Origin of the sequence: Massilia sp. 9096 (genome assembly GCF_000745265.1) — a bacterium.
In the GTDB taxonomy this organism is placed as follows: domain Bacteria; phylum Pseudomonadota; class Gammaproteobacteria; order Burkholderiales; family Burkholderiaceae_D; genus Telluria.
In genome coordinates, this window is record NZ_JQNN01000001.1 from 3,373,858 (window position 1) to 3,489,200 (window position 115,343).

Sequence of the window (115,343 nt, forward strand, 5' to 3'; positions counted from 1 at the left end):
CGCGACGTCGGCCAGGCGCGCGCGTTGCTGCGCGCCCCAGTCGATGCGGCCCAGGCCTTCGGTCGCGGCCAGGCTGAATTGCCCGGTGCGCGGACCGCCGGCTGGCGCGCCGCGTTGATCGTCCTGCTCGTCTTCCAGCCAGACGCTGGCCGGCGTTTCCCATCGGTATGCCATCTCGCTCCGGTGTCGTCTTGTTGTGCTTTTGGAAGCATAACGCTACGGTCCGGGCCACGGCGCGCCGTTCACGAAAGGACTGCTGGGCAATCCTTTGCGGATCAAATAACAGGCTGTTCAGCGGAACTTTTGAAGACGTCATTTCCCGCGAGTCCCACGGTGCGGATCTTCCAGACGCCATCCTCGAGCACCATGGTCAGCGCCAGCACGCGCATCGTCCGCTCTTCCTGGCCCAGCGTGACCTGCACCTCGGCGCTCGCACCTTGCCGGCGCACCAGCCTGGCCTGCACGCCGCGCAGCCACGCCTGGCGGTAGCCGCCGGACTGGATGAAGTAGTCGCTCTCGGGCGGACGCCCGCTCTTCAGGCGCTCGACCAGCCGGGCCGCCAGCGGCCTGGCCACGTAGCGGGTGAAGATGGCGTAGCGGTCGCTGAGCGGGTCCTGGTCGGCGCTCAGCGCGTCCAGGTACCAGCCGTAGAACTCGGCGGCGACCACGTCCGGCGCGCGCTGCGGGGCCGCCTCGGCGCGGGAGGCGAACTGGCAGACCAGAAACAGGCCCAGCCAGACTATGAGTTTTATAAAATTTCCCTTAAGAATCAACATGATGCGCTCCTGACAACCCAACTGTGCAGCAAAGCCTGCCTGCCGTCGCTGAGCTGCCGCAAGGGGCGGCCGGCCGCCCGGAGCGACGTATAATGCCGGGTTGCCCTCCCATCCGACCTGCCATGACCGCCTCCGACCTGTCCACCGCTGAGCTGTCCACCGCTGAGCTGCCCGCCTGCGCCATCGACGCCGCCACCGCCCATCTGCGCGACGTGCTCGCGATCGCGCTCGAACACGGTCCCGGCCGGCGCGCGCTGGTCGTGTACGACACCCGCACCGGCCTGGCGCGCGCGCTGACCGAGGCCTATCGGCGCAACCTGCCGCAAGACGCCGAGTTCGTCGATTTCGACGCCGTCACGCCGGACCAGGTGCTGGCCCTGTTCAAGACGCTGGCGCCGCACGACCTGGTGGCGCTGGTCCAGTCGAGCAACTTCCGCCTCGACGGCTTTCGCCTGCGCGTCGAGCTGTTCAAGCTGGGGCTGAAGGTGATCGAGCACGTGCACCTGTCGCGCATGCCGGGCGCGCAGGGCGAGCACTACATCGAATCGCTGGCCTACGACCCGGCCTACTTCCGCGGCGTCGGCCATGCCCTCAAGGCGCGTATCGACCGCGCCCGACGGGCCGAGGTGCGCGGCAGCGCGAATGGTATCGAAACCGTACTGCGCTTCGACGCGCCGCTGGAATCGGCCAAGCTGAACGTCGGCGACTACGGCGCGATGAACAACGTCGGCGGCCAGTTCCCGATCGGCGAAGTGTTCACCGAAGCGACCGACCTGGAAGCGGTCGGCGGACGCGCGCTGATCCACGTGTTCGGCGACACGTCCTACCTGGTCAATCGTCCGGAAAAGCCGATCACGATCGTGATCGAACGCGGACGCGTGGTCGAGGCGATCGATTCGACGCCCGAGTTCGACGAGGTGCTGGCCATCATCCGCCGCGACGAGGGCGAGGTCTGGGTGCGCGAACTCGGCTTCGGCATGAACCGCGCCTTCACGCGCGAGCGCCGCGTCGACGACATCGGCACCTACGAGCGCATGTGCGGGATTCACCTGTCGCTGGGCGCCAAGCACGGCGTGTACGCCAAGCCCGGCTTCAAGCGCAAGGATGCGCGCTACCACATCGACGTGTTCGCGGTCACCGATGCGGTGTACCTGGACGACGAACGCGTGTATGCCGGTGGGGCCTGGACCGTGACTGGCTGACAAGGCCGGCATACAATAGCCGGGTCACTTTTTCGGACCCCGCCATGCTCACCCAGGAACAACGCGACCAGTACCAGCGCGACGGCTACATCGTCATCCCCGGCTTCAAACCGTTCGAGGCCATCGCGCGCCTGCGCGCGCGCGCGGGCGAGATCGTCGAGGCCTTCGACCCGAACGAATCGCGCGCGATTTTCACCACGCGCGACCAGGCCCGCGCCAGCGACGCCTGGTTTCTCGGCTCGGACAACACGGTGCGCTGCTTTTTCGAGGAAGAAGCGTTTGATGAGCACGGCCAGCTGAAACAGGCCAAGGCCCTGTCGATCAACAAGATCGGCCACGCGATGCACGACCTCGACCCGGTCTTCGAAGCCTTCACGCGCGATCCGAAGCTGGCGGCGGTGGCGCGCGATCTGGGACTGGAGCAGCCGCAGATCTGGCAGTCGATGTACATCTTCAAGCAGCCCGGCATCGGCGGCGAGGTGCGCTGGCACCAGGATGCGACCTTCTTCGATTCCACCCCGATCAGCGTGACCACCTTCTGGTTCGCGCTGGAAGACGCCACGGTCGACAACGGCTGCCTGTGGGTCGAACCGGGCGGCCATCGCGGCCCGCTGCGAGAACGCTTCCTGCGCGACGGCGATGCGATCGCGATGGAAAAGCTGGATGCGACGCCCTGGCCGGACGACGGCGGCGCCGTGCCGCTCGAAGCCAAGGCAGGCAGCCTGGTGTGCTTCCATGGCCTGCTGCCGCACTACAGCGCGCCGAACCGCTCGCCGGTGTCGCGTCATGCGTTCACGCTGCACGCGACCGATGGGCGCACCACGTACTCGCCGCGCAACTGGATCCAGCGCGATGCCAGCCTGCCGGTGCGTGGGTTTGAATGAGCGGTGAACGTACGCTTGTCACGACAGCTTTTTATTGCCAGCCAAATCGCCCCCATCCATAATGGTTGACTGATCAGCAACCACTATGGGGGGCATCCATGCAGTCAGCATTCCCGTTTCGTCGAACCGGCCTGGCCCTGCTGCTGGCCGCCCTGTTGCCAGCGCCGTTTTCGTTCGCCCAGGACGGCGCCGAGGTCCACCGCATCGAGACAGGCCTGCGCCCGGCCGTGGCCATCCAGGGCCAGCCGGTGGCCACGCGCACGCTGGCAGCCGAGATGCAGCGCCTGCACGTGCCTGGAGTCAGCGTCGCAGTGATCCGCAACGGCAAGGTCGCCTGGGCCAAGGGCTATGGCGTGGCTTACGGAGACGGCCCGGCCGTCACCCCGGCTACGCTGTTCCAGGCAGCTTCGATCAGCAAGCCGGTCAGCGCCCTCGGCGCGTTGCGCATGGCCGATGCGCACCAGCTCGACCTGGACGCCGACATCAACAGCGAACTCACGAGCTGGAAGCTGCCTCCCGGCCCCGCCGGCAGCCATGCGACGCTGCGCCAGCTGCTGTCGCATACCGCCGGCACGACCGTCTCCGGCTTTCCCGGTTATGCGCCCGACGCGCCGCTGCCGACGCTGGTGCAGGTGCTCGACGGGACACCGCCGGCCAACACCAAGCCGATACGCATCGACACGCCGCCGGGCAGCATCTGGCGCTACTCGGGCGGCGGCTACGCCGTCGTCCAGCAGGCGCTGATCGACCGCGGCGGCAAACCCTTCGCCGATCTGATGCACGACGCCGTCCTGGCGCCGCTGGGCATGAACGACAGCAGCTTTGCCCAGCCGCTGCCGCAGGCGCTGGCGGCGCGCGCCGCCCTGCCCCACGACGAGGAGGGCAAGCCGTACAACGGCGGCGCCTACGTCTACCCGGAACTGGCGGCGGCCGGCCTGTGGACCACGCCGAGCGACCTGGCGCGCTTCGCGCTCGGCGTGCAGGCGCTGGCGGCGGGACACAGCAAGCTGCTGTCCCCTAGGCTGGCGCGCGCCATGCTGCAGCCGGTGAAGAATGGCTATGCGCTCGGCTTCGAGGTCGAAGGCAAGGGCGACAGCCTGTCCTTCGGCCATGGCGGCAGCAATGCCGGCTACCAGAATTCGCTGTACGCCTTCACGGGCCACGGCGACGGCGCGGTCGTGATGACCAACGGCGACCAGGGCGGCGAGCTGGCCCACGGCGTCATGCGCGCCATCGCCGCGGAGTACCGATGGCCCGGCCACCAGACCGTACTGCGCAAGACGGTGGCGCTGGCCCCGGCCAGGCGCGCCGCCTTGGCCGGCCGCTACGCGATTGAAGGCCTGGGCGACTTCGAGATCGCCCTGCACGAGGGCCAGCTGATGTTCTCGGCGCGCGGCAGCGCCTTCGAACCCTTGTACGCGGCGTCGCCGAGTGTGTTCTTCGTGACCTCGCGCGAGCTCGAACTGCGCATGGACAAGGGCGGCGACAGCGGCCGTTTGCTGTCCGGCCCCTACGACGTGCAGTTCACGCGCGCGAGCGGCGGCGCCCATCCCTGAACCCCGCCTGCCCGCACGGCACCCGGCGCGGCCCGGGCCGCGCGCGCCCGGGCTTGTCGTCGATCAAGGTCGGCGTATTAAAACTACACACAGATCTCAAATCCGATTGACACAAAAATACGCATGCTCAACAATCCTCCTGTCGAGCACGAGGAAACAACCACAATGACGGCTCGACACGTAGTAAAAGTACCTGGCTGAGCAGTCGGTAATCTTTGCACGACTCCGCTGCTGGCCCGGGACCTTACCCGTACAACATCGGAGACAAAATGAAGAAGATCCTACTTTCCGCCCTGCTCGCGGCAGGCATGATGACGTCCGCGGCCCAGGCCGCCACGCCCACCCAGCAGAACGGCGGCAGTTCCGCCATCATGCTGCAGGGCTTCCACTGGAATTCGTCCAGCTACGCCAATCCGGACTGGTACAACACCCTGATGGCCAACGTCGGCGACCTGGCCGGCATGGGCTTCACCCATGTCTGGTTCCCGCCGCCATCGGATTCCGGCGCGTCGCAGGGCTACCTGCCGCGCCAGCTGAACGTGCTCAACTCGAACTACGGCAGCTCGGCCGAACTGACCAACGTGGTCAGCGCGTTCAGGAGCAAGGGGGTGCAGTCGATCGCCGACATCGTCGTCAACCACCGCGTTGGCACCACAGGCTGGTCCGACTTCACCAACCCGAACTGGACCACGTACACCATCGCCAAGGGCGACGAGTGCAACTGCGGCCTGGGCAACGCCGACACCGGCGACGGCTTCTCGGGCGGGCGCGACCTCGACCACACCAACGTCGGCGAAGTCCAGAACGGCATCAAGACCTGGCTCAATTCCACCATCAAGCAGGTCGGCTTTACCGGCTTGCGCTTCGACTACGTGAAAGGCTTCAGCGCGAGCTACGTCGGCCAGTATGCGAACGCCTTTGCGCCCGACTTCTGCGTCGGCGAGCTGTGGGATTCGCTCGACCTGAACAACATCGACGCCCACCGCCAGGGCCTGATGAACTGGATCAACGCCAACGGCAACGCCTGCGGCACCTTCGACTTCACCACCAAGGGCCTGCTCAACGACGCCCTCGCCAACGGCAACTACTGGCGCCTGAAAGCCACCGACGGCAAGCCGCAGGGCGGCATCGGCTGGTGGCCGGCGATGATGGTGACCTTCGTCGACAACCACGACACCGGCCCGGCCGAGAGCTGCGGCAGCGGCCAGAACCTGTGGCCTGTGCCCTGCGGCTCGGTCATGGAAGGTTATGCCTACGTCCTGACCCACCCGGGCATCCCGACCGTGTTCTACCCGCACATCTATAACTGGAACCTCAAGACGCAGATCGCGGCGCTGATGAAGGCCCGCAAGGCGGCCGGCGTGACCTCGACGTCTGCGGTGGCCATCCAGTCGGCGCAGCAGGGCCTGTACGCGGCCATCGTCACCGGCGGCACGCACCAGCTGGCGATGAAGATCGGCCCGAACAGCTGGAGCCCGGGCAGCGGCTGGACCCTGCAGACCTCGGGCAACAACTACGCGGTCTGGATGAAGTAATCATGAGATGACGTTTCAAAACGTCACGCCCGCGCGCATGCGTCGCGGTAGCTGACGAAGCCGGGGGCGCCCCCAAGCGGAACAAGCGCCCCCGGCGGCTATGATATAAGGTCAGTCCGACAAGACAACCGAGCCTTCATGAATTCTCGCTTCTTCGCCATCGTAGGTGCGCAATTCTTCTCCTCGCTGGCCGACAGCGCGCTGTTCATCCTGTGCGTCTCCCTGATCACCACGCTGGCCTTCCCTGCATGGATGACGCCGCTGCTGAAGATGGGCTTCGTGCTGTCGTACATCCTGCTCGCGCCCTTCGCCGGTGCCTTCGCCGACCGTTTTCCAAAGGGCCGCGTGATGCTGGTCACCAACACGGTCAAGATGCTGGGCTGCTCGCTGATCCTGGCCAAGGCCAATCCGCTGCTTGCCTACGGCATCGTCGGCTTTGGGGCGTCGGCCTATTCGCCGGCCAAGTACGGCATCCTGGCCGAAGTGCTGCCGGCCAAGCGCCTGGTCGCGGCCAACGGCTGGATCGAAGGCACGACCGTGCTGTCGATGATCCTCGGCACCGTGCTGGGCGGGCTGATCTCGGCCAACGAACACGCCATCGCCTGGCTGCAGGCCAGCCTGCCGTTCGGGCGCCTGATCGACACCCCGGTCGGCGCCGCGGTCGCGGTGATCGTTCTCACTTACCTGCTGGCCACGCTGCTCAACCTGGCCGTGGTCGACGCGGGTGCGCGTTACGCGCGCGCGGGACGCTCGACAGGGGCCCTGCTGCGCGACTTCTTCCGCTGTAATTCGCAGCTGTGGCGCGACCGCGAAGGCCGCGTCTCGCTCGGCGTGACCTCGCTGTTCTGGGGCGCCGGCATGGTCCTGCAGATCCTGCTGCTGGCCTGGGCGCAGACGGTGCTCGGCCTCGGCCTGGACCAGGCGGCGATGCTGCAGGGCGTGTTCGCGCTCGGCGTCGCGGTCGGCGCGGCGCTGGCCGGCAAATCGGTGCCGCTGGTGCGCTCGCTGTCCGTCATGCCGCTCGGGATCGTAATGGGCCTGGGCCTGTGCTGCATGGTGTTCGTGCATTCGGTCGCGCTGGCGGCGCCGCTGCTGCTCGCGATCGGCGTGCTGGCCGGCTTTTTCGTGGTCCCGATGAACGCCATCCTGCAGCATCGCGGCCATCACCTGATGAGCGCCGGCCAGTCGATCGCAGTGCAGAACTTCAACGAGAACATCGCCATCCTCGCGATGTCCGCCAGCTACGCGGTGGCGCTGCAAGTGCGGCTGCAGCTCGACACCGTGCTGATCGCGCTGGGGCTCCTGATCGTCGTGGTCACGCTCGGCCTGCGCGCGATCTCGGTGGCGCCGGCGCGCGCCTGAACCGCACACCCGAAAACCCGGCCAGGGCTGTGCGCCGGCGCCGCACCTGCGCCGTGCATCCACGCATCGCGATCGCCCATCCATATGGGCTTGGCGCACCATGCGCGCGCGTCGACATCGGCGAAAGTCGCTTAAACGCCACACTCGCTCGATCTTTGCACATGTAACAAGCTTGTTACAAATCAAAGAAACCCTGTCCTTACGGTAAGTACTAGAATATTTTCTTCTTATCAACCAAAAACGCAGGGTAACCATGATACGTTTGCCGATCGGGCTGGCGGCGCTATGCCTCAGCCTGTCCGCCATCGCGGCTGACCAATTCGACGACAAATTCCGCCAACTCGACGAATTGCTGCCCACCCCGACCACGATCCGCACCGCGTCCGGCGCCCCCGGCCATGCCTACTGGCAGCAGCGCGCCGACTACACGATCCGCGCCTCGCTGGACGAGGCCAAGCGTGCGATCTCCGGCACCGAGACCATCACGTATCACAACAATTCCCCGGACAGCCTGGACTACCTGTGGGTCCAGCTCGACCAGAACATCTACAAGCCGAATTCGGACGCGCGCACCACCGCCACCCTGCCCTCGCGCGAAGCCTGGTCGAAGGCGACGCCCGAGTCCGGCGTCAAGTTCGACACCGTGCGCACGATGCTGGAAGCACGCACCTTCGACGGCGGCTACAACATCAAGAGCGTCAAGGACAGCAGCGGCCGCCCGCTGCACTACGTCATCAACCGCACGATGATGCGCATCGACCTGCCGCAATCGATGAAGCCGGGCAGCAAGCTGGCCTTCTCGATCGAGTGGAGCTACAACATCAACGAATCGAAGATCCTCGGCGGCCGCGCCGGCTTCGAGCACTTCGACGAAGACAAGAACGACCTGTTCGAGATCGCCCAGTGGTACCCGCGCATGGCGGCCTACTACGACGTGGCGGGCTGGCAGCACAAGCAGTTCCTGGGCACCGGCGAATTCACGCTGGAGTTCGGCGACTACGACGTCGACCTGACCGTCCCGGCGGACCACATCGTGGCCGGCACCGGCGAGCTGCAGAACCCGGGCGAGGTGCTCACCGCAGCCCAGCGCCAGCGCCTCGAGCAGGCGCGCACCGCCAAGCAGCCGGTCGTGATCGCGACCCAGGCCGAAGCCGAGGCACGCGAGAAGCAGCATGCGAGCGGCACCAAGACCTGGCACTTCCGCGCCAAGAACGTGCGCGACTTCGCCTGGGCCTCGAGCCGCAAGTTCATCTGGGATGCGCAAGGCTTCAAGAAGGACGCCACCAACGTGCTGGCCCAGTCCTTCTACCCGAAGGAAGGCAACCCGCTGTGGGAAAAGTATTCGACCGCCGCGGTGATCCACACCATCGCCGAGTACAACAAGTATTCCTTCGACTACCCCTATCCGGTCGCGATTTCGGTAAACGGCCCGGTGGGCGGCATGGAATACCCGATGATCTGCTTTAACGGCCCGCGTCCGACCAAGGACAAGAAGACCGGCGAGATCACCTACTCGAAGCGCGCCAAGTACGGCCTGATCAGCGTGGTGATCCACGAAGTCGGCCACAACTACTTCCCGATGATCGTCAACTCGGACGAGCGCCAGTGGACCTGGATGGACGAGGGCATCAACAGCTTCCTGCAGTACCTGGCCGAGCAGGCCTGGGAAGAGCACTACCCGGCCTCGCGCGGCGAACCGCGCACCATCACCGACTACATGAAGAGCGCCAACCAGGTGCCGATCATGACCAACTCGGAATCGATCGCGGCGCTGGGCAACAACTCGTACGCCAAGCCGACCGCCGCGCTCATCGTGCTGCGCGAGACCATCCTCGGCCGCGAGCTGTTCGACTTCTCGTTCCGCGAATACGCCAACCGCTGGAAGTTCAAGCGCCCGACCCCGGCCGACTTCTTCCGCACGATGGAAGACGCTTCCGGCACCGATCTGGACTGGTTCTGGCGCGGCTGGTTCTACACCACCGACCACGTCGACGTGAGCGTGGACGGCATCACCGAGTACACCATCGGCAGCAAGGACCCGGAGACGGAAAAGGCGTGGAAGAAGGCGCTGCGTGACCAGGAGCCGATCTCGATCACCGACCAGCGCAACCAGGGCACGCTGCCGCGCCGCGTCGACTCGCATCCGGAGCTGAAGGACTTCTACAACGAGCACGACGACTACACCGTCACCAACCGCGACCGCAACAAGTACAACGAGACGGTCGAAGGCCTCGAGGACTGGGAAAAGGCGCTGCTCAAGGAAAACAAGCACCTGTACCTGGTCGATTTTTCCAACCTGGGCGGCCTGGTGACGCCGCTGGTGCTCGAGATCCAGCTCGCCAGCGGCAAGAAAACCATCGAGCGCATCCCGGCCGAAGTGTGGCGCTACAACCCGAAGAAGATCACCAAGCTGATCATCACCGACGAGCCCATGGTCAGCCTGACCCAGGACCCGTACTGGGAAACCGCGGACACCGACACCAGCAACAACGCCTGGCCGCGCAAGCTGACGCCGTCGCGCCTGGAGCTGTTCAAGACGCAGCGTCCTCAGGACGACATGATGAAAGACTTCAACGAAAAGCTGAAGGCCGGCAAAGGCAAGGACGCAGCCGCGACCGATGCCCAGAAGGCCGATTAACCGGTAGCGTCATCGCTTGAAGCCGATGGTGTAGGATGGCGGGGCTGCGCAAGCGCCCTGCCGGTCCTGCACCATTTTTTTGGTCCCTCCCATGAAACGCTCTTTCTTCCCTGCCCTGCTCGCCGCCACGCTCGCGTGCGCATGCGTGGACGCCCGTGCGCACAGCTTCCATGCCGGCCTGACCGACATCAGCTTCAACGCCCACACCGGCAGCACCGAGGTCGTGCACACGCTGATGGCGCACGACGTCGAGGCGCTGCTGACCAATCTCTACGGACGTCCCTTCGACCTGTCCGATGCGGACGCCCAGGCCGTGCTGCGCAAGTATGTCGAGAAGCAGTTCTGGCTGACCGGCGCGGACGGCAAGCGCCTGCCCCTGAACTGGGTCGGCATCGAGGTCGACACCGACAGCGTGGTCGTGTTCCAGGAAGCCGCGCAGACGGCCTCCGGCAAGGTCGCGGCGATCCATGACGCCGTGCTGGCCGACTTCCTGTCCGACCAGGTCAACACCGTCAACCTGACCGTCGACGGCAACCTGCGCACCTTCGGCTTCACCGCCGGCCGCCCGGAACAATCCGTCCGCTGATCCAATGATGTCCTGCACCACCGCGCGCCCCACCGCGCTCGCGCTTGCGGCCCTGCTGGCCCATGCCCACGCCCGCGCCGACGACCCGCTGATCCAGCGCGTGCTGGTCGAAGGCTCGCGCATGAGCCAGCTCGGCATCGCCGACTCGGCCAGTGCCGGCAGCATCGGCCAGAAGGAGCTGGAGATGCGCACCGTGTACCGCCCCGGCGAACTGCTCGAGGCCGTGCCCGGCCTGATCGTCAGCCAGCACAGCGGCGAAGGCAAGGCCAACCAGTTCTATCTGCGCGGCTTCAACCTCGACCACGGCACCGACCTGGCTACCTGGCTCGACGACATGCCGGTCAATCAGCGCTCGCATGCGCATGGCCAGGGCTGGACCGACCTGAACTTCCTGATCCCGGAACTGACCTCGCGCCTGGACTACCGCAAGGGACCGTACTCGGCGCGCGACGGCGACTTCGCCTCGGCCGGCAGCGCGTCGATCACCTACGCGAACCGCCTGTTGCGCGACGTCGCCACCGTCAGCGTCGGCCAGAACGGCTACCTGCGCACGGCGCTGGCGGCGTCGACGGACCTGGAGAGCGGCATCGGCGCCGGCGGTACGCTGCTGTATGCGATCGAGGCGCTGCACAACGACGGCCCGTTCACGCACGGCGACGATTACCAGAAACTGAATGGCGTGCTGCGCTACAGCCGCGGCTACGCCAACAATGGCTGGAGCGTCACCGCAATGGCTTACCACGGGCGCTGGAACTCGACCGACCAGATCCCCGAGCGTGCCGTGCAGGACGGCCGGATCGGGCGCTTCGACGCGATCGACCCGAGCGACGGCGGGCAGGCGCGCCGCGTCAGCCTGTCCGGCGTGTGGCGCCGGACCTCGGCCTATGCCGCCACCAAGGTCAGCGCCTATGTGATCCGCAACCAGCTCGATTTGTGGTCCGACTTCACCTACTTCATGATTGACCCGGTCAACGGCGACCAGTTCGCCCAGCCGGACCGGCGCGTCACGGGCGGCGTCAATGCCATCCACACCTTCACCGCGTATCACGGTAACCGCGACGGCAAGGGCGACGCGAATGGCGACGGCGGCATCGTCTCCGACATCACTGTCGGCCTGCAGGCCCAGAACGACAACATCTTCAATGGCCTGCTCAAGACGCGCGCGCGAGAGACGCTGGCCAGCACGCGCCTGGACCACATCGTCGAAACCAGCGGCGCGCTGTTCATCGAAAACCAGACGCGCTGGAGCGAGGTGCTGCGCACCACGGTCGGCCTGCGCGCCGACGACTACCGCTTCCGCGTGCAGAGCAGCCTGGCGCAAAATTCCGGCAGTACCTCCGACACGCTGGTCAGCCCATCGCTCAACGTCGCCTGGGCGCCGCTCAAGAGCGCCGAGCTTTACTTCAACTATGGCCAGGGCTTCCACAGCAACGACGCGCGCGGCACGGTGTCGACCGTCGATCCGAAGACGCTCGAGGCCGTCGGCCAGACGCCCGGCCTGGTGCGCTCGCGCGGCATGGAAGTCGGCCTGCGCCTCGAGGCGGTGCCGAAGATGCAGACCGCGCTCTCGCTGTACCGCCTCGACTTCGATTCCGAACTGACTTACGTCGGCGACGAGGGCACGACCGAGGCCGGCCCGCCCAGCCGCCGCATCGGCATCGAGTTTTCCAATTACTGGAAGCCCTTGAAATGGCTGGCGCTCGACTTCGACGCCGCCTACGCGCATGCGCGCTCGCGCGGCGTTGCGCCGGCGCAGGACCGGATTCCGGAAGCGATCGAAGGCGTGAGCCAGCTGGCGCTGACCGTCAGCCAGCTCGGCGCGTGGGAAGGCGCACTGCGCCTGCGCTGGTTCGGTCCGCGTCCGCTGGTCGAGGACGACAGCGTGCGCTCGCACGCCAGCACGACCCTGAACGGCCGCATCGGCTACCGCGTGAGCCGCGACCTGCGCCTGGAATTCGAAGGCTTCAATCTCACCAACCGGCAGGTGTCGGCGATCGATTACTACTACGCCTCGCAATTGCGCGGCGAAGCGGCGGCGCGGAACGACATCCATTTCCACCCGGTCGAATCGCGTTCGTTCCGGCTGACGCTGGTAAAGAGCTTTTAGTCCTGGCGCCGGCACGGCTCCCCCAAAAAATGCTACGCTAGCGCGATGACTTCATCGAACGCACCCACGCAACCCCAACCGCCCTACACCGATCCGGCCCATGTCGCCGACGCGCTGCGCAGCGAAGGCTATGCCCTGCTGCGTCCAAGCGACGTCGCGCTTCTCGCCGGCTGCCCGCTCGACGCCTTGACGGCGCTGACCCCGAGCTGGGACCGGCTGGAACTCGACAACTACCTGAAGGACGGCGGTCGCTACCGGCGCCGGCGCCACTCCTGCTTCATCGACCGCGGCGACGCGCTCGAGCAAAGCCCGCACCGCGCGCACTGGCAACCGGTCGAGTACAACGCGCTGCACGGCGGCATGCACCGCCTGTTCGTGCCGATCGAACCGGGCACGGTCGAGCAGCCGGCCTGGCGCAAGCTGCTGCGCGCGCTGGGCGACGTCTGCTCGCAGGCCAGGGGAACACAGGCGGGGCCCGCGCAGCCCTGGTATGTCGAAGCGCACCAGTTCCGCATCGATACGCTGGACGGCATCGGCCGCCCGACGCCGGAAGGCGCGCACCGCGACGGCGTCGACTTCGTCGCCGTGATCCTGGTCGGCCGCGAGAACATCAAGGGCGGCGAGACGCGCGTGTTCGAAGCCGACGGCCCGAAAGGCCAGCGCTTCACGATGACCGAGCCGTGGACCCTGCTGCTGCTGGACGACGCCGCCGTGATCCACGAATCGACGCCGATCCAGCCGCTGACCGCCGGCGCAGGCGGCCACCGCGACACGCTGGTGCTGACCTGGCGTGCCGGCGCCTTCCAGGGCGACGACGCCGAAACCACCGGCGCCTGAATCTTCCTCGGCTGGCGCCGGCATCATCGGCTGGCATCGGCCTCAGTACGCCTCGACACTGACCGCAAACAGCTCGACCGCGCCGATTTCCTCCATCCCTGCCATTCCGCCCTTGTCCGGCAGCGGCAGGACGCGCAGCTTCAGCACGCCGTCCTTCGACGCCGCCTGCGCCTTGTTGGCGGCGTCGAGCTTGGCGCCGAGCGGCACCGCATAGGTCAGCGTGCCGCAGGCGCCGTGGTGGCCGAACATCGACAGCGTCGCCAGATAAACGGACTGGCCGGGTCAACCTGGGACGCGTCGTCGGTAGCGTGCGCCCTGGCTGGCCGCGCGGCTGCCGAGTGGCGCCAAAGACAACATGCCGGCGCACAGCGCAAGGCTGGCGGTTTTGAGGGTGGCGCGGAGGGAAGGACTGAAGACATGGCTCGGCTTTTTGGTCATGGCGTGCTCCGGCGACGAGGATCGGGAAAATGCGTATCCGTGAGGGATACCCGTCCAGCCTAGCGCGTGTGGATCAGCCGGCCATGGCGCGGCGCAAGGATCAGCCAGCTTGCATGAGGCAAAAAAAAGCCCGCATCGTTTGCGGGCTGAATCCAGGTTTTCGGAGAAAAACTGGAGGAGACAGGTTCACTATAATCCGTATTTTTGTGCACCGCAATACAGTAAAACTACGGTATCGACATGCGCTCGTATAGAGCGAAGGTCAATGATGACTTCCTGCAAGCATGGGATTCTTTGCGGCAGCGCGACAAAGCCGAGTCCGGCGTTCAGCTGCGCACCAGCTTCAAACCCGGCTGCGCCTGCGGCAGCGCCGGAAACACCTGCGCCAGGCGCTCATCTGCAAGACGCAGGTGGCGCTCGGCGACATGCGCCAGCACCGCGCGGAAATCGGTCGTCACCGGCAAGTCGCGGCCTTCGTTCAAGGCAGCGTCGCCGACGCCTTCCCACGCGCCGGCCACCTTGCCCCCATCGACCTGGCCGCCCAGCAGCCACATGACGTTACCGTGGCCATGGTCGGTGCCGCCGTTGCCGTTTTCATGGGCGGTGCGGCCGAATTCGGACATGACGACCACCACGGTGTCGTCGAACAGCGGCCCTAGGCGCTCGGCCAGCACGGCCAGCCCCTGCCCTAGCGGCGCCAGCCGGTTGGCCAGCTGGCCGGTGGCGGCGCCCTGCGACGCATGCGTGTCCCAGCCGCCCAGCGCGACGAAGGCCAGCTGGATCCTGGGATCGTTGCGCATCAGCGTGGCCAGGCGTGCGGCGTCGTCGGGAAAGCCGTTCGGCAGCGGCGCGCCGCGGTCGGCGGCCAGCATCTGCGCGCTTTCCGCTGCGCCCATCACTTCCTTGTGCGCGCTGCGCCCGTCCGCGTACGCGCGCCCGAAGCGCGGGTGATTCGCATACAGCGCATCGAACGCGGCGCCGGTCGCCGGGCGGTCGAGGAGATCGGCCTTGGTGGCGCCGGCGCCGCCCGGCAGGTTGATCGCGTCCGCCCGGCCGGACAGGATGCGCGGCATGACCGGACCGATGCCGAGCAGCCGGCTCGGGGTGGACGCCCCCGGCAGCGCGCTCACCAGCCGGTTCATCCAGCCGTCCGGGGTCGCCTTCAGGCCGGGGGTGGCCGACTCCATGTAGTCCTGGGCGTCGAAGTGCGAACGCGTGGCGTCGGGCGAGCCGCTGGCGTGCACGAAGGCCAGCTTCTTCTCGCGCCACAGCGGCTGCAAGCTGGCCAGCGCCGGATGCAGGCCGAAGTAGCCGTCCAGGTCGAGCGCGCCGCCCTCCATGCCGGGCGCCCCCAGGCCGATGGTCGGGCGCAGGCGCAGGTAGTTCTCGTCGCCGACCGGAGCGACCACGTTCAGGCCGTCGACGGCGCCGCGCAGCATCACCACGATCAGCTTCTTGCGTGTGGGGCCGGCCGGGTCGCCGGTGGCGGCCCAGGCGTGGCGCCCGAGCGGCAGCACGATGCCGGCGCCGAGTGCCAGCGTGCTCAGGAAGTCCCTGCGTCGCATATCGTTCTCCTGTATCAAATGGCGCGTTCAGCGCTGCATGAAGTCCGGGCTGCCGAGCAGCATCGCGGCCTTCAGGTTGTCTGGACTGCGCCCGACGATGTCGAGCGTGCGGCGCGAGATCGCGCCGGCCAAGGTGGTCTCCAGGCGTGCGGCGTCGAGCGGCGTCGGCGGCGCCGGCTTGGGCGTCTCGGGCGGCGACGCGGCCGGCGGGACGGCGTCGCTGCCGGCCAGGTTCGCCGGCGCGGGTTCGCGCGCGCGCGCGGCTGCGGGCGCGAGCCGCAGGCGGCCGCCCGCGAGCGCGGCGGCGAAGGCGATGCGGCGCGTGAGCGCGTCCGGGTTCAGCCAGGCATCCTGCGTGTTCTTGTAGCCGTCGGGCGTCTGGCAGCCGTACAAGGGCATGCCGAGCTGCGCCATCGTGCTCACCAGCGGCGCGACGTCGACGACCGGGTCGGCGCTGGCGCGCACCGCCGACACCACGAACTGGTACGGCGTCTTGAACTTGGCGCCGGCCGCGTCAAGCGACATGAACTCCGGGCTCGAGAACAGCGTCTCGAGCACCGCACGGATGTCGCCGTCGGTATCGAACCAGGTTTTGGCCATGCGCACGACCAGCGCCGGCGGCGGATCGTCGCTGACGAAGTACTGCGCCAGCTGCCAGCTGACGTGATAGGCCGTGGCCGGGTGCGCCGCCAGCACGTCGAGCGCATACTCGCCTTCGCGTTGGCCGTCGGCCGGGATCGGGTGGCCGAGCCAGGTCTTGGCGCCCTGGTCGTGGCGCCTGGCGTCGAAGCGGAAGGTCTCGCCGGTGCGGATCAGGCGGCGCTGGTCGTAGGTCCAGCCGGTCAGCATGCGCGCCAGCTCGGTGACGTCCTTCTGGCTATAGCCGGCGTCGACGCCGAGCGTGTGCAGCTCCATCAACTCGCGCGCATAGTTCTCGTTCAGGCCGCCGGTCTTGTTCTTGGCATTGCCTTTGCCGCCCGGGGCGCCGGGCGCCGAGGAGACCGCGTTGTCGAGGAAGTACAGCATCGCCGGGTGTTTGGCGGTCGCGCCCAGCAGGTCGCGGAACTTCGCCAGCGCATAGGGCCGGATGGCGTCGCGCTCGTAGCTCGCGACCAGCGCACGGTCGACGCCCTTGCCCGAGAAGACGTTGAAATGGTTGTACCAGAAGTCGACCATGACTTCTTCCAGCTGGCGCGGGCTGTCGATCGCACGCAGCAGGCGCGCCTCGGCGGCCTGGCTGGCGATGCGCGCCTGGACCATGCGGCGGCGCTGCCTGGCGCCCTCGTCCTCGTCTTTCACTTGGCGCTGCAGGTCGATGAATTGCGCGACCGATTCGCCTGCGCCGCGGTTGACCGTGTCGAGCGCGTCCAGACGGGCCTCGAGCGCCGCCGGCAGCGCGATCGATTCCGGGTGCAGCTGCTGTTCGATCCATGCCTGCACGCCAATGCGTTCGACGCGTTCGACGTCGCCCGGACGCGGCCCGAAGGCCAGGCGGTTCAGTACGTGGACTGCCTGCTGGTCCGGGCTCAGAGACGCGGCGCTGGCGGCCGGCTGAACGAGCGAGGCGATCAGTGCGGCAGCGAGCATGGCAAGTGGAAAGCGACGTTGCATGGATGGGCTCCTGGTCATCGGCCCATTTAACCTGAACGGCCGAGCTGGATGATCGATCCGAAGTTTCAACCGTAAGCAGTTGTAACGACGCCGCGTGCACTACGGATCGAAGCCGTGCTCGTCGGCATTACCAGCTTCGGCCTGTTTACCGCGCCGGTCAAGGATTTTGGGAGCGCTTGAAAAAGACAAAGCCGGCGCGAGGCCGGCTTCGTTGGTCGGGATCGGTCGGCTCCGCACATCGGAAGCCGACGATCTTGAACCGCGATCAGTAATCGCGGCGGCTGCCGCCCAGCAGCTTGGCCAGCACGAAGCCGACGGCGGCGGCGATGCCCAGCGCGGTGGCCGGCTTGGCGCGCACGTAGTCGCGGGTCGCGTCCATCCACTCGCCTGCGGCGTCGGTCAGCTGTTGCTGGCGCTCGCCCAGGCTCGAGCCTGCGCCGCTCAGCATGCCCTGCAGGCGGTCGACGCCGGCGTGAGCGGTGGTGGCCAGGCGATCGACGATCGGTTGGACATTGTCAGCGGCCGATTGCACGGTGCTGGCGGCCTTGTCGATGGTCGACTGGGCGCTGTCGACGGCCTTGTCGACCAGCGGCTTGGCGGCGTCGGCAGCCTTGTCGATGGCCTGGTGCGCGTCCTGGGCCTTGTCGTCGGCTTTCGCCTTCAGATCCTGGGCCTTGTCCTGGACTTTAGCGCCCAGGTCCTTGGCGTCGCCGCCCACGCCCGAACCGGTGGCCGCGCCGCCGGTTGCGCTCTGGCTGCTCGCGCCGCCGACGCCCGCGCCGATGGCGCTCGTCATCGCGCCCATCGAACCGGCGGTCGACGAACCCGAGGTGCTCGACGCGGTTGCGCCGCCGGTGCTGCTGCCGGTCGAGGAACCGATCGACTGGTCCTTGCCCTGGCTGCCTTGCGGGCCCTTGTTCAGGTTGCCTGCATTGTTCTGGCTACCGACGTTGCTGCCTTTTGCTTCGCTCGACTTCTGATTATCCATGATGAATTCCTCGTAAAAATGTAGACGACGCGGAGGTGACCGATACTCGACCATTACCACATGCGGGACCCTGTCCCAATCTTGCCTGAATCCCTTCGCAACTGAGCGAAGGCACGAGAACGAGCTGCGTTACATCAACGGCGATTTCCAAGCCTGCACTGAGTCAAAGCCTGTTGGCGTTGACCGTGAAACTGCTCAAAAGTTCACCGCGTAACCCCACTCGCGTTCGCTGGTGACGCTGTGTCAGACACATGCGACTTCACGATAGAAAAAATATAACTTTTCGCCGAGCGGGACTGTGCGGTGCCTAACAGAGCCGTATCAACTCTGTTTCAAGGCCGTTTTGTCATCGAAAAGCCAGCATACGCGCGAATGAAAAAAACCGGCGCGAGGCTGGGCTTGGTGGTGTGGAGGCGGAAATGAAAAAAGGCCACATGCCTGAGCATGTGACCCTTTGACTTTCTTACTTTACGACTGAATTCTGGTGCCGCTGACCGGAATCGAACTGGTGACCTTCGCATTACGAATGCGCTGCTCTACCGACTGAGCTACAGCGGCTCACCCTGCTGCAGGAGCAGGGACCCGTATTCTAGCAAAGATCCGGGGGAACTTGCTAGTCTGACTCGACTATTTTATTCGGCGTGGTAGCCGGTGACGCGCTCGACTTCGCTCCTGGAGCCCAGGAACACCGGCACGCGCTGGTGCAGCTTGGTCGGCTGGATGTCGAGGATGCGCGCGCGGCCGTCGGTGGCGGCGCCGCCGGCCTGCTCGACGATCATCGCCATCGGGTTGGCTTCGTACATCAGGCGCAGCTTGCCGGGCTGGCCCGGGTCGCGCAGGTCGGCCGGGTACATGAAGATGCCGCCGCGGTTCAGGATGCGGTGCACGTCGGCCACCATCGAGGCGATCCAGCGCATGTTGAAATCCTTGCCGCGCGGGCCGGTTTTGCCGGCCAGCATTTCGCTGACGTAGCGCTGCACCGGCGGATGCCAGTGGCGCTGGTTCGACATGTTGATCGCGAATTCCTTGGTATCGGCCGGGATCTGCATGTTCTTCTGGGTCAGCACCCAGGAGCCCATTTCTCGGTCGAGCGTGAAGCAGTTCACGCCATTGCCGGTGGTCAGCACCAGCATCGTCTGCGGGCCGTACACGGCGTAGCCGGCGGCGACCTGCTGGCTGCCGGGCTGCATGAAGTCGGCTTCGCTCGGCTGGGTCATGCCTTCCGGCGCCTTGAGCACCGAGAAGATGGTGCCGATCGAGACGTTGACGTCGATGTTGGACGAGCCGTCGAGCGGATCGAACAGCAGCATGTACTCGCCCATCGGGTAGCGGTTCGGGATCGGGTGGATCGATTCCATTTCCTCGGACGCCATCGCGGCCAGGTGGCCGCCCCACTCGTTGGCTTCAAGCAGGATCTCGTTGGAGATCACGTCGAGCTTCTTCTGCACCTCGCCCTGGATGTTCTCGGTTTCGGCGCTGCCGAGGATGTCGCCGAGCGCGCCCTTGCCGACCGAGTGGCTGATGGTCTTGCAGGCGCGCGCGACGACCTCGATCAGGAGGCGCAGCGAAGCCGGGATGTTGTTGTGGAGACGCTGCTCCTCAACCAGGTATTGCGTCAGGCTGACACGTTTCATGAACTTCCTTGGTTCGTTTTAAATGCTTTAGTTGGCCACTCAGTTGGCCAACGCCTTGCTGACCACTTCGCGCACGTCGTTGGACAGCTTGGCCTGGCCGGCCACCTGTTGCAGCGCCGCTTTCATGTGCGCCTGCAGGGCCGGGGTGTAACGGCGCCAGCGGTCCATCGCGCGCGCCAGGCGGCTGGCGACCTGCGGGTTCAGCGCGTCGAGCGCGATCACCTGCTCGGCCCAGAAGGCGTAGCCGCTGCCGTCCGGGGCGTGGAAACCGACCGGATTGCCGGCGCAGAAGGTAGATACCAGGCTGCGCGCGCGGTTCGGGTTACGCAGCGTGAAGGCCGGGTGCGTCATCAGTTCGCGCACGGCGGCGACGTCGGTGGTCGGGGCCGAGGCCTGCATCGCGAACCACTTGTCGACCACCAGCGCCTCGCCCTGGAACTCCTCGTAGAAGCGCTGCAGCGCGTCTTGCGCGCGCGCGCCTGCCTGCGCATCGGCCGCACGCGCGTGCACGAGGGCGGACAGCGCGGCGACGCGGTCGGTCATGTTGTCGGCTTCGTCGAACTGGCGCTGCGCCAGCGCGATCGATTCCTCGTCGGGCGCGGCGCACAGGTAGGCCAGCGCCAGGTTCTTCAGGGCGCGCTTGCCGATCGACTCGGCGTCCGGGCTGTACTCGCCCGGGGTCTGGTTGGCCTGGTACTGCGCCAGCAGCTCGGGGCGCAGGCGGGCGCCGATGTCGGCGCGCACGAACTGGCGCGCCAGGTGGATCGCCAGCGGATCGACGGTCTCCAACTGGTCGGCGATCATGGTTTCCGACGGCAGCAGCAGCGCCTGCTCGCGGAAGGCGGGGTCGAGCGTGTCGTCGGTGAGGATGGCGCGCAGCGCCTCGACGAACACGTCGTCCAGGTCGAGGCTGGCGGTGGCGGCGCTAGCGTTCATGCCCGCCACCGAGTTCTTGGCGGCCAGGCTGCCGGCCAGCTTGATCAGGCGGCTCATCGCCAGGCGCTGGCCCGCCTCCCAGCGGTTGACCGGGTCGCTGTCGTTGCGGAACAGGCGCAGCAGCTCGGCGTCGTTGTAGCCGTATTTCAGGATCACCGGGGCGGAAAAGTCGCGCAGGATCGAGGGCGTCGGCGCCTCCGGCACGTCGGTGAAGATGAATTCCTGGTCGGCCTGCGTCAGCTCCAGCACGGCGGTGGTACCGGCATCCTTGCCATCGATGGTCAAGGGCAGGTCGGCGCCGTCGGCGCTCAGCAGGCCGACCGCGACCGGGATGTGGAACGGCAGCTTTTCGCTCTGGCCCGGGGTCGGCGGGCAGGACTGGCGCAGGCGCAGCGTGTAGGTGCGCGCGTCTTCATCGTAGCGGCCTTCGGCCTGCACCACCGGCGTGCCGGCCTGGCTGTACCAGCGTTCGAACTGGCTCAGGTCGCGCTGGTTGGCGTCGGCCATGGCGAGGCGGAAGTCGTCGCAGGTGACGGCCTGGCCGTCATGGCGCGCGAAATACAGGTCCATGCCCTCGCGGAAGCCCTGGCGGCCGAGCAGGGTCTGGTACATGCGCACGACCTCGGCGCCCTTTTCGTACACCGTGACCGTGTAAAAATTGTTGATCTCGACAAAGGAGTCGGGACGCACCGGGTGCGCCATCGGGCCGGCGTCCTCCGGGAACTGGGCCTGGCGCAGCGTGCGCACCTGGTCGATGCGGGTGACGGCGCGGCCGGTGTCGGTGCCGATCATGTCGGCCGAGAATTCCTGGTCGCGGAACACCGTCAGGCCTTCCTTGAGCGACAGCTGGAACCAGTCGCGGCAGGTGACGCGGTTGCCGGTCCAGTTGTGGAAGTACTCGTGGCCGACCACGGCTTCGATGCCCTGGAAGTCGACGTCGGTGGCGACGCGCGGATTGGCCAGCACGTACTTGGTGTTGAAGATGTTCAGGCCCTTGTTTTCCATCGCGCCCATGTTGAAGTCGCCGACGGCGACGATCATGAAGCGGTCCAGGTCGAGCTCGAGGTCCCAGCGCTCCTCGTCCCAGCGGATGCTGCGCTTGAGCGACTGCATCGCGTAGTCGGTCTTGTCGAGGTTGCCGTCCTCGACCCACACCTGCAGCAGCGCGGTGCGGCCGTCGGCCAGCTTGAACTGCTCTTCCTGGCACACCAGGCGCGCGGCGACCAGCGCGAACAGGTAGGACGGCTTCTTGAACGGGTCTTCCCACAGCGCGTAGTGGCGGCCGTCGGGCAGGATGCCCTCTTCGACCAGGTTGCCGTTCGAGAGCAGCACCGGGTACTTGTCCTTGTCGGCGCGCAGCATCACGGTGTACTTGGCCATCACGTCCGGGCGGTCCGGAAAATACGTGATGCGGCGGAAGCCCTCGGCCTCGCACTGGGTGTAGAAATTGCCGTTCGAGACATACAGGCCGCTCAGCGTGGTATTGCTTTCTGGCACGCAGACGGTTTCGATTTCCAGCGCGACGTCGTCCGGCGCGCCGGTGATGCGCAGGATCCCGCCATCGAGCACGTAATCGCCTTCGGCCAGGCTCTTGCCGTTCATGCGGATCGCCACCAGATCGATATCCTCGCCGACCAGTTCGATCGGCCCCTTGGGGCTGTCGGGATTGCGGCGCAGCGTCAGCCGGTTGGCGACGACGGTACGGGCGGGGTCGAGGTCGAAGCCGAGTTCCACGGTGTCGACCAGGTAGCTGGGAGCGGTGTAGTCCTGACGGTAGATGGTCTGGGGCGTATCGGTGCGCATGGTTGGGGTCCGCAAAGCCGTTGTTGAAGCGCCTATTTTACCAATAGCCTTTGCGCTGTTTCCGTACGATTTCCATGCGTGCCCGCAAAACCCATCCCGGATTGCAGATATCTGCATGTATCGCCATGTACAGCCCGTAACCGCGCGTAAATGTATCGACGAACACAGAACACCAGGAATATGATGGTTCCCTGTATAAGACCGACAGAGATAAGAGGAAAATGAAATGAAACGCTTGATGATTGCAGCGGCAGCGGTCAGCGCCACCCTGCTGCTCGGCGGCTGCGCGACCACGATCCGCAGCGACGTCACCACTTTCAACCAATGGCCGGCCCAGCTGCCCGACAAGAGCTACGCCTTCGCGCCGGTGGCCCAGCAGTACAACACGCTGGAGCTGCAAAGCTACGAGAACCTGGTGCGCGGTCAGATGACCCGCCTCGGTTTCCACGAGTCCAACCAGTCGCCGGCGCTGCAGGTATCGATGCGCTTCCGTACCGTCGACGTGCCGACCCAGGTGGCCTACCCGGCCTTCGCGCCGATGTATCCGTACAGCCCGCGCTTTGCCTACATGGGCTGGCGCCGGCGCTACTGGGGCGGCTGGTACAGCCCGTTCTACGACCCGCTGTGGGGCCCGATGCCGGCCTACGAGCTCGAGACCGAGCACCGCTACCACCGTGAACTCGAACTCTCGATCCAGCAGGCGGGCGACGGCAAACGCCTGTTCGACGTCACGGTGCGCAACATCAGCCGCAACGTATCGACCCCGGCCGTCATGCCGGCGCTGGTGCAGAGCGCCTTCCACGACTTTCCGGGACCGAACGGCGGCGCCCGCGTAATCGAGATGCAGCAGAACCCGAAGAGCTGATTTCAGCCCTCGGTTCAGCCCAGGTACTTCTCCGACAGGAAAGTAATGGCGATGATGAGCAGGATGGCCAGCGCCAGCACCGCCAGCAGCCGGCCGAAGCGCGGCTGGGTGACCGGTGCCGGCTCGGCCGGGTCGTTGTCGTCGCTGAACTCGCGCATGGTATGAGGGGCAGGATCAGGGGATGAGGATGGTCTTGCCGGTGGTGCGGCGCGCTTCGAGTTCGATGTGGGCACGGCCGGCGTCCGCCAGCGGGAAGCGCTGGTTGATCTCGATTTTCACCTGGCCGCCGGCCACCACGTCGAACAGGTCGGCCGCCATCGCTTCCAGCTGTTCGCGCGTGGCGGCGTAGCTCTGCAGGGTCGGACGCGTGATGTAGAGCGAGCCGCGCGACACCAGTTCGGTCAGGGCGAACGGCGGCACCGCGCCCGACGAGTTGCCGAAGCTGACCATCAGTCCGCGCGGGCGCAGGCAATCGAGCGAACGCGCGAACGTGTCCTTGCCGACCGAGTCGTACACGACCGGCACCCTGGCCCCACCGGTAATTTCCAGCACGCGCTGCACCACGTCCTCGGTGTTGTAGTTGATCACGTGAGCGGCGCCGTGCGCCTTCGCCAGCTCCGCCTTTTCGTTTGACCCCACCGTGCCGATGAGGTTCACGCCGAGCGCGCGCGCCCACTGGCAGGCGATCAGGCCGACGCCGCCGGCGGCCGCGTGGAACAGGATCGTCTCGCCGGCCTTGACCGGATAAGTTTGCTTGAGCAGGTATTGCACGGTCAGGCCCTGCAGCATCATCGCGGCGCCGGTCTCGAACGAGATCGCGTCCGGCAGCTTGACCAGGATATCGGCCGGCATCACGCGCAGCTCGCTATAGGCGCCGTTGGGACGCGCCGCGTAGGCCACGCGGTCGCCGGCCTTGACGTGCTCGACGCCCGGGCCGACCGCCTCGACCACGCCCGCGCCCTCCTGCCCCAGCCCGCTCGGCAGGTCCAGCGGATACAGCCCGGTGCGGAAATAGACGTCGATGAAATTCACGCCGATCGCGTGGTTGCGCACGCGCGCCTCGCCGGGGCCGGGCTCGCCGACCTCGACGTCGGCCAGCTGGAGCACCTCGGGACCGCCGGTGCTGGAAAAACGGATCGCCTTCGCCATGTTCGCTCCTGATTATCTGATTGAATCAGCGCGCCGTCGCCATCAGCTGCGACAGCACCAGGCGCGCGCTGGACACGTTGGTCGCGCACGGGATGTTGTGGACGTCGCAGGCGCGCACCAGGGCGTTGATGTCCGGCTCGTGCGGCTGCGGGGTCATCGGATCGCGCAGGAAAATCACGCAGTCGATCTCGCCCTCGACCAGCTGGGCGCCGATCTGCAAGTCGCCGCCGACCGGACCGGAATGCATGCGCGTCACTTGCAGGCCGAGCTCGTTGATCAGGCGCCCGCCGGTGGTGCCGGTGGCGGACAATGTGCAGCCGCGCAGGTAGTCCAGGTATTCGGCGGCGAGCGCGATCATGTCGTCTTTCTTCTTGTCGTGCGCGATCAGGGCAAGTCTTGGTTTGGTCATTTCGTTGGAGGCTCGCGAACCTGCTGCGCGTTGCCCTGCCGGCCTGCGATGCTCGCTGTACTTCCCGTACAGCTGCGCTTCTCGGTCAGCAGTGCTGCCGCTGGCTACGGTTTTCGAACCCCATCTCCTAAAGTGAGTTGATTATTTTTTCAGCGACAGCATGTAGATCCCGGCCACCACCAGCGCGGTGCCGGCCAGTTGTATGGCCGTGATCGGCTCGCCGAGCAGCGCCCAGCCGAGGAACAGCGTGGACACCGGGCCGATCATGCCGGCCTGGGAGGCGGTGGCGGCGCCGATGCGCTGCACCGCGATCATGGTCATGAAGACAGGGAAGATGGTACAGAATATCCCATTGACGAGCGAGAGGCCGTACACCGGCCACGGCTGGATCAGCAGGCTGGCCGGGCGCAGGATGAAGAACTGGGCGATGCAGGCCACGCTCGAGACGCACATCGCATACGCGACCAGGCGCAGCGATCCGATGCGGCGCACCATCTCGCCGGTGCCGAGCAGGTAGATCGCATACGACAGCGCCGAACCGAGTACGAACAGCGAACCGGTGACGATGCTGCCGGCCCCGCCCGTCAGGTCGTGCACGAACACCAGCAGGATCCCGCAGTAGGACAGGCCGAGCGCGCCCCACTGGGCGCCGCCGATGCGCCGCTTGAACACGGCGGAGGTCAGCAGCAGCACGAAGGTCGGCGTCAGGAACAGGATCAGGCGCTCGAGCCCGACCGAAATGTATTGCAGGCCGAGGAAATCGAGATAGCTCGACAGGTAGTAGCCGATCAGGCCCAGGCCGACCAGGCGCCAGCGGTCGCGCGCCTGGAGCGGCGCTTCGGTGCGCATCTTCCAGATCGCCACGCCCGCAAACACCGGTAGCGAGAACAGCATTCTGAAGGCGATCAAAGTCACCGCATCCATGTGGTAGCGATACAGCAGTTTGGCGACGATCGCCTTCGTCGAGAACAAGATGGCGCCGGCGACGGCGATGGCCAGCCCGGCCAGCAGCGCCGGGCGTGTCACAGGCGCGACAGATGTGTCGATTGCAGTTTTGCTCATTCGACGATTGTAAGACGAATCCCGCCGATGAGCTGAAGACCGGCTGAGGATGCCTGCGAACGCGGCGGCGCCCGGCCGGTCAAACCGCCGCCTGCCATCTCCGTGCAGGGAGTCAAGGAGGAATGCATGAAGTTCAGCCGCACTGCCGATACCGTCCGCGCCGCGGCCCGGCGCGCCCGTTTCCAGCGCCGCCACGGCGCCGGAAACCCACCTTGCATGGACCGCGCACGATGAGCGGCGCCCGCGGCATCAAGGACCTGCGCGCCGACCGCACCCTGGTCCTGGCCCTGCTGGGGCTGCTGGCAGCGCTGTGCTGGGCCTACCTGCTGTTCCGGGTCGGACGCCTGGCTGCGGTCGGCACCGGCACCGCCGTCCATGCGGCGCCCTACCGCGCGCCCGAACTGGCCTTGCTGCTTGCGCTGTGGGTGGCCGTGATCGCCGCCATGATGCTGCCGGCGGCGGCGCCCTCGGTGCTGCTGTACGCGCGCGTCAAGCGCGAGCGGCGCGAACGCTGGGTGGTGCCGTGCGCGCTGGCGCTGCTGTCGGGCGAACTGTCGGTCTGGTGCTGCGGCGCGCTGGCCGGGGCGCTGGCCGGCTGGCTGCTGCACGACGCCGGCGCGCTCGACGAGACGATGGCGATCTCGCACCCGACCGTCGGCGCGCTGATGCTGGTGGCGGCCGGGATCTACCAGTGGACCCCGGCCAAGCACGCCTGCCTGGACAACGGCCGCGACCCGCTGGCCTTCGTGCTGACCGCATGGCGGGGCGGCGTCCGGGGTGCGTTCCGGATGGGCGTCACCGATGCGCGCTACTGCACCGGCTGCTGCTGGCTGCTGCTGGCGCTGGTGTTGCCGGCCGGAGTGCTGAACCTGCCCGTGATCGGCGGCCTGATCGCCCTTATCCTGGCCGAGAAGCAGCTGCCAGGTGGACACTTGCTGGCCTGCGCAACCGGACTCGGCCTGGTTGCCTGGGGCACCGCGCTGTTGTTTCCCTGACAGTTTTTTGGAAAGGGCCCTATGCTAAAATGTCGAGGATTACGACGAACACAGTTCAAGGAACTTCGACATGGCTGGACACAGCAAATGGGCCAACATCAAGCACAAGAAAGCCGCGACTGACGCCAAGCGCGGCAAGATCTGGACCCGACTGATCAAGGAAATCACGGTCGCTGCGCGCATGGGCGGCGGCGACCTCAACTCGAACCCGCGCCTGCGCCTGGCAGTCGACAAGGCGGCCGACGCCAACATGCCGAAGGATAACGTCACGCGCGCGATCCAGCGCGGTTCGGGCGGCCTCGAAGGCGTCAACTACGAAGAAATCCGCTACGAAGGCTACGGCATCGGCGGCGCGGCGATCATCGTCGACTGCATGACCGACAACCGCGTCCGCACCGTGGCCGAAGTGCGCCACGCGTTCAGCAAGTTCGGCGGCAACATGGGCACCGAGGGTTCGGTCTCGTTCATGTTCAAGCACGTCGGCCAGTTCCTGTTCGCCCCGGGCGTCGAAGAAGACAAGCTGATGGAAGCCGCGCTGGAAGCCGGCGCCGACGACGTCATCCCCGACGACGAAGGCGGTTTCGAAGTGCTGTGCGACCCGAACGCCTTCCCGGCGGTCAAGGATGCGCTGGAAAAGGCCGGCTTCAAGGCCGACTCGGCCGAAGTCATCATGAAGCCGGACACCGAGACCGTGTTCACCGGCGAAGACGCGCAAAAGATGCAAAAGCTGCTGGACGCCCTGGAAAACCTGGACGACGTGCAGGAAGTCTATACCAACGCTGTCATTGACGAGTAAGCATGAAAATCCTGGTAGTCGGCTCCGGCGGCCGTGAACACGCCCTGGCCTGGAAACTGGCCCAATCCGATCGCGTCCAGATGGTCTACGTCGCGCCGGGCAATGGCGGCACCGCGCGCGATTCGCGCCTGGTCAACGTCGACATCACGGACCCGGCCGCGCTGGCCGATTTCGTGGTCGCCGAGCACGTCGCCATGACCCTGGTCGGCCCCGAGCAGCCGCTGGCCGCCGGCATCGTCAACCTGTTCCGCGCACGCGGCCTGAAGGTGTTCGGCCCGACGCGCGAGGCCGCGCAGCTGGAAAGCTCGAAGGACTTCGCCAAGGCCTTCATGCACCGCCACGGCATCCCGACCGCGCAGTACCAGACCTTCACCGACGTCGCCCAGGCCCACGCCTACATCGACGCGCAGGGCGCCCCGATCGTGATCAAGGCCGACGGCCTGGCCGCCGGCAAGGGCGTGGTGGTGGCGATGACCCTGGAAGAGGCGCACCAGGCCGCCGACGACATGTTGTCCGGCAACCGCTTCGGCGATGCCGGCGCGCGCATCGTCATCGAGGAATTCCTGAGCGGCGAGGAAGCCAGCTTCATCGTCATGTGCGACGGCAAGAACGTGCTGCCGCTGGCCACTTCGCAAGACCACAAGCGCCTCAGGGACCACGACCAGGGCCCGAACACCGGCGGCATGGGCGCTTACTCGCCGGCGCCGATCGTGACCCCGGCCGTGCACGCGCGCGTGATGCGCGAGATCATCACCCCGACCATCCAGGGCATGGCGCGCGACGGCATCCCGTTCACCGGCTTCCTGTACGCCGGCCTGATGATCGACGCCAACGGTGCGCCCAAGACCATCGAATTCAACTGCCGCATGGGCGACCCGGAAACCCAGCCGATCATGGCGCGCCTGAAAAGCGACTTCGTGAACGTGCTCGAGCACGCCGTCAACGGCACCCTCGACGCCGTCGAGCTGGAATGGGACCGCCGCACCGCGGTCGGGGTGGTGATGGCGGCCAACGGCTATCCGGACAACCCGTCCAAGGGCGACGTCATCGACGCCATCCCGGCCGACACGCCGGAGTCGATCACCTTCCACGCCGGCACCCGCCTGGTGGACGGCGCGCTGCAGACCGCGGGTGGCCGCGTGCTGTGCGTGGTCGGCCTGGGCGACAGCGTCAAGATGGCGCAGAAGCAGGCCTACGACACGGTCGAGAAAATCCATTTCAACGGCGCCCAGTACCGCCGCGACATCGGCTGGCGCGGCATGAAGCACAGCTGATGGTGCACAGCTGATGCGGCGCACCTGACCAGGCACACCAGGTCATCGACGGGACGGCAGCGCGAGCGCCGTCCCGTCGTCGTTTCCGGGGCCGGCGCCCGGCCGAAAGAGCGGTCCGGCGCCGATGACGCGATCGTAACCTTGCCGTCATCGTTCTGTAATCCGCGCCGCCCTAGCATGGCGGCTCGATCACTTTCGCTGAAGACCACGATGACCGTCCCTCCCCGCCCCGGCGGCCCGGCCGCCCTGCTGCGCCGCACGCTCGGCTTGCGCCCCGATGCACCCGTCCTGGCGCCGCTTTGCGCCATCGCCGGCGCCGGCGCCGTGCTGGCGGCCGGCTATGCCTTTGCCGCCGGCTGGCTGACCCCGCAGCGCCTGACGCCGGCGCGCGTCATCGACGGTTTCCAGGCCGACTTCGGCCAGCACCCCGGCTTTCGCCGCAATCACGCCAAAGGGATCTGCGTGGTCGGCCATTTCGACGGCAGCGGCCTGGCCAGCGCCTACTCCAGCGCCTCGGTGTTCCAGCCGCTGCGCGTGCCGGTGATCGGCCGCTTCGCGGTCCCGGGCGGCAATCCGGCGGCGCCCGACACCGGCAGCCCGGTGCGCAGCCTGGCGCTGGAGTTCCAGCTGCCGGGCGGCGAACAGTGGCGCACCGGCATGAACAACACGCCCATCTTCGTGGTCAACACGCCGAAAGCTTTTTATGAAAACCTGCTCGCGTCGCGGCCCGATCCCGCCACCGGCAAGCCCGATCCGGCGCGCCTGAAAGCGTTCTTCGACAGCCATCCCGAGTCGGCGCCGTTCCGCGCCTGGACCAAGGCCCATCCGGGCACCTCGTCGCTGCTCAACACGGCGTTCTACAGCATCAACGCGTTCCGCTTCGTCGATGCGCACGGCCAGACGCACCCCGTGCGCTGGTCGCTGGCGCCGGAGCTGCCGGCCGCACCGCTCGAGCCCAGCCAGAAGGCCGACAAGAATGCGTTGCAGGACGACTTGCTGCGGCGCCTGGCGCAGGGTCCGGCGCGCTGGCATCTGCAGATCCAGCTGGCCGCGCCGGGCGACCCGGAAGACGATGCGACGCGTGCCTGGCCGGCCGACCGCCCGCTGGTCGACGCCGGCGTGCTGACCTTGGAACGCGCGATCGACCAGGGCGACGGCCCCTGCCGCGACGTCAACTTCGACCCGACCATCCTGCCGCGCGGCATCCAGGTTTCCAACGACCCGCTGCTGGCGGCGCGCTCCGGGGCGTACTCGCGCTCGTACAACCTGCGCACCCACGAAGTGGCGGCGCTCCAGAACAATGCACGCCAGGGAGGCGCACAATGACCCCGACCCGCTTTTCCTTGGCTTCGCGCCTGCTGCACTGGACCATGGCGCCGCTGCTGATCGCGATGCTGCTGGTCGGCACCGGAATGGTGGCCACGGTGTCGCACTGGCGCCTGACCTTGCTGGCGCTGCACAAGCCGCTCGGCCTGGCGCTGCTGGTGCTGGCGGTGCTGCGCCTGCTCTTGCGCCTTGCCGGCCGCACGCCGCCGCTGCCGCCATCGCTGCCGGCGCCGTTGCGCCTGGCCGCGCACGCCTCGCACTGGCTGCTGTACGCCTGCATGCTGGCAATGCCGCTGATCGGCTGGGCGATGCTGTCGGCCGGCGGCTTCCCGCTGCCGCTGCACTTGCCCCCGCTGGGCGCGCCGGACGTGGCACCGAATGTGGCACGTTACGCGCTGCTGCGTTCGATGCACACGCTGGTCGGCGAGCTGTTCTACCTGACCGTGATCGCCCATATCCTGGCCGGCCTGCTGCACGCGCTGCTGCTCAGGGACGGCGTGTTCCGGGCGATCTCGCTCGGCCGCAAGCCCTGAGCCTGCTTTAGGACACGGCCCGCCGTGTCCTATCCCAATCCCCCGCCGCAGTGTACAATCCCCCGTTCGATTTTCAACACTGCCCTTTCCCACATGTCCACCCCGAATCCCAACGCCGTCAAGGCCTGGCTGCTCGACCTGCAGGCGCGCATCGTACGCGCGCTCGAAGACGTCGACGGCAAGCCGTTCCTGCGCGACAGCTGGGAACGCCCCGAGGGCGGCGGTGGGATCTCACGCCTGATCGAGGAAGGCAACGTGATCGAGCGCGGCGGCGTCAATTTTTCCCACGTGCGCGGCCATAGCCTGCCGCCGTCGGCGATGGCCGCGCGGCCCGAGCTGGCCGGACGCGCGTGGGAAGCGATGGGCGTGTCGCTGGTATTGCATCCGCGTAACCCGTACGCGCCGACCGTGCACATGAACGTGCGCTTCTTCGAGGCCACGGCCGAGGGCAAGGAGCCGGTCTGGTGGTTCGGCGGCGGCATGGACCTGACGCCCTATTACGGCGACCTGGACGATGCGCGCCATTTCCACCAGACCTGCCACGACGCGCTGGCGCCGTTCGGCGACGAACTGCATCCGCGCTTCAAGCGCTGGTGCGACGAGTACTTCTACCTGAAGCACCGCAAGGAAGCACGCGGCGTCGGCGGCATCTTCTTCGACGACTTCAACGAACTCGGCTTCGACGCCTCGTTCGCGCTGGTGCAACGGGTCGGCGACGGTTTCCTCGACGCCTATCTGCCGATCCTGCAACGCCGCAAGGACCGGCCGTATGGCGAGCGCGAACGCGATTTCCAGGCATATCGCCGTGGCCGCTACGTCGAGTTCAACCTGGTCTGGGACCGCGGCACGCTGTTCGGCCTGCAGTCGGGCGGGCGCACCGAGGCGATCCTGATGTCGATGCCGCCGATCGTGAAGTGGCGCTACGACTGGCACCCGGAGCCGGGCAGCCCGGAAGCCGCGCTTTACACCGACTTCCTTCCGCACCGGGATTGGCTGGCCCGGTGAGTTCGACCACGAGCCGCTGCGTCGCCCTGCTGGGAGGCAGTTTCGACCCGGTGCACCGCGGCCATGTGGCGCTGGCCGGACTGTTCGCGCAGCTGTTGCATCCAGACGAGCTGCGCATCCTGCCGGCCGGCCTGCCCTGGCAAAAGAACAACGGGCTCGAAGCCTCTGACGCGGACCGCGTCGCGATGCTCGAGCTGGCTTTCCAGGATAGCGGTTTCGCGGTCATGATCGATACCCGCGAGATCGTGCGCAAGACCCCGACCTACACCGTCGAGACGCTGCGCGAACTGCGCTTTGAACTCGGCCCGGACGCTTCGATCGTATTCCTGATGGGCGCCGACCAGCTGCAGAAGCTGGACACGTGGCGCGGCTGGCGCGACTTGTTTGCGCTGGCCAATTTCGGCGTCGCCGCCCGCCCCGGCTACCGGCTCGACCATGCCGCGCTGCCGGCCGCGGTGGCGCAGGAACTGGCGGCGCGGCGCGCCACGCCCGATGAAGTGCGGGCCAGCCCGGCGGGCCGGGTCTGCCTGGCGCACACGCTGGCGGTCGACATTTCGGCCACCCAGGTGCGCGCCCTCCTGCATGCAGGCGCAGCAGGGAACCGTGACAACCCCGGCGAAAACCGGGGTACGGACCTTGGCGCGCTCCTGCCGGAGGGAGTGCTAGACTATATTCAACAACACAACTTATACAAGAGCTAATGGATATCAAGAAACTGCAAACGGTCGTCGTCGACGCACTGGAAGACGTCAAGGGCCAGGACATCGCCCTGTTCGACACGACGGGTTTGACCAGCCTGTTCGACCGCATCGCGGTCGTCTCGGGCACGTCGAATCGCCAGACCAAGGCGCTGGCCGCCTCGGTGCGCGACAAGGTCAAGGAAGCAGGCGGCGACGTGATCGGCCTGGAAGGCGAAGACACCGGCGAATGGGTGCTGGTCGACCTGGGCGACATGATCGTCCACATCATGCAGCCGGCGATCCGCCAGTATTACCGCCTGGAAGAAATCTGGGGCGAAAAGCCGGTCAAGCTGGGCGCCGCCAAGCGCAAGTCGAGCGCCGAAGGCCAGGAAGCCGCCACCGCACCCAAAACCAGATCGAAGCACCTGGCCGCCACCCAGGACCAGCCGGAAGCCAAGCCGGTCAACGAGCGCAAGCCTGCCGCCAAGCGCGCCACCACGCTCAAGACCAGCGCCAGCGCCGCCGCCAAGGCCCCGGCCGCCAAGATCCCGACCGGCGCCAAGGTGAAGGTGGCCGTGTCCAAGACCGCCGCCGCATCGGCGGCCGCCGCCAAGGCTGCCAAGGCCGCCACGCCGAAGCGCGCCACCGCGGCCAAGACCGCTGCCGGCGAAGGCGCAGCGCCGGCCAAGAAGGTCATCCGCCGCATCAAGCCGGCCGCCGACGAAGAGTGATCCCTTGCACGTGATCGCTTCGACGACAAGGCGCCTGTTCGCATGCAGCTGATAATCGCCGCGGTCGGCCACAAGATGCCGGCCTGGATCGAGGCCGGCTTTGCGGAGTACGTCAAGCGCATGCCGCCCGAACTGCGCATCGTGCTCAAGGAAATCAAGCCGGTCGAGCGCTCCGGCAGCAAGACCGCGGCCACCGCGATGGCGCTCGAACGCGAGCGCATCGAAGCCGCTTTGCCCAAGGGCGTGCGCATCGTCGCGCTGGACGAGCGCGGCAAGGACCTGACCAGCGTCGGCCTGTCCCAGCAGCTGGAAACCTGGCAGCAGGACGGGCGCGACGTGGCCTTCCTGATCGGCGGGGCCGACGGGCTCGACCCGGAACTGAAGGCGCGCGCCGACGGCCTGATCCGCATCTCCAGCATGACCCTGCCGCATGGGGTCGTGCGCGTGATGCTGGCCGAGCAGCTGTACCGCGCCTGGACCATCACCCAGAACCATCCCTACCACCGAGTCTAGCTCAACAGGCAGATGAAACCTCTCGACAAGAAGATCTACCTCGCTTCGAAAAGCCCGCGCCGGCGCGAACTGCTGCGCCAGGTCGGCATCGAATTCGAACTGTTCAGCCTGCGCTCGGACCCGGCGCGCAGCGTCGACGTCAGCGAAGACGTCGACACCGGCGAGGCGCCGCTGGCCTATGTCGAGCGGGTCGCGCGCGAAAAAGGCGAGTTCGCCTGGCGCGCGCTGCACCTGCGCCGCATGCCGCTGCGCCCGGTGCTGTCGGCCGACACCACCGTCACCATCGACGGCGAGATCCTCGGCAAGCCGGCCGACGCCAGGGAAGCGGTGGCGATGCTCGAACGCCTGTCCGGCCGCACGCACCAGGTGCTGACCTCGGTCGCGCTGCACCACACCGACGTCGTCGAGCAGGTCACGCAAGTGTCCAACGTGCGCTTCGCCAAGCTCAGCCTGGACAACATCCGCGCCTACTGCGCCACGCCCGAGCCCTACGACAAGGCCGGCGCCTACGGCATCCAGGGCCTGGCGGCGCTGTTCATCGAGCACATCGAAGGCAGCCATTCGGGCATCATGGGGCTGCCGGTATTCGAGACCGCGCAGCTGCTGCGCAAAGCCGGCATCCCCTTGCCGTGACCCTGCGGCCCCGTGCCTGCGTGTATCATGGCACCCTGAACAATAAACGCACGGCCCGGCCTCATGACTGAAGATATCCTGATCAATATCACGCCACAGGAAACGCGCGTCGCGCTGGTGGTGCAGGGGGCCGTGCAGGAGTTGCACATCGAGCGTACGCTGACGCGCGGCCTGGCCGGGAATGTCTACCTGGGCAAGGTCGTGCGCGTGCTGCCGGGCATGCAGTCGGCATTCATCGACATCGGCCTGGAACGCGCAGCCTTTCTGCACGTCGCCGACATCTGGGAAGCGCGCCCGCACGACAGCGCCAGCGGCGCCCCCAACGGCGCCCCGACCCCGATCGAAAAGATCCTGTTCGACGGCCAGGTCCTGACGGTGCAGGTGATCAAGGACCCGATCGGCACCAAGGGCGCGCGCCTGTCGACCCAGATCTCGATCGCCGGGCGCATGCTGGTCTACCTGCCGCAGGACAAGCACATCGGCATCTCGCAAAAGATCGAGAAGGAAGCCGAGCGCGAAGCCTTGCGCGCGCGCATGCAAGGCTTGCTGCCGCCCGAGGAAAAAGGCGGCTACATCGTGCGCACCCAGGCCGAGGAAGCTTCGGACGCCGACCTCGCCGCCGACATCGATTACCTGCGCAAGACCTGGGGCGCGATCCTCAAGGGCGCGCGTACCCTGCCCGCCACCAGCCTGCTGTACCAGGACCTGAGCCTGGCCCAGCGCGTGCTGCGCGATTTCGTGCACGACGAGACCGCGTCGATCCTGGTCGATTCGCGCGAGAACTACCTGAAACTGGTGGAATTCGCCCAGGTCTATACGCCGAGCGTGCTGTCGCGCCTGCAGCACTACACCGGCGAGCGCCCGCTGTTCGACCTGTACGGGGTCGAGGAAGAGATCCTGCGCGCGCTGGGCCGGCGCGTCGACCTGAAATCGGGCGGCTACCTGATCGTCGACCAGACCGAGGCGATGACCACGATCGACGTGAATACCGGCGGCTTCGTCGGCGGACGCAATTTCGCCGACACGATCTTCAAGACCAACCTGGAAGCCGCGCACGCCATCGCGCGCCAGCTGCGCCTGCGCAATTTGGGCGGGATCATCATCCTCGACTTCATCGACATGGAAAATACCGAGCACCGCAACGCCGTATTGGCGGAGCTCAAGAAGACGCTGTCACGTGACCGCACCAAGGTGTCGGTCAGCGGCTTTTCGGCGCTCGGGCTGGTCGAGATGACGCGCAAGCGCACACGCGAGTCGCTGGCCCACATCCTGTGCGAGCCTTGCCCTGCCTGCAGCGGAAAAGGACAGGTCAAGACATCGCGCACGATTTGCTATGAAATCCTGCGCGAACTGCTGCGCGAAGCCAAGCAGTTCAATCCGCGCGAATTCCGTATCCTAGCGTCGCAGGAAGTGGTCGATATGTTTCTCGAAGAAGAGTCGCAGCACCTGGCCATGCTGGGCGACTTCATCGGCAAGAAGATTTCGTTGCAGGTCGAGCGCGGCTATCATCAGGAACAGTACGACGTTATCCTGATGTGAAGTTTTTACGCCAGCTTCGACGGCTGAATTGCGGGCGCTTGTCATACTGTTCAGTTATGTTGCTCGCACAGGACAGTACTATTAAAAATATGGTTGAGGGCAACGCAAAACCCTCGTTTGGACTACAATTTGTGACAATTTGCGGATTTTTAAGAGTCGGCGGTAGCGTCCAGCGTGAGCGATGCGCTTGCGCCGGCGGCCAGCTGACCGGAGTGTTGTTCGCAAATCCCGAAACATGCTGGCGGCGTCGGTGTGACAACTGGCAGGCGACCCGTAAGAGACAATGAATCTACCTCTCATTCCACCCGACTTGCTCGCCAGGTCGGACAAGATACTGTTCATCGCCCACCTGGCGCTGGGCGACTATACCTATTTGCAGAACTGTTTCGAAGCGTTCGCGCGTGCCTATCCGCACCTGAAACTGGATCTGTGGGTGGATGAGGTTCGGCGCACCAGCGACGCCTCGCAATGGCCGCACCTGAAAAAGAACGTGCTGTACGATTGGCTGGCCGCCTGCGATTTCATCGACAAGGTCTACGACCAGAATTATTCGCCCGAGCTGTTCCAGGCATCGATCAAGGACGCGCAGCAGGAGCATTACCCGATCGTGGTCTCGCTCGGCACCCTGCGCCCGCATTTCTACGCCGATCTCGCGCGCGAGATCAGCCCGAGCGGCTTCATCGCCGGCCTCAAGAAGCCGCTTGGCCTGCTCGGCATGCATCACTACTTCACCTTCCGCAAGCTGGACGCCAGCCTGAATCCTGACATCGCCGACCGCAGCAGCGCGCCGCACATCAGCGACGTGCACGCGGAATGGTTCCGCCGCCTGTTCGGCGTCCAGATCGCGCCGAGCGAGCGCATCCCCTTCGTGCACATTCCCGACCGCTTCGTCGAGGCGGCGCGCGCGCGCGTGGCCGAATGGGGCTTCGACGAGCGCCAGGGCAAGCTGGTGTTCATCAACCCGTTCGCCAAGACCCGCAAGCGCTGCTGGCCGGTCGAGCGCGTGGCCCGGCTGATCCTTGAAATGCGCAACCAGCCCGGGTGGAGCGACGCCTGCTTCATCGTCAATGCGATTCCGCAGGAAGTCGGCCGCGTCAAGGCGATGCTGGTCGAAAACAAGCTGGACCGCACCGAGCTGTTCAGCGCCAACGAAAATTTCTTCCAGCTGCCGGCCATGCTGGCCCAGTGCGACCTGATCGTCTCGGTGGAAACCGCGGTGATGCACCTGGCCAACGCGGTCGGTGTACCGGTCGTGGCCCTGATGCGCCAGAAGACCCCGGAATGGGCGCCGGTCGACAAGGCCAACAGCACCGTCATCACCGCGCACCAGCGCCGCGACTGGGTCAAGGCGATCGAGGTCGAGGACGTGGTGCACGCGCTGGCCTGATCGGCAAGGAAGGCGCATGGCAAGCAAACGATGGCGGGCGCTGCTCGCGTTGGCGCTGCCGTGGACCGGGACGGCCATGGCGCAGCAAAGCATGACGACATAGGATACCCAGCCGGACACGAAGACGATCACGGTGCTGGCCGCAGGCAGCCTGCGCGACGAGATCGGACACGGCCGCGCCGCCGACGTGTTTGCCTCGGCCTCTGTTGAACATACCGAGGCGCTGGCCAGGGCCGGCCTGCTGGCCGGTTCGGTCGTCTTCGCCTACAACGACCTGTGCGTGGTCGCGCGCCCGCAGCTCGGCTTGAACGCGGACAACCTGCTCGACGTGCTGGCCCGCCCCGGCGTGCGCCTGGCCACCTCGACGCCGAAACTCGACCCGATGGGCGACTACACCTGGCAGTTCTTCGGCAAGGCCGACGCCTACGTCATGTACTGCACCAACGCGGCATCGACCCGGCGCGCCCTGCCCGGGCTGGCCGTGGTGCGCATTCCCGCCGCGCTGAACGTGCGCAGCGCCTACGGCATCGGCGCGCGCCCGGGCTTTCCCGATGGTGCGCGCTTCGTCGATTTCGTGCTGGGCCCGGACGGCAAGCGCATCCTGGCCGGCTACGGTTTCGACTGAACGATCAGGCGAACCCGCTCAGCGCTTGGCCGACGGGAAGAACAGCTGCTCGCCGGCCGGCTTGAACGACGCGATCTTGGCCTGGCCTTCCGGCGAGGTGATCCAGTCGATCAGCTGCTCGGCGCCCTTGTTGTTGATGCCCTTGTGCTTGGCCGGGTTGACGGCGATGATGCCGTACGGGTTGAACATGCGCTTGTCGCCTTCGACCAGTACCGCCAGACCCGTCTTGGCTTTATATGCGCCGTAGGTGGCGCGGTCGGTCAGCGTGTAGGCCTTCAACTCGGCCGCCATGTTCAGCACCTCGCCCATGCCCAGGCCGGCCGAGACGTAGTTGGTGCCGCTCGGCTTGGTGCCGGCCTGTTTCCAGTAATCCTTTTCCATCACGTCCGTGCCGGAGTTGTCGCCGCGCGAGATGAACTTCACGTTGCTCGAGGCGATTTTCTGGAATGCCGAGATGACGTCGTGGTTACCCTTGACGCCGGCCGGGTCCGAAGTCGGGCCGGCCACGATGAAGTCGTTGTACATCACGTCGTGGCGGTCGATACCCCAGCCGTCGAGCACGAACTGATCTTCCAGCTTGCGCGCGTGCACCAGGCAGACGTCGACGTCGCCGTTCTTGCCCAGCTCGAGCGCCTTGCCGGTGCCGACCGCGATCACGTTGACCTTGATGCCCGTCTTGGCCTCGAACGCGGGCAACAGATAGGGCAGCAGGCCCGAGTTGTCGGTGCTGGTCGTGGTCGACAGGCGCAGCACCTTGTCGTTGACCTGCTGGGCCTGGGCCGGGCTCGCGCCGAACGGCGCGGCGAAAGCGAACGTCAGGGCGGCTGCCAGGATGGCGCGGCGTTGAATCATTGTTATTCTCTTAGTTTTGGAAGTGTGGAACTGCTCAGCGATACTCGAGATGGCCGTCGCGCAGCTTGAGGCGCCGCACGCCGGGCATCCCGATCAAATCCCGGTCGTGGCAGGCAACGATCACGCTGCGGCCGGCCTCGACCAGGGTGGGAATCAGTTCGATGACCTGCTCGCGCGCCTGGCCGTCCAGGTTGGCGGTCGGCTCGTCGAGCAGCAGCAGCTTGGGCTGCAGGATCTTGGCGCGCGCCAGCGCCACGCGCTGCTTCTCGCCGCCGGACAAGCGGGTCGGATCGTGGTCCTGCAGGTGTTCGACGCCGGCCCAGGCCATGGCCTGTGCAACCGCTTCACTCACCTCGGCCGGCGCCACGCCGCGCAGCGCCAGCCCGTAGCCGATGTTGTGCGCGACGCTGGTCGAGAACAGCACCGGATGCTGGTGCACGTAGACGATGCCCTCGCGCAGCGCGCGCGGGAACGGGTGCACGCGCAGGATGTCCTGCCCCTCGAAGCGCAGGCTGTCGATCTCGGCCCGCTCCAGCCCGCCAAGCACGCGCAGCAGCGTGCTCTTCCCCGCACCGTTCATCCCGGTCAGCACGTAGGCGTCGTGGGTGGCGATGTCGAGCACGTCGATGTCGAACAGCGGACGTTCGCCGTGGCGCTTGCGCAGGCCGCGCACGCCCAGCAGCGCCTTGCGCCGTTCGTCGCGCGGCTGCACGTCCTTGTTGGCGTACAGGCCGGCGGTGATGTCGGAATGGATGCTGATGCTCATGTCCGCTCCCTCATGTCCGCTTCCTCACGCCCTGCCCCGCGCCGCGTGGGCGTCGCCCTGCAGCAGCATCAGCGCGCCGTTCATCAGCAGCGCGATCGCGACCAGCACGATGCCCAGCGCGATGCCCTGGGAAAAATCGCCCTTGCTGGTCTCGAGGGCGATGGCGGTGGTGATGGTGCGCGTCTGGCCTTCGATGTTCCCGCCCACCATCAGCGCGCAGCCCACTTCCGAGATCACGCGCCCGAAACCCGACAGCACCGCCGCCATCACGCCGAAACGCGCCTCGTACAGCACGCGCGCCATCACCTGGCGCCGCCTGGCGCCGAGCGACAGCGCGGTCTCGGCGTAGCGCGGGTCGAGCGCCTGCACCGCCGCCAGCGTGAAGGCCAGCAGCACCGGCAGCGCCACCACGCACTGCCCGAGCACGATGCCGGGCTGCGAGAACAGCCATTGCAGGCTTCCCATCGGCCCATGGTTCGACAGCAGCAGGTAGATCAGCAGGCCGATCAGCACGGTCGGCAGCGACAGCGCCGCCTGCGCCAGCCAGATCACGATGCGCCGGCCCCGGAAGCGGTGCATGCCGACCAGGTAGCCGAGCAGGATCGCCGGCGGCGTCGCCAGCAGCAAGCCGGCCAGGCTGGTCTTGAGCGAGACCCAGATGATGCGCCACAGGTCGGCGTCGCCCGTGAACAGCAGGGCGAAAGCGCGCAGGGTGGCGTCGATCAGGGACATCAGCGTACGAGGTCGGGTGCGACCGCCGGCGCCGTCGACACCGGCGGCGCCGGCGGTCGCGCCAGACGCGCCGCCTCCAGCGCGTCCAGCAGTTCGGGTTCGAACACCAGGCGTTCGGCGCCGCTGACCAGCAGGAAGTGGCGCCCGCTGCAGCGCGCCAGCAGCGACAGCCCGACCTGCTCGGCGACGCGGTGGCCCATCTGCGTGGTGCCCGAGCGCGACAGCAGGAAGGGAATGCCCATCTGCGCGCCCTTGATCACCATTTCGGAGGTCAGACGGCCGGTCGTGTAGAACACCTTGTCGGCGCCGCTGATGCCTTCCAGCCACATCAGGCCGGCGATCGCGTCGACCGCGTTGTGGCGGCCCACGTCCTCGACGAACCAGAGCAGCTCGCCGTCCTTGTCGAACAGCGCGCAGCCGTGCACCGAGCCGGCCTGCTTGTACACCGATTGCTGGGTGCGGATGGTCTCGACGATGCGGTACACGGTCGACTGTTTCAGGCGGGCATCCGGCGGCAACGTGATCTGGTCGACCTCGTCCATCAGGCCGCCGAACACCGAGCCCTGGCCGCAGCCGGTGGTGACGACTTTCCTGGCGGTGCGTTCCTCGATGTCCTGGATGCCGTGGCGCGTGACCACGGCCACGGCGTCCACCGACCAGTCGACCTGGACCGAGACGACCTCGGCGATGTCGCGCACCAGGCGCTGGTTGCGCAGGTAGCCCAGCGTGAGCGCCTCGGGCGCGCCGCCCAGGGTCATCAAGGTGACCAGCTCGCGCTTGTCGACGTAGACGGTGAGCGGGCGCTCGGCGGGAATGTGCAGGCTGGAGCGGCGCCCGCGCTCGTCCAGCGCCGTCACCTCGTAGGTGAGCGGCGCACCGGCCTGGGACAGCTGCGGACGATAGCTCGGCAAGGATTGTTGCGTGGTCGATCCGTTCATGTTTGCAATTGTGCCACGCTTCCGAGAATTTGGCCGCCACCGTAAGAGCCTTGCGGTGCGACCTGGCCGCCCAGGCGCACCTGGACCGCGCAATACTTGAATTCGGGAATCTTGCCGAACGGATCGAGCGCAGCATTGGTGAGCCGGTTGATCGCCGCCTCGTAATAGCAGAACGGAACGAAGACCGCACCGCGCGGCGAACCCTCGTCGGCGCGCGCATACAACGCCACTTCGCCGCGGCGCGAAGCGATCGTGATCACGTCGCCCGGCTTGCCACCCAGCGCATCCAGGTCGAGCGGATGCACCAGCGCCACCGGATCCGGTTCGATCGCATCGAGCACCCCGGCGCGCCGCGTCATGCTGCCGGTGTGCCAGTGCTCGAGCTGGCGCCCGGTGATCAGGACCAGCGGATACTCGGCGTCGGGCCGCTCGTCGGCCGGGATGATGTCGGCCGGGACGAAACGCGCGCGCCCGCTTTCGTCGCCGCGCATGGCCGTCGCCTTGCGCGGGAAGCTGTCGGTGAACACCACCGGCTCGCCGGGATCGCCCTCGGCGCGGCAGGGATAGGTGACTGCCCCCTCCTGCTGCAGCCGTTCCCAGGTAATGCCGGCGATGCTCGGCATCAGCCTGCGCATTTCGTCGAACACCTCGGCCGGACCGGCGTAATTCCAGTGCAAGCCGAGCCGGCGGGCCAGCTGCTGCAGGATCCACAAGTCCTGGCGCGCATCGCCCGGCGGCGTCAATGCCTGGCGGCCCAGCTGCACCACGCGGTCGGTGTTGGTGAAGCTGCCGGTCTTTTCGGCAAAGCTCGACGCCGGCAGGATCACGTCGGCCAGGTAGGCGGTCTCGGTCAGGAAGATGTCCTGCACCACCAGGTGCTCGAGCGCGGCCAGCGCCGCGCGCGCGTGGTTGGCGTCGGGGTCGGACATGGCCGGGTTCTCGCCCATGATGAGCATGCCCCGGATGCCCTCCTCGCCGCCGGCCAGGATGGCGTCCATGATCTCGACCACGGTCAGGCCGGGTTTCGGATCGAGCGCATGGCCCCAGGCGGCCTCGAAGCGGGCCTGGGCGTCGCCGTTGTCGACCCGCTGGTAGTCGGGATACATCATCGGGATCAGGCCGGCGTCCGACGCGCCCTGCACGTTGTTCTGGCCGCGCAGCGGATGCAGGCCGGTGCCGGGACGGCCGATCTGGCCGGTCAGCAGCGCCAGCGCGATCAGGCAGCGCGCGTTGTCGGTGCCGTGCACGTGCTGCGACACGCCCATGCCCCACAGGATCATCGAGCCCTTCGAGGTCGCATACAAACGCGCCACGTAGCGGATCGTGCCGGCGTCGATGCCGCAGATCGGCGCCATCGCTTCCGGACTGTAGGCGGCCACGTTGGCGGCCAGTTCCGCGTAGCCGATGGTGCGGCTCTCGATGAAGATGCGGTCGACCAGGTTCTCCATCACGATCACGTGCATCATGGCGTTGAGCAGGGCGACGTCGGTGTCCGGCTTGAACTGCAGGTGCCGGTGCGCGTGGCGCGCCAGGTCCGAGCGGCGCGGGTCGCACAGGATCAGCTTGGCGCCGGCGCGCACCGCGTTCTTCATCCAGGTGGCGGCCACCGGGTGGTTGACGGTCGGGTTGGCGCCGATCACGACGATCACCTCGGCGCGGGTCACGTCCATCACCGGGTTCGAGACCGCGCCCGAACCGATCCCTTCCAGCAGCGCCGCCACCGACGAGGCGTGGCACAGGCGCGTGCAATGGTCGACGTTGTTCGAGCCAAAAGCCGTGCGCACCAGCTTCTGGAACAGGTAGGCTTCCTCGTTGCTGCCCTTGGCCGAGCCGAAGCCCGCGAGCGCGCGCGCGCCGTGCGCATCGCGTATGCGCGCGAGCGGGCCCGCGGCCGCGTCCAGCGCCTCGTCCCAGCTGGCTTCGCGGAACACCTCCATCACCCGCGATGGGTCCATGGTGAAATCGCCGCGCTTGGGCACGCCTTCGCGCCGGATCAGCGGTTTGGTCAATCGATGCGGATGATGCGCATAGTCGAAGCCGTAACGGCCCTTGACGCACAGGCGGCCGTGATTGGCCGGGCCGTCGCGTCCCTCGACGTACAGGATCCTGTTGTCCTTGACGTGGTAGGTCAGCTGGCAGCCGACGCCGCAGTAGGGGCAGACCGAATCGACCTGCTGGTCGGGAACGGCCATCGCCGCGCCGCGCGCGGGGCTCAGGGCGCCGGTCGGGCAGGCCTGCACGCACTCGCCGCAGGCCACGCAGGTGGACGCGCCCAGCGGGTCGTCCTGGTCGAACACGATCTTCGCATTCTCGCCGCGCGAAGCCAGGCCGATCACGTCGTTGACCTGCGCGTCGCGGCAGGCGCGCAGGCAGCGCGTGCACTGGATGCAGGCGTCCAGGTTGACCGCGATGGCGGCGTGGCTGGTGTCAAGGGGCGGCTGCACGCGCGTGGCCGGAAAGCGCGGCTTGCCGACGCCGAGCTTGTCCGCCCATGCGTCGACCTCGTTGTGGCGGGTGTAGGCGCGCTCGGGCAGGTCCGACATCAACAGTTCGAGCACCATCTTTTGCGCCTTCACGGCGCGCTCGCTGTTGGTGCTCACCTTCATGCCTTGCGCCGGATGGCGGCAGCAGGACGGCGCCAGCACGCGCTCGCCGGCAATCTCCACCATGCAGGCGCGGCAGTTGCCGGCCGGTTCGAGGCCATCCTTGTGGCACAGGTGCGGGATCTCGATGCCCGCGCGCGCGGCGGCTTCGATCAGGGTCTCGTGCGGCAGCGCCTGGACCGCGCGGCCGTCGATGTCGATGGTGACGGTTTGCAGGCCGGCGTTCATGGCCGCCCTCCTTGTTCGAGCTCATGTTCCAGCTCATGCGGAAAGTACCTGATGACGCAGTCGAACGGGTTGGGCGCGGCCTGGCCGAGACCGCAGATCGAGGCGTCGCGCATCACCTGCGACAGCTCGCCGAGCAGCGCCGTATCCCACACCCGCTGTTCCATCAGCGCGACGGCCTTGGCGGTGCCGGCGCGGCAGGGTGTGCACTGGCCGCAGGATTCAATCTTGAAGAAGCGCAGCGTATTGAGCGCGGCCGCCCTGGCGCTGTCGCGATCGGACAGCACCACCACCGCGGCCGAGCCGATGAAGCAGCCGTAGGGCTGCAGCGTGTCGAAGTCGAGCGGGATGTCGCCCAGCGCGGCCGGCAGGATGCCGCCCGAGGCGCCGCCCGGCAGGTAGGCGTAGAAGGCATGGCCGTCCTGCATGCCGTCGCAATACCCGTCGATCAGTTCGCGCATCGTGATGCCGGCCGGGGCCAGCTTGACGCCGGGCTCGCGCACCCGGCCCGAGACCGAGAACGAGCGCAAGCCGCGCCGTCCGTTGCGGCCGTGGCCGGCAAAGCGCTCCGGGCCCTGCTCGACGATGTCGCGCACCCAGTGCAGGGTTTCGAAATTGTGCTCGAGCGTGGGCCGGCCGAACAGCCCGACCTGGGCCAGGTAGGGCGGGCGCAGCCGGGGCATGCCGCGCTTGCCCTCGATCGACTCGATCATGGCCGACTCCTCGCCGCAGATATAGGCGCCGGCGCCGCGCCGCAGCTCGATGCGCGGCATCGGATCCAGCGGCGCATCGGCGCGCAGCTTGTCGAGTTCGGCCTGCAGCATGGCGCGCAGGCCGTGGTATTCGTCGCGCAGGTAGAGGTAGATCGCCTCGATGCCGACCGCCCAGGCGGCGATCAGCGCGCCCTCCAGGAAGCGGTGCGGGTCGCGCTCGAGGTAGACGCGGTCCTTGAAGGTGCCGGGCTCGCCCTCGTCGATGTTGACCGCCATCAGGCGCGGGCCGGGCTCGGCGCGCACGATGCGCCATTTGCGTCCGGCCGGAAAACCGGCGCCGCCCAGGCCGCGCAGGCCGGAACTCTCCAGCGCCGCGATCACCGACTCGGCATCGCGCCGCCCCTCGGCGCAATCGCGCAGCAAGGCGTAGCCGCCGAGCGCACGGTAGGCGGCGAGGTCGACGTGGCCGGCGTGCACGTGTCCGGTCTCGCCCGCCGCCGCCTTGGCCAGCACGGTTTCCAGCGTGGCCGGCGCCACCGGCCGCTGGCCGACCAGCACGGCCGGCGCCCCCTCGCAGCGGCCGATGCAGGGGGCGGCCAGGACGCGCACCTCGGCGCCCAGGATGGCGGGCAGCCTGTCCAGCAGCGCTCGCGCGCCGGCCATCTCGCAGGACAGGCCGGCGCACACGCGCACGGTCAGCGCCGGCGGGGGCGCCTGACCGTCGCGCAGCACGTCGAAATGGTGGTAGAAGCTGGCCACCTCGTAGACCTCGGCCTGGGCCAGTCCCAGTTCCTGCGCCAGGGCGGCCAGGTGCGCCGGCGCCAGGGCGCCGCAGGCGTCCTGGATCAGGTGCAGGTATTCGATCAGGAGGTCGCGCCGGCGCGGGGCATCGCCCAGCAGGTCCCGGATCGCGCGCAGCGCCTGGGGATCGGGTTGCCGGCCCTTGGGCGCGGCGCGCTTGCGCTGCCGGCTCGCACCCTCGACGGCGATCGGAATGACGGGTAAGGCCATGTCTCCTCCGGATTGATCTAATATGATGCCCTGCTCGAGAGCATACTTTTTCCGAAACCTTTACCGCCCTGTGAGCCTAGCACGCCAGGCGGCAGGTAAAAATAGGCTGTATCCACCATATTCGACCGGCGCCCGCTGCGCCGATTCCCGCATCATGTTCAAAGTTGATATTCGTCCTCACTGGGAAATCCGTTTCAACGGCGATCCTCCGCTCGACACCGCCACCCTGCTCGGCTTGCTGCTCGGGATCCACGACAGCGGCTCGATCGCCGACGCCGCGCGCAGCGTCGGCCTGTCCTACCGCTACGCCTGGGGCGTGCTGCGCGAGGCCGAGGCGCTGTTCGGCGAGCCGCTGCTGGAAACCGGGCGCGGGCGCGGCACACGCCTGACGCCGCTGGCCGAAAAGCTGGCCTGGGCCGACCGCCGCATCGCCGCGCGCCTGTCGCCCACCCTGGCCAGCCTGGCCTCGGAACTCGAGCGCGAACTGGACAAGGTGCGCACCCACGGCCGCGAAGCGGGCCGCGACGACAACCTGCACACGATCCGCATCGACGCCAGCCACGGCTTCGCGGTGGCGGCCCTGACCGATTACCTGGCGCAGCTGGCGCCGCCCGGCAAGATCCCGCTCGCGCTGCGCTACCGCAGCAGCCAGGAAGCGGTGGCGGCACTGGCGCGGCGCGAATGCGACCTGGCGGGCTTTCACGTGCCGCTGGGCGAATTCGAAGCGCGCGCGGCCAACTGGTACCTGCGCTGGCTCGATCCGCGCCAGCATTGCCTGGTCCACCTGGCCGCGCGCGACCTGGGATTGCTGGTGGCGCGCGACAATCCGCTGCGCGTGCAGGGCCTGGACGACCTGGTGCGCCCCGAACTGCGCTTCGTGAACCGCCAGGCCGGCTCCGGCACGCGCATGCTGCTGGAACTGATGCTGGCCGCGCGCGGCATCGGCCAGGACGCCATCAACGGCTGGAACAACGCCGAGCTGACCCATTCGGCGGTGGCGGCCTACATCGCCAGCGGCATGGCCGACGTCGGCGTCGGCATGCGCACCGCGGCCGAGCATTTCAAGCTCGAGTTCATCCCGCTCGCGCGCGAGCGTTACTTTTTCGCGTTGCGCAACGATGCCCTGCAGGACCCGCTGATGGCGCGCGTGCTCGCTATCCTGCGCAGCGCGGATTTCCACGCGCGCGTGGCCGCCCTGCCCGGCTATGACGCGGCCCAGACCGGCCGCATCGACGAGCTCGACCAGGCCTTCAATGCGCCGCCCGACAACCAGGACGACGCCGAGGCCCCATGATGCGCGATCCCGAAACCCTGCACACGATCTACGAGGGCGCGTCTCGGATCCAACCGCCGGTCATCGCGCGCAAGATGATCCGCGAGGCGCAGCCATGATCGACGTCTCCGGGCTGCTGGCCAGCCTGCCCGCGCGCATCGACGCGGTCCCGCGCCTGCATGCCGTGCGCACGCCGGATGCGCCGGCGCTGGCCGAGCTCGGGCGCACGCTGTCGTATCGCCAGCTCACCGACGCCATCGACCGCCTGGCCGGCCTGCTGCGCGAGCACGGCGTGCGTCCCGGCGACCGCGTGCTGCTGGTGAGCGAGAATTGCGCGGCCCAGGTGGCGGCGATCTTCGCGGCTGCCGCGCTGGAGGCCTGGATCGTCAATGTCAACGCGCGCCTGTCCGCGCCCGAACTGCAGGCGATCCGCGCGCACAGCGGGGCGCGCCTGGCGCTCTACACGAGCGCGGTGTCGCCCGACGCGCACGCGCACGCGGCGCTTGCGGGCGCGCAGGCGATGGCAGACGCCGCGCTGGGCGAATTCATGATCGGCTCGTGCGACCCCGGCGCCATGCCCGAACCGGCCGGCCCGGAACCAGTCGCCGCCCTGGTCTACACCACCGGCACCACCGGCCAGCCCAAGGGCGTGATGCTCAGCCACCGCAACCTGCTGTACGTGGCCGCGGTGTCGAGCCGCCTGCGCGGCCTGGCGCCGCAGGACCGCGCCTGGGGCGTGCTGCCGGTCTCGCACGTGTACGGCCTGACGTCGGTGATGCTGGGCACCCTGTACGCCGGCGCCTGCCTGCAGCTGGCGCCGCGCTTCACGCCGGAAGGCATGCTGGCCGCCATCCGCGACGAGGGCTTGACCATCGTGCAGGGCGTGCCGGCGATGTACGCGCGCCTGCTCGAGCACCTGGGCGGCGGCGCGCGGCCGGCGCCGACGCTGCGATCGACCCTGCGTTTCGCCTACGCCGGCGGCTCGCCGCTCGACCCCGCCCTCAAGCGCCAGGTCGAGGCGGCGCTCGGCGTCCCGCTGCACAACGGCTACGGCCTGACCGAAGCCGCGCCCACCGTCAGCCAGACCCGCCTTGCCGCGCCGCGCGCCGACACCTCGGTCGGCTACCCGATCCCGGGGGTCGAGGCGCGCCTCGTCGGGCGCGACGGCAAGGACGCCGGCGCCGAGCCCGGCGCGCTGTGGGTGCGCGGCCCGAACGTCATGCAGGGCTACTACCGCGCGCCGGACCTGACGGCCCAGGCGCTGCGGCCGGACGGCTGGCTCGACACCGGCGACCTGGCGCGGCGCGATCCGGACGGCGCGCTGTTCATCGTCGGCCGCACGCGCGAGCTGATCATCCGCTCCGGCTTCAACGTGTTCCCGCTCGAAGTCGAGACCGTGCTCAACGCGCATCCGGCGGTGACGCAGTCGGCGGTGGTCGGACGCGCGCTTGCCGGGGGCGAGGAGGACGTCGTGGCCTTCGTGCAGCCGGCGCCGCGCGCGCGCGTGACGCCGCAGGAGCTGCGTGCCTGGGCCGCGGCCCGCCTCGCGCCGTACAAGCGGCCGACGCGCATCGTGCTGATGGACAGCCTGCCGGCCGCCGCGACCGGCAAGGTGCTCAAGCACGTGCTCAAGGCGATGGCGGACGAGTCTGAAACCGATCGGGGCCCTTAGTCAGCGTCTCGGGGCCTTGATCCTTACCGACGGCGTTTCTTCCAGTTGTAATCCGGCCCGGTGACGTCCACTCCCGGATGCCCGACCAGGTCCGGATGCTCCGAGCACATGGTGATGAAGCGCACGCCCTCGCCCGCGCGCTGGCGCCGCCGCAGTTCTTCCATGAAGCCCAGCGCCGCCGTCATCTCGCTGGTGTCGAACAGCTGCGCATGCGGCGTGTTGCCGGCTTCGTCGACGATCGTCCAGTAAACCATGTACATCTTGCCTCCCCGTTTTCGAATCGATTCGGATGCACGATGCGGGCGGCGTCCTCGCCTGTCAAGACGGAGATGCCACGCCCGGCCCCGGGACAGTGCCGGGTCGGCCGATTATGTTGAGCTGGAAATAGATAAGACTGACACCGCGTAGGACTTGTCCTAAATCGTACTTATATGTTCGTTGGACCACAAAAGAAGCTGTGTTCGCCGACTAGGCTAAGGCCTTGTATTCAATACGCAGGGAAGGCCCATGAATCTGAACAATCATATCCAGCCAGCAATCTCGCCGCTCCAGCTGTGGGGTGGCCTCGAATGCACCGTCAACCGCGTCCGCGACAATTACTTTTCCCAAATGGATCGCAACGGACACGCCGCACGGCTACAAGACTTGGAGCGTTTTGCTTCACTCGGTATCCGTGCGATCCGCTATCCGGTCCTGTGGGAGCGGACCGCGCCCGACGGCATCGAAAACGCGGACTGGACCTGGTCCGACGAGCGCCTGCCGGTGCTGCAGCAGTTCGGCGTCACGCCGATCGTCGGCCTGGTCCACCACGGCAGCGGCCCGCGCCACACCAGCCTGGTCTCCGACGACTTCCCCGAGAAGCTCGCCGAGTACGCCGGCGCCGTGGCGCGCCGCTATCCCTGGGTCGATCATTACACCCCGGTCAACGAGATCTGCACCACCGCGCGCTTTTCCGGCCTGAACGGCGTCTGGTACCCGCACGGCACCAGCGAAGCGACCTTCGTGCGCGCCCTGATCATCCAGTGCAAGGCGACCGTGCTGGCGATGCGCGAAATCCGCAAGGTGAACCCGAACGCCAAGCTGGTGCAGACCGACGACCTGTCGCGCACCTACGGCACGCCGGAAATGGCCGAGTTCGCCAACTTCTTCAATGAACGCCGTTGGCTCGGCTGGGACATGCTGTGCGGCAAGATCGACCAGGATCATGCGCTGTGGGGCTACCTGCTCGACTCGGAAGCGACTGCCGAGGAACTGCTCTGGTTCAAGGACAACGCCTGCCCACCCGACATCATGGGCGTCAATTACTATGCGACCAGCGAACGCTGGCTCGACCACCGCGTCGAACGCTATCCGGAAAGCCGCCGCACCAGCTACCGCGGCGTCCCGCACGCCGACATCGAGTGCCCGCGCGTACTGGCCACGCCGACCCCGGGCATCGGCCCGCTGCTGCAGGAAACCTGGGAGCGCTACGGCCTGCCGATCGCGATCACCGAGGCCCACATCGACGCCAACCGCGAAGACCAGCTGCGCTGGCTGGTCGAGATCTGGAATGCGGCCAAGCAAGTGCAGCAGGACGGCGCCGACATCCGCGCGGTGACGGTCTGGGCGCTGCTCGGCTCGTACGACTGGAACTGCCTGGTCACCGAATGCCGCGGCTACTACGAGCCGGGCCCGTTCGACGTGCGCGGTCCGCAGCCGCGCCCGACCGCCGTGGCGCACCTGATGCGCGAACTGGCCACCGGACGTCCGCTGTCGCATCCGGTGCTGCAGGGCCAGGGCTGGTGGCGCCGTCCGGGCCGCTTCCTGGCCAAGCCGGTGGCGACCCGCACCGCGGTGGCCAACATCGCCGACCGCGGCGCGTTCCGCTCGACCTTCCCGCAGCCGATCCTGATCAGCGGCGCCAACGGTACGCTGGGCCGCGCTTTCAAACGCCTCTGCGAACGCCGCAACCTGGCCTGCCACGTGCTGACGCGCCAGGAAATGGACATCACCGATCCAGCGTCGGTCGAGGCCGCAATCGTTCGCTTCAAGCCCTGGGCGATCATCAACGCCGGCGGCTACGTGCGCGTCGACGATGCCGAGCAGGACATCGAGCGCTGCATGCGCGAGAACACCGCCGGTCCGACCGTGCTGGCGCTGGCGGCGATCCGCCACGGCGTGCGCTTCATGACCTTCTCCAGCGACCTGGTGTTCGACGGCGACAAGGGCAGCGCCTACGTCGAGTCGGACCCGACGGCGCCGCTGGGCGTGTACGGCCGCAGCAAGGCGGAAGCCGAACGGCGCGTGCTCGACTCCGACCCGCAAGCCCTGGTGATCCGCACCAGCGCCTTCTTCGGCCCGTGGGACGAGCATAATTTCGTCGGCCAGGCGCTGGACGCGCTCGGCAACGGCCGGCCATTCGCTGCGCTGTCCGACCAGACCGTGTCGCCGACCTACGTGCCGGACCTGGTCAACGCCTGCCTCGACCTGCTGATCGACAAGGAGTGCGGCATCTGGCACCTCAGCAACGGCGAAGCCATGAGCTGGGCCGAACTGGCGCGGCGCGCCTGCGCGGCCGCCGGCGTCGACGCCGGCGGCCTGGAGGAACGCACCGCCAGCGAAATGGGCCTGGCGGCGGCGCGGCCGTCCGCGTGCGCGCTGACCAGCGAGCGTGGCCTGCTGCTGCCGTCGTTCGAGGATGCACTGGCGCGCTATCTGCGCGAGCGCGAGACCGCACACGAGGTGGCCAAACCGGAGGAGTCGGCGCACTACGCCAGCTGACGTACCAGCGTCACGCAACCGAACCGGGCCTCATGGCCCGGTTTTTTTTCAAATGTTGCAATCCGTTGCTTCATTACCAAACGGTAATGTTTTGGCGTGAGATTGTGCAATTTTTATATTTACGCCAGGAATTTCGTTCGTTACACTAAGTTACATAAGGTTACTTAACGCAATCTGGGTGTAATGAGATGAAGCTCTATCGGAATGAAATCGGCTGGGCCGAGCGCCTGGTCGCCACTGCCACACCGTCGGTCACGCTGCGCAGCGCAGTGCCGCCTCACCTGTCGCGGGTGCCGTTCGCGCGCGAGCTGGCCAAGATCCGCCTGCGCGCCCTGCTGCACTGGAAGCAGACCCCGGATTGGCTGGCATTGCTCAATTCGCACCCGGCGTTTTCGGAATACCTGCGTAATTACCCCAAATTCCTGTACAAGGTCTACCGGCCCTACGTCAGCCATGCCTTGACGCCAGGCCAGCGCCTGGAGACGATCAGCGCGCACTACGCGTTCATGTTCCGGCGCGGGCTGGGCCAGACGATCGCGCGCGCCAGCCTGGGACCGGTGGTGCTGGCCGAGGTGGCCGGCAAGAGCGGCCTGCCCTACCAGGTCCATCTGCGCACCGTGAACATGTTCGAACGCGAAGGCGACCTGGCGCTGCAGCTGGTCCAGGACGGCAAGGTGCTGTACACGGTGGCGTTCGCGGTGGCGCCGCGCGACGGCGTGCCGGCGATCAGCGTCGGGTGCATCCAGGGCGGCAGGACCGAGGATGCGCGCGAGGCGATCCGTACCGCCACCCGCGACCTGCATGGCATTCGCCCCAAGCAGCTGATGGCCAGCCTGGTGCAGCAGCTCGGCCACGACTATGGCTGTAAACGCATGGTGATGGTCTCGAATCGCAACCGCGTGATCTACAAGGCCTTGCGGCTCGGCTGCGTGCTGGCCGACTACGACCAGTTGTGGAACGAGCTCGGCGCGCGCAAGCGTGTGGACGGCGACTTCGAACTCGATTGCGTACCCGTGGGCGCGCCGGACCTGGAGCAGATCGCCTCCAAGAAGCGTTCGGAAGCGAAGAAGCGCTACGAGCTGGTGCGCGCGATGGCGCTGCAGGTGTCGGTCAGCCTGCGCGCGCGCGAGGCGGCGGCGCCCTGACGCCGCTCGCTGCAGGGACGCCAGTCCCTAGAGAATCCGGTGCAGGTCGCTCGACCTGCGCCCCCCTCCTTACACCGCCACCGGCGCCAGGATCGGCGCCAGCTCCGACCACACCCGCTCCACGCTCATCTTGTTCATGCAATCGTGGTGCCCGAGCGGGCACTCGCGCTTGCGGCAGGGCGAGCATTCCAGGCGCAGCGAGATGGTGCGCGACACCGCCGACAACGGCGGCGCGTAGGTCGGATCGGTCGAGCCGTACAGGCCGATCACCGGACGGTTCAACGCCGAGGCGATGTGCAGCAGGCCGGAGTCGTTCGAGACCATGGCGCTGGCCTGCGCGGTCAGCGCGATCGCCTCGTCGAGCGTGGTCTGGCCGGCCAGGTTGAGCACCGAGCCGGCGGCGGCGGCGGCGTAGGTTTGCACCTGTTCGCAGGTGGCGCGGTCGTTCGGCGAGCCGAGCAGCGCGACCTGCACGCCCGGCACCGCCTCGATCACGCGCGCGGCCAGTTCGCCGTAATGCGCGGGCGGCCAGCGCTTGGCGATGCCGAACTCGGCGCCCGGCGCGAACGCGACCAGCGGCCGGTCGCGCGCGATCTCCAGGCGGCGGCAGATCGCTTCGGTCTCTTCGCTGGCCACGACCAGCGTCGGCCGCGGCAGGCCGCTCGGCGCGGCCGGTGCGGGCGCGTCGGCCAGCGCGGCGTAGAACGGCACCATCGAGCGCTGCGGCTCGTCGTGGTGCATCACGTTGATCATCCCGTAGCGCATCTCTCCCTTGTAGCCGACGCGGTTCGGGATGCCGGCCAGCCACGGGATCAGCGCATACTTGAGCGTATTCGGCAGCACGTAGGCGGCGTCGTAGCCGCGCTGGCGCAGGCTGCGCGCGGTGCGCAGGCGTTCGCCCAGCTGCAGCGCGCGGTGGCGGAACGGGGTCACCATGATGTGGTCGGCCTCGCGGATGCGGCGCCATACCGGCACCACCTGCGGCGGCGCCAGCACCTCGATGGCGAGTTCCGGGTGGGCCTGCTTGAGCAGGCGCAGCAGGGGCTGGGCCATGACGGCGTCGCCGATCCAGTTCGGCGAAATCACGAGGGCGCGCGGCTGGTTGCTCATTGCATTTCCACCGCGTTGGCAAACTGCAGCCGGTACAGGTTGGCGTACATGCCTCCCTTGGCCAGCAGTTCGTCGTGGGTACCCTGCTCGACGATGCGGCCGTGCTCCATCACGACGATCAGGTCGGCGCCTTCGATGGTCGACAGGCGGTGCGCGATCACGAAGGTAGTGCGGCCGGCCATCAGCGTATCGAGGGCGGCCTGGACCGCGCGCTCGGATTCGTTGTCGAGCGCCGAGGTGGCTTCGTCGAGGATCAGGATCGGCGCGTCCTTGTAGATCGCGCGCGCGATCGCCACGCGCTGGCGCTGGCCGCCCGACAGGCGCAGGCCGTTCTCGCCGATCAGGGTGTCGACGCCGTCCGGCAGGCGCGCCACCACGTCGTCCAGGTGAGCGGCGCGGATCGCCGAGCGCAGGCGCGCATCGTCGATGTGTTCGACGCCGTAGGCGATGTTGGCGCGCAGCGTGTCGTCGAACAGCACCACGTTCTGGCTGACCAGGGCCAGCTGGGCGCGCAGCGATGCCATCCTGATGTCCTGGTAAGGCACGCCGTCGAGCAGGATGCGGCCCGATTCCGGCTCGTAAAAGCGCGTGGCCAGGTTCACGAAGGTCGACTTGCCGCCGCCCGACATGCCGACCAGGGCCACGGTCTGGCCCGGCCGCGCTTCGAGCGACACATGGTCGAGTGCCAGCGCGTGGGCGTTCGGGTAGCGGAACGAGACGTTCTCGAACGTCACGCGCCCCTGCGCGCGCGCGAGCGTGCGCGTGCCCGGGTCGGGCTCGGCCGGGGCGTCGATCAGTTCGAACACGGTCTCGGCGGCGGCGATGCCGCGCTGCATCGGGCCGTTGACTTCGGCCAGCGCCTTGAGCGGCGTGAGCAGCAGCAGCATCTGGGTAACGAAGCGGAAGAATTCGCCCGAGGTCATGCCGGCCTTGAGGGCCAGCAGGATCACGACCGACAGCGCCAGCGACGTGGCGATCTGGGTCACCGGCGTGGTTGCGGCAAAGGCCACCGTCATGCGTTGCGAAAAGCCGCGCAGGGCTTCGCTGCGCTGGAAGAAGCGGCGGCTTTCGTGGCGCTCGCCGGAGAACACGCGGATCACCTGGTGGCCGCGGGTGGCTTCCTCGACCACCTGGGTCATCTCGGCGGTGACGCGCTGGTTCTCGCGGTTCAGGTGGCGCAGGCGCTTGCTGGTGGTGCGCGTGATGACGGCCGTCAGCGGCACGACCACCAGGGCCACCGCGGTCAGCAACCAGTTCTGCCACAGCAGCGCGGCGACCAGGCCGATCACGGTCAGGGTGTCGCGCACGGCGGAGACGAACACCGAGTTGACCATGTCGACCACCTGGCGCACGTCGCCCACCACGGTATTGATGATCTTGCCGGTCGATTCTTCATGGAAGCGCCCCACCGGCAGGCGCAGCAGGCGGTCGAACATCTGGGCGCGCATGTCGTTGGTCACCCGGCTGATGATCCAGTTGTTGTAATACGCGGTGCCGAAGGTGCCGATGCCGCGGATCAGGAACAGCGACACCAGGCCGACCGGGATGTACCACAGCGGAAAGCCGGGCGGCTGCTTGAAGCCCTCGTCCGTCAGCACCTGCAGGCCCCAGGCCAGCAGCGGCTGGGTGACCGCGGTCAACGCCATCGCGAGCAGCGACAGGAAAGCGCGCCCGCGATACGGTTTGACCAGGGCCCAGAGGCGCTTGATGATGACACTGTTATCCAATTTTCTCTTTCGCATTCAGGCAGAAGCCCATGAGCATGAACACCATGAGCGCGTAAAACAGACTGCCCGTGACAGACCAGAAGATCACCTCGGTCAAGCCGAAGCCCGCATAACCGAGTACGACCAATGCGCCGGCCAGCGCTACGGTAAATTGCGGTGAGCGTGCACCGGCTTTGAGCTGGCGCACGAAAAACACCAAGGGTGTGAACAGGATAGCGCCCCAGATCAGGAAACCGACAATGCCGCCGGTTGCCAGTTGCTGCAATCCGTCATTATGCAGGTGTGGGAGCGTCAATACCATAGGGTCGAGATGGCCTTGTTGCGCATATTGGTGTAAACGCGCCCAGCAGGCAGCGAAATCCATACCAAACAGGGGATGTTCGCTGATCAGCATCAGCGCCCCTTTCCAAAGCTCCAGCCGGGTACCGACGTTCGTGAAAACCGGGCCGCCCGTATACCAGGTCCGTGCTTCGTCCATCCCCTGAATGAAGCGTGCCTGTACGCCAAGCGCCGGGACGAACCACGTGGCTGCCAGCAGTCCGACACCGGCGAGCAGCAAACCGCGCGCACGACGGCTGTCTAGGGCGCCGGTGTGGCGAATTAGTAACGGCAAGACCAGCAAGAGCGCCGCCCAGCCGCCACGACTGCCGGTCAGCACCGATGCTGCCAGCCCAGCCAGCGCCCCCGCCGCCGCCCACAGCGACTGGAGCGGCTTCTGGCGCAAGTCGATCGCGGCCGCCAGCGACAGCAGACCCAGCAGCAGAGCCAGGTCGCCGAAGGTAATGGCGTTGATCAGGCCGCCCGGGCGTTCGAGGTGCAAGCCGAAACGCTGCCAGGCAATGAATGGCAGCCCGACCAGCGCCCCGCCGCTCACGCCCCACCACAGCGCTCGACGCGGCGCATTCGCTCCCAGCACCACGAGCAAGGCGCTGCATGCGAAAAACATGCGCGCCGGCTTTTCCACCGAACTCATGGGAGCTCCCCGCACCAGCTTGCACGCCAGCACGTACAGGAAATGCAAGAGAAAGGCTAGCACGACCCACCGTACCTGCGGCCAGTAGCGCACGAGCGCATTGCGACACGGTTTGAACAGAATCAAGCTGCTTATCAGGATCAGGAAACTAACGATGCTGACGCCGGATCGAGTAACAAGGCTTACAAAAGGTAACAGAAAAGCCAGGGCGCCTATCCATAGCGATGCCGGCCCCCTCTTCTGCGTCGAATTACTGTTCATCTATATTCTTGTGGGATACTCTTGCCCTTGATACAGCAGTGTACATCGGACCTTATGCGGCAGGCACAAACAATCTCGGTCGTGATCACCACCTACAACCGGCCGGAGGCGCTGGAAGCGGTGGTGCGGGCATGCTTCATGCAGAACGACAAGAATTTTGAAATCATTATCGCTGATGATGGCTCGACTGCCAACACGCAAGCCTGCGTGGAACGGCTGGGCGCCACAGCACCGATGCCGCTACGCCACGTCTGGCAACCCGACCAGGGTTTCCGGGCTGCGATGGCGCGCAATCGCGGCACATTGGCGGCGCGCGGCGAGTACATCGTGTTCCTGGACGGCGATTGCATCCCCCAGCGCGACTTCATCGCCCGTCACCGCGCCTTAGCGCAGCCCGGGTGCCTGGTCTCGGGCAGCCGCATCCTGATGAGCGAAGGCCTGACGCGGCGTGTGTTGGAAGAAAACATCGATATCGCCGGCGCCGCGCCGGCGGCAAAGCTGCGCTGGCGCCTGGCTGGCGACTTGAACAAGACCCTGCAGCCGCTCGGCCTGCGCTGGCCCGACCTGGGCCGCACCAGGCGCACCTTCAGCTGGCGGCGCATCAAGAGCTGCAACCTGGGCGTGTGGCGCAGCGACCTGGAGCGCGTGAACGGTTTCGACGAGAGCTTCGTCGGCTGGGGCTACGAAGATTCGGACCTGGTGCTGCGCCTGTTCCACGCCGGCGTGGCGCGCAAGGACGGCGCATTCGCCACCGAAGTCTTTCATCTGTGGCATCGCGAAGCCCAGCGCGACCAGGAGACCAGTAACCGCGCGGTGGTGCTGGAGCGGGCCGAGAGCAAGATCACGCAGGCCGCGGTCGGCCTGCGCGAGCACGCCGCTTAATACTCGACCGCCACCTCTTTCGCCCCCAGCTGCAGCTCGAGCGCGTGCTTGAGCTCGTCGGATGGGGCCACGCGCCAGCCATCGCCCAGCTGCATGATGCAGGGGATGCCTTGCGGCGCGATGCGCAGGCTGACCGGCAGGCCGTCGTGCTGGCGATACGGCTGCAGGATCTCGGCCAGCTTGGCCGTGTTGGCGGTGCAAGCCAGGTCCATCTCCAGCTTGTGGCCGTACTGCACGCGCGCGGCGGCGATGTCGAACACCTTTTCGGCCGTGATGCGCAGGCCGCCGTTGAAGCGGTCTTCCGACACCTTGCCGACCACGAGTAAAAATTCGTCTTCGCGGAAGAAGTTCTTGTTCTGCTCGAGCAGCTCGTTGTAGATCGTGACCTCGACCACGCCGGTCTTGTCGTCCAGCGAGACGATCAGGATCTTGCCGCGCTGGGTCATCTGGGTGCGCACGCCGGTGATCACGCCGCACAGCATGCGCGGGTCGCGCGACGGTTCCAGGTCCTTCAGCTTGGTCTTGGCGAAGCGCCGCACCTCGCCCGCATACGAGTCGAACATGTGGCCCGACAGGTAGAAGCCGAGCGCCAGCTTTTCTTCTTTCAGCTTCTCGCGGTCGGTCCAGGGCGTGGCCTTGAGGTATTCCGGCGGCGCCACCAGGTCGGCGTCATCGCCGCCGAACAGGCTGACCTGGTTGGCCGCGGCCGCGGCCTGGCCGGCCGCTTCCATCGCGAAGCCCACCGAAGCCAGCAGCACCGCGCGGTCGACGCCGAAGCAATCCATGGCGCCGGCGCGGATCAAGGATTCGATCGTGCGGCGGTTGATCTGCTTGCGGTCGACCCGCAGGCAGAAGTCGAACAGGTCCTTGAACTTGCCGCCCTTGTCGCCTTTTGATTCGCGCGCGGCGATGATCGCCTCGATCGCGCCCTGGCCGGCGCCCTTGACGCCGCCCAGGCCGTAGCGGATGTTGCTGACCTGCTTGCCGGTGACGGAGCGTGGCGGGCCTTCCGGCGTGAAGCGGAACTGCGATTCGTTGACGTCCGGCGGCAGGATGGTCAGCTTGCAGACGTCGATCGAATCCTCGACCAGGATCTTGATCTTGTCCGTGTCTTCCATCGCCAGCGACATGTTGGCGGCCATGAACGCGGCGGTGTGGTGCACCTTCAGATACGCGGTATGGTACGACAGCAGCGCGTAGGCGGCGGCGTGCGACTTGTTGAAGCCGTAGCCCGCGAACTTCTCCATCAAGTCGAAGATCTCGTCGGCTTTTTCGGTCGACAGGCCGTCCTTGGCGGCGCCGGCGCGGAAGATCGCGCGGTGCTCGGCCATTTCCTCGGCCTTCTTCTTGCCCATCGCACGGCGCAGCATGTCGGCGCCGCCCAGCGAATAGCCGCCGACGATCTGCGCCATCTGCATCACCTGCTCCTGGTAGACCATGATGCCGTAGGTCTCGGACAGGATGCTTTCGGTGCGCGGGTCCGGGTAGTCGAACTTCTCGCCGTGCTTGCGCTTGCAGAAGTCGGGGATCAGGTCCATCGGGCCCGGACGGTACAGCGCCACCAGCGCGATGATGTCCTCGAAACGGTCGGGACGCGCATCCTTGAGCATGCCCTGCATGCCGCGCGACTCCAGCTGGAACACGGCGACGGTTTTCGCTTCCGTCAGCAGCTTGTACGAAGGCCGGTCGGTCAGCGGCAGCGATTCGAGGTTGAAGCCGGCGTCTTGCGGATCCAGCGCCCGGATGTAGTTGACCGCGCGGTCGAGGATGGTCAGCGTGGTCAGGCCCAGGAAGTCGAACTTGACCAGGCCGGCCGCTTCCACGTCGTCCTTGTCGTACTGCGAGACCACGCCGGCGTCGCCGCCCTGGGTGTACAGCGGGCAGAAGTCGGTCAGCTTGCCCGGCGCGATCAGCACGCCGCCGGCGTGCATGCCGATGTTACGGGTGATGCCCTCGACCTGCTGGGCCAGGTCGAGCAGCTGCCGGACCTCTTCCTCGTTTTCCAGCCGTTCCTTGAGCAGCGGTTCTTCCTCGATCGCCTCGGCGATCGAGACCGGTTTGCCCGGCTTGAACGGGATCAGCTTGGAGATGCCGTCGCAGAAGGTGTAGCCGAAGTCCATTACGCGGCCGACGTCGCGGATCGCGCCCTTCGCGGCCATGGTGCCGAAGGTGGCGATCTGCGAGACCGCGTCGCGGCCGTACAGGTCCTTCACGTGCTGGATGACCAGCTCGCGCTTTTCCTGGCAGAAGTCGATGTCGAAGTCGGGCATCGAGACGCGTTCCGGGTTCAGGAAGCGCTCGAACAGCAGGTTGTATTTCAGCGGATCGAGGTCGGTGATCTTCAGCGCGTAGGCGACCAGCGAGCCCGCGCCCGAACCACGGCCCGGGCCGATCGGCACGCCGTTGTTCTTGCCCCACTGGATGAACTCCGCCACGATCAGGAAGTAGCCCGGGAACTTCATCTTGATGATGGTGTTGTTCTCGAACTCCAGGCGCGCCTCGTAGCGCGGGCGCTCCTTCTCGCGCACCTCCAGATCCGGGTACAGCTGGAGCAGGCGCTCTTCCAGGCCTCTTTTCGTCTCGGCGACCAGGTATTCGTCGATGGTCATGCCCGGGGTCGGGAAGTTCGGCAGCTGCGGCTTGCCCAGCGTGAGCGTGACGTTGCAGCGCTTGGCGATTTCGACCGAGTTGGCGAGCGCGCCCGGCAAGTCCTTGAACAGCTCCGCCATCTCGGCCTGGGACTTGAAGCACATGTCCTCGTTGAAGCGGCGCACGCGCTTGGCGTTGGCCAGCATCTCGCCCTCGGCGATACAGACGCGCGCCTCGTGGGCGATGAATTCTTCCTTCTTGATGAACTGGACCGGGTGGGTGGCGACCACCGGCAGCCCCAGGGTCGATGCCAGCGCCACCGAATGGCGCACCTGCTGCTCCTGGTTGGACTGGCCGGCGCGCTGGATCTCGACGTAGAAGTGGCCCGGGAAGATCTGCGCCCAGCGTTGTGCGCAGGCCTCGGCCTTGGCCAGGTCGCCGTTGTCGATGGCCTGGCCGACGTCGCCGAACTGGGCGCCCGACAGCACGATCAGCGCGTTCGACTGCGGCACGTCCGGCTCCAGCGTCGACACGGACGTGGCCAGCGCTTCCAGCCACTCGACGCGGATCTCGGCCCGGCCTTTGTACTGGTTGGTGAGCCAGGCCTTGGACAGCAGCTCGCAGATCTGCAGGTAGCCGGTCTTGTTCTTGGCCAGGATCAGGAGGCGGAACGGCTTGTCGCGGTTCTCGTCGTTGGTGATCCAGGCGTCGACCCCGACGATCGGCTTGACCCCTTTCCCGCGCGCGGCCTTGTAGAAGCGGACCAGGGCGAAGGCGTTGGCCAGGTCGGTCACCGCCAGCGCCGGCTGGCCGTCCTTGACGGCGGCCGCGACCAGGTCGTCGATGCGGACCAGGCCGTCGACGATCGAGTATTCCGAATGGACGCGCAGGTGGGTAAAAGTCGGAGAAGTCATCTCTGCATTTTACCGCGAGCGCGCCCGGCACGGGGATTGCCGGACTGCATCCCGGACGGCGGCGTGGCGCATTTACCAATCAAAACAACGGCGCTTGACGACTCGCTTCGACTTGTTTTATGAGACAAGCCCGGCGGCGGCGGCTTTGCGGCCTCCGCCGTGTCTTATAATAGCGCCCATCCGTTTCAAGCGCCCTGCCCTGCTTCTCCGATGACGATCCGTTCACCGCGCGCGCCACGTCACGCCGCGCGCCCAATCCGATGACTTCGCCGTACCTGCGCGACACCGCACACGGCACCCTGCTCGATTTGCTGATGGCTGCACCCGACGGCGACAAGCCCGCCCACAGTGCCGGTTGCAGCAGCGCCGGGCGCGCCATCGCCCTGCTGCCGCCGGCCGGTCCCGGCATCGTGCCCGCGGGCGCCGGTCCGGCGCCCAGCCGCGCCCTGCTGCGAAGCCTGGGTGCGCCGCTGATGCTGGCGGCCCGCCTGGTGATGCGCCGTCCGCCGGTGCGCCGGATGGCGCTGCGCCTCCTGAAGCACTCGCCGCGCCTGTATGCACGCGCCTACCGGATGATGATGGCCTCCGGCGGCGCCGCGCCGGCGCCGGGCGCGCGTGCCGACACCGACCGGAACGATGGGTTGTCGCCGCGCGCGCGCGCCATACTGCGCATCTTGCAGGCGCCGGCGCCCCGGGCGCCCGGGGCGCGCGCGCGCCTGGCCTTCGTCTCGCCCTTGCCGCCGGCCCGCACCGGTATCGCCGTCTACGCGGTCGAGCTGCTGGCCGAACTGATCGACGATTTCGACATCGAGCTGGTGGTGGCCCAGCCCGAGGTGACGCTGCCGCCCGCCCTTTCCCACTTGACGGTGCGCCAGGCCGACTGGTTTGCCGAGCACGGCGGCGAGTACGACCAGGTGCTCTACCAGATTGGCAACAGCCCCTTCCACAGCCATATGTTCGCGCTGCTGGAACGCCATCCCGGGGTGGCGGTGCTGCACGACTTCTTTCTCGGCGGCGCGCTCGTGCATGCCCAGATGAGCGGCGCCGATCCGCGCGCATGGAGCGATGCGCTGCGCCATTCGCACGGGTACGCAGCCGTGCTGGCCAGCCAGATGGGCGGGAGCCAGGGCCTCGCGCACAAGGATTGGCCCAGCAGCCTGCCGGTACTCGAACACGCCACCCGGACCATCGTCCATTCGCGCTACGCGCGCCAGCTGGCGGCCGACTGGTTCGGCCAGGACGCCGCGCGCGGCATCGACGTCATCCCGCATCCGCGCACGCCGCCCGCCCGCATCGACCGCGCCGCCGCGCGCGCGGCGCTCGGCATCGACGACGATTGCTTCCTGGTCTGCAGCTTCGGCTTCGTCGCACCCAACAAGCTCAATCACGAACTGCTGCGCGCATGGATCGGCGCGAACCTGCATACCGACCGCCGCTGCGCCCTGGTGCTGGCCGGCGCCAATCACGACAGCCCGTACGGCATGGAAGTCGAGGCGCTGATCCGCAGCGCCGGCCCGGACGCCAACATCCGCATCGCCGGCTGGCTCGACGACGCGGCGTACCGCCAGTATCTGCAGGCAGCCGACGTGGGCGTCCAGCTGCGCACGAATGCACACGGCGAAAGCTCGGGGGCGGTCCTCGACTGCATGAATTACGGCTTGCCGACGATCGTCAACGCCAACGGCTCGATGGCCGAATTCCCGCCGGACGCGGTGTGGCGCCTGCCGGACGAGTTCCAGGTCGGTGAACTGGGATCGGCCCTGCAAGCCTTGCGCCGCGACCCCGCATTGCGCCGCGCCTTCGGCGAGCGCGCGGTCGCCTACCTCGACGCCGGCATGCGCCCCGCGCAGTGCGCGCGCCTGTATCGCGATACGCTCGCGCGCGCGCGCGCCGCCGCGGATGCCCAACGCCAGGCCTGGTTGTCGGCCCAGGCCGCGGCCGGGCCGGCGGACGAGGATGCGCTACGCCGCCTCGCGCAACGCCTCGCGCAAGCGTCCGCACGGCCGGGCCGGCGCCAGCTGCTGGTCGACGTCAGCGATTGGAACGATGGCGGCACGCCGGATGCGCTGGCGCGGGCGCAGTTGCTCGAGCTGCTTGGGCAGGCGAGCCAGGCGGGCGTGCGGGTCGAGCAGGTGTACCTGGACGGGATCGGCGAAAGCGCGCGCTACCGCTACGCGCGCAACGCGACCGCGCGTCTGCTGGGGCTGCGCTGGCCGCCGCAGGACGAGCCGCCGGTCGATGCCGTCGCCGGCGACGTGTTGTATGCCGCCGACGCCTTGTCGCCGGCGCTGCGGGCGGCGGCGCAGGCCGGGGTGCTGGCGGCGCTGCGTGCGCGCGGGATTGCGATCCACGTGCTGCTGCGTGCCGACGCCCTGGCCGGCGAAGACGTGGCGGCGCGGCTGCGCAGCGTCGCGGACTGCGCCGACCAACTCATCTGCGCTTCGGCTTCGCAGGCACAGGAAGTCGTTCGCTTGCTGTCGCAATCCGATGCGGCTGCGGCGATTCCTCGGCAGCTTGCCGGCATATAATAGCGGTTGACTGGAATTACGCTTCTTAGCAATCATGCAAACCACACCTGATCAAACGGCGCTGGCCGGCGCCACGAGTGCCGATCATCGCTACGTCAACATCGCCGCCTACAAATTCATTTCCTTCGACGATACCGAAGAGATGCGCCCGCAGTTCCAGGCGCTGTGCACGCAGCTGCATTTGAAGGGCACGATCCTGCTGACGCCGGAAGGCATCAACATGTTCCTGTCCGGGCTGCCCGCCGACATCGAGCACTACCTGTCCTGGCTGCGCAGCGATCCGCGCTTCGCCGACATCGAAGTCAAGTACAGCTATTCGAACGAACAGTCGCACCGGCGCATGCTGGTGCGCATCAAAAAAGAAATCATCACGATGCGCATGCCGCTGATCAAGCCCGAGCTAGGCCGCGCACCTTCCGTCGAGCCGGCTACGCTCAAGCGCTGGCTCGACCAGGGCCACGACGATGCCGGCAAGCCGGTCGTGATGGTCGACACGCGCAACGATTTCGAGGTCGACGTCGGCACCTTCGACAATACCGTCGACTACCGGATCGGCAAGTTCACGGAGTTCCCGGCCGTGATCGAGCAGCACAAGGCCGATTTCGCAGGCAAGACCGTGGTGACTTTCTGCACCGGCGGCATCCGCTGCGAAAAGGCGGCGATCCACATGCAGAACATCGGCTACGACAATGTCTACCAGCTCGAGGGCGGCATCCTGAAATACTTCGAGGACGTCGGCGGCGACCATTACACGGGCGACTGCTTCGTGTTCGACTACCGCACCGCGCTCAATCCCAAGCTCGAGCCGACCGAAACCGTCCAGTGTTTCGCTTGCCGCGCCGTGGTGACGCCGCGCCAGCAGCTGGATCCGGCCTATGTGGCCGGCACATCCTGTCCGCACTGCGCGGACAAGAAGACGGCGGCGCAATGACGGCAAAGCGGCTGGCGCGCCAGCTCGTCAAGACGATCGCCTTGCGCGGGGTCGCATTCGTGGTCGCCCGGCCGCGGCTGGACGAGTTCCTGCGCCGCCAGCTCTACCGCTTCCCCGGACTGGCCGGGCGCGCACGCGCGGCCGTGGCCCGTTCGCGCCGGGCCGACTGGCAGACTTTGCCGGTCCTGCTCGCGGATGAAGCCGAACTCAGCGAAAGCGCGCGCCAGGTCTTGCAGGATCTGCGGCGCGCGCTCGAGCGCACCCGCACGCCGTAACCCTTACCGATACCCAGATGCGCATCATCCTCGACCTGCAAGCCTGCCAGGCTTCCAGCATGCACCGCGGCATTGGCCGCTATTCGATGGCGCTCGCGCTGGCCATGGCGCGCAACAGCGCGGGGCATGAGCTGCGCATCGTGCTGAACGAACACTACCCCGACAGCGCCGCTACGATCCGGGCAGCCTTCGACGGCCTGCTCCCGCAGTCGCACATCACGACCTTCGTCGCGCCGCTGCCGGTGGGCGAAGTCGATCCGCGCAACGCCTGGCGCGTGCGCACCGCCGAACGGATCCGCGAACACCACCTGGCCAGCCTGCGCCCGGACATCGTCCACGTCGCCAGCCTGTTCGAGGGGCTCGGCGACAACGTGGTGTCCTCCGCGCTGCATGGCAACGATCGCTTCGATACGGCGATCACGCTGTACGACCTGATCCCGCTGATGCGCAAGGAACGCTATCTGAGCGACCCCAACGCGGCCGCCTGGTATTACCGCAAGCTCGAGAGCCTGAAGAACGCCGCTCTGCTGCTTGCCATCTCGGGCTCGGCGCGCGAAGAAGGCATCGACCTGCTGGGATTGCCCTCGGAGCGCGTCGTGAACATCTCGTCGGCGGTCGACGCCATCTTCCAGCCACGCACGCTGGCGCCGGGCGCGCGCACCGAGCTGCTGGAGCGCCATGGCCTGAAGCGCGAATTCATCATGTACACCGGCGGCATCGACTACCGGAAGAACATCGAAGGCCTGATCGAGGCCTACGCGCTGTTGCCTGCACAGCTGCGCCGGCAGTACCAGCTGGCGGTTGTCTGCAGCGTCCATGAGCCGGATCGCCTGCGCCTGCAGCGCCTGGCGGCGAAATTCGGCCTGTCGAACGACGACCTGGTGCTGACCGGCTTCGTGTCCGACGACGACCTGGTCTCGCTCTACAACTGCACGACGCTGTTCGTATTCCCGTCGCTGCACGAGGGATTCGGCTTGCCCGCGCTGGAGGCGATGGCGTGCGGCGCGCCGGTCATCGGTTCGAACACCAGCAGCATTCCGGAAGTGATCGGGCGCAGCGATGCCATGTTCGATCCGGCCAGCGCCGGCGCGATCAGCACTGCGATGGCGGACGTGCTTGGCGACCCCAAGCGACAGGCCGAACTGCGTGCCCACGGCCTCGTTCAGGCAAGCCGCTTTTCGTGGGATGCCAGTGCCAGGCGCGCAATCGACGCGTTCGAAGAAGTCCACCGGCGCCGTCTGGCGTCGCACGGCACGAGCGTGGCCATGCCGGCTGACACGGCGCCGCGCCGGCCACGGCTGGCCTTTGTATCGCCGCTGCCGCCGGCGCGCTCCGGCATTGCCGCCTACAGTGCCGACCTGTTGCCGGAACTGGCCCGACACTACGATATCGACCTCGTGCTGGCGCAGGACAGTGTCGACGACCCTGCCCTGGACACGCGCTTCGCGCAACGCACGGTCGAGTGGTTCGACGCCAATGCGCACGTGTTCGACCACATCGTCTACCAGTTCGGCAATTCGACCTTCCATACGCATATGTTCGGCCTGCTGGAGCGTCGTCCAGGCGTAGTCGTGCTGCACGATTTCTTCCTGAGCGGCGTCATCAGCCATACCGAAGCCGACCATCATCTGCCGAATCAGTATGCCCGGTCGCTGTACCAGGCGCACGGCTACCAGGCACTGGTCGAGGAAAAACGGGAAGGCCGCACTGTCTCTTGCCAGACCTATCCGTGCAATAAATCCGTGCTCGACCGGGCAACCGGCGTGATCGTGCATTCGGCCCATGCGGTCGCGCTGGCGCGCCGCTGGTACGGCCCGGACTTCCCCGCCGACTGGCGCGTGCTGCCGCTGGTCTGCCTGCGTCCCGACCAGGGCAGCGACGTCGACCGGACCGCTGCGCGCGCCATGGACCGGGCCGAACTCGGCTTCAGCCCCGACGACTTCGTGGTGTGCTCATTCGGTATCCTGTCGGCGCCGAAATGCAACGACAGGCTGGTCGAGGCCTGGATCGACAGTGTCCTCGCACGCGATCCGCGCTGCCACCTGGTGTTCGTGGGCGAAGTCGCGCCCGGCCGCTTCGGCATCGCGCTGCGCGACCGGATCGCGGCCCATCCGCGCATCCGCATCACCGGCTATGCCAGCACCGAACTCTATCGGCGCTACCTGAATGCGGCCGATCTGGCGGTGCAATTGCGCGGCACTTCGCGTGGCGAGACCTCGGGCGCGGTATTCGACTGCCTGTCTTATGGCCTGCCCACGATCCTGAACGCCCATGGGTCGGCGGCCGAAGTGCCTGCCGGCCTCTGCCTGCGTCTCGACGACACATTTACCCAGGACGCGCTGCGCCAGGCCATGGAAGACATGCACGGCGACGCGGCGCTGCGCGACCGCCTCGGTAGCGCCGCTGCCGACTACATGAGAACGACGCACGCGCCGGTGCGTATTGCCGAGCTGTACCGCGACGCGATCGAGCAATTTGCGCGCGACAGCGAAAATGCAGCCGAGCAGAGGCTGATTGCCTCCCTGCCCGGGCTCGGAGCAGACGTACCCACGCAGGACCTGCTGCAAACCGCTGCGTCGATTGCTGCCAACCGCGCGCGCCCCCGCGTGCGTCAGTTGCTGGTCGATGTCGCCACTTTGGCGGCTGAAGATTTGGCCGGGCAAGAATGGCTGCGGGTATTGATTGCCCGACCTCCAGCCGGCTGGCGCATCGAGCCGGTGCGCCACGACGGCGCCTTCTACCGTTATGCGCGCCGTTTTACGCTCGAGCTGATCGGATGCGGTGACCTGCTGATGGAGGACGATGTCGTTGAACCCGGGAACGGCGATATGCTGCTGTTGGACGACGAGGCAAGCGCCACTGCCGTGCCGGCGAAGTGGCGCACGCGCGGCGTCGCGGTTGGCAAGATTGACTTCGCTTCGACACTGGCGCCCACGAGCACTGTACCAGCAATATCGATAGCTTAATAAGTCATTAAGTTTTACGCACTGAATAGTGTACCTCGCTGCTCGCCTAGGATATCAAACCAAGAAATGTCCATTGAATGAGCAATCGCATTTGCGCATGCTGGCGCGCGTCAAGCCAGCTCGGCCGCCCGAAGTCGAAGGGAAAGCGCTGGAGCGCAGGCTTGATCGAGACCGCAATGCGATTGGCAAGCTGCGAGCAATGGTAGAAAGTGGGTTTGTCTGCGCGTGCAACTGGACGCAACACTATTTAGCACTAAGGAAACTTTAGCCCCCCTGTTACTCAGCATAGATTACAATGTTATTCATGCATTGAGTGACCAGGAGTACTTTCTTCATACCAACGGGTTTGGGCTCACCGCCCCCGTTTTCTCTCCGGCGAAGAACCGGATAAGCCCGCTATATTGCCTGGTCATCGCCTCACGATTAAACACATATTGCGATGAGTTTCCCTTCTTACGCTCCAGCCCTGGAAGACATGGCCCTATGGCGCCTTCTCCGGCACATCACCAACGGCTTTTACATCGATATTGGTCCGCCGGAAGTCGGCGCTGAATCACACGGTCTCGCTCTGTACGAACTGGGATGGAAAGGCGTGCACGTGGTGCCTGACCTCAACGCGCTTGCGCTACCCGGCTCCGTGCAAGCCGAGCCGGCAAGGACACTCGACACCTTGTTCATTCAACTCGGCGTCGAAGCGATCCACTGCCTGCGGCTCGATCTGCGCCAAGCAGTCGCCCTGCCCTTTCCCGGCTGGACCGATGCCGCGCCGCGTCCCTGGGTGGTATTGATCTATCTGTTTGACCAGAAAGACAGCGCGCCCGCATGGGAAGCACAACTGTTTGACAAGGGCTATCTCCTGGTCGGCGCCTCGGATGACAGCCGCGCTTACGTGCATGCCGACTGCCCCTTGGCGCAAACCCTGCAGCGTGACGCAGCATCCCTATCCTCGTCCCACGAGCCGGTGGCGTCAGAACCAGCCGAGACGCCCCTGCAATACCTGCATGCCCGCATGCAGAAGGCCGAACAGGCGGCGCGCGACACTGCGCAACGCCTCGCCGAGGCCGAAGCGAAACTGGTGCAGGCCGAAGCGCGCGCCGCACAAGCGCAACTGGACACCCTTGCGGCGCTGGCCGGAGCGCGCCAGATCGCGATCCTGCAGCATCAGTTACATGATGTGTATGCCAGCACCTCCTGGCAAGTCACCAAGCCGATGCGCTGGCTATCGCGCCTGCGCCGCTCTCCTCGTACCGCGCTGCCCGAGCTGGGCAGGGTATCGCGCGCGACCACGCGCCGGCTTGGCGGTGCCGTCACGCGCCGGCTGATCGATGTCGTGCGCGCCAGCCCGAGCCTGAAACGGGTCGCCCTGCGTTTTCCGACGGTCGTACAACGCTTCCAGGGACACATCAGGGAAGAGCTGGCCACGATATCGCCGGCTGCCCAGGTCATGCCGGCGCCGGCGCCGGCCAATCGCACCACCGTGCTCGGCCCGCGCTTCCGGGCGCTCATCCTCGACGAAATCCAACGCTACGAGGACCCTCAATATCAAGGAAAGCTGTAATGCGTTTGATTTTCGATTTGTTTCCATGTCAGACGGATTCGCGCTTTCGAGGAATCGGCCGTTATACCCTGTCCCTGGCCAAGGCAATGGCGGCGCAGGCGGGCAAGCATGATCTGCGTCTGCTCGCCAACGGCCTGTATCCGCAGACGGCGGCGCGTCTGCGCGAAGCATTTGCGGGGACCGTGCCAGCCGGCGCGTACGCGACCTATACCCACCCGCCCATGGATCCCCACAATACGGATGCCTTGGAACGCGAGCAGATCGCCTCGGCCCTCATCCACGCGGGCTACCAGAGCATCGGCGCCGATGCGATACTTTGCGCCAGTCCCTTCGAAGGCTGGTGCGAGCGCGGCGTCGTGCCGCAAGGGCAAGGTAACTTTCCTGCGGGTCTGAAAGTTGCCATCCTCTACGATTTCATCCCGTGGTTGTTTCCACAACAGCACCTTGACCCCGTGCCGAATTATGCGCGGTGGTACGAGCGGCGTCTGGACGCGCTGCGGCGATACGACCTGCTGCTCGCCATTTCCGAAGCGACGCGCGCTGACGCTATCCGCCTGCTTGGATGCGCGCCCGAATCGGTGGTGAACATATCGGGCGCCGCCGATTCGATGTTCAGGAAGCTCGCGCCATCCGAGCTCGATGCGATCGACTTGCGCCGCTTTGGCATCTACCGCCCCTTCGTGCTGTACACCGGAAACGGCGACTACCGGAAAAACCTGCTCGGCATGCTGGAAGCATTCGCAAAACTGCCGCGTCAGATCCGTGCGATGCACCAACTGGTAGTCAACCAAGTAGGCGATATCGACCAGTTCAATGCGCACGTCGCGGCTTGCGGGCTGAGCAGGCATGACGTGATCGTGACCGGGCATATCACCGACAAGGAACTGGTGGCACTGTACAACCGCTGCACCGTGTTCGTCTTCCCGTCGCTGTACGAAGGATTTGGCCTGCCGGTGCTCGAGGCAATGGCATGCGGCGCCGCCGTGATTGCGGCCGACAACTCATCTATTCCGGAAGTGGCGGGCCGTCAGGACCTGCTGTTCGACGCGTCGTCGACCGAGTCGATCAAGACCAAGCTACTGCACGCCTTGGCCGACGAACCCTGGCGTACCGAGCTACAAGCATTCAGCTTGGCTCGTGCAAAACAGTTCAGCTGGGACAAGACGGCGCACCTCGCATGGCAAGCCATCGATGCCGCCGTACAGCGGCGCCAGGGCCGGTCTGCCAGGACGACTCCACACGCGCGCGTGGCCGCCCTTATTGCGCTGCCGCCCGGACTGGCGCAGGACCATGCCACGCGCACCCTGTCGAACCTGTCGGCATCGTTCAAGATCGAGATCGTTCACGAGCATGCCGAGGCCAGCCGTGCGCCTGCTGGCGATAACGTTCTGTCGCGCCGATCCCTGCCCAAGCAGTGGAACCGCTTCGATACGGTGTTCTATATTGCCACCAGGGAGACCTTGACGCCGGACCTGATTCAGTTGATCCGTTCGGCGCCGGGCGTGCTTCTGTTACAAGACTCTCCCAGCGCCGATGGTGACGCGCCGGCAGCGCTGCCCGGCACCGAGGACGAAGTCAACCTAGTACTGCGCGATGATGGTCTTCAAGGACTGGTTGCGCGACACCAGCGCCGCAGCAATCGGACCGGCTCCGCGCTGCCGCTCAGCCGCAGCCTGCTCGAGGCCGTGCATAGCCTGGTGGTGGAAGACAGCCGACTTGCTGCCGAATTGCGCCGCGACTACGGCACGCTGTTCCTGCCGGCCCTGTTCGAGCTGGCCCCGGGTGGCGCCGGCCAGGCCGCGGCGGCGAAGACGCTGGCCGACGCCATTTTGACTGCCGTCGAGCGCAATTGGCGCCGTTCGGCGAGCCAGATCGCCGCCGCATGGCGCGGCAGCGTCCCCGACAATGTCTTGCTCGACGACGTATCGCAACATGCCGAACGCAACCTGCGCCTGAACCGCACACCGCGTCTGCTCATCGACGTCACTCAACTGGCGCGCACCGATGCGCTCAGCGGCATCCAGCGCGTGGTGCGCAACATCGCGCGCGATATGTGCCAGATCGAGAACTCGACCCTGCCCGTGGAACTCGTACAGTTGCGCGACGGCGGACTGTACCGCGCCAGCGGCGTGGTCGGCTCGATCTTCGAGATCGGCGCCCATGCCTGCCCCGACGAACAGATCGACATCCAACCGGGCGACATCCTGTTCATGATCGACTCGTCGTGGGAACAGTATCCGCAGTTCTTGCCGGTCTTTGACGCCGTGCGCCAGTTCGGTGGACGCATCGTAACGGTCGTGTACGACCTGATCCCCCTACGCATGTCGCAGTTCTGCAGCGCCGGGCTGGTAGCGGTGTTCCAGCACTGGTTCCGCCTGGCGGTAAAGCACAGCGATATGCTGTTGTGCATTTCGCGTGCGGTACGCGACGACGTTAATGCCTACATCGCGGAACATGCGCTCGAGCGCGACCATGCGTTGCGCGTCGAGTACTGGCACCTCGGCGCCGATATCCTGCCGCTGGTGGCCGACGGCAGCGTGCGCCCTGCGGTAACTCGGTTGGTCGAAGAGACGTCGAGCCCCCTGTTCCTCATGGTCGGAACAATCGAGCCGCGCAAGGGTCACGCCGTCGTGCTCGATGCTTTCGAAGCGCTGTGGACGAGCGGCAGCCAGGCGCGCCTGTGCTGGGCTGGCAAGGAAGGCTGGGAAGTCGATGCATTGATGGCGCGGGTACGGAATCACCCGGAACTTGGCAAGCGCTTTCATTTCATTGAACGCTTCTCGGACGCCGAAATCAACCTGTGCTATGCGCATGCGCATGCGCTCATCGCCGCCTCGGTCGCCGAAGGCTATGGTCTGCCGATCGTCGAAGCCGCCCAGCATCAGGTCCCGGTACTGGCGAGCGATATCGCGGTGTTCCGAGAAGTGGCCGGCGATGGCGCACGTTACTTTCCGGTCGGGGACCGACAGGCGCTGGCTGCACTGGTGGGCGAATTCATGGGTTACGATGCCGACATGCGCGGTTCGATGGCGGGGCGCGTACCCATCCTCACTTGGCAGGAAAGCGCTGCATGGGCATTACGTCTGATTTATTCAACGTTCGATTAAGCTACAGTGGTCTTGCTCGATGAGCGCTTCCTGACGAAGTGCGCTCATCGGGCACGACCGTTTACAATGTTGACTTGTTTCAACCCAACAAATCCAATGCGTAACATTTTTTCGATTGCAGCACCACCACCCTTACTGCCCTCACAGCCTTCCGACCGTATGCGAGAAACGGTACGATGATCACGTTCGCCACCATCGACAGTATCTGGCGTTACCGCGGCTTTATCAGCGGCAGCGTCAAACGGGAATTCCAGAACAAATACCGCAATTCGCTGCTGGGTGCGGCCTGGACCGTGCTCAACCCGCTGGCGATGATCATCGTATATACGGTGATTTTTTCGGAAGTCATGGGCAACCGACTACGAGGGGTCAACTCGACGTTTGCATACAGTATCTATCTTTGCGCGGGTACACTGACCTGGGCACTGTTTGCGGAAATCACCGGTCGCAGCCAGACCGTGTTCCTCGAACACGCGAACCTGATCAAGAAGCTTCAATTTCCGCGCCTTTGCCTGCCGATCATCGTGGTCCTGAATGCCTGTGTCAACTTCGGCATCATTTTTGGACTGTTCACGCTGTTCCTTGTAGTGTCCGGCACTTTCCCCGGATGGATTTACTTGGCGATATTCCCGGTCTTGCTCATCCAGATCCTGTTCGCGATCGGACTGGGCATGATTCTCGGGGTAATGAACGTGTTTTTCCGCGACGTCGGCCAGTTTTTCTCGATTTTGCTGCAATTCTGGTTCTGGTTTACGCCGATCGTGTATCCGGTGACGACCTTGCCTCCGGCCGCCCGGGATCTGCTCGGCTGGAATCCCATGGTGCCGATCATTACTTCTTATCAGAACATACTGTTGTACGGCCATGCGCCGCAGTGGGGTTCGCTGCTGCCGGTGACGTTACTGGCTGCCGTTCTGTGCATTCTAGGTATGAAAATATTCCGCAAACGCGCGGGTGAAATGGTGGATGAGCTGTAATGGGAAGTATTCGCGTCAACAAGTTAGGCAAGGCCTACAAGCAATACGATAACCGGTGGGGGCGGCTCTTGGAGTGGGTATTCCCTTTCCTAGGGCCGCGGCACCGACAGAAATGGGTGTTGCAGGACATCAGCTTCCAATTGGCTCCGGGTGAAGCCGTCGGTATCATCGGCATCAACGGTGCGGGCAAAAGTACCCTGCTCAAGCTGATCACCGGGACGGCCCAGCCGACGACCGGCAGCGTCGTCATGGACGGGCGAGTCGCCGCCCTGCTCGAGCTTGGCATGGGTTTCCATGCTGATTTTACGGGGCGCCAGAATGCGTACATGGCCGGCCAGCTGATCGGACTGACGGTCGATGAGATTACGACCCTGATGCCGCAGATTGAGGAATTCGCCGATATCGGCGAATACATCGACCAGCCGGTGCGAGTGTACTCGTCCGGCATGCAGATGCGCCTCGCCTTCAGTGTCGCGACAGTGAAACGGCCGGACATTCTGATCGTCGACGAAGCACTGTCGGTAGGTGACGCCTACTTCCAGCACAAGAGCTTCGACCGCATCCGCCAGTTCCGGCAGCTGGGCACCACCCTGCTCATCGTCAGCCACGACCGCACCGCAATGCAATCCATCTGCGACCGTGCGATCCTGCTCGACGGCGGTTTTCTGGCCAAGCAAGGAAGTCCGGAAGAAGTCATGGATTACTATAATGCGCTGATCGCGGAGCGCGAAGGTTCCAGCATCAAGCAAGTTGTGACGACCGAGGGACGCGTGCAGACCAGTTCGGGCAGTGGGGAAGCGCAGGTCACCGATATCACTCTGGAGAACGAACAGGGCTCGCCATCGGAAATCGTGAATGTCGGTGCGCCGGTCACGCTGCGCATCAAGGTACGCATCAATGCGCCTGTACCGCGCCTCGTGATCGGCTACATGATCAAAGATCGCCTGGGACAGCAAATTTTCGGCACCAATACCCATCACCTGGAGAAGCCTCTCACCGACCTGCAGGCCGGCGACACCGTGGATTACGTATTCCGGTTTCCGCTCAACCTCGGCCCGGGCAGCTATTCTGTCACAACCGCCCTGACCAGCAATGAAACCCACCTGGCCAACAATTACGAATGGCGCGACCTGGCCTTCCTGTTCATCGTCATGAACATGAATCGGCGTCATTTCGTGGGCACGAACTGGATTGAACCTGAGGTAGAAATCGTACGATGAGCGAACAATTTTATCGAGCTTTTGAAGATCGCTATCGTGGATCGCGCGAACTGATCAAGGATCGGCTGCGCGTCTATCTCGACTTCGTGTCGCCGCTGGCGGCCCTGTCGCAACCGCCGAGTGCGGTGGACCTGGGCTGCGGCCGCGGCGAATGGCTCGAGCTTCTTTCGGAGCAGGGCTTCGCAGCCCGCGGGGTCGATCTCGACACCGGCATGCTGGCTGCCTGCCGAGAACGCGGCTTGTCGGTCGACACGATGGATGCGATCAGCGCCCTGAAATCGCTTCCGGAGAACAGCGTAGCTGTCGTTTCGGCCTTCCACCTGGTCGAACACCTGCCATTCGCAGCCCTGCAAGAGCTGGTCACCGAAGCCATGCGCGTGCTGCAGCCGGGCGGCTTGTTGATCATGGAAACCCCGAATCCGGAGAATCCGATGGTCGGCGCATGCAGGTTCTATCTCGACCCGTCTCACGTCAAGCCAATACCGCCGCTACTGCTGGCATTCCTGGCGGAATATGCCGGCTTCGCGCTTACCAAAATCGTGCGTCTGCAGGAGGATCCAGCTCTGCATACGGACCAGCCGCTTCGGCTGATCAATGTTTTCGACGGCGCCAGTCCGGACTACAGCGTCGTGGCACAGAAGGCGGCTCCGGAAGCGGTGCTCCAACTGTTCGAACAACAATTTGCGCGGAACTTCGGCCTGTCGTTGGGCGATCTCGCGGAGCGCTTCGACCAGGCGCGCACGCAACAATACCGTCAGCTGTCGGACGCTACTGGGCAAAACTATCTGCATTTGTCAGACAAGGTCGAGCAGCAATACCAGACATTGCTGGCTCAGCAGCACACGCAGGAAGCAAAAAGCAACACGCTGAGCGAACAGATTGCAGCTTCGGTAGCGAAGTACGATAGCGATCAGATGGCGACGACGATGCAATTGGCGAACTCTAGCAGCCTGCTCTTGCAGGTGCAGGCGCGCGAGATGGAGTTGAACAAAAAGGTAGTCGAGATCGGGCAACAACTGGCTGTTATCGAAACCCGCTTCGCTGAAAAGGAGTCGAGCATGGGCCAGTTGCAGGCAGAGCTGGCTTCGACCAGGCTCCTGCTCGAAGCGACCTTCGCCAGCACGTCATGGCGTCTCACGAAGCCGCTACGTTGGCTGGGCGGCCTGGTTCGACGCCCCCGCCGCTGACGCGATGCGCCAGTGCGGAGCCCGGCCACGCGTGTGGGCTCCGCAAAAGGATAGATCTTTATTTTGACGTGAAGATCAACACGGTATCGCAATTCCCGTAAAGCCTTTTTCCCTTCAGACCATCTTCGCTGGGATAGCGGTCCCGGATTAGATGGCGGGCGCCAATGAGCTGGACGTCAGCCGTATAAGCCGCAGGCTCAGCCCAGTTATAAACCCGGCCCGCACTCTTCAGTTCGAAACCGAATTCGGTAAGATTAAATACCGTCGTAGGCGCAAGTTCGTCGATTTTTTGTTGAAGACAAGACGTAATCTCAGTGCGCTTACCCATGATACGGATTTGTTCCGCTTTTTGAGCAGCCTGGTCCATGATCAACGGCAGATGCTCAGCGGTGTTGATCAAGACTACACCAAAAATGCCGAGGATTAACCACTTCGGTACACCCTTATCGCCTGTACGCGCCACGGCATAGAGCAGAATCGGGAAGAATGTGATCCAGTACCAGCCGTAGAAAGTCTGGGTCCGTACATTGATCCAAACAAAGGCAGCAACTGTCAAAGCGAGCGCCGCGAAAATACGCGGTTGTCTGGCCAGGATTCCCAGCGCCACAAGCAAGAACGGGATCGGCATCAGGCTGAACTGCATTGCACCGCCAGAAAATACGGAATCCCATTCCCAGCGGGTGGTAAGCAAGGCGTCGTTCACCCGCGCCACGGTCATGACGGTGCCAGGGTTAGATTGATTACGCAATTCATGCACGATGGCAATGATGGGCGGACTGGCAAACAACAACGCGAGTGAAAATCCAGCTGCAAGAACTGGAACGGCGCGCAGCTTTGCGAGCATTGGCTTGCCAGGCTGGATCGTAAACTGCGCGACGAAAAAGATCAGCGCAGGCAGAGTGCTGATCTTGGTCCCCACTGCCAAGCCAAGGGCGATGGCGCACAACAGCAGACGCTCGCGCGCGAACGCGTGGAGCGCCACTGCCACCAGAAACATACATGGGATTTCCGGGGCGATCAATTTGCCGGTCCACCAAGAGATCGGAAAACTCAACCACAGCAACACCACGGCCAGCTTCAAGCGTGGCGCCTCCATCGTGCGTACGATGAGATAAGGCGTAAGCACAAACATTACCAGCACCGCCAAGCGTGCGAGATAGGCCGAGCCAAGGAGTTTCAGGCCGCCCCAAAAGATCGACCCATACGCAAACGGCGGTGTAGCAACAAAGAAATCGCGCCAGTTCGTAGTCTTTGCGATGCGCAGGAAGTTCAGTTCGTCGGGAACCGCCGCATCCGCATGCAAAAACACATAGGCGCTGTACAACGCCCAGCCCAGAAATGGTAGAAATGCATCGGATGAAAGCGTCGAACGCAGTTCATGCACCAAGCGGCTTAGCAGCGACCCCGGGCGCGCCAAGGCGGGAGAAAATGAAGATGGGCTCATACTTGATAAAGTCCTGTCTCGCAGACTGCCACCGATGTCATCTGTCCAGCACTAATCCGATACCAGCGCCAACCTGGGGATTCGCCTGGTAGAACCATGCGCAGCCTTCCTGCACGGGACTGAGACGCAGCGTCAAGCCGGCTTTGTCCGGCACTGGCACGAACACGTCGACATTAGCGGTCTGCCCTGGCATTACGGCCCCAGGCAGAGCCGAACGGATGCCATCCACGATCGTTTGGCCATTACCATCGTTCCAGTGGTAGCTCATAAATACACCACCGATCGCATGATCCGAGACAAACGGAAAATCGCCGGTATTCGTCAGGGCGACGTTGATGACCATCCGGTCTTGATTGCCCAGTGCCGCCGCCCATCCGGGCGCCTTGAGCAAGGTGATCTTGTTAACCCGTATGTCAGCCCGGTAGTTGCCGAAACACGCAATCGGCTGGCCGGCCGGCACCAGGGACATCCTGGTGTACTGGTCTTCGTAGGTTGGTTGAGCGAGCACGCGCTGCAAGATGTTGATCGTATTGCTGTAGACCAGCGCTAACGCGAGCAACGCATACGATACACCCTTCAACATATGGCCAGCACCGGAGACCGACAGCATCATCGGCACCAAGAAGAAGAAGACCGCGGCCGCTTTCATGTAACCGCTGTAGTGGCTGGTCACGGTCGGACCAAAACAAAGGTAAAGCAAGGTGAAGAACAGTGTGGGCAACGCGATGCTTCGCGCCAGTTCGCGCTGTACGCCCGAACGTTGCCGCATGGTCTGGACAGCACTCCATAACGCCACCGCCAGCACGATCAGGAACAGCAGCAGGTTCACGGCCTCACTCGCGCCAAAGTCGAGCCTTGCATTCGATGCATTGCCATGAAGCGCGGTCACATAGCTATGGCCCCAGGCGACCAGAGGCAGGCCGAGAATGCCGGAAGCTTGCGCTGAAGGCGGAATCCCGAAGTGCCGGGTAACGTAGACATGCCAAGCCACCGCGACGATGCCCGGCACCAGCAGCAGGTAAGCATGATCCTGGCGCAAGCGACCGAGGATACGCTGCGGCATATTGGCGATGCCACCACTGCGCAGCACCGACAACAACAGGAACAATAATGCTGCCGACGGGAACACCGCGTAGACTTCACGTGAGAGCGCCGAGAACGTGAACGGAATAAATGCCCAACCGGATAGGCGTGAAAACAGCAAGGCCAGGCTCAGGATAAGGAAGGCGTCGGCCGCAGCGTCCGGTAAGGCGTTGAACAAGGTAAGTTGGGTGCCAACGCTGAATGACCACAACAGAATCAGCCAGGGCTGGGCATCATAGCGGGCGAGTAGACGCGCTCCTGCCACGGTGGCGGCAACGATCAGGAGCAGATACGAAACGAAGAAGGTGACGGGCGATACCCAATGCTGCCCCGTCAGCCTCGCGACGATGGCTGCGTACAGCGACAAGCCAATGCGCTGATAGCGATAAGACGGCGAATCGATATGCTGGCTCGCATCCCTGCGCGCCAGCAGATCGTTCGACATGTAATAGTAGAATTGGCCATCCCAGCCGCTTTCCTTCGGCCCGTAGAGGGGGCGGATGCCGTGCGCGCTCACCTCAGCCGGTACGCCAAACATCTGGCTCGACAGGATGTGGTTGTCAATATTTCCTTTCAGGGTACGCGCAGCATACACCCCGAACAAGCTCAGGGTAACGACTAGAAAGACAAGCGCGGCGGCGAGGCTAGCGCGGTAGGTTGCCCAAAACGTTTTCATGAGATTTCCGAGCTGGTTATTTCGACAGGCTCATCCGATACCGCTCGGCATCCCAGTTCAGCAGTGCGCCGATTTCGGAGGCGCCAAGGGGATGCAGGACATGCTGCGGCGCTTGGCGCACGATGACGTCAGCATAGCAGCGCAGCTGCACCTGCTTGGCCTTACTGAATCCGGGCGCCGCGTAGACTCCGACATCGCGCACGAAAGCCAGCTCAGGCGCATGGGCGCCAGCGGCTTGCGCGAGCGCGTCGGTATCGGCGACGACGTACGCCTCGGGTCCGAGGAACACCACGTGGTCGGGATATAGCACCCACTCGCGCTCCAGGCGCGCGCGCAGTGCCGGTTCGGTCGCCAGACGCTGCACCACTGCATCTTCCAGCAGTGCGTACGTGGTCGTGCCGGCGGCCAGTTCGGCCGGCGCAGCCGCGGCCGGGGCAGCCGCGGCGAGCGGGTTGGCCAGCGCCGTCGTCAGCACAGCCAGCGCCGCCTCGACTTGCGCGATATCGGCGCCGCCGATCACGACGCCGTGATTCTGCAGGAACACGACACTGGCCTCGGCTCCGGCCAGCGCCTGGGCGACCGCCTCGGCCAGCTCGGCACCAGGCTTACGATACGGGACACCAGCCCACGCGATGCCGCTGCTATCCAGCGCTTGTTGCAGTCCATCCAGCCAATCGGCGCGCACCAGGTGCGCCAGCACTTCGACCGCATGCACATGCACCACAACCGGGTGCGGCATCAGCGAGTGCAGCATCGTCTCGATCGACGGCCGCAGGCCAGAGTCACCGAGCGCCTTCGGGCTGGCGGAAAACTCGCCGGCCGCGACTGCGTCGCGCAGGTGGGCCAGGTCGACGGGCACAAAGATGTCCTCCTGCGCCGCCTCGGACAGCCAAGTGCCAGAGGCTTTGATCCAGAGGACGTCTCTCTCTTTCCACGAAACGTTGCCGCCAGCCCCCTGCACCAGCAGCGGGTCGGCGCCTGCGCGCGCGCAGAAGTCGACGATGGCGGCGCGGATGGCCGTGTCGGACGTCTTCATTGCTCGCCTCCCAATCGCGCGATCAGACGCCGAAGTTCACCGAAATCATTGAAGCTCGCGTCCGGCGCGCCAGGGCCTGTCCCGACCGGCGTGCCCTCGTGTACCTTCTGCAGCGTGACGGCATTGATTTTTTCGCGCGCACCCTGGATATCGTTGACCGGATTATCGCCGATCATCCAGATGCGGTTGCCTTTCGGGCGCATCTTTTGCAGCGCGATCTCGAACGGCGCCGCGTGCGGCTTGTCGAAACCGGCTTCCTCGCTGGTGACGATGAAGTCGAAGTAGTGGTCGAGGCCGAAGTACACCACCTTACGGAACTGGATCTGGGCCGTCAGGTCGGTCACGATCGCGGTCGGTACGCCGAGCAGGCGTAAGTCGTCCAGCAGTTCCTTAACTTCGTCGAACAGAATGGCGTTGCTCAGGAAGGTGCGCCAGTAGGTCTGCTCGAAGTCCAGCGCCAGCAGCACCTGCGAGCCGAGACCCATGATCTCCAGCATGCGCTGCAAGTACAGCAGGCGGCTGTGCGAGGACGCGGTATGCGCTAGGCGCGTCTTGACTTCGGTGCGCGCCTGTTTGAAGGCGGCATCGAACTGTTCCGGTGCGATCGAGAAGCGCGCCACGACCTTGTCGCGCACGGCCGCGTAGGCGGCGGCGTGGGCCGGGTCGTACGGGTACAGCGTGTTGTCCGTGTCGAACAGGATCGCGTCGGGCAAGCGGTCGAAGCGCTCGGCGGAATAGACTTTTACCATATGAATCGTTTCGTAAGTGCTTGATTAATGTGAGACAGCGTAATCAGCTGCATCAGTCCCATGACGCCATCCTTCCAGTCGGGCTTGATGTCGAGGAAGTCGAACACGCGAGGCGAGATCATGCGCGCGGCCATCTCGATGTCCTGGGCGCTGGTTTCGCCTTCGATGGTGAGCTGGACGTCATAGCCGTCCTTGCTGACCTCCATATCGACGTGTAGGCCGCAGACGCCGACCAGTACCCGCGTCAGGGACAGCTCGTTGAGGCCGTGGCGCGAACGCACCGCGAGCTTGAAGCGCAACTCGGTCCGGGACTTGAGTTCGTCCAGCATGCGTGGATGGATCGGCTGCAGCGAAAACACCAAGTCCGCGTAGTTGGCCTGCGGACGGATGAAACGCGCCGAATCCGGCTCGCGGCGCTGGAACGAGGTTAGCACCTTTTCTAGCGTGTGCCCGCGCTTGTGGACGTCACGCTCGATCTTGAAATGGCGGCGTAGGCCTTCGTCGATGTCCAGGTAGACGCTCAGGTTGTAAACCTCGCGCAGGATCGGCAGGTACAGCGCATGCAGGCCGCTGGCGATGATGAAGTCGTTGCTGCGCGTGACGAACGGACGGCTCATGCGGCCGGTAGCGTGGTTGTAGTGGCGCGCATTGATTGACTTGCCGTCAGTCAGCGTCACCAGGTCGTTGGCGAAGCCTTCCAGGTCATTGGCCATCGGATTCAGGTGGGTCATCACCTGCCACATCGGCTTCTGGCGGTCCCACAAGTGGTAATCGTCGCCCGACAGCGTGGTCACCGAGTGGCCACCGAACAGACCCTTGATGGAGTCCGAGAAGGTGTCCTTGCCGGCGCCGGAATCGCCGGCGATGCCGATCACGAAGGGCTTGCGGCTGAGGCGGAAGTAATCGTTGCGGCTGACGCTCTCGCGCCAGATGCGTACCGCCAGCACGATGCCGGCCGCGACCATGGCAGTGTGGACCAGCGAGGTCAGCACACGCGTTCCGGGCATCACCAGCCAGGCATCGTCGAGGATGATCAGCGTGCCCACCGTGCCATGGCTCAGCAGGAAGCTGCCGAACACATACAGCACAGAGAACAGCGACGTCAACACGATGCCGACGCGATCAGTGCTGGCCTGGAAGGCGACGAGCAGCGGCAAGGCCCAGATGAACCAGCCCGGCGAAGCTGGCGTCATCAACACGACGAGCAAGAAAGCGATCCCCATCAACGCATTGAACAGCTCGAAATTGATGCGGCGGATGCGCCATGTAGCATACAGCATCAGCAGGTACACGAAAGGCACCAAGTAGATCAGCGAGCCGTCCAAGCTGAACGCCAGGCGGTAGATCTTACCCATCTCCGGGTTCGTGAACAGCATGGCGACGCCGGCGCCCGAGAACAGGAACGGCAGGATCGTCACGACCGCGCCCGCGACGAGGCCGCGCACGAAGAATTGCAGGTGATGGCGGATCGGACGATTATGCAGAAGGTAGATGATAAAGAACGGCAGTGCGATCACCATGCTCAGCTTGGCCGAGATCGCAGCCATGCACACCGCGCCAGCCCAAGCCAGGCGCGCCTGCCGTACCAAGTACAGCGACAAGGTCAAGAACAGCACGGGCAGCAGGTCGTTGAAGCCGAACACATAGCTGGCAACGATGACGATCGGCGACATCCAATATGCCGCCAGCAGCAACCGGTTGGTCGCGCTCAGCATGGCGCGCAGCAGTGCCAGCAGACCGATATCGGCGCCGATCAGCGTCACCCCGTACCCCACCGCGAGCGGAATGCCGGTCAATTTGCACAGCAGGCTGGCCGGCAGGAACGCCAGCCACATCACATAGCCATACGGGAAGGCAGCCGGCGCGCCTCCTTGTTCGAGCCAGAGCCGCCACGGGTCGAGGCTAATGTGCGAGGTGCTGACGTCGAGGAAAGGAACATACCATTGGCTTACCGGCGTCGGCAGAACGAGCAGAACGAGCAATACGCGGATCGCGAGGCCGAGCAGGAACAGCGGATTCAGAACAGTGGTTTTCATGCCGCGGTCGACGCTTCCCACAGATCGGGACGTTTGGTGCAAACGGCATCGGCGACGATGCCGCGCTGTCGCAGAAGTGCCATCAGCTGGGGAATTTCGGTATCGGCCGGACGGCCCTGCAATTCTGGCGACACCAGGCACAGCTTGAATCCGGCATCCTTCAGGCGCTGAGCGTCGGCGCGCTCTAGCGGAAAGCGGGTGAAGCAATCGACCCACACCCACTCGACCTTGCCAGCCAGCGTCAGCGCGGTCTCGACGGCCTCGAATTCCGATACGCGGACGGCGCAGCGGCGCTCACCCAGCTTCGACCACTTCACCAGGAATGGAAAGGACTGGTCGAGAAAAAAGTAATCGTCGATGCCGTGCTGGCGCATCAGTTCGATCAGGCGAGCTTCCAACCCCTCTTCCTTGACGTTCAGAATCAAGGTGCCGTGACGGTACTCGGCGATCCAGGCGTCGAAGGATTCGCCGTCGACGAAGGCGTCGTGATGGATGATAAGCTCGGGACCGCAGCTGCGAATGTCGACCTCGACGCCGTATTGGGTCGGGGTGGCGGCTAGTTCGGCGCGCGTGTTGCGGCGATGGGAGATGAGTTTCATGACTTGATCTTTTGTTTCAATTGCAGGCTGAAATCGACGGTACGGCGGATGAACTTGCGCTTGGCGGCCCAATTGACGTTCCAGTTCGACACACCATGCGCACGCTCGCCGAAATGGACTGGGAAGCGGACTACCTTCGAGCGCTGGCGACGTGCTTCGAAATAAGCGTAGAGGTCGAGCGAGAAGTCGTGTGGCGGCTCGGCCCAGGTATCGAAGAAACGGCGCGAAAACATTGTCGGCTGGGCGTTGATGTCCCAGAAGCGGCTGCCGAGCAGTACGGTCTCGAACAAGCTCATGCCCATGGTGAAAGCGACATCGGCCATTGGCCGGCCATAGCGGCGGCCCTTGACGAAGGCATCCATTCCGTGGCGTTCGAACAGCGCCAGGCCGCGCAGGGCATCCTGCGGATCGGTCTGCATGTCGGCGTGGGTCCAACCGAGGATTTCGCCTTTGGCCGCGCGCAGACCGCTGAGAATGCCGAAACCGTACCCCTGGTTCTTTTCCACGCGCACACTGCGACAGCCCGGATACGCCGGCAGCAGACGGCGCAGCACATCGGGGCTGGTGTCGGTCGAGCCGTTGTCGACCAAGATGACTTCGACGTCGGGACTAGCCAATCCCTTGCAGCGTTCCAGCAGCAAGGGCAAGTTCGCCGCTTCGTTATAGCAGGGAATTACAAGCGAAAATTTCACGTGGACTCCGGATGAATTGTGACCCTGAAGACGAACAGTTTCATGCCAAGAAAATTCAGGCAGGTCGACACGCCGGTGGCCGCCAGGAACGCGAGCTGCACCGCAAAACCAGTGCCGGCCAGGAAACGCAACGCTGTGGCGTTGACCGACACGTTGGTACCGAGCGTCACCGCATACAGCAAAGCAAAGCGCCAGGCGGTGCCGGGCCGATGGCTGCGATGGCCGAAGGTCCAGGCGCGGTTGGCGAAATAGGCAAATACGGTGCCGGCCAGGAAGCCGACGGCCTTGGCGCCTCCGGTCCAGACCATGCCGCTCCAGAGTAGGCCACGGTAGGTCAGGAAATCGACCAGGACCGTCAGCGAGCCGACCACCAGGAAAACCAGCAGCTCCCGACGAATCATGCAGGCGTGCCCGGCGCCTCGGGCAGGATCGCCCGGTATCGTTCTTCCAGCGACGCCACGGCGGCTTGCGGAATATGGCCGTCGAGTTCGAGGCGGTACGGATGGCTGGCCCATTTGTGGAAGCACGACTGCCAGTACTCGAAGCTGCGCAAGTCGTTCGGGGTGCCCCATGACAGCAGGTTGTCGACTTCGAACAGGCGGCACTGCATGCCCAGTTCGATCGCGTCGTTGAGGCACGAATCGAGGTAGAACTCGCCGTTGACGCGGCCATCGCGCGCGATCAGGCGATCGACTACGCGACGCACGTCCGCGGCGCGGCGGAAGGTGAAAGTGCCCACCACGATCGGATCGGCAGCCGGGTTGGACAAGGGCTGCTTGACAGAGATCGACTTGATGACGCCGTCGGGCGCATCGATCCAGCCGAACATCTGCGGGTGGCGAACCGCATTGGCCAAGCCGCGTGCGCCCCAGACGATCACGTCGACGTCCGGATTGGCCGCCAGCGCAGCAAATGCGGCTTGGTCGTACAACTGGCCGTTGTCGCAGGCGCCGAAGGTAATGGGCTCGAGACCGGCGCCGGCGGCGCGCTCGAGCGCGTCCAGGCCGATCATCGCGGTGCATGCCTGGCCTTCAGTGACCGCCGGGATCGTTTCGATGATCGCGTTCGGGTACAACTGTGTCAGCTCTTCGGTGACCTGCTCGAATCCCGGCATGTCGCTGCGCAGGACGAACACGTGATGCGCAGCAGCCGGCAAGTCGTGGGTCGCTTGGGCCACCATCGACCGTCCCGACACGGGTATCAACGGCTTGGTGACGGTGTAGCCTTCCTTGGCGAAGCGCTGGCCGAGGCCGGCCATCGGGACGATCACCGAACCGGTGGCAGCCGGACGCGTCTGATCCGGGCCGATCAGACGGCGGAAAGCCGACGACCAGCCGTTGTATTCGGCGACATCGTCGGGCGTGCCCCATTGCATGAAGTGCTGCAGCGGATAGACCGCAACTTTGGCGCCCGACGCGAGCAGCGGCTTGTAGGCCAGACTGACGTAATATTCGCCGCCGACGTTGATGTTCTGCTCCATCGTCTGGCGGAACATCTCGCTCATCAGGGCGCCCGAAGCGAAGTAATACGTGCCGCTGGACGCATATTCTTCCATGCGGTTCGAAGTGTACGGCTGCTTTTCCTGGATATCCTCGACCCAGCCGGCAGTTTCGCGCATGTAGGCGTAGTTGGTGCTGCCGAGGGTATGTGGATGAAAACCTTTATAGGCCGGCAGGCAGCCGTCGCAGCTAGTGCTGGCGACGAATGCCTTGAAATGCGCCCAATCCCAGTAGCAGGTGAAGTCGCAATAGTTGACCACCACCGGGCGCTGCGGATCGATCAAATGCTCGACTTGGCGTACCGCGTGGATTGGGCCAAGCTTGTGCGCAGGAATACCGACGATGCGGCCGGTTGGGCACAATTCGCGAAGAATGGATTCCATCCGGAATGTCGGTTCGGACAAATGGTCCTGATTGCAGATGAAGATGAAATCATGCTCACCCGGGAACATATCGACTACGTGCGCGATGATCGGCTTGCCGTCGATTTCAATCAGAGGCTTCGGCACTGCATATCCGGCACGGCGAAAACGTTCACCGAAACCCGACATTGGAATAACGATTTGCAAGGAAACACCTATCTCGTTTAGGTTGTTTTTCGGTCGATTATCAACCGATCTAAACCTACAAAAGATGATATTTTAGTTTAGATACCTTCTAACGTCATCCTTTTTTGCAACTATTGCAAACCAAAAACGACATGGCTTGCTTGACTTCCAGCCTTAATTTCGTTTAATAATTTCAATTCTCGAAAGCTGCGTATTATTGCAAAAGAGCACAGTTGCACCCATCTACTTACTCTAGGATGTAGTTGCTCCTCCTTTTTTGTCAATGGGCAAATGCCGCCCCTACGTGCGCGCCCTAACGGTGCACCCCGCCATGGCTGCGTAAAATCTACCATCGACAGATAAAGAATCGACCGAGGAGCTGAAGCAATGGCAACTGGCAGCGAAAAAGAAGAAGGCCTCCAAAAGGATCTCGAGACGCAGGGCGGCGGCCAGTCCGTGGGCGTGCCGGCCTCGGGCGAGGTCGAAGGCAATGCCTATTCGCCGCTCGGCAACCCCGGCGTCAAGCACTGGCAGGCCAGCTACATCGAGCGCGACGGGCTGGAAGACCGCGGCAACATCTTCTTTGCCGCGGTCGAGATGACGCGCATGCCGATGGTCGTCACCGATCCGCGCCAGGACGACGACCCGATCGTGTTCGCCAACGGCGCTTTCTTCGACCTGACCGGCTATACCAAGGAAGAAGTCATCGGGCGCAACTGCCGCTTCCTGCAGGGTCCGCAAACCGACCGCGCCACCGTCGCCGAGATCCGCCATGCGCTGCAGGAAGAGCGCGCGGTCGCGGTCGACATCCTGAACTACAAGAAGGACGGCACCCAGTTCTGGAACGCGCTGTTCACCGGACCGATCTTCGACCAGGACGGCCAGTTGCTGTACCACTTCGCCTCGCAGATGGACGTCACCGAGCGCCGCGTGTCGCAGGAAGCCTACCTGCAGGCGCAGAAGATGGAGGCGATCGGCCAGCTCACCGCCGGCATGGCGCACGACTTCAACAACCTGCTGCAGGTCATCAACGGCAACCTGGAAGTGGCCACCGTCAGCCTCGACAACCCGGCCGTCGCGCGCACGGCGATCGAGCGCGCGCAGCGCGCGGCCATGCGCGCGGGCAAGCTCACCCAGCAGCTGCTGACCTTCGCGCGCAAGCAGCGCCTCGAACCGAAGCGCATCAATGTCAACAACCTGGTGGTCGAGTTTTCCGAGATGCTGGTGCGTACGCTCGGCGACAAGATCGACCTGCGCCTGGACCTGCGCCCTGGCCTGCCGCTGTGCAATCTTGACCCGACCCACCTCGAGATGGCGCTGCTGAACGTCCTGATCAACGCGCGCGACGCCATGCCCGACGGCGGCGAGGTCACGGTCGGCACCGCGATCGTGCGCGGCGAGGACCGCACGCGCGCCCACAACCTGGCGCCCGGCACCTACATCACCCTGTGCGTGATCGACAAGGGCATCGGCATGCCACCCGACGTGCTGCGCCGCGCGACCGAGCCGTTCTTCACCACCAAGGGCCCGGGTACCGGCCTGGGCCTGGCGATGGTGCATGGCTTCGTGCAGCAGTCGCAGGGCCGCCTCGAGATCGAGAGCAAGCCGGGCGAAGGCACGATCGTGCGCATGATCTTCCCGATCGCCGGCAACAGCGTCGAACTCGATCCGGCGTCGGCGCAAACGCCGGGCATCATCGACAATACCTCCGCCAAGCTGGCCAGCGCCAAGCCGTGCGTGCTGGTGGTCGAGGACAACGACGACGTGCGCGAACTGGCCGAGAGCGTGCTGGAAATGTCCGGCTATGCGGTGCAATCGGCCGCCAGCGGCGAGCAGGCGCTGGCGCTGCTGGAACGGGGCGAGAAAGTCGACCTGCTGTTCACCGACGTGATCATGCCGGGCGGGATGAACGGCCTGGAACTGGTGGACAAGGTACGCCAGCAGCATCCGGCGATGCCGGTGCTGGTCACCACCGGCTACATGGACGAGCTGCCCGAGCGCGAGCGCAGCAAGGGCCTGGACATCCTGGCCAAGCCGTACAAGCACGAGGACTTGCTGGAACGGGTCAAGGCGGCGCTGGGCAAGACGGCGTAGAAACGGCTTCGGTAAACGACGACGCCCCGGCACGGGCCGGGGCGTCGGGTCGATGCACTATCCGCCTTGTTACGGCTTGGGCAAGCCGCCCAGCAGCGCCGCCAGCTTGGGCTTCGGCTTGGACGAGCCGGCCGGCGACGCGGCCTGCTGCTCCTTGCGCGGCGCGTTGGCCGGCTCGTAGGGCTTGAGGAACCACGGATCGATCTTCTCGCGGCGCGGGCCGGCAAAGCGCGGACCGCGCTCGCCGCCGCGCTCTTCGCTGCGGCCGGGGCGGCGATCGCCATAGCGTTCGTTGTCGCGCTCCGGACGCTCGCCGCGCGGCGGACGTTCGCCGCGTTCGCCGCCGCGTTCCGCACCGCGTTCAGCGCGATGGCCGCCACCCGCGCGCGCCGGCGCGAAGCCGGTCAGTTCGCCACGCGTGATGGTCTGCTTGATCAGCTTCTCGATGTCGGCCAGCAGGCGCTCGTCCTTGTCCGAGTAGACCGAGAGCGCGTCGCCGGTGGCGCCGGCGCGGCCGGTGCGGCCGATGCGGTGCACGTAGTCCTCGGCGTTGTACGGCAGGTCGTAGTTGATCACGCACGGCAGGTCGGTGATGTCGAGGCCGCGCGCGGCGACGTCGGTCGCGACCAGCACGTCGATGTCGCCGTTCTTGAAGGCGTCGAGCGCGGCGATGCGCTCCTGCTGGGTCTTGTCGCCGTGGATCGCCGAGGCCTTGACGCCGGCCTGCTCCAGAAAGCGCGCCAGGCGCGAAGCGCCGATCTTGGTGTTCGAGAACACCAGCACCTGCTTCAGGTCGCGCGCGCGGATCAGGTGCAGCACGACCTCGCGCTTCTGCTCTTCGTCGACCTTGTACAGCACCTGGGTGATCGAGGTGTTGGTGGCGTTGCTGCGCGCGACTTCGATGGTCAGGGGGTCGTTCAGGAAGCTGGCGGCCAGCTTCTTGATCTCGGGCGAGAAGGTGGCCGAGAACATCAGGTTCTGGCGCTTCTTGGGCAGCAGGTTGATGATGCGCTGCAGGTCGGGCAGGAAGCCCATGTCGAGCATGCGGTCGGCTTCGTCCATCACCAGCATCTGGACCTGGCCCAGGCTGATGTTCTTCTGCTCCACGTGGTCGAGCAGGCGGCCCGGCGTCGCGATCACGATCTCGACGCCTTTGCGCAGGAGTTCGGTCTGCGGCTTCATGTCCATGCCGCCGAAGACGACGGTCGAACGCAGCGGGGTATGCTGGGCGTAGGCCTTGACGTTGTCGGCGACCTGGATCGCCAGCTCGCGCGTCGGCGTCAGCACCAGCGCGCGCACCGCGTGACGGGCCGGCGACATGCTGGTGTTCGCGTGCGGCAGCAGGTTCTGGATGATCGGCAGCGAGAAGCTCGCGGTCTTGCCGGTACCGGTCTGGGCGGCGCCCATGACATCGCGGCCCTGCAGCACAACGGGAATGGCATTGGCCTGGATCGGGGTCGGGTGGACGTAACCCTGGTCCGACAGCGCGCGCTGGATCTCAGGCGCCAGGCCGAAATCGGCGAAACGCACGGTCGGTGCGTCGCCAGCATCAATGGTGGTCGATGTTTCAGACATGTTTTCTTTCGGCGTTAATTCGTTGCGCTCTACGGCCGGGCTCGTGCCTGGCAGGGCCCAACGCGGAAAGTGACGGGACGCGCCGGCGGTGCACTTGGCAAGGCGGGCGGCTTGGCTGCGTGGTCAGCACCGTGAAGCGCTGCACGGACGTAGAGATTGACATCGCGCTCAAGGTTACCTCAAATCCTACCCCCTGTATATGAAATCCTCGTTTTTCGGCCCTGGATTGCCATATTTTCATCGGTAGTCTCCGCCTTTCCCTTTACATTCCTTTACCCGGCTTTACATCCGGGCGCCCTCTTCCGGCCCCGCAGCGGGCCGATAATTGATGCAGTAAATCAACGCGAGGGCAGATCATGGTAACAAGCGTCACAGGCGGCAGCGCATCGAACTGGACCGACTCGGTCTTTTCCAAGCTCGACACCAAGAACCAGGGCTATATCGACCAGAGCGAATTCGCCAGCGCCCTTTCGAGCACCGGCAGCGCCACCGGCGGCAAGAGCGCGGGCGACGCCACGAGCGCGGACGACGCTTTCAGTGCGCTCGACGGCGATGGCGACGGCAAGATCACCAAGAGCGAGCTGACCGATGCGATGAACAAGCTGTCCGACCAGCTCAACGCGCAGTTCGACGCCGCGCGCGTGAGCGGCGGCATGGCGCCCGGCGGGGCGCCCAACGGTCCGCCGCCGGGCGAGGACGGCAGCAGCGACAGTGCCGACGCCAGCGGCAGTACCGGCGGCACCCAGCACGCGCACCATTATCATCATGCACAAAGCACGGACAGCAGCGACAGCGCCGACGCCACGGGCAGCGCCAGCGACATGGCCAGCGCCCTCGCCGCAGCCGGCGTGACCGGCGCCACGGCCGGCGCCGCCGACGGCAGCAGCACCGACGCATCCGACACCAGCGGCGACGGCAGCGACATGCTGGCAGCCGCCGGAGCAGCCAGCGGTGCGCGCGGCGCCGGCCATGCGCACGGTCCCCACGGCGGCGGCGGCGCCGACGGTCCTCCGCCCAGCGGCGCTGCAGGCGGCGCCGGCGCGGCCGGCAGCAGCGCCGGCACCGGCAGCACCGGCAGCACCAGCAGCACCGGCAGCACCAGCAGCACCAGCAGCACCAGCAGCACCAGTAGCGACCTGGCTGCCGACACCAATGGCGACGGCGTGGTCAGCGCGGAAGAACTGGCCGCTTACGAAGGCTCGCTGACCAGCAGCCTGGACGCCAGCAGCAGCAGCGGCGCCAATGGCAGCACGAGCGCAAGCAGCGGCGTCTCCGGTACCACCGGCGGCACGTCCGCCACCAGCGCCACCGACGCCGCCAACGGCACCGATCCTGCCCAGCAGCAGCGCGAGATCGCCCACGCGCTGCACCTGCTGCGCGCCTACGCCGACAACAGCGGCAACGGCGGCGCAAACGGCATGAACGCAAACGGCATGGACGCGAGCGCCGCCGACAGCAGCAGCGCCGGCATCAGCATCACGGTGTAAGAATCAGGAGGTGATCAGCCCGTGCTCGTCGAGCACGTCATGCAGCAGCTCGAGACGGATCACCGGATTGTCCAGCATGAGCATGTGCTGCTTTTGCTGGTTGGGCAGGGGCAGCAGTTCGCACCAGCGGTTGGCGACCCAGCCGCAATCGTCGAGGCGGAACGGCGGCTGCACCGGCCAGCGGCTCTGCGGCACGTCGTGCAGCGAGGCCAGCACGCGGTCGAGGGCGTCGGCCGCGCCCTTCAGGTCGGACGGGATGCGCACCTCGTGGTCGTCTTCCTGCAGCTCGACCTCGGCCATCCACAAGCCGTTCGAGCGGCACTCGCTGCCCAGCACCTGGAAGCGCGAGCCGCCACGGCACACCACCTGCAGCAGGCCCGGCGTCGATGCCGTCGTGTCCTGCACCGAAGCCAGCGTGCCCGAGCCGACGAAGCGCTCGGCGCCGGTGGGCGTGCGCACTTCCTGGCCATGCGTCAGCAGCACGACGCCGAACGGCGTGTCTTCCGTCAGGCAGTGGCTGATCATGTCGAGGTAGCGCACCTCGAAGATCTGCAGCGGCAGTACGCCGTCCGGAAACAGCACCGTGCTGAGAGGGAACAGCGGTAAGGTGAGCGTAGCCATGGCGGCATCATGACAGTTCGAGGCGCCGCATGGAGCACGATTGCGGCGCACCGCGACGAACTTGGAAACGTCTTCCGCGTCCCCGGCGAGCAGGTCAACACCGGCGTGGAAGCGCAGGCCACCGGCGAGATCGCCCCACCGGCATGCCCGAGGTACGCTCGTACATCCTGCTCGGCTACCGCCTGCCGATGCTGGACGGCCTGTCCGTCTCGGGCGGCTGGCAGCACATCGGCCGGCGCCCGTGCAACGAAGCCGGTGGATGGGCAAGGGCGTGATCCTGCGCGCGATGGTCGACAACGTCGCCGGCAAGCGCTACTGGTCGACGGTCGGTCCGGCCAACATCAGCGGCAGCAACAAGGACAACCCGACCGCCCACCTGGGCGCGCCGCGCACGGCATCGGTGTCGCTCGGCGTCGACCTGTAAGTCGCGTCAGAGCGTCTTCGCGGCCTAGTCCTCGGGGCCCTGCAGCGGCAGATCGCGCAGGTCCTCGAACAGCGCCTGCAGGCGCCAGCGCAGGCGCGGCCAGCCCGGATCAGGTTCGGGCAGCACGTGCACGACGATGCGGGCGCCGGGGGCGGCGTCGCAGGCGAAGGGGTAGCTGCCGGCCTGCTCGAACGGCAGGCGGAATACGTGGCCGGGCGCGACCAGCACCTGGCCGAACACGTGCGGCGCGCGGTCGCGGTTACGCAGCAGCAGGACGTCGCTCACGCCCAGCGTCAGGCGCAGCTCGGCGGGCACCGACGGCGCTCTCGTCGCCGCAGCGCGCGTGAACTCCAGCGGCCGCTCGCGCGTCGCCCCGCCGAGCGGCGCCAGCGCCGCCAACAGCAGCACGAGCAGCAGGCTGCCGGCCAGCCCCCATTGGAAGCGCAGCAGAAGGCTCACGCGCGCCCCCCGCGCGCAGGCATGCAAGTGTGCGTACGCGCGCACGTCCACGCATGCGCGCGCAGGCATGGCAGGCAAGGCATCGCGGTCGGAATCGGGGCCGTCGGGCTCGGGAAGGACACAGTGTTCACATTGTAGCGTTTTGTGCGCCTGCCCGGCAGATAGATGCGTATGCTACCCCTTCGACGGCGCGTTTCCCTTGCCGGCAACGGACCCACTTGTCACGCCCTTTGTCGCGTATTGCCTATGCCCCGTTCAGATTCATTGCAGTCCAGCCATCGTCATGCCCAGCACCGTCCGGCCGTCATTCCGCTGGTCCTGGCCGCGCTGGTCTTCCTTGCGGTCCTGATCGTCACCTATGCGGTGGCCGAGAGCGCGCGCCGCGCCACGCGTACCGACCTGGAAGACGACTTCGACTACCGCGCGCGCGACTTTTCCAGCGCCATCGTGCGCCGCATGAACGTCTACGAGGAGGTGCTGGAGGCCACGCGCGGCTTCCTGCGCGGCTCGCCCGAGGTCAGCAACGCCGACTTCGCCGACTATTTCACGCTGCTGCGGCTGAAGGAGCGCTTTCCCGGCATCGAGGCGCTCGGCATCGCCGCGATCGCGCCTTCCGGACCGCACGACGTGAAGACCACGGTCACGCATATCCTGCCGCTCGACGAGCGCAACCGGCGCGCGCTCGGCTACGACATGTTCAGCGAACCGGTGCGGCGCGCGGCGATGGAGGCGGCGCGCGACAGCGGCCGCGCCGCCGCCACCGGCAAGGTGACGCTGGTGCAGGAAGGCGCGCGCACGGGTGCCGCCGCCCCTTCGGGCTTTTTGCTGTACGTGCCGGTCTACCGCAGCGGCGCGCCGCGCGAATCGGTCGAGGGGCGCCGCACCGCCATCCTCGGCTGGGTCTACTCGCCGTTCCGCATGGACAACCTGATGCGCGGCCTGGGCGGCGAACAGGCCGGCGACCTCGAGATCGAACTCTACGACGGCGCCGCCGCCGCGGAAGGCGCCCTGCTCTACCGCTCGTCCAACGTGCGCGCACCGGGCAGCCGCCACCATTTCAAGTATGACGCCACCATCGACACCGCCGGACGCCACTGGCTGCTGCGGGTGCGCTCGTCGGCGCGTTTCGAGTCGACGCTCGGCAAGCGTCACACGCTCGCGATCGCGCTGACCGGCCTCGGCCTGGGTCTGCTGCTGTCGCTGGTGGTGTGGCTGCTGGCCACCGAACGGCGGCGCGCGCTGCAGCTGGCCGATGCCATGACGCTCGAGCTGCGCGTCTCGCGCGACCGCATCGACGCCGAACGCGAGCGCATCCGCCTGATCCTGCAGAACGCGTACCACGCCTTCGTCGGCGTCGACCCGGCCGGACGCATCACCGATTGGAACCGCCAGGCCTGCAAGCTGTTCGGCTGGCGCGACGAGGAGGCGCTTGGCCGCGACGCGCTCGAGCTGCTGCTGCCGCAAGCACAGCGCGACGACCTGCGCGCCTGCCTGCTGCGCCTGGCCGACGGCGGCCGCTGCGAGATGCTGGCCGGGCCGACCGAGATGACGCTGCTCGAGCGCCACGGCGAGGAAATCCCGGTCGAGATCGCGATCACCGCGCAGAATACGCCGCAGGGTTTCGCCATCACCGCGTTCGTGCGCGACATCCGCCCGCGCAAGCAGGCCGAGGAGCGCGAGCGCCAGCGCCAGCAGCGCCTGGACGAAGCGCGCGCGGCCCTGGTGCGCTCGCAAAAGCTGGAAGCGGTCGGCCACATGACCGGCGGCGTGGCGCACGACTTCAACAACATCCTGCACATCATCAGCGCCAACGTGCAGCTCATGCTGCGCAACGAAGAAGGCGTCCGCAAGCGCCTGCTCAGCATCATGGATGCGGTCGAGCGCGGCAAGAAGCTGACCGGCCAGCTGCTGGCCTTCGCCCGGCGCCAGCCGCTGCATCCGAGCGTGGTGCGGCTGACCGACATGATCGAGCGCATGGACAGCCTGCTGCACCGCGCCGCCGGCGATGCGGTCGAGATCCGCTTCGCCATCCCGTCCGAGCCGTGGAACGCGCTGGTCGACCCGAACCAGCTGGAAAACGTGCTGCTCAACCTGGTGATCAACGCGCGCGACGCGATGGAGCACGGCGGCGCGATCACGATCGCGCTGGCCAACCTGACGGTGGCGCCGGGCGACGCCATGGCCGACACCGGCGTCAGGCCGGGCGAATTCGTCACCGTGGCGGTGAGCGACACCGGCAGCGGCATGCCGCCTGAAGTGATGGAGCGCGCCTTCGAGCCCTTCTTCACCACCAAGCCCGAGGGCAAGGGCACCGGCCTGGGCCTGTCCATGGCGCACGGCTTCGTCAAGCAGAGCGGCGGCCATATCCGCCTGTCCAGCACGCCGGACAAGGGCACGACCGTCACGCTGTTCCTGCCGCGCGCGCGGCAGGACACGCCGGACCCGGTGTTCGCGCCAGTGCCGCACTGACGCCAGCAGGCGTCGAGGCGGCGGCCGAGCAAACTGAACGTGCGCCGCTCAGGTACTGCGGGCCGCTACACTGGGCTTTGATTTTTGCAGGAGCGATTCAATGGCACAGACTCAACACTGCGACGCGCGCAAGGTACTGCCGCGCGTCGGCGGCTTCGACAGCACGCTGTCCCTGCTGCGCGAGGGCTACCGCTTCGTGCCGCGCCGCTGCGAGGAGCTCGGCGCCGACGCCTTCAGCACCCGCATCATGCTGCAGCAGGCCCTGTGCGTGCGCGGCGAGGACGCGGCGCGCATGTTCTACCAGCCCGGCCGCTTCACGCGCCGCCATGCCCTGCCCGCCACCAGCATGGCGCTGCTGCAGGACTTCGGCAGCGTGATGGCGCTGGACGGCGAGCAGCACCGCAAGCGAAAGGCGATGTTCATGTCGTTGTACGGGCCGCTCGAGCGCCAGCGCCTGGTCGGCCTGATCGTGGCCCAGTTCCGCGCCCACTTCGCGCGCTGGCCCGAGCTGTCTTCGGTCAACGTGCACAAGGCGGCGCAGGAAGTGCTGTGCCATGCGACCTGCCAATGGGCCGGCGTGCCGGTCGCGCTCGACGAAGTGCGCCAGCGCACCGCGGAATTTGCCGCGATGATCGACGCCGCCGGCTCGGCCGGACCGCGCAACTGGCGCGCCCTGCTGATCCGAAACCGCACTGAACACTGGGCGCGCGCGCTGATCGACGCCGTGCGCGCCGGCCGGATCCAGCCGGCCTTCGACAGCCCCCTGAACGTGATCGCGCGCCACCGCGACGCCGACGGCCAGCTCATCAGCCGCAAGGACGCGGCGGTGGAACTGATCAACATCCTGCGCCCGACCGTGGCGGTGGCGCGCTACATCGCCTTTGCCGTGCTGGCGCTGCACCAGCATCCGGAATACCGGCTGCGCGCCGCGAGCGCCGGCGACGAGTGGCTGACCATGTTCGCGCAGGAGGTGCGGCGCTTCTATCCGTTCATCCCGGTGATGGGCGGACGCGCCCAGCACGACTTCGAATGGCGCGGCATGCAGGTGGAAAAAGGGACGTGGGTGCTGCTCGACCTGTACGGGACCGACCACCACCCGGACATCTGGGGCGACCCCGAGGTGTTCCGCCCGGAGCGTTTCGAGCGCTGGCAGAGCAGCGGCTTCGACTTGATCGCGCAAGGCGGCGGCGACCACTATTCGGGCCACCGCTGTCCCGGCGAATTCATCACGATGGACATCGTCAAGGCGGCAGTCAAGCTGTTCGCCGCCGAGATCGAATACGAAGTGCCGCCCCAGGACCTGTCGATCGATCTGGGGCGGGTGCCGACCCTGCCCACCAGCGGCATGCTGGTCGAGCGGGTGCGGCTGCTGGGTGCAGCCGAATCGTAACTCTTAGTCGCGGATCAGGCGGCCTTCGGCGACACGCACGCGCTCGCCGCCACGGAAGCGCGGGGCGCCCTGCTCGGTGAAGGTACGGTAGCCGCCGCGCGCCATCTTGACGCGCACGTCGGTGTAGGTCTGCGATTTCATGTTGCGCTCGACGTGGTTGCCGGCATACGCGCCGCCCGCGGCGCCGGCCACGGTCGCCAGGGTCTGGCCGCGGCCGCTGCCGACCTGGTGGCCCAGGATACCGCCGAGCAAGGCACCGCCGACCGCGCCCACGCCGCTGCCGCGTTCGGCTGCGCGCTCGTAGTTATGGGTCGACACGACCGTGCCGCAGTTCATGCAGGCGGCTTCGGAATGGTGTTGCGGCGCGGCCTGGCTCAGCGACGGCACGGCGCCGGCCGCCAGCAGGGCGGCGGAAAAAGCGGTACTGGCGGTGAAACGGGTGACGAACGATTTCATGATTTTCTCCCTCACATTGTTTTAACAAGCATGATTACAGCATAGTGAGCACGATTAGATGGAGAAATAGTAAAACGGTATCAATTGCAAGCATCTGTAACGAACTTGGCAATTATCCTTGCCCTGCCGCCCCACTTCCCTCAACGCCTGGCTTTGCGACGCGTCCGCCACTGCTTCATCGGCGTAGAGTGATACCACTGGAATCCAATCCAGAAAATCGATGCCAGAGCGGCCAGCGGCGGCAATGCGCTCGCAAACCAGCCGAATACCGTGGCGCCCGCCGACAACAGCGAAATGCCCTCAAGGATGACTTTGAGGTTGCCCATGATCTTCCCTCCAGATGAATGTCGTGCTCTAAACACGGCGTTGATGCACGTCCGCACGCCCGCGCAGACGCTCCCATACTGTTGTTTTCGCTCAATATACAAACAGTCGGGCTATGCATTATTAAACATCATGTTTATAATCGAAGTCAACAAGATGTGTAACACTGTGTGTTTAGTTAAATGGACAATCCGCTCATGCACGAACAGATGAAACGCCTCTACGAGGCAGCCGAAGCGCTGGCGGGTTTGAAGACCCAGGCGGAGATCGCCCGGGCCCTGAACCAGTCGCAGCAAACGGTCAACAATTGGGAAGCGCGGGGCATCTCGAAAGCGGGTTTGCTGAAGGCGCAAAGCGCGATCGGCTGCTCCGCTACCTGGCTCGAGACCGGCGCCCCGCCGATGGCGCTGGCGCCGCACCTGGCCGATAAGGGTGCGCCGGCGTTCGCCGCGGCCAGCCCCGACCATCCCTTCCTGACCGATGCCCGGGGCGTGCGCATCGGCGACGAACCCGACACCATCCCGATCCGGCGCGTGAGCCTGAAGCTGCACGCCGGCGTGACCGGCTTCGAGACCGAACCGGAGCTGGAAGACGGCGGCGTGCTGCACATGCCGCGCGCCGTCATCGAGGCGCACCGGCTGGCGCCGCACCAGCTGCTGGCGATCCGCGTGCGCGGCCAGAGCATGGAACCGATGATGTTCGAGGATGACGTGGTGGTCGTGAACACCGCGGACAAGGAGCCGGTCAGCCGCGAGATCTACGCCGTCAACTTCAATGGCGAAGCCCTCGTCAAGCAGCTCCTGCGGCGCAACAACGAATGGTTCCTGCAATCGATGAACCCGGACTTCGGCCCGGTCAACGTACGCAGCGGCCAGTGCAGCATCGTCGGGCGCGTGGTCTACCAGCCGGGCCGGGTGCTGACCGGGCGGCTGTAACGCCATGAAGATCGAGGTGGCGGTCGCCGAGCTGTGCAGCGTGCGCCTGGCGCTGGCTTTCGTGGATGCGGCGTGGGTGCGGCCGGGACCGGGGGACGCCTTGATCGCCCGCCTCGGCCCCTACCTGCCGCCGCTGCCGCTGATGCTGGTGGACGCCGGCGGCGGCGTGCACGCGCACTTCCAGACCGGCGTGTTCGCGGCCCTCGCGGCCCTGGCGCGCGGCGGCTTGACGCCGTTCACGGTCGACCTGGACTTGCCGCCGCCATCGCACGAGCCGCCGCCGTTCTAGCCTCGCACGCGCGGGCGCATGACGCGCGCGTGCGAGGGTCGCTGCTTTACTGCGGCAGCGCCTGCGCCGTGCCGGTCACCGTCAGGCGCGCCGTCACGTTCTGCGCATGACGCGGCTGGCCGCCGCCGAGATACAGCTTGTAGCCGCCCGGGACCAGCTTGCGCACGCCCTGCGCATCGACCAGCGACAACGCACGCGCGTCCAGGCTCAGGCTGACCTGGCGATGCTCGCCGGCTTTCAGATGCACGCGGCGCATCCCGGCCAGCACCGGGTTGGCGCGGTCGTTCGGCTTTTCGACGTACAGCTGCACCACCTCGTCGCCATCGCGCTTGCCGGTGTTGGCGACGTCGACCGTGACATCGACCCTGAGCTGCGCAGCATCGCCGGCGCGCACCGAGGCCGTCGACAGCGTCGGCGTCGCGTAGCGGAAGGTGGTGTAGCTCAGGCCGTGGCCGAACGGGTACAGCACCTCGCCCTTGAAGTAGCGGTAGGTGCGCCCGTCCATGCGGTAGTCGCCAAAGGCCGGCAGCTGGTCGGCCGATTTATAGAAGGTCACCGGCAAGCGTCCGGCCGGGCTGTAGTCACCGGCGATCAGGCCGGCCACGGCCTGGCCGCCCTCTCCGCCCGGATACCAGGCTTCGACGATGGCCGGCACATGCTTGTCGGCCCAGTTGACCGACAAGGCGCTGCCGTTCATCAGCACCAGCACGACCGGCTTGCCGGCCGCGTTCACGCGCTCGAGCAGCTGCTCCTGCGGCGCCGGCAGGTCCAGGCTGGTGCGGTCGCCGCCATTAAAGCCCGGCACCTTGATCTTGAGTTCCTCGCCTTCCAAGCTTGCGTTCAGGCCGCCCACGAACACGACCAGGTCGGCCCGGCGCGCCAGCTCGACCGCTTCCTGGCCCATGTCGACGGGCGGGCTCCAGACCAGCTTCTGGTCGCCGCGCGCGCCGCGCTGCACGGCCTCGATCCGGATCGGCACCACCTGCCCGGCCTGCAGGGTCGCGCTGCCGGCTTCCAGCGACGGCGAATCCATCACGTCCCAGGCATCGACGATCTGCTTGCCGCCCAGCCAGATGCGGTAAGGACCGGTGCTCATGTAGCGCAGGCGATAGGTGCCCGCTCCCTGCGCCTTGAAGAAGCCGGTCCAGCGGATCGACGAATTGCGCTTGTCGTCCTGCCAGTCGACGCGGGCGTTGCGCTCGACCGTGCTCGATGCCGGCGCGCCGGCCAGCTCGGCGCCATTGAAATGCTCGGCCTTCAAGCCCGGCGTCGTGCAGGCGGCGTCCGCGCACAGCACGCCGTCCGGCACCGGCGGCTCGGCCGGACCGGCCAGGCCGGTGCCCGGCGCATAGTCGACCTGCGCGTCCGGGAAGCGCGCACGGATCCCGTCCAGCACCGTCACCGGATGGCCCGGCTGGCCGTTGTAATTGCCGACCAGGGCGTCGACGCTGTCCGCGTTCGGGCCGATCACGGCGATGCGCCTGGGCGCGCGCGCCAGCGGCAGCACGCCGTCGTTCTTGAGCAGCACCATCGATTCCTGCGCCATCTTCAAGGCGACCGCGCGGTGCGCCGGCGTGTCGACGTCGGCCGGTGCGATGGCGGCGAAGGCTTGCGGCGGCGCCGGGTCGAACAGGCCGAGCTGGAACCGCGCGACGAACAGGCGCTGCAGCGCGCGGTCGACCGTGGCCTGGGGCAGCAAGCCCTGGCGCACCGCGTTGGCGATCGGGCCGGCTTCGGTCGTCATGCCGTTGCGGTAGTCGCCGCAGATCAGGTCCATGCCGGCCTTGAACGCGGCGGCGACGGCCTGCTCCGGCGTCTGCGTGTAATGCAGACTGTCCTGGCGGTAGATGTTGGCGGCGGCGCCGCAGTCGGACACCACGAAGCCCTTGAAGCCCCAGGCCTGGCGCAGGTGCGCTTCCAGCAGGTCGGTGTTGGCGCAGGCCGGCACGCCGTCGACGGCGTTGTAGGCGCACATGACCGAATCGACCTTGGCCTCGGTGACGGTGGCGCGGAAGGCCGGCAAATAGGTGTCTTCGAGGTCATGCTTCGATGGATGAATGTCCTCGCGATGGCGGTTCGATTCCGGCCCGCTGTGCACCGCGAAGTGCTTGGAGGTGGCGATGGTCTTGAAGAAGGCCGGGTCGTTGCCCTGCAAGCCCTTGATGAAGCCGACGCCCATGCGCGAGGTCAGATAGGGGTCTTCGCCATAGGTTTCCTGTCCGCGACCCCAGCGCGGATCGCGGAAGATATTGATGTTGGGCGACCACACCGTCAGGCCGCGGTACCAGTCGGTGCCGCCGTCCGGGTCGCGCGTTTGCAGGTACTTGGCGCGAAATTCGGTGGCGATGACGTCGCCGGTCTGCTGCATCAGCGCCTCGTCCCAGGTCGCGGCCATGCCGACCGCCTGCGGGAACACGGTCGCCACGCCCGCGCGCGCGACACCGTGCAGGCCCTCGTTCCACCAGTTGTACTTGGGGACGCGCAAGCGCGGGATCGCCGGCGCGGCGTTACCCAGCTGGGCGGCCTTTTCCTCGAGCGTCATGCGCGAGACCAGGTCGGCGGCGCGCTGTTCGGGGCTGAGGTGGGGGTCGAGGTAGGCGGGGTTGCCGGCTCGGGTTGCCTGGGCTTGGACTGTAGTCTGCGCCTGTGCCTGGGCCATGGAACAGCCGAGCAGGCCGATGGCGAGCGCCAGGGTGGTCAAGGGTACGGCGTGTGCTGGTGCGAAGCGCGTCATCGTGGTCTCCATGTGCTTGTTGTTGTCGATAAATGTTAGCACGGAGATCATTTTGTTATCGCAAACAATTTACGGCTTGTTGTCGCGCTGTGCGGCATGGCACGGAAGTTTGCGGCGGGTCTTCCTAAGCTGTATCCATTCCCCTGTTAAGGACACGGCACATGGATAAGCACCCCTTCGATATCGACGTCGCGCTGGCGCGCATCGAGGACGCCGTGCGGCCCTGGCCGAAAGCCGCCCTGTTCCTGCTGGCCGAGGAAGGTTTCACGTCGACCTTCGAGCAGCTGCTGGCCTGCATGATCTCGATCCGCACCTACGACGAGGTGACGCTGCCGGTTTCGCGCCGCCTGTTTGCGCGCGCACGGTCGCCGGCGCAGGTCGCGGCGCTGTCGTGGGAAGAACTGGATGAGTTGATCAGTCCCTCGACCTTCCACGAGCGCAAGGCGAAGCAGATGCTGGCGATTGCGCGCGAGGTATCGTCCTGGTTCGGGGAGGTACTGCCGGGGGAACGGGACGTGCTGCTGTCATTTCCCGGCGTCGGACCGAAATGCGCGAACCTGGTGCTGGGCGTGGCATGCGGGACGCCGGTGATCAGCGTCGATATCCATGTGCACCGGGTGACCAATCGCTGGGGATATATCGCGGCGCCGACGCCGGAAAAATCCATGGTGGCGCTGGAGCGGACGCTGCCGCAAGAACACTGGATCGATATCAATCGCTTGCTGGTGCCGTTCGGGAAGCACATATGCACCGGGACGCGGCCACACTGCTCGACTTGTCCGGTGCTGGACATGTGCGCGCAAGTCGGCGTGACGGAGCATCGGTAAGTCTGCTTGGCCGATTGCGCTGACTGTGGCGCTTGGGGCTACGCATTGTCTCCGATGGGAAAGCCGCTTGCGATTGAGCAAATTGCAGTATCGCATGCTCTTGAATAATGACAATCGCTCTTCTTGAACAGCGTCGATGCGCTGGCTTCGGAGGACATTGCGATTCCGGGCGCATACCCGCACTGGCGTAGACCCCGGCCCATCGGTTCATCTTCGGCATTCAGGACGGTGTATGGCCAATTACCGCCGCTCGATTCACGACCTCATCTACGGAAGACAAACCAACCGCATCCTGCGCCTGTCGTTTCCGAATAACGACGCGCCCGCTTCTCAATTCCTGGTCAACAAGCTCGACGCGGTAGAAAGCCTGTCGAAAGATTTCGAATTCACGGTCGAGCTGTTATCCGACGATGCCGGCATTGCCTTGAAAGAGATGCAAGGCAAGCTGCTCGGCATCGAACTGGTGCGCCAGGATGGCAGCCTGCGCTACTTCTCCGGCTACGTATTCAGCTTCCGGCGCCGTAATGACGATGGCGGCATCACCTTTTATGAGGCGAGGCTGGGCCCCTGGCTGAAATTCCTCAGCCTGCGCCACGATAACTACCTGTTCCACGGCCGGACCATGCGCGAACAGATGGAAAGCATCTGCCGCGACTACGGCATTTATCCGGTATGGGACTGGCGCGTCACGGCCGACGATCCCGTGATGACCGATGCCTGCCAATTCAACGAAAGCGACTTCAATTACCTGAGCCGGCGCTGGGAAGCCGCCGGCTGGTATTACTGGTACGAGCACGACGCCGGCGGCCACAAGCTCGTGGTGGCCAGCGACTCGACTCAAGCGCCGGCCATCGACGGCGGCGCCAACGTCCGCTTTCACGGCGCCGGCGGCGCTACCGAAGAAGACGCCATCGACCAGTGGTCGCCGGCGCGCCAGGTGATGCCGTCGAGCTTTGCGCTGGCCGGATTCAACTTCAAGGAAGCCATGCCGTCGAACGTCGACGTGCCGACCTTGAACCAGCAAGGCAATGTGCCCGACATCGAATCCTACGAATACACGGGCGCCTACGGCATTCGCGATCGCAGCGATGGCAATGCCCAAAGCCGGCTGCGCATGGAAGAAATCGAAGCGATCGCAAAGTCAGTCGATGCAGAGGGAAACAACCGCTTCCTGATGCCCGGGCGGTGGTTTCAACTGGTCGACCATTTCAATCACGGCGCGTATCGCTACAGCAGCGCAGGCAAGGACGACTTCCTGATCCTGTCGGTCCGCCACGTTGCGACTAACAACTATCTGCAGGATGAGGATCAAAAGATCCAGTACCGCAACAGGCTCACCTGCAGCCGCCGGGATATTCCGTGGCGTCCAGGGCGTGGCTTCAACAGCCGCGATACCAGGATTCTTGCGCCGCAAACCGCGACCGTGGTCGGCCCGAACGGCCAGGACAGCATCTACACCGACGAATACGGCCGGGTACGGGTGCAATTTCATTGGGACCGGATCGGCGAGCAGGACGAACGCAGCTCCGCGTGGGTACGCGTGTCGAGCGCCTGGGCCGGCGCGGAACTCGGGGCCGCGGCGATTCCGCGCATCGGCACCGAAGTCATCGTTCAGTGGCTGGATGGGTGCCCGGACCGGCCGATCATCACCGGCGCCGTATTCAATGCGCGGAATATGCCGCCTTGGGCCTTGCCGTCGCAGCATGCGCTGACCGGATTGCGCAGCCGCGAGCTGGCGCCGAATGCGGGGAATGCGGCGGGCGGGCGGAGTAATCATCTGATTCTGGACGATACGTATCAGAGGATTCAGGCGCAGCTGAGGAGCGATCATCAGCATAGTCAGTTGTCGCTGGGGTATATCACGCGGATTGAAAATGGCAGTGGGCGCAGGGAAGCGCGTGGAGAAGGTTTCGAGCTACGAACGGATGGGCATGGGGTGGCGCGTGCGGCTGGCGGAATGCTGATCAGCACAGAGAGTCGACAACGCGCTCAGTCGTCCGTGAAGGAGATGGGCGAAACCTATCAGAGGCTCACTGCCGCAACAGAACAACAGCAACTTCTGGGTGATCTCGCACAAAAGAGTGGCGCTCAGGACACAGGCGACAATCAATCTGGTGTTGCACATGTTTTACAGGCGCAGAGCAAGGAAATCGCCGGAGCCGCCTCCGGCGCCGGCAATTTCCCAGAGCTTGCTCAGCCGCATATGGTTCTTGCCAGCCCAGCCGGCATTGCGAGCACCACTGCCCAATCGACACATATCGCGAGCGATCTCAACACCGCTATCACGACCGGCAAGAGCATCGCCATTGCAGCCGGGGATGCATTCTTTGCAAGTGTTCGCCAAACCTTCAGGTTATTCGTGCAAAGGGCCGGGATGAAGCTTATAGCGGCTTCTGGCGATATTGACGTTAAAGCTCTGAGCGAAAGCATCAATCTGCTTGCCGAACTGAACATGACCCAGACTGCCAATCGCATCATCATCAGCGCCAAGGAAGACATCGTGATCAACGGCGGTGGCAGCTATGTGAAGTTCACTGCAAGTGGGATCGAACATGGGACAAGCGGGACTTTCGTCGCCCATGCGGCCACACACGATTTTGTCGCAGCAAAGAACATGGCTGCGCCCGACTTAAAGAGCGATGTGGTTGATGTCGCAGTGAAGCGAGACCTTCACCTGGAATATGTGGATGCGGACGACAACCCTCTGCAGCATGATCCTATTCAAGCCCATGCGTGGGATGGGCAAACACACGACAGAGCGTTAGATAGCGAAGGAAAGACTACCCTAACTAACGTTTCCCGTGGCTCGTTCCGCGCAGAACAGACCAAAAGGAAATAGTCGAGGTGATCGATGCCAGATAGCAAAACTAAAGACAGCAGTGACCTGACCATTCAAGAACATTGCATTGACCTGCCAGGAGAAAGTGTCCAGTGTTGGATAGGTGGGGGCACTGACAAACTTAAAGTGATTCTGCGGAAGCATCGTGACGTGATCTTTGATATCCATCTTGGGAATGGGAAGACCTATTCCTTGGAGACGACCGAATCTGACTTCTATAACACTCGTGAGAAAAAGCTCGTCTGCGCCGCACGACAAGGCAGAGTGACGTTCAACGATGGCGAGCGGATGCACGTCTGGGTCAGCAGAGGCTTTCGTGGCTCGCTTATTCTTAAATGCGATGGCCACGTCCTTTCGGAGGTCAAGCCAAACGAGTGGGACACGCATCGGTACAGCGATGACCCCAAAGAGAAACCCGCTCCGATTATTGTCGCAATCGGTCACCAATCCAATCCACAGAAGCCTATTACGCCTCTAACAGCCACGAACAAAGAAACATCCAACAACGATGAACAATCGCTTCATGTGCATGAGCTATCGAAAGAAGGAGCTCCTTCCTATATATTGAAGTTTTTTGAAGAGGGCGGAGACTCGTTACATTGGGACAAGAAAGACATCATCACTCGGAACTGGATTTTCGCGCAATTAGGAGGAGCAGAAGCGTATATGTTCGACAATCGAGCATGGATAAAGGAGCTTTTGAATTGCGAATTTAAACTACTGAAGGTGATTCACAAATCAGGCACAAAGATTTACGTTGTTTTCAACGGAAATAACAAGCTCCGAGAGCTCATGTCCGCGACAAAATATGGTTTGCAACATCCCAAGATCCTAAAGATCACAGGGGGTGCAGGTGGAGCAAAACAAACATGGGAGGCGACAGGTGGAGCAGTTAAGGACTCGATCAAATTATTTGCTAAGGAAGAAGGAAAAATGGTATTGAAAGGCGCTGGCTTAGCTGTCGTTCTAACGATCGGTATGGACATGGCCGAGTGGTATAAGGACTATTCTGAAATTGGTCCAGACGGAAAGCGAAAAAAAGATCTTTATGACTTAGCAGGGAAAGTCGGAATCGATCTGGTAAAAGGAGGATTAGTGGCAGCCCTTACTACAGCGACAATAGCTACCTGTTTTAGCGCCGTAGCAGGCGTCGTGGTTACTGCGGCAGCTGCCCCAGTAATTTTGGTAGTTTTAGGCACAATTGCTGTAAGCGTAGTCTTGGCCTACGCTGTTGACAGGATCGACAAAGCAATTGCGGAGAAAGCCGGAGAGCAAGACAGTGCAACATGGGTTACGAAAAAGTTGCGTCATATACCTCAGTATCTTCTCGAAACAACTAAAGATACGAGATATAAACATTACTCCATAACCCGCGAAAGCCCAATTTAAGAGAGCGAGATCTTGAAGCAAAAACCCAGCCTCACTCCGTCACCTGGCGATCACTTAAGAAGCCTCGTAAGATTAGCGTCGTTTGGCGGATTGTTTATTTCACTAATCGGTAGCTTTGTTATATGGGCTGGAACAGATGCTTTTAACTGCTCGCCCTCCATTTGGAAGTCATCGCTCGAAACCAACGTAGCGACATTTTTGATCACATGGGCCACCTATATTCCTTTTAAGAACACCAATCGCCTACTTGGGCACGGACTTATTTCCACTCTAATACTTTTTAGTTTGTTTTGGCTGTTCGGCTTTGCCATGTTTTATTTTTATTTCTTATTTGCTCCGATGAATTTCTGGACTCGCGCCATAATATTGACCGGCTTCACGACCATGCTACTTTATCGTGCATTCCTGATTATAAATGATATAAAACAAGCATTTCAAGACAACCAAAATTTATTTAGTCGAATCTACTTCGACAACGGAACCGCTATTTTTTACGACCAGAACTCCTTCGCCCTTTTACAAGAGGCTCGCAGAAAACGCAACCCTTTTAAATCTTTTCATGCATATGCCGCGATAGTCATCGCACCATTTTTCTTGGCAGTAAATAGAATTACAGAACCTTTCGTTGGGGAAGGCCATGGGGTTTTTATGGTTTCAGCCTTTTTTTCTGCGCCAATCCTACTTTGGGCCATCGAGATATTCGTGCAGACAATTGTGACGACGATTTACTATCCAATTAAGCTATACCTTGAAACAGGCAAGCCTGTGCTGATGAAAAATTGAGAGGATTCAAATGTCTCACAAATTCATTGTCGTAGGTGACTCTACGGACCATGGTGGAAAAGTCACCAGCGGCTCTTCGGTGCGAACTATTGACGGCGTACCTATTGCCCGGCTAGGCGACAAAGTCGATTGCCCTCAGCATTACCCTGGCGGCAAACCACATGGCCTTAATCAAATTGTCTCTGCACATCCAACCATTAAGGTCGACGGGGTCCCCGTTGCAGTCGAAGGCTGCGTGACCGAATGCGGTTGTAAGCTCATTGGCAGCAAAAGAGCAAGTGCAGGATGAGGACGATAATAAAAAACCGGAACCGTTGCTCGGCATTTAGTCTCACTTCATAGCTCTTGTAACAGCGATCGAGCAATTAGGCAACTTAGAGGCTAAGGCTACCTAAATGCTCAAGCTATTCAAAGATATAAATGTCAGGGATGAATCTGACTCTACTTGAAGCGCGTGCACAGTCCGATGATTCATCGCAGTAGGTTTGAGAAACGTATAGCTACGTTTCCTTACCTTCGTTTCAAGAAGTAAATGAAGAGATAAAATATGCCTGCACCTATGTAAGGCAGCTCGACATTTTTAAGATCAAGAGCCCACAGCGGTGTAAGCTCTTGATTTGATTGGTAGGCCTCCCCGGAGTCGAACCGGGCACCAACGGATTATGAGTCCGCTGCTCTAACCAGGCATGAGCTAGAGGCCCGAAACTGGTGATGCGGGGGCGTTAAAAACTCGCCACTTGCGGAGCACGGCGTTGGACACCGCAAACCGGAAGTGGCGAGAGCATATTGCCTTTAGTACAGTTACGTCAAGCGTTGAAGATCACTGGCCTTCCAGGAAGCTCTTCAGCTTGTCCGAACGCGACGGGTGCCGCAGCTTGCGCAGCGCCTTGGCTTCGATCTGACGGATCCGCTCGCGCGTCACGTCGAACTGCTTACCGACCTCTTCCAGCGTGTGGTCGGTCGACATTTCGATGCCGAAGCGCATGCGCAGCACCTTCGCTTCGCGCGGGGTCAGCGAGTCCAGCACGTCCTTCACCACACCACGCATCGAGGCATGCAGCGCGGCGTCCGAAGGCGCCAGCGTGTTGTTGTCCTCGATGAAGTCGCCCAGATGGGAATCGTCGTCGTCGCCGATCGGCGTTTCCATCGAGATCGGCTCTTTCGCGATCTTCATGATCTTGCGAATCTTGTCTTCCGGCATTTCCATCTTCGTCGCCAGCGTTGCCGGATCGGGCTCAGCGCCGGTCTCCTGCAGGATCTGGCGCGAGATCCGGTTCATCTTGTTGATCGTTTCGATCATGTGGACCGGAATACGGATCGTGCGTGCCTGGTCCGCGATCGAGCGAGTGATGGCCTGACGGATCCACCACGTCGCGTAGGTCGAGAACTTGTAGCCGCGGCGGTATTCGAACTTGTCCACCGCCTTCATCAGGCCGATATTGCCTTCCTGGATCAGGTCGAGGAACTGCAGGCCGCGGTTGGTGTACTTCTTGGCGATCGAGATGACCAGACGCAAGTTAGCTTCGGTCATTTCGCGCTTGGCCTTGCGCGCCTTCATTTCACCGGCCGCCATCTGGCGGTTGATGTTGCGCAGGTCCGGTAGCGGTAGCACGACGCGCGCTTGCAGGTCTATCAAACGCTGCTGCAGCTCCTTGATCGTCGGGATGTTGCGGCCGAGGATGGCGCTGTAGGCGTGGCCGGCATTGACTTCGCCGTCGACCCATTCCAGGTTCGTCTCGTTGCCCGGGAAGACCTTGATGAAGTGGGCGCGCGGCATGCCGCAGCGGTTCACGGCCACGTCCAGGATCTGCTTTTCGATGTGGCGCACTTCGTCGACCTGGCCGCGCAACGTGTCGCACAGCTTTTCGACGACCTTCGCGGTGAATCGAATATCCAGCAGTTCGCTCGAGATCGTTTCCTGCGCCTTGATGTAGTCCTTCGAGTTGTAGCCCTGCTTCTCGTAGGCCTTGCGCATCTTGTCGAACTGCTGCTCGATGACGTTGAATTTTTCCAGCGCCGCATTCTTCAGCTGCTCGAGCTGCTCGGCGGAATAGCCGGCCGCGCCCGAATTGGCGTTGCCTTCTTCTTCCTCTTCCTCTTCCTCGTCCTCGTCGTTTTCGTCGTCCTCGTCGTCGGTCGCGGTCGGCGCGACGGCGGTTGGCGAGATATCGTCGGACTCTTCCGGGTCGACCATGCCGTCGACGATTTCGTCGATCTTGATCTCGTCCTTGTCGATGCGGTGCGCAGCGTCAATGATCTCGGCGATGGTCACCGGGCAGGCGGAAATCGCCTGGATCATGTCGCGCAGGCCGTCTTCGATGCGCTTGGCGATTTCAATCTCGCCTTCGCGCGTCAGCAGCTCGACCGAACCCATTTCGCGCATGTACATGCGGACCGGGTCGGTGGTGCGGCCAAAGTCGGAGTCGACGGTCGACAGCGCAGCTTCGGCGGCAGCCTCGGCTTCGTCATCGCTGGTGACGGTCGCGACGTTGTCGGACAGCAGCAGGGTTTCGGCGTCAGGAGCATGCTCGTAGACGGCAATGCCCATGTCGTTGAAGGTGCCGATGATCCCTTCGATGGCTTCCGGATCGACGATATTGTCCGGCAGATGGTCGTTGATCTCGGAATACGTAAGGAAGCCGCGCTCCTTGCCCGACTTGATCAGGGCCTTGAGCTTGTTGCGGCGGAGCTCGATCTCTTCCTCGCTCGCTTCCGTGTCCGAGGAAAACGCGTCTTTCAGCAGCGCTTTTTCCTTGGCTTTACGGTCTTTGGCCTTGGCCTTGTCGACCGCCTTCAGCTCGGCGCGCTCGACCGCGTTCAACGCGGCGACTTCGTCATTCTCGGGCGTGAATTCCTTGGGCTTGCGGCCGCGCCGTCCTGGTACCTTGACGGACGGCAGCACATAGCCCGACGTGTCGATCGCGGCAAGGGCTTCCGCATCGGTCGTTTGGCTGACAGGCGCAACACCCGCGACGCGGGCTTCCGCCTTGTCTTGCGAATTGTCCGCCTTGGCGGACATCCTGGTGGTTTTGGTAGCCACTTTGGGTTCGGGTTTCTTAGTTGGCACAGGCGCTTTCGAAGTCACAACGACCACTTTACTATGGTTAAAGATAAAGTTTTTGTTACCTTACATCACGCTACAGGCACAAATCTGGTTGCCCCGCTAACTGAAACTCCAGGCGCGAATCGATACGAATAATCGTTTCAATGCTTGCAATAGTTAGCGTTTTATTATAGCACGCGCCCCAAGGCTTTCCAGTCGAGAACGACGCCGTAGCGCCGCCCTCCCCTCAACCGAATTTCGCAGGAGGCTGGGCGGCTTCTTCCCGCTCCAAGAGCTGCTGCTGGGCCTGGATTTCACGATAGCGGGCACTCACCTGATCTGAGGGCAAGCCAGAAGAAAACAACTGTTTCAACTCCAAATCCAACACATTCCTCTTGATCTGTCTCACTGCGCTCGCTAGCCAAACGCGGTTTGATTCGCTATCCGATTCGGGTTCCGAAGCGATTTCCGAAATCAAGCGATCATACTCGTTACTGCCTTCCTTCAACTGCTCGGCCAACGCCGCAAAGGTACCGTTCGCGCCTAATCCTTGAGCCAGCTCAACCAGCTGGCACAAGCGCTCGGCCGGCTCGGTGCCGAAGTGCTCGAAGGCGCGCAGCGCGCCCTCGTCCAGCGTCAGGGACAGGGCCGGATGCGCGACCAGCAGGCGCATGATCTGCAGCTCCAGCCCGACCGGCTCCGGCCGTCCCTGGCGCGGCGGCACCTTGCGCGCGACCGATACTGGCTTTGACAGCTCGAACAAGCCTTCGATCTCGGACGGCGTCGATTCCGTGAGGCTGGCCAGGCCGCGCACGATCTGCAGCCGCAGCGCGGTGGGCGTCATCGCCTGCAGCATCGGCTTGGCGTCGAACTGCGCGCGCGCGCGGCCTTCCGGCGTGGTCAAGTCGTGCTCCGTGGTGACTTCGCGCAACAAGAACTGCGACAGCGGCATAGCCTCGTCCACCTCGCGCGCGAACGCTTCACGGCCGAATTCGCGTACATAGCTGTCGGGATCGTGCTCCTGCGGCAAGAACAGGAACTTGATGATCTTGTCGTCCGATACCTGCGGCAAGCAGGCTTCCAGCGCGCGGCGGGCGGCGCGGCGGCCGGCCTTGTCGCCGTCGAAGCTGAAGATCACGCTGTCGGTCTGGCGCAGCAGTTTTTGCACGTGGGTGCTGGTGCAGGCCGTGCCGAGCGTTGCAACCGCTTGCGGAAAGCCAAGCTGGGCCAGCGCAACCACGTCCATATAGCCTTCCGTCACCAGCACGTAACCGGCATCGCGGATCGCCTGGCGCGCCTCGAACAGGCCGTACAGCTCATGCCCCTTCTGGAACAGCGGCGTTTCCGGCGAGTTCAGGTATTTCGGTTCACCGCCATCCATCACGCGCCCGCCGAAGCCGATCACCTGGCCTTTGGTGTTGCGGATCGGGAACATCACGCGCTCGCGGAAGCGGTCGTAGCGTTTCTTGTTGCCGCCATCCTCGTCGACGCGGTCGATCACCAGGCCTGACTCGACCAGCGCAAGCGCATCGTAGTCCTTGAACACCGAGCGCAGGCCGTCCCAGCCGGCCGGCGCATAGCCGAGACCGAAACGCGCCGCCACCTCGCCGGTCAAGCCGCGCCCTTTCAAATAGGCGATCGCGGCCGGGGCCTGGCGCAATTGCGCGCGGTAGTAATCGCAAGCCTGGTTCAGGGCATCGGTCATGGCCAGCGATTGCGCCTGCTGGGCGGCGCGCTGGGCCGGCGGAATGCGGTCGTCGGCTTCGGGCACGATCATACCGACGCTTTGTGACAAATCCTTGACGGCGTCGACGAAACCCATGCCCGAATATTCGATCAGGAAGCCGATCGCGGTGCCATGCGCGCCACAGCCGAAGCAGTGGTAGAACTGCTTGGTCGGGCTGACCGTGAAACTCGGGGATTTTTCGTTATGGAATGGGCACAGGCCCATGTAATTGGCGCCGCCCTTTTTCAGCTGGACGTAGCGGCCAACCACGTCGACGATGTCGACACGGTTGAGCAAATCGGTAATGAATGATTGCGGGATCACGTTTGTTAACAGTATTTGTCTCAGGTCAGACTATACCGCAGGGCTCGCCACAACTTGATATGTGGCAAGGCAGCGGGTAGTTGTATCCCGCCGGCCACAATGCGTTGCCAGTCCGGCTCAGGCGCCGGCCAGCGCCTTTTTCACTTGCGCCGACACGGCGGTCATGTCGGCGCGACCCGCCAGCTTCGGCTTCAGGATGCCCATGACCTTGCCCATGTCCTGCGGACCGGCGGCGCCCGATGCGGCAACCGCGGCGTTCACCTCAGCAGCGATTTCCTCGTCCGACAAGCCAGCCGGCATATACGCCGACAACACGGCCAGCTCGGCCTTTTCGATGTCGGCCAGATCCTGGCGGCCGCCGTTTTCGAACTGGGTGATCGAATCCTTGCGCTGCTTGATCATTTTTTCGACGACGGCGGTGACTTGGGCATCGTCGAGTTCGATACGCTCGTCCACTTCCCGGCGCTTGATCTCGGCAAGGATCAGGCGGATGGTGGCCAGACGCCCGCTTTCCTTGGCGCGCATGGCGGCTTTCATGTCGTCGGTAATTTGATCTTTGAGGCTCATGGATATTCCATTCGAAAAGGGAAAAAGGCAAAACCCGCTGCGGCTACAACCGGAGCGGGCTTCGTCATTCAGGCTCGGAGACCGGGACTGGCATTGGCCGTCACCGGGTCGGATGACCTGATGGTAATTAGTACAGCTTCTTCGGCAGCTGCTGGCTGCGGATGCGCTTGTAGTGACGCTTCACGGCAGCGGCCAGCTTGCGCTTGCGCTCTGCAGTCGGCTTCTCGTAGAACTCGCGTGCGCGCAGTTCGGTCAGCAGGCCGGTTTTTTCGATAGTGCGCTTGAAGCGACGCATAGCGACTTCGAACGGCTCGTTTTCTTTAAGGCGGATAGTGGTCATGTAAAAATGAAACCGTTGGATTTGGGGAAGAACGAAATTCTAACAGCTTTTCAAGAGCTGTGCGAACTTTTATAACCTTGTGCTTGAATAGCTACAAAACGCCCCCATCAGGCGATGCTCGAGCCGGCGACAAAACCGGACGCCCACGCCCACTGGAAGTTATAGCCGCCCAGCCAGCCGGTCACGTCGACGGTCTCGCCGATGAAATACAGGCCGGGCACCTTGTTGACCATCATGGTCTGCTGCGACAGTTCTTTGGTATCGACGCCGCCGATCGTCACCTCGGCCTTTTTATAGCCTTCGGAACCGGTCGGGACAATGGCCCAGCGGTTGATCGCGTCGCCGAGCTTGCGCAATTTCGCGTCAGCCATGTCGGCCAGGCGCCCATCCGGCGTGAAGCCGTTGGCCAGCAACAGGCCTTCCGCCAGGCGCGCCGGCAGCCATTGCGCCAGCACATTGCCGAGCTGCTTCTTGACCGTGGTTTTGGCGCCGATCAATTCCTCGGCCACGTCGACTTCCGGCAGCAGGTTCAGCCGGATCGGCGTGCCGGGCGTCCAGTAGCTGGAAATCTGCAGGATTGCGGGACCGGACAGGCCGCGGTGGGTAAACAGCAGGTCTTCGCGGAAGTAGCCCTTTTTTGCAGACTTGCCTTTGCCAGAGCTGGTTTCGACGTCGACTTCGAGCGCGATGCCGGCCAGTGGCGTGAACGGCTGCCAGCTCGGGCCATCGAAGGTCAGCGGCACCAGGCCGGGACGCGTGTCGATCACGTTCAGGTCGAACTGTCTGGCGATGCGGTAGCCGAGGTCGGTCGCGCCGATCTTCGGGATCGACAAGCCGCCGGTTGCCACCACGACATTGCTTGCGTAGATGGGATCGCCATCGGTGGCGATACGGAAGCCTTCTGGCGCTTGCTCGACGCCACTGACCTTGCACGGCATGCGCCAGCTGACGCTGCCGGCGTCGCATTCATCCTTGAGCATCCGGATGATCTGTTCGGCCGAGTCATCGCAGAACAACTGGCCGCGGTGCTTTTCGTGATAGGCGATGTGATGCTTCTTGACCAGCGCGAGGAAATCCTGCGAGGTGTAGCGCGACAGCGCGCTGCGGCAGAAATGCGGATTCTCCGACACGAAATTCTGCCAGCCCGCATTGACGTTCGTGAAGTTGCAGCGCCCGCCGCCCGAGATGCGGATCTTTTCGGCCAATCGCGTCGCGTGATCGACCAGCACCACGCGCTTGCCGCGCTGGGCTGCGACCGCCGCGCACATCATGCCGGCCGCGCCCGCGCCGATCACCGCCACATCGTAGTGTTTTGCCATTCCGCCTGCCCTTTACCGCGCACAAAAGACGTGATTGTAAACAGGCGGAGGACGCGAGGAAAGCGGCGGCGGCGGGTTCGCCTTCGTGTAGCGCTAAGCGCGCAACGCGCGCGCGACCCGCACGCACTGCGCCACTTGCGCCGCGATCGGCGGCGGCACCGGCTGCTCGCCGCGCAGCGCGCGCATGATCCAGTCGGCGGTGGCGGCGGCATCACGGCCTTCCGGCGCCGGCGCCAGCTCGTCGGTCGGCGCGTCGCGTTCGACCAGCAGGGTCTGCTGGCCGGCGTGGAACCAGTCGATCTGCTGGGCGCGGTTGGCGTTGGCGACGGTTTCGCCCTCGGTGCCGCGCATCAGGAAGGCATCGCCGCGTGCGTGCGGGGCCTGGGCGGCAAAATATTCGCTCAGCATCGCCAGGTATTCGGGGTGGGTGTACGACACCAGGCGCAGCGCCGGCCCCGTGAACGGCTGCAGGATCTTGACCAGCGTGTGGGTCGAGTTGCGCACGCCCAGGATGCGGCGCAGCGACAGCTGGTGGGCAAGGCGCGGCGCAAGTTGCTCGACCGGCATGAAGCAGGGCTGGCGCTTGGCGAAGGCATCCAGCATGTCGGCGCTCGATCCGGTGGGGCCGATGCCGAGCTCCGCGAAGATCTCGAAGGTGGTGACGCGCCCAGGATCCTGCTGCACGCCATGCA

94 protein-coding genes and 2 tRNA genes (2 of these 96 only partly in view) are annotated in these 115,343 nt (G+C 65.1%); 50 read left to right on the forward strand and 46 right to left on the reverse strand.

Translation table 11 applies throughout. The features are described from left to right. Positions 1 to 174, reverse strand: partial view of a hypothetical protein gene (locus FA90_RS14445; protein ID WP_036169801.1) — the 5' end (the start) only. It extends 1,347 nt beyond the left edge of the window; only the first 174 of its 1,521 coding nucleotides appear in the window; it begins with the start codon at positions 172 to 174; its stop codon lies off the left edge, out of view. A gap of 101 nt (positions 175 to 275) precedes the next feature. Continuing rightward, positions 276 to 776: a DUF3828 domain-containing protein gene (locus FA90_RS14450; RefSeq protein WP_036169803.1), complete on the reverse strand. Its 501-nt coding sequence runs from the start codon at positions 774 to 776 to the stop codon at positions 276 to 278. A 122-nt stretch (positions 777 to 898) separates the two neighbouring features. Between FA90_RS14450 and FA90_RS14455 the strand changes: the two genes are divergently transcribed. From FA90_RS14455 to FA90_RS14495, 9 genes are all read left to right on the forward strand, one after another. After that, a complete protein-coding gene (locus FA90_RS14455) occupies positions 899 to 1,978 on the forward strand; it encodes a hypothetical protein (RefSeq protein WP_036169805.1) in 1,080 nt (359 codons plus the stop codon). Between the two features lie 44 nt (positions 1,979 to 2,022). Beyond that, positions 2,023 to 2,862 carry a phytanoyl-CoA dioxygenase family protein gene (locus FA90_RS14460; RefSeq protein ID WP_036169808.1) on the forward strand — a complete coding sequence of 280 codons (840 nt, stop codon included), beginning with the start codon at positions 2,023 to 2,025 and terminating at the stop codon, positions 2,860 to 2,862. Positions 2,863 to 2,960: 98 nt separating this feature from the next. Beyond that, the gene (locus tag FA90_RS14465; RefSeq protein ID WP_051971804.1) at positions 2,961 to 4,418 is read left to right on the forward strand and encodes a serine hydrolase; all 1,458 of its coding nucleotides are present in this window, start codon (positions 2,961 to 2,963) and stop codon (positions 4,416 to 4,418) included. 269 nt (positions 4,419 to 4,687) lie between these two features. Next, the gene (locus tag FA90_RS14470) at positions 4,688 to 5,953 is read left to right on the forward strand and encodes a glucan 1,4-alpha-maltotetraohydrolase domain-containing protein (protein WP_036169810.1); all 1,266 of its coding nucleotides are present in this window, start codon (positions 4,688 to 4,690) and stop codon (positions 5,951 to 5,953) included. A 138-nt stretch (positions 5,954 to 6,091) separates the two neighbouring features. Next, a complete protein-coding gene (lplT, locus tag FA90_RS14475; RefSeq protein ID WP_051971805.1) occupies positions 6,092 to 7,315 on the forward strand; it encodes a lysophospholipid transporter LplT in 1,224 nt (407 codons plus the stop codon). A 253-nt stretch (positions 7,316 to 7,568) separates the two neighbouring features. Continuing rightward, positions 7,569 to 9,953, forward strand: a complete 2,385-nt coding sequence (locus FA90_RS14480) for a M1 family metallopeptidase (RefSeq protein WP_036169812.1) — start codon at positions 7,569 to 7,571, stop codon at positions 9,951 to 9,953. Between the two features lie 91 nt (positions 9,954 to 10,044). Further along, complete coding sequence (locus FA90_RS14485; protein ID WP_036169814.1) at positions 10,045 to 10,539, forward strand: DUF6702 family protein; 495 nt, start codon at positions 10,045 to 10,047, stop codon at positions 10,537 to 10,539. A 7-nt stretch (positions 10,540 to 10,546) separates the two neighbouring features. Continuing rightward, the gene (locus FA90_RS14490; protein WP_156116711.1) at positions 10,547 to 12,646 is read left to right on the forward strand and encodes a TonB-dependent receptor domain-containing protein; all 2,100 of its coding nucleotides are present in this window, start codon (positions 10,547 to 10,549) and stop codon (positions 12,644 to 12,646) included. Positions 12,647 to 12,691: 45 nt separating this feature from the next. Beyond that, positions 12,692 to 13,483 (forward strand): 2OG-Fe dioxygenase family protein, encoded by a 792-nt coding sequence (locus tag FA90_RS14495; RefSeq protein ID WP_036169818.1) that lies wholly within the window; start codon positions 12,692 to 12,694, stop codon positions 13,481 to 13,483. Between the two features lie 42 nt (positions 13,484 to 13,525). Here FA90_RS14495 and FA90_RS14500 read toward each other — a convergent pair whose 3' ends face one another. From FA90_RS14500 to pepN, 7 genes are all read right to left on the reverse strand, one after another. After that, positions 13,526 to 13,732: a hypothetical protein gene (locus FA90_RS14500; protein ID WP_036169820.1), complete on the reverse strand. Its 207-nt coding sequence runs from the start codon at positions 13,730 to 13,732 to the stop codon at positions 13,526 to 13,528. 515 nt (positions 13,733 to 14,247) lie between these two features. Continuing rightward, positions 14,248 to 15,486: a DUF1501 domain-containing protein gene (locus tag FA90_RS14505; protein WP_036169823.1), complete on the reverse strand. Its 1,239-nt coding sequence runs from the start codon at positions 15,484 to 15,486 to the stop codon at positions 14,248 to 14,250. Between the two features lie 27 nt (positions 15,487 to 15,513). After that, positions 15,514 to 17,097 (reverse strand): DUF1800 domain-containing protein, encoded by a 1,584-nt coding sequence (locus tag FA90_RS14510; RefSeq protein WP_036169824.1) that lies wholly within the window; start codon positions 17,095 to 17,097, stop codon positions 15,514 to 15,516. A 265-nt stretch (positions 17,098 to 17,362) separates the two neighbouring features. Beyond that, positions 17,363 to 18,085, reverse strand: a complete 723-nt coding sequence (locus tag FA90_RS14515) for a DUF883 domain-containing protein (protein WP_036169826.1) — start codon at positions 18,083 to 18,085, stop codon at positions 17,363 to 17,365. Positions 18,086 to 18,567: 482 nt separating this feature from the next. Continuing rightward, a tRNA-Thr gene (locus FA90_RS14520) sits at positions 18,568 to 18,643 on the reverse strand. A 74-nt stretch (positions 18,644 to 18,717) separates the two neighbouring features. Continuing rightward, positions 18,718 to 19,719, reverse strand: a complete 1,002-nt coding sequence (locus tag FA90_RS14525) for a class 1 fructose-bisphosphatase (RefSeq protein WP_036169829.1) — start codon at positions 19,717 to 19,719, stop codon at positions 18,718 to 18,720. 39 nt (positions 19,720 to 19,758) lie between these two features. Further along, positions 19,759 to 22,458: an aminopeptidase N gene (pepN, locus tag FA90_RS14530; protein ID WP_036169831.1), complete on the reverse strand. Its 2,700-nt coding sequence runs from the start codon at positions 22,456 to 22,458 to the stop codon at positions 19,759 to 19,761. 226 nt (positions 22,459 to 22,684) lie between these two features. Here pepN and FA90_RS14535 point away from each other — a divergent pair, with 226 nt between their 5' ends. Beyond that, positions 22,685 to 23,323 (forward strand): DUF4136 domain-containing protein, encoded by a 639-nt coding sequence (locus tag FA90_RS14535; protein ID WP_036169833.1) that lies wholly within the window; start codon positions 22,685 to 22,687, stop codon positions 23,321 to 23,323. A 14-nt stretch (positions 23,324 to 23,337) separates the two neighbouring features. On the opposite strand, the gene FA90_RS26505 is transcribed toward FA90_RS14535, so the two are convergent. The 4 genes from FA90_RS26505 to FA90_RS14550 all read right to left on the reverse strand — a co-directional run bounded on the left by FA90_RS26505 (position 23,338) and on the right by FA90_RS14550 (position 25,943). Next, complete coding sequence (locus FA90_RS26505) at positions 23,338 to 23,481, reverse strand: hypothetical protein (protein ID WP_156116713.1); 144 nt, start codon at positions 23,479 to 23,481, stop codon at positions 23,338 to 23,340. 16 nt (positions 23,482 to 23,497) lie between these two features. Beyond that, positions 23,498 to 24,472: a quinone oxidoreductase gene (locus FA90_RS14540; protein ID WP_036169835.1), complete on the reverse strand. Its 975-nt coding sequence runs from the start codon at positions 24,470 to 24,472 to the stop codon at positions 23,498 to 23,500. 25 nt (positions 24,473 to 24,497) lie between these two features. Continuing rightward, a complete protein-coding gene (locus FA90_RS14545) occupies positions 24,498 to 24,881 on the reverse strand; it encodes a methylglyoxal synthase (protein ID WP_036169837.1) in 384 nt (127 codons plus the stop codon). Between the two features lie 141 nt (positions 24,882 to 25,022). Continuing rightward, entirely contained in the window at positions 25,023 to 25,943 is a 921-nt protein-coding gene (locus FA90_RS14550; protein ID WP_036169839.1) for a DMT family transporter, read from the reverse strand. 230 nt (positions 25,944 to 26,173) lie between these two features. On the opposite strand from FA90_RS14550, the gene FA90_RS14555 reads away from it, so the two are divergent. The 13 genes from FA90_RS14555 to FA90_RS14615 all read left to right on the forward strand — a co-directional run bounded on the left by FA90_RS14555 (position 26,174) and on the right by FA90_RS14615 (position 37,980). After that, on the forward strand, positions 26,174 to 26,938 hold the full coding sequence (locus FA90_RS14555) for a DUF2182 domain-containing protein (protein ID WP_036169841.1): 765 nt from the start codon (positions 26,174 to 26,176) through the stop codon (positions 26,936 to 26,938). 70 nt (positions 26,939 to 27,008) lie between these two features. Next, positions 27,009 to 27,734, forward strand: coding sequence for a YebC/PmpR family DNA-binding transcriptional regulator (locus FA90_RS14560; RefSeq protein ID WP_036169843.1), 726 nt, complete (start codon positions 27,009 to 27,011; stop codon positions 27,732 to 27,734). A gap of 2 nt (positions 27,735 to 27,736) precedes the next feature. Continuing rightward, a complete protein-coding gene (purD, locus tag FA90_RS14565) occupies positions 27,737 to 29,008 on the forward strand; it encodes a phosphoribosylamine--glycine ligase (RefSeq protein ID WP_036169845.1) in 1,272 nt (423 codons plus the stop codon). A gap of 210 nt (positions 29,009 to 29,218) precedes the next feature. Beyond that, positions 29,219 to 30,334, forward strand: a complete 1,116-nt coding sequence (locus FA90_RS14570) for a catalase family peroxidase (protein ID WP_081933863.1) — start codon at positions 29,219 to 29,221, stop codon at positions 30,332 to 30,334. Continuing rightward, positions 30,331 to 30,867, forward strand: a complete 537-nt coding sequence (locus FA90_RS14575; RefSeq protein WP_036169849.1) for a cytochrome b — start codon at positions 30,331 to 30,333, stop codon at positions 30,865 to 30,867. The genes FA90_RS14570 and FA90_RS14575 overlap by 4 nt, the downstream gene beginning before the upstream one ends. A gap of 93 nt (positions 30,868 to 30,960) precedes the next feature. Then, the gene (gene hemF / locus FA90_RS14580) at positions 30,961 to 31,872 is read left to right on the forward strand and encodes an oxygen-dependent coproporphyrinogen oxidase (RefSeq protein ID WP_036169851.1); all 912 of its coding nucleotides are present in this window, start codon (positions 30,961 to 30,963) and stop codon (positions 31,870 to 31,872) included. Continuing rightward, complete coding sequence (locus FA90_RS14585) at positions 31,869 to 32,573, forward strand: nicotinate-nucleotide adenylyltransferase (RefSeq protein ID WP_051972191.1); 705 nt, start codon at positions 31,869 to 31,871, stop codon at positions 32,571 to 32,573. The genes hemF and FA90_RS14585 overlap by 4 nt, the downstream gene beginning before the upstream one ends. After that, complete coding sequence (gene rsfS, locus FA90_RS14590) at positions 32,573 to 33,283, forward strand: ribosome silencing factor (RefSeq protein WP_036169855.1); 711 nt, start codon at positions 32,573 to 32,575, stop codon at positions 33,281 to 33,283. The genes FA90_RS14585 and rsfS overlap by 1 nt, the downstream gene beginning before the upstream one ends. Before the next feature lie 42 nt (positions 33,284 to 33,325). Further along, positions 33,326 to 33,796, forward strand: coding sequence for a 23S rRNA (pseudouridine(1915)-N(3))-methyltransferase RlmH (gene rlmH / locus FA90_RS14595; RefSeq protein ID WP_036169856.1), 471 nt, complete (start codon positions 33,326 to 33,328; stop codon positions 33,794 to 33,796). A 12-nt stretch (positions 33,797 to 33,808) separates the two neighbouring features. Beyond that, positions 33,809 to 34,429: a nucleoside triphosphate pyrophosphatase gene (locus tag FA90_RS14600; protein ID WP_036169859.1), complete on the forward strand. Its 621-nt coding sequence runs from the start codon at positions 33,809 to 33,811 to the stop codon at positions 34,427 to 34,429. Between the two features lie 63 nt (positions 34,430 to 34,492). Further along, positions 34,493 to 35,968 carry a ribonuclease G gene (rng, locus tag FA90_RS14605; RefSeq protein ID WP_036169861.1) on the forward strand — a complete coding sequence of 492 codons (1,476 nt, stop codon included), beginning with the start codon at positions 34,493 to 34,495 and terminating at the stop codon, positions 35,966 to 35,968. Between the two features lie 283 nt (positions 35,969 to 36,251). Next, positions 36,252 to 37,355 carry a glycosyltransferase family 9 protein gene (locus FA90_RS14610; RefSeq protein ID WP_036169864.1) on the forward strand — a complete coding sequence of 368 codons (1,104 nt, stop codon included), beginning with the start codon at positions 36,252 to 36,254 and terminating at the stop codon, positions 37,353 to 37,355. A gap of 133 nt (positions 37,356 to 37,488) precedes the next feature. Then, the gene (locus FA90_RS14615; RefSeq protein ID WP_051971806.1) at positions 37,489 to 37,980 is read left to right on the forward strand and encodes a substrate-binding domain-containing protein; all 492 of its coding nucleotides are present in this window, start codon (positions 37,489 to 37,491) and stop codon (positions 37,978 to 37,980) included. Positions 37,981 to 37,998: 18 nt separating this feature from the next. Here the strand turns inward: FA90_RS14615 and FA90_RS14620 are convergent, their stop codons facing one another. The 6 genes from FA90_RS14620 to FA90_RS14645 are packed head-to-tail and all read right to left on the reverse strand — an operon-like array spanning position 37,999 to position 45,820. Beyond that, positions 37,999 to 38,832 carry an extracellular solute-binding protein gene (locus FA90_RS14620; RefSeq protein ID WP_156116714.1) on the reverse strand — a complete coding sequence of 278 codons (834 nt, stop codon included), beginning with the start codon at positions 38,830 to 38,832 and terminating at the stop codon, positions 37,999 to 38,001. A gap of 34 nt (positions 38,833 to 38,866) precedes the next feature. Then, entirely contained in the window at positions 38,867 to 39,598 is a 732-nt protein-coding gene (locus FA90_RS14625; protein ID WP_081933865.1) for an energy-coupling factor ABC transporter ATP-binding protein, read from the reverse strand. A gap of 24 nt (positions 39,599 to 39,622) precedes the next feature. Then, the gene (locus FA90_RS14630) at positions 39,623 to 40,330 is read right to left on the reverse strand and encodes an ABC transporter permease (RefSeq protein ID WP_036169866.1); all 708 of its coding nucleotides are present in this window, start codon (positions 40,328 to 40,330) and stop codon (positions 39,623 to 39,625) included. Further along, entirely contained in the window at positions 40,330 to 41,268 is a 939-nt protein-coding gene (locus FA90_RS14635) for a formate dehydrogenase accessory sulfurtransferase FdhD (protein WP_051971807.1), read from the reverse strand. The genes FA90_RS14630 and FA90_RS14635 overlap by 1 nt, the downstream gene beginning before the upstream one ends. Then, positions 41,265 to 44,099: a formate dehydrogenase subunit alpha gene (gene fdhF, locus FA90_RS14640; RefSeq protein ID WP_036169868.1), complete on the reverse strand. Its 2,835-nt coding sequence runs from the start codon at positions 44,097 to 44,099 to the stop codon at positions 41,265 to 41,267. Before fdhF ends, FA90_RS14635 begins: the two co-directional genes overlap by 4 nt. Continuing rightward, a complete protein-coding gene (locus FA90_RS14645) occupies positions 44,096 to 45,820 on the reverse strand; it encodes an NADH-ubiquinone oxidoreductase-F iron-sulfur binding region domain-containing protein (RefSeq protein WP_036169870.1) in 1,725 nt (574 codons plus the stop codon). Before FA90_RS14645 ends, fdhF begins: the two co-directional genes overlap by 4 nt. Before the next feature lie 154 nt (positions 45,821 to 45,974). Between FA90_RS14645 and FA90_RS14650 the strand changes: the two genes are divergently transcribed. Together FA90_RS14650 and FA90_RS14655 are read left to right on the forward strand one after the other, a co-directional pair. Then, the gene (locus FA90_RS14650; protein WP_051971808.1) at positions 45,975 to 47,114 is read left to right on the forward strand and encodes a helix-turn-helix transcriptional regulator; all 1,140 of its coding nucleotides are present in this window, start codon (positions 45,975 to 45,977) and stop codon (positions 47,112 to 47,114) included. Between the two features lie 94 nt (positions 47,115 to 47,208). Next, complete coding sequence (locus FA90_RS14655; RefSeq protein WP_036169873.1) at positions 47,209 to 48,765, forward strand: class I adenylate-forming enzyme family protein; 1,557 nt, start codon at positions 47,209 to 47,211, stop codon at positions 48,763 to 48,765. A 23-nt stretch (positions 48,766 to 48,788) separates the two neighbouring features. Here FA90_RS14655 and FA90_RS14660 read toward each other — a convergent pair whose 3' ends face one another. Further along, complete coding sequence (locus FA90_RS14660; protein WP_373994611.1) at positions 48,789 to 49,019, reverse strand: hypothetical protein; 231 nt, start codon at positions 49,017 to 49,019, stop codon at positions 48,789 to 48,791. Between the two features lie 253 nt (positions 49,020 to 49,272). Between FA90_RS14660 and FA90_RS14665 the strand changes: the two genes are divergently transcribed. Together FA90_RS14665 and FA90_RS14670 are read left to right on the forward strand one after the other, a co-directional pair. Next, positions 49,273 to 51,525 carry a family 1 glycosylhydrolase gene (locus FA90_RS14665; RefSeq protein WP_051971809.1) on the forward strand — a complete coding sequence of 751 codons (2,253 nt, stop codon included), beginning with the start codon at positions 49,273 to 49,275 and terminating at the stop codon, positions 51,523 to 51,525. A 188-nt stretch (positions 51,526 to 51,713) separates the two neighbouring features. After that, positions 51,714 to 52,670: a DUF535 family protein gene (locus FA90_RS14670; protein WP_051971810.1), complete on the forward strand. Its 957-nt coding sequence runs from the start codon at positions 51,714 to 51,716 to the stop codon at positions 52,668 to 52,670. Positions 52,671 to 52,739: 69 nt separating this feature from the next. On the opposite strand, the gene waaF is transcribed toward FA90_RS14670, so the two are convergent. From waaF to FA90_RS14685, 3 genes are read right to left on the reverse strand one after another with little or no spacing between them, the layout of a single operon-like run. After that, a complete protein-coding gene (gene waaF / locus FA90_RS14675) occupies positions 52,740 to 53,780 on the reverse strand; it encodes a lipopolysaccharide heptosyltransferase II (protein ID WP_036169877.1) in 1,041 nt (346 codons plus the stop codon). Continuing rightward, positions 53,777 to 55,507 carry a lipid A export permease/ATP-binding protein MsbA gene (msbA, locus tag FA90_RS14680; RefSeq protein ID WP_239700747.1) on the reverse strand — a complete coding sequence of 577 codons (1,731 nt, stop codon included), beginning with the start codon at positions 55,505 to 55,507 and terminating at the stop codon, positions 53,777 to 53,779. Before msbA ends, waaF begins: the two co-directional genes overlap by 4 nt. Then, on the reverse strand, positions 55,500 to 56,741 hold the full coding sequence (locus FA90_RS14685; RefSeq protein WP_036169882.1) for an O-antigen ligase: 1,242 nt from the start codon (positions 56,739 to 56,741) through the stop codon (positions 55,500 to 55,502). Before FA90_RS14685 ends, msbA begins: the two co-directional genes overlap by 8 nt. A gap of 81 nt (positions 56,742 to 56,822) precedes the next feature. Here FA90_RS14685 and FA90_RS14690 point away from each other — a divergent pair, with 81 nt between their 5' ends. Next, on the forward strand, positions 56,823 to 57,623 hold the full coding sequence (locus tag FA90_RS14690) for a glycosyltransferase family 2 protein (RefSeq protein WP_307171595.1): 801 nt from the start codon (positions 56,823 to 56,825) through the stop codon (positions 57,621 to 57,623). Here FA90_RS14690 and dnaE read toward each other — a convergent pair. Further along, the gene (gene dnaE / locus FA90_RS14695; RefSeq protein ID WP_036169887.1) at positions 57,620 to 61,126 is read right to left on the reverse strand and encodes a DNA polymerase III subunit alpha; all 3,507 of its coding nucleotides are present in this window, start codon (positions 61,124 to 61,126) and stop codon (positions 57,620 to 57,622) included. The genes FA90_RS14690 and dnaE overlap by 4 nt on opposite strands. Positions 61,127 to 61,386: 260 nt before the next feature. Between dnaE and FA90_RS14700 the strand changes: the two genes are divergently transcribed. The 9 genes from FA90_RS14700 to FA90_RS25770 all read left to right on the forward strand — a co-directional run bounded on the left by FA90_RS14700 (position 61,387) and on the right by FA90_RS25770 (position 75,875). Next, positions 61,387 to 63,654 (forward strand): glycosyltransferase family 4 protein, encoded by a 2,268-nt coding sequence (locus tag FA90_RS14700; protein WP_051971811.1) that lies wholly within the window; start codon positions 61,387 to 61,389, stop codon positions 63,652 to 63,654. Positions 63,655 to 63,688: 34 nt separating this feature from the next. Then, positions 63,689 to 64,585, forward strand: a complete 897-nt coding sequence (locus tag FA90_RS14705; protein WP_036169889.1) for a sulfurtransferase — start codon at positions 63,689 to 63,691, stop codon at positions 64,583 to 64,585. Next, positions 64,582 to 64,860, forward strand: coding sequence for a hypothetical protein (locus FA90_RS14710; protein WP_036169891.1), 279 nt, complete (start codon positions 64,582 to 64,584; stop codon positions 64,858 to 64,860). Before FA90_RS14705 ends, FA90_RS14710 begins: the two co-directional genes overlap by 4 nt. 17 nt (positions 64,861 to 64,877) lie before the next feature. After that, on the forward strand, positions 64,878 to 67,826 hold the full coding sequence (locus tag FA90_RS14715) for a glycosyltransferase (protein WP_051971812.1): 2,949 nt from the start codon (positions 64,878 to 64,880) through the stop codon (positions 67,824 to 67,826). A 439-nt stretch (positions 67,827 to 68,265) separates the two neighbouring features. After that, positions 68,266 to 69,384, forward strand: a complete 1,119-nt coding sequence (locus tag FA90_RS14720) for a hypothetical protein (RefSeq protein ID WP_036169893.1) — start codon at positions 68,266 to 68,268, stop codon at positions 69,382 to 69,384. Further along, positions 69,384 to 72,491 carry a glycosyltransferase gene (locus FA90_RS25070; protein ID WP_081933866.1) on the forward strand — a complete coding sequence of 1,036 codons (3,108 nt, stop codon included), beginning with the start codon at positions 69,384 to 69,386 and terminating at the stop codon, positions 72,489 to 72,491. Before FA90_RS14720 ends, FA90_RS25070 begins: the two co-directional genes overlap by 1 nt. A 176-nt stretch (positions 72,492 to 72,667) precedes the next feature. Beyond that, on the forward strand, positions 72,668 to 73,468 hold the full coding sequence (locus FA90_RS14735) for an ABC transporter permease (protein ID WP_036169894.1): 801 nt from the start codon (positions 72,668 to 72,670) through the stop codon (positions 73,466 to 73,468). Then, positions 73,468 to 74,688, forward strand: a complete 1,221-nt coding sequence (locus FA90_RS14740; protein ID WP_036169896.1) for an ABC transporter ATP-binding protein — start codon at positions 73,468 to 73,470, stop codon at positions 74,686 to 74,688. The genes FA90_RS14735 and FA90_RS14740 overlap by 1 nt, the downstream gene beginning before the upstream one ends. Beyond that, positions 74,685 to 75,875: a bifunctional 2-polyprenyl-6-hydroxyphenol methylase/3-demethylubiquinol 3-O-methyltransferase UbiG gene (locus FA90_RS25770; RefSeq protein ID WP_081933867.1), complete on the forward strand. Its 1,191-nt coding sequence runs from the start codon at positions 74,685 to 74,687 to the stop codon at positions 75,873 to 75,875. Before FA90_RS14740 ends, FA90_RS25770 begins: the two co-directional genes overlap by 4 nt. Positions 75,876 to 75,933: 58 nt before the next feature. Here FA90_RS25770 and FA90_RS14750 read toward each other — a convergent pair whose 3' ends face one another. Genes FA90_RS14750 through FA90_RS14790 form a run of 9 tightly spaced genes read right to left on the reverse strand, consistent with a single transcriptional unit; the run spans position 75,934 to position 86,240 of the window. Next, positions 75,934 to 77,319, reverse strand: a complete 1,386-nt coding sequence (locus FA90_RS14750; RefSeq protein WP_156116716.1) for a hypothetical protein — start codon at positions 77,317 to 77,319, stop codon at positions 75,934 to 75,936. 37 nt (positions 77,320 to 77,356) lie between these two features. Then, positions 77,357 to 79,078: a hypothetical protein gene (locus tag FA90_RS14755; protein ID WP_036169900.1), complete on the reverse strand. Its 1,722-nt coding sequence runs from the start codon at positions 79,076 to 79,078 to the stop codon at positions 77,357 to 77,359. Between the two features lie 16 nt (positions 79,079 to 79,094). Further along, entirely contained in the window at positions 79,095 to 80,114 is a 1,020-nt protein-coding gene (locus FA90_RS14760) for a class II aldolase/adducin family protein (protein ID WP_051971814.1), read from the reverse strand. Next, positions 80,111 to 80,863, reverse strand: coding sequence for an HAD family hydrolase (locus FA90_RS14765; protein WP_036169902.1), 753 nt, complete (start codon positions 80,861 to 80,863; stop codon positions 80,111 to 80,113). Before FA90_RS14765 ends, FA90_RS14760 begins: the two co-directional genes overlap by 4 nt. Then, positions 80,857 to 82,941, reverse strand: coding sequence for a uridine kinase (locus FA90_RS14770; protein ID WP_239700749.1), 2,085 nt, complete (start codon positions 82,939 to 82,941; stop codon positions 80,857 to 80,859). The genes FA90_RS14765 and FA90_RS14770 overlap by 7 nt, the downstream gene beginning before the upstream one ends. Next, positions 82,896 to 83,498 carry a phosphatidylinositol-specific phospholipase C/glycerophosphodiester phosphodiesterase family protein gene (locus tag FA90_RS14775; protein WP_036169904.1) on the reverse strand — a complete coding sequence of 201 codons (603 nt, stop codon included), beginning with the start codon at positions 83,496 to 83,498 and terminating at the stop codon, positions 82,896 to 82,898. Before FA90_RS14775 ends, FA90_RS14770 begins: the two co-directional genes overlap by 46 nt. Then, complete coding sequence (locus tag FA90_RS14780) at positions 83,495 to 84,190, reverse strand: glycosyltransferase family 2 protein (RefSeq protein WP_036169906.1); 696 nt, start codon at positions 84,188 to 84,190, stop codon at positions 83,495 to 83,497. The genes FA90_RS14775 and FA90_RS14780 overlap by 4 nt, the downstream gene beginning before the upstream one ends. Then, on the reverse strand, positions 84,187 to 84,591 hold the full coding sequence (locus FA90_RS14785) for a GtrA family protein (protein ID WP_036169908.1): 405 nt from the start codon (positions 84,589 to 84,591) through the stop codon (positions 84,187 to 84,189). The genes FA90_RS14780 and FA90_RS14785 overlap by 4 nt, the downstream gene beginning before the upstream one ends. Beyond that, positions 84,588 to 86,240 (reverse strand): sugar phosphate nucleotidyltransferase, encoded by a 1,653-nt coding sequence (locus FA90_RS14790; protein WP_239700750.1) that lies wholly within the window; start codon positions 86,238 to 86,240, stop codon positions 84,588 to 84,590. Before FA90_RS14790 ends, FA90_RS14785 begins: the two co-directional genes overlap by 4 nt. A gap of 384 nt (positions 86,241 to 86,624) precedes the next feature. Here FA90_RS14790 and FA90_RS14795 point away from each other — a divergent pair, with 384 nt between their 5' ends. Further along, on the forward strand, positions 86,625 to 88,331 hold the full coding sequence (locus FA90_RS14795; RefSeq protein WP_036169913.1) for a histidine kinase famiy protein: 1,707 nt from the start codon (positions 86,625 to 86,627) through the stop codon (positions 88,329 to 88,331). Positions 88,332 to 88,400: 69 nt separating this feature from the next. On the opposite strand, the gene FA90_RS14800 is transcribed toward FA90_RS14795, so the two are convergent. Continuing rightward, positions 88,401 to 89,906, reverse strand: a complete 1,506-nt coding sequence (locus FA90_RS14800) for a DEAD/DEAH box helicase (protein WP_051971815.1) — start codon at positions 89,904 to 89,906, stop codon at positions 88,401 to 88,403. Positions 89,907 to 90,262: 356 nt separating this feature from the next. Between FA90_RS14800 and FA90_RS14805 the strand changes: the two genes are divergently transcribed. Then, positions 90,263 to 91,393 (forward strand): EF-hand domain-containing protein, encoded by a 1,131-nt coding sequence (locus FA90_RS14805; protein WP_036169923.1) that lies wholly within the window; start codon positions 90,263 to 90,265, stop codon positions 91,391 to 91,393. A 3-nt stretch (positions 91,394 to 91,396) separates the two neighbouring features. On the opposite strand, the gene FA90_RS14810 is transcribed toward FA90_RS14805, so the two are convergent. After that, on the reverse strand, positions 91,397 to 92,014 hold the full coding sequence (locus FA90_RS14810; RefSeq protein ID WP_036169924.1) for an LON peptidase substrate-binding domain-containing protein: 618 nt from the start codon (positions 92,012 to 92,014) through the stop codon (positions 91,397 to 91,399). Between the two features lie 143 nt (positions 92,015 to 92,157). Between FA90_RS14810 and FA90_RS27535 the strand changes: the two genes are divergently transcribed. After that, positions 92,158 to 92,289 carry a hypothetical protein gene (locus tag FA90_RS27535; RefSeq protein ID WP_275041319.1) on the forward strand — a complete coding sequence of 44 codons (132 nt, stop codon included), beginning with the start codon at positions 92,158 to 92,160 and terminating at the stop codon, positions 92,287 to 92,289. Beyond that, positions 92,256 to 92,438, forward strand: coding sequence for a hypothetical protein (locus tag FA90_RS26510; protein WP_239700752.1), 183 nt, complete (start codon positions 92,256 to 92,258; stop codon positions 92,436 to 92,438). The genes FA90_RS27535 and FA90_RS26510 overlap by 34 nt, the downstream gene beginning before the upstream one ends. 24 nt (positions 92,439 to 92,462) lie before the next feature. Here FA90_RS26510 and FA90_RS14815 read toward each other — a convergent pair whose 3' ends face one another. Next, a complete protein-coding gene (locus tag FA90_RS14815; protein ID WP_036169926.1) occupies positions 92,463 to 92,897 on the reverse strand; it encodes a hypothetical protein in 435 nt (144 codons plus the stop codon). Positions 92,898 to 93,161: 264 nt separating this feature from the next. On the opposite strand from FA90_RS14815, the gene FA90_RS25075 reads away from it, so the two are divergent. Beyond that, on the forward strand, positions 93,162 to 95,366 hold the full coding sequence (locus FA90_RS25075; RefSeq protein WP_051971816.1) for a CHASE domain-containing protein: 2,205 nt from the start codon (positions 93,162 to 93,164) through the stop codon (positions 95,364 to 95,366). Positions 95,367 to 95,466: 100 nt separating this feature from the next. Then, positions 95,467 to 96,756, forward strand: coding sequence for a cytochrome P450 (locus FA90_RS14825; RefSeq protein WP_051971817.1), 1,290 nt, complete (start codon positions 95,467 to 95,469; stop codon positions 96,754 to 96,756). A 3-nt stretch (positions 96,757 to 96,759) separates the two neighbouring features. Here the strand turns inward: FA90_RS14825 and FA90_RS14830 are convergent, their stop codons facing one another. Further along, entirely contained in the window at positions 96,760 to 97,212 is a 453-nt protein-coding gene (locus FA90_RS14830) for a glycine zipper 2TM domain-containing protein (protein ID WP_051971818.1), read from the reverse strand. A gap of 140 nt (positions 97,213 to 97,352) precedes the next feature. After that, positions 97,353 to 97,538, reverse strand: coding sequence for a hypothetical protein (locus FA90_RS14835; protein ID WP_036169927.1), 186 nt, complete (start codon positions 97,536 to 97,538; stop codon positions 97,353 to 97,355). Positions 97,539 to 97,745: 207 nt separating this feature from the next. On the opposite strand from FA90_RS14835, the gene FA90_RS25080 reads away from it, so the two are divergent. Together FA90_RS25080 and FA90_RS14850 are read left to right on the forward strand one after the other, a co-directional pair. Continuing rightward, complete coding sequence (locus FA90_RS25080; protein ID WP_156116718.1) at positions 97,746 to 98,471, forward strand: LexA family transcriptional regulator; 726 nt, start codon at positions 97,746 to 97,748, stop codon at positions 98,469 to 98,471. Between the two features lie 4 nt (positions 98,472 to 98,475). Then, positions 98,476 to 98,760 carry a hypothetical protein gene (locus tag FA90_RS14850; RefSeq protein WP_036169929.1) on the forward strand — a complete coding sequence of 95 codons (285 nt, stop codon included), beginning with the start codon at positions 98,476 to 98,478 and terminating at the stop codon, positions 98,758 to 98,760. Positions 98,761 to 98,806: 46 nt separating this feature from the next. On the opposite strand, the gene FA90_RS14855 is transcribed toward FA90_RS14850, so the two are convergent. Continuing rightward, on the reverse strand, positions 98,807 to 101,536 hold the full coding sequence (locus tag FA90_RS14855) for a glycoside hydrolase family 3 C-terminal domain-containing protein (protein ID WP_239700753.1): 2,730 nt from the start codon (positions 101,534 to 101,536) through the stop codon (positions 98,807 to 98,809). A 119-nt stretch (positions 101,537 to 101,655) separates the two neighbouring features. Here FA90_RS14855 and nth point away from each other — a divergent pair, with 119 nt between their 5' ends. From nth to FA90_RS25775, 5 genes are all read left to right on the forward strand, one after another. Further along, positions 101,656 to 102,321: an endonuclease III gene (gene nth / locus FA90_RS14860; RefSeq protein WP_051971820.1), complete on the forward strand. Its 666-nt coding sequence runs from the start codon at positions 101,656 to 101,658 to the stop codon at positions 102,319 to 102,321. 232 nt (positions 102,322 to 102,553) lie between these two features. After that, entirely contained in the window at positions 102,554 to 105,160 is a 2,607-nt protein-coding gene (locus tag FA90_RS14865; protein WP_051971821.1) for a type VI secretion system Vgr family protein, read from the forward strand. A 12-nt stretch (positions 105,161 to 105,172) separates the two neighbouring features. Beyond that, positions 105,173 to 106,549, forward strand: coding sequence for a hypothetical protein (locus FA90_RS26515; protein ID WP_156116719.1), 1,377 nt, complete (start codon positions 105,173 to 105,175; stop codon positions 106,547 to 106,549). Between the two features lie 12 nt (positions 106,550 to 106,561). After that, positions 106,562 to 107,332, forward strand: a complete 771-nt coding sequence (locus FA90_RS26520) for a hypothetical protein (protein WP_156116720.1) — start codon at positions 106,562 to 106,564, stop codon at positions 107,330 to 107,332. 10 nt (positions 107,333 to 107,342) lie between these two features. Continuing rightward, positions 107,343 to 107,621: a PAAR domain-containing protein gene (locus tag FA90_RS25775; protein WP_081933869.1), complete on the forward strand. Its 279-nt coding sequence runs from the start codon at positions 107,343 to 107,345 to the stop codon at positions 107,619 to 107,621. A gap of 333 nt (positions 107,622 to 107,954) precedes the next feature. On the opposite strand, the gene FA90_RS14875 is transcribed toward FA90_RS25775, so the two are convergent. From FA90_RS14875 to ybiB, 7 genes are all read right to left on the reverse strand, one after another. Next, a tRNA-Ile gene (locus FA90_RS14875) sits at positions 107,955 to 108,033 on the reverse strand. A 119-nt stretch (positions 108,034 to 108,152) separates the two neighbouring features. Beyond that, positions 108,153 to 110,351 (reverse strand): RNA polymerase sigma factor RpoD, encoded by a 2,199-nt coding sequence (gene rpoD / locus FA90_RS14880; protein ID WP_051971822.1) that lies wholly within the window; start codon positions 110,349 to 110,351, stop codon positions 108,153 to 108,155. Positions 110,352 to 110,622: 271 nt separating this feature from the next. Then, positions 110,623 to 112,425, reverse strand: a complete 1,803-nt coding sequence (gene dnaG, locus FA90_RS14885) for a DNA primase (RefSeq protein WP_036169938.1) — start codon at positions 112,423 to 112,425, stop codon at positions 110,623 to 110,625. Positions 112,426 to 112,542: 117 nt separating this feature from the next. Beyond that, complete coding sequence (locus tag FA90_RS14890; protein WP_036169940.1) at positions 112,543 to 112,992, reverse strand: GatB/YqeY domain-containing protein; 450 nt, start codon at positions 112,990 to 112,992, stop codon at positions 112,543 to 112,545. Between the two features lie 127 nt (positions 112,993 to 113,119). Further along, complete coding sequence (rpsU, locus tag FA90_RS14895; protein ID WP_005665410.1) at positions 113,120 to 113,332, reverse strand: 30S ribosomal protein S21; 213 nt, start codon at positions 113,330 to 113,332, stop codon at positions 113,120 to 113,122. Positions 113,333 to 113,439: 107 nt separating this feature from the next. After that, entirely contained in the window at positions 113,440 to 114,651 is a 1,212-nt protein-coding gene (locus tag FA90_RS14900) for an NAD(P)/FAD-dependent oxidoreductase (RefSeq protein WP_036169946.1), read from the reverse strand. Positions 114,652 to 114,744: 93 nt separating this feature from the next. Then, positions 114,745 to 115,343, reverse strand: partial view of a DNA-binding protein YbiB gene (gene ybiB, locus FA90_RS14905; protein ID WP_036169948.1) — the 3' portion only. 382 nt of this gene lie beyond the right edge of the window; only the last 599 of its 981 coding nucleotides appear in the window; its start codon lies off the right edge, out of view; it ends in the stop codon at positions 114,745 to 114,747.

Coding starts and splice junctions, on each gene's coding strand:
- FA90_RS14450 (WP_036169803.1), bottom strand. CDS start 776: ATGTTGATTCTTAAGGGAAATTTTATAAAACTCATAGTCTGGCTGGGC.
- FA90_RS14455 (WP_036169805.1), top strand. CDS start 899: ATGACCGCCTCCGACCTGTCCACCGCTGAGCTGTCCACCGCTGAGCTG.
- FA90_RS14460 (WP_036169808.1), top strand. CDS start 2,023: ATGCTCACCCAGGAACAACGCGACCAGTACCAGCGCGACGGCTACATC.
- FA90_RS14465 (WP_051971804.1), top strand. CDS start 2,961: ATGCAGTCAGCATTCCCGTTTCGTCGAACCGGCCTGGCCCTGCTGCTG.
- FA90_RS14470 (WP_036169810.1), top strand. CDS start 4,688: ATGAAGAAGATCCTACTTTCCGCCCTGCTCGCGGCAGGCATGATGACG.
- lplT (WP_051971805.1), top strand. CDS start 6,092: ATGAATTCTCGCTTCTTCGCCATCGTAGGTGCGCAATTCTTCTCCTCG.
- FA90_RS14480 (WP_036169812.1), top strand. CDS start 7,569: ATGATACGTTTGCCGATCGGGCTGGCGGCGCTATGCCTCAGCCTGTCC.
- FA90_RS14485 (WP_036169814.1), top strand. CDS start 10,045: ATGAAACGCTCTTTCTTCCCTGCCCTGCTCGCCGCCACGCTCGCGTGC.
- FA90_RS14490 (WP_156116711.1), top strand. CDS start 10,547: ATGTCCTGCACCACCGCGCGCCCCACCGCGCTCGCGCTTGCGGCCCTG.
- FA90_RS14495 (WP_036169818.1), top strand. CDS start 12,692: ATGACTTCATCGAACGCACCCACGCAACCCCAACCGCCCTACACCGAT.
- FA90_RS14500 (WP_036169820.1), bottom strand. CDS start 13,732: ATGTTCGGCCACCACGGCGCCTGCGGCACGCTGACCTATGCGGTGCCG.
- FA90_RS14505 (WP_036169823.1), bottom strand. CDS start 15,486: ATGCGACGCAGGGACTTCCTGAGCACGCTGGCACTCGGCGCCGGCATC.
- FA90_RS14510 (WP_036169824.1), bottom strand. CDS start 17,097: ATGCAACGTCGCTTTCCACTTGCCATGCTCGCTGCCGCACTGATCGCC.
- FA90_RS14515 (WP_036169826.1), bottom strand. CDS start 18,085: ATGGATAATCAGAAGTCGAGCGAAGCAAAAGGCAGCAACGTCGGTAGC.
- FA90_RS14525 (WP_036169829.1), bottom strand. CDS start 19,719: ATGAAACGTGTCAGCCTGACGCAATACCTGGTTGAGGAGCAGCGTCTC.
- pepN (WP_036169831.1), bottom strand. CDS start 22,458: ATGCGCACCGATACGCCCCAGACCATCTACCGTCAGGACTACACCGCT.
- FA90_RS14535 (WP_036169833.1), top strand. CDS start 22,685: ATGAAACGCTTGATGATTGCAGCGGCAGCGGTCAGCGCCACCCTGCTG.
- FA90_RS26505 (WP_156116713.1), bottom strand. CDS start 23,481: ATGCGCGAGTTCAGCGACGACAACGACCCGGCCGAGCCGGCACCGGTC.
- FA90_RS14540 (WP_036169835.1), bottom strand. CDS start 24,472: ATGGCGAAGGCGATCCGTTTTTCCAGCACCGGCGGTCCCGAGGTGCTC.
- FA90_RS14545 (WP_036169837.1), bottom strand. CDS start 24,881: ATGACCAAACCAAGACTTGCCCTGATCGCGCACGACAAGAAGAAAGAC.
- FA90_RS14550 (WP_036169839.1), bottom strand. CDS start 25,943: ATGAGCAAAACTGCAATCGACACATCTGTCGCGCCTGTGACACGCCCG.
- FA90_RS14555 (WP_036169841.1), top strand. CDS start 26,174: ATGAGCGGCGCCCGCGGCATCAAGGACCTGCGCGCCGACCGCACCCTG.
- FA90_RS14560 (WP_036169843.1), top strand. CDS start 27,009: ATGGCTGGACACAGCAAATGGGCCAACATCAAGCACAAGAAAGCCGCG.
- purD (WP_036169845.1), top strand. CDS start 27,737: ATGAAAATCCTGGTAGTCGGCTCCGGCGGCCGTGAACACGCCCTGGCC.
- FA90_RS14570 (WP_081933863.1), top strand. CDS start 29,219: ATGACCGTCCCTCCCCGCCCCGGCGGCCCGGCCGCCCTGCTGCGCCGC.
- FA90_RS14575 (WP_036169849.1), top strand. CDS start 30,331: ATGACCCCGACCCGCTTTTCCTTGGCTTCGCGCCTGCTGCACTGGACC.
- hemF (WP_036169851.1), top strand. CDS start 30,961: ATGTCCACCCCGAATCCCAACGCCGTCAAGGCCTGGCTGCTCGACCTG.
- rsfS (WP_036169855.1), top strand. CDS start 32,573: ATGGATATCAAGAAACTGCAAACGGTCGTCGTCGACGCACTGGAAGAC.
- rlmH (WP_036169856.1), top strand. CDS start 33,326: ATGCAGCTGATAATCGCCGCGGTCGGCCACAAGATGCCGGCCTGGATC.
- FA90_RS14600 (WP_036169859.1), top strand. CDS start 33,809: ATGAAACCTCTCGACAAGAAGATCTACCTCGCTTCGAAAAGCCCGCGC.
- rng (WP_036169861.1), top strand. CDS start 34,493: ATGACTGAAGATATCCTGATCAATATCACGCCACAGGAAACGCGCGTC.
- FA90_RS14610 (WP_036169864.1), top strand. CDS start 36,252: ATGAATCTACCTCTCATTCCACCCGACTTGCTCGCCAGGTCGGACAAG.
- FA90_RS14620 (WP_156116714.1), bottom strand. CDS start 38,832: ATGATTCAACGCCGCGCCATCCTGGCAGCCGCCCTGACGTTCGCTTTC.
- FA90_RS14625 (WP_081933865.1), bottom strand. CDS start 39,598: ATGAGCATCAGCATCCATTCCGACATCACCGCCGGCCTGTACGCCAAC.
- FA90_RS14630 (WP_036169866.1), bottom strand. CDS start 40,330: ATGTCCCTGATCGACGCCACCCTGCGCGCTTTCGCCCTGCTGTTCACG.
- FA90_RS14635 (WP_051971807.1), bottom strand. CDS start 41,268: ATGAACGGATCGACCACGCAACAATCCTTGCCGAGCTATCGTCCGCAG.
- fdhF (WP_036169868.1), bottom strand. CDS start 44,099: ATGAACGCCGGCCTGCAAACCGTCACCATCGACATCGACGGCCGCGCG.
- FA90_RS14645 (WP_036169870.1), bottom strand. CDS start 45,820: ATGGCCTTACCCGTCATTCCGATCGCCGTCGAGGGTGCGAGCCGGCAG.
- FA90_RS14650 (WP_051971808.1), top strand. CDS start 45,975: ATGTTCAAAGTTGATATTCGTCCTCACTGGGAAATCCGTTTCAACGGC.
- FA90_RS14655 (WP_036169873.1), top strand. CDS start 47,209: ATGATCGACGTCTCCGGGCTGCTGGCCAGCCTGCCCGCGCGCATCGAC.
- FA90_RS14660 (WP_373994611.1), bottom strand. CDS start 49,019: ATGGTTTACTGGACGATCGTCGACGAAGCCGGCAACACGCCGCATGCG.
- FA90_RS14665 (WP_051971809.1), top strand. CDS start 49,273: ATGAATCTGAACAATCATATCCAGCCAGCAATCTCGCCGCTCCAGCTG.
- FA90_RS14670 (WP_051971810.1), top strand. CDS start 51,714: ATGAAGCTCTATCGGAATGAAATCGGCTGGGCCGAGCGCCTGGTCGCC.
- waaF (WP_036169877.1), bottom strand. CDS start 53,780: ATGAGCAACCAGCCGCGCGCCCTCGTGATTTCGCCGAACTGGATCGGC.
- FA90_RS14685 (WP_036169882.1), bottom strand. CDS start 56,741: ATGAACAGTAATTCGACGCAGAAGAGGGGGCCGGCATCGCTATGGATA.
- dnaE (WP_036169887.1), bottom strand. CDS start 61,126: ATGACTTCTCCGACTTTTACCCACCTGCGCGTCCATTCGGAATACTCG.
- FA90_RS14700 (WP_051971811.1), top strand. CDS start 61,387: ATGACTTCGCCGTACCTGCGCGACACCGCACACGGCACCCTGCTCGAT.
- FA90_RS14705 (WP_036169889.1), top strand. CDS start 63,689: ATGCAAACCACACCTGATCAAACGGCGCTGGCCGGCGCCACGAGTGCC.
- FA90_RS14710 (WP_036169891.1), top strand. CDS start 64,582: ATGACGGCAAAGCGGCTGGCGCGCCAGCTCGTCAAGACGATCGCCTTG.
- FA90_RS14715 (WP_051971812.1), top strand. CDS start 64,878: ATGCGCATCATCCTCGACCTGCAAGCCTGCCAGGCTTCCAGCATGCAC.
- FA90_RS14720 (WP_036169893.1), top strand. CDS start 68,266: ATGAGTTTCCCTTCTTACGCTCCAGCCCTGGAAGACATGGCCCTATGG.
- FA90_RS25070 (WP_081933866.1), top strand. CDS start 69,384: ATGCGTTTGATTTTCGATTTGTTTCCATGTCAGACGGATTCGCGCTTT.
- FA90_RS14735 (WP_036169894.1), top strand. CDS start 72,668: ATGATCACGTTCGCCACCATCGACAGTATCTGGCGTTACCGCGGCTTT.
- FA90_RS14740 (WP_036169896.1), top strand. CDS start 73,468: ATGGGAAGTATTCGCGTCAACAAGTTAGGCAAGGCCTACAAGCAATAC.
- FA90_RS25770 (WP_081933867.1), top strand. CDS start 74,685: ATGAGCGAACAATTTTATCGAGCTTTTGAAGATCGCTATCGTGGATCG.
- FA90_RS14750 (WP_156116716.1), bottom strand. CDS start 77,319: ATGAGCCCATCTTCATTTTCTCCCGCCTTGGCGCGCCCGGGGTCGCTG.
- FA90_RS14755 (WP_036169900.1), bottom strand. CDS start 79,078: ATGAAAACGTTTTGGGCAACCTACCGCGCTAGCCTCGCCGCCGCGCTT.
- FA90_RS14760 (WP_051971814.1), bottom strand. CDS start 80,114: ATGAAGACGTCCGACACGGCCATCCGCGCCGCCATCGTCGACTTCTGC.
- FA90_RS14765 (WP_036169902.1), bottom strand. CDS start 80,863: ATGGTAAAAGTCTATTCCGCCGAGCGCTTCGACCGCTTGCCCGACGCG.
- FA90_RS14775 (WP_036169904.1), bottom strand. CDS start 83,498: ATGAAACTCATCTCCCATCGCCGCAACACGCGCGCCGAACTAGCCGCC.
- FA90_RS14785 (WP_036169908.1), bottom strand. CDS start 84,591: ATGATTCGTCGGGAGCTGCTGGTTTTCCTGGTGGTCGGCTCGCTGACG.
- FA90_RS14790 (WP_239700750.1), bottom strand. CDS start 86,240: ATGTCGGGTTTCGGTGAACGTTTTCGCCGTGCCGGATATGCAGTGCCG.
- FA90_RS14795 (WP_036169913.1), top strand. CDS start 86,625: ATGGCAACTGGCAGCGAAAAAGAAGAAGGCCTCCAAAAGGATCTCGAG.
- FA90_RS14800 (WP_051971815.1), bottom strand. CDS start 89,906: ATGTCTGAAACATCGACCACCATTGATGCTGGCGACGCACCGACCGTG.
- FA90_RS14805 (WP_036169923.1), top strand. CDS start 90,263: ATGGTAACAAGCGTCACAGGCGGCAGCGCATCGAACTGGACCGACTCG.
- FA90_RS14810 (WP_036169924.1), bottom strand. CDS start 92,014: ATGGCTACGCTCACCTTACCGCTGTTCCCTCTCAGCACGGTGCTGTTT.
- FA90_RS27535 (WP_275041319.1), top strand. CDS start 92,158: ATGCCCGAGGTACGCTCGTACATCCTGCTCGGCTACCGCCTGCCGATG.
- FA90_RS14825 (WP_051971817.1), top strand. CDS start 95,467: ATGGCACAGACTCAACACTGCGACGCGCGCAAGGTACTGCCGCGCGTC.
- FA90_RS14830 (WP_051971818.1), bottom strand. CDS start 97,212: ATGAAATCGTTCGTCACCCGTTTCACCGCCAGTACCGCTTTTTCCGCC.
- FA90_RS14835 (WP_036169927.1), bottom strand. CDS start 97,538: ATGGGCAACCTCAAAGTCATCCTTGAGGGCATTTCGCTGTTGTCGGCG.
- FA90_RS25080 (WP_156116718.1), top strand. CDS start 97,746: ATGAAACGCCTCTACGAGGCAGCCGAAGCGCTGGCGGGTTTGAAGACC.
- FA90_RS14850 (WP_036169929.1), top strand. CDS start 98,476: ATGAAGATCGAGGTGGCGGTCGCCGAGCTGTGCAGCGTGCGCCTGGCG.
- nth (WP_051971820.1), top strand. CDS start 101,656: ATGGATAAGCACCCCTTCGATATCGACGTCGCGCTGGCGCGCATCGAG.
- FA90_RS14865 (WP_051971821.1), top strand. CDS start 102,554: ATGGCCAATTACCGCCGCTCGATTCACGACCTCATCTACGGAAGACAA.
- FA90_RS26515 (WP_156116719.1), top strand. CDS start 105,173: ATGCCAGATAGCAAAACTAAAGACAGCAGTGACCTGACCATTCAAGAA.
- FA90_RS25775 (WP_081933869.1), top strand. CDS start 107,343: ATGTCTCACAAATTCATTGTCGTAGGTGACTCTACGGACCATGGTGGA.
- rpoD (WP_051971822.1), bottom strand. CDS start 110,351: ATGTCCGCCAAGGCGGACAATTCGCAAGACAAGGCGGAAGCCCGCGTC.
- FA90_RS14890 (WP_036169940.1), bottom strand. CDS start 112,992: ATGAGCCTCAAAGATCAAATTACCGACGACATGAAAGCCGCCATGCGC.
- rpsU (WP_005665410.1), bottom strand. CDS start 113,332: ATGACCACTATCCGCCTTAAAGAAAACGAGCCGTTCGAAGTCGCTATG.
- FA90_RS14900 (WP_036169946.1), bottom strand. CDS start 114,651: ATGGCAAAACACTACGATGTGGCGGTGATCGGCGCGGGCGCGGCCGGC.